This window comes from Paractinoplanes toevensis, assembly GCF_018332695.1.
In the GTDB taxonomy this organism is placed as follows: domain Bacteria; phylum Actinomycetota; class Actinomycetes; order Mycobacteriales; family Micromonosporaceae; genus Actinoplanes; species Actinoplanes toevensis.
The window spans coordinates 53903-165634 of record NZ_BOQN01000087.1; the positions used below are offsets into that span (position 1 = coordinate 53903).

The 111732-nt window shown below is 72.0% G+C and carries 116 protein-coding genes, 1 pseudogene and 2 riboswitches (2 of these 119 only partly in view); of the genes and pseudogenes, 57 read left to right on the forward strand and 60 right to left on the reverse strand.

Translation table 11 applies throughout. The features are described 5' to 3' along the window. On the reverse strand, positions 1–326 hold the 5' portion of the coding sequence (locus tag Ato02nite_RS33170) for a CbtA family protein (protein WP_213010618.1). It extends 424 nt beyond the left edge of the window; the window shows 326 of its 750 coding nt (coding positions 1–326); its start codon is at positions 324–326; its stop codon lies off the left edge, out of view. Continuing rightward, complete coding sequence (locus Ato02nite_RS33175; RefSeq protein ID WP_213010619.1) at positions 317–520, reverse strand: CbtB domain-containing protein; 204 nt, start codon at positions 518–520, stop codon at positions 317–319. Before Ato02nite_RS33175 ends, Ato02nite_RS33170 begins: the two co-directional genes overlap by 10 nt. 7 nt (positions 521–527) lie before the next feature. Then, a riboswitch (adenosylcobalamin (AdoCbl) riboswitch) is annotated at positions 528–674 on the reverse strand. Between the two features lie 99 nt (positions 675–773). On the opposite strand from Ato02nite_RS33175, the gene mycP reads away from it, so the two are divergent. Then, on the forward strand, positions 774–1973 hold the full coding sequence (mycP, locus tag Ato02nite_RS33180) for a type VII secretion-associated serine protease mycosin (protein WP_213010620.1): 1200 nt from the start codon (positions 774–776) through the stop codon (positions 1971–1973). Positions 1974–2106: 133 nt separating this feature from the next. Here mycP and Ato02nite_RS33185 read toward each other — a convergent pair whose 3' ends face one another. The 8 genes from Ato02nite_RS33185 to Ato02nite_RS33220 all read right to left on the reverse strand — a co-directional run bounded on the left by Ato02nite_RS33185 (position 2107) and on the right by Ato02nite_RS33220 (position 11739). Next, entirely contained in the window at positions 2107–4245 is a 2139-nt protein-coding gene (locus Ato02nite_RS33185; RefSeq protein ID WP_246607729.1) for a GH39 family glycosyl hydrolase, read from the reverse strand. After that, positions 4242–5747 (reverse strand): glucoamylase family protein, encoded by a 1506-nt coding sequence (locus Ato02nite_RS33190; RefSeq protein WP_213010621.1) that lies wholly within the window; start codon positions 5745–5747, stop codon positions 4242–4244. Before Ato02nite_RS33190 ends, Ato02nite_RS33185 begins: the two co-directional genes overlap by 4 nt. Positions 5748–5758: 11 nt before the next feature. Continuing rightward, a complete protein-coding gene (locus Ato02nite_RS33195; RefSeq protein ID WP_213010622.1) occupies positions 5759–6583 on the reverse strand; it encodes a carbohydrate ABC transporter permease in 825 nt (274 codons plus the stop codon). Beyond that, entirely contained in the window at positions 6570–7478 is a 909-nt protein-coding gene (locus Ato02nite_RS33200; RefSeq protein WP_246607731.1) for a carbohydrate ABC transporter permease, read from the reverse strand. Before Ato02nite_RS33200 ends, Ato02nite_RS33195 begins: the two co-directional genes overlap by 14 nt. 1 nt (position 7479) lies before the next feature. After that, the gene (locus Ato02nite_RS33205; RefSeq protein WP_213010623.1) at positions 7480–8748 is read right to left on the reverse strand and encodes a sugar ABC transporter substrate-binding protein; all 1269 of its coding nucleotides are present in this window, start codon (positions 8746–8748) and stop codon (positions 7480–7482) included. Next, positions 8745–9740, reverse strand: a complete 996-nt coding sequence (locus Ato02nite_RS33210; RefSeq protein ID WP_213010624.1) for a LacI family DNA-binding transcriptional regulator — start codon at positions 9738–9740, stop codon at positions 8745–8747. Before Ato02nite_RS33210 ends, Ato02nite_RS33205 begins: the two co-directional genes overlap by 4 nt. A gap of 142 nt (positions 9741–9882) precedes the next feature. Beyond that, positions 9883–10731 (reverse strand): TylF/MycF/NovP-related O-methyltransferase, encoded by an 849-nt coding sequence (locus Ato02nite_RS33215; RefSeq protein ID WP_213010625.1) that lies wholly within the window; start codon positions 10729–10731, stop codon positions 9883–9885. A gap of 75 nt (positions 10732–10806) precedes the next feature. After that, positions 10807–11739: a nitronate monooxygenase gene (locus Ato02nite_RS33220; protein ID WP_213010626.1), complete on the reverse strand. Its 933-nt coding sequence runs from the start codon at positions 11737–11739 to the stop codon at positions 10807–10809. Between the two features lie 39 nt (positions 11740–11778). On the opposite strand from Ato02nite_RS33220, the gene Ato02nite_RS33225 reads away from it, so the two are divergent. Further along, positions 11779–12102 carry a hypothetical protein gene (locus tag Ato02nite_RS33225; protein ID WP_213010627.1) on the forward strand — a complete coding sequence of 108 codons (324 nt, stop codon included), beginning with the start codon at positions 11779–11781 and terminating at the stop codon, positions 12100–12102. 186 nt (positions 12103–12288) lie between these two features. Here the strand turns inward: Ato02nite_RS33225 and Ato02nite_RS33230 are convergent, their stop codons facing one another. The 4 genes from Ato02nite_RS33230 to Ato02nite_RS33245 all read right to left on the reverse strand — a co-directional run bounded on the left by Ato02nite_RS33230 (position 12289) and on the right by Ato02nite_RS33245 (position 15987). Further along, the gene (locus Ato02nite_RS33230; protein WP_213010628.1) at positions 12289–13146 is read right to left on the reverse strand and encodes a dihydrodipicolinate synthase family protein; all 858 of its coding nucleotides are present in this window, start codon (positions 13144–13146) and stop codon (positions 12289–12291) included. Between the two features lie 68 nt (positions 13147–13214). Then, the gene (locus Ato02nite_RS33235; protein ID WP_213010629.1) at positions 13215–14078 is read right to left on the reverse strand and encodes a helix-turn-helix transcriptional regulator; all 864 of its coding nucleotides are present in this window, start codon (positions 14076–14078) and stop codon (positions 13215–13217) included. 49 nt (positions 14079–14127) lie between these two features. Beyond that, positions 14128–14283 (reverse strand): hypothetical protein, encoded by a 156-nt coding sequence (locus Ato02nite_RS33240; protein ID WP_213010630.1) that lies wholly within the window; start codon positions 14281–14283, stop codon positions 14128–14130. Positions 14284–14508: 225 nt separating this feature from the next. Beyond that, positions 14509–15987, reverse strand: a complete 1479-nt coding sequence (locus Ato02nite_RS33245) for a GGDEF domain-containing protein (RefSeq protein ID WP_213010631.1) — start codon at positions 15985–15987, stop codon at positions 14509–14511. Between the two features lie 552 nt (positions 15988–16539). Between Ato02nite_RS33245 and Ato02nite_RS33250 the strand changes: the two genes are divergently transcribed. Then, the gene (locus Ato02nite_RS33250) at positions 16540–17391 is read left to right on the forward strand and encodes an alpha/beta fold hydrolase (RefSeq protein ID WP_213010632.1); all 852 of its coding nucleotides are present in this window, start codon (positions 16540–16542) and stop codon (positions 17389–17391) included. A gap of 62 nt (positions 17392–17453) precedes the next feature. Next, positions 17454–17732: a hypothetical protein gene (locus Ato02nite_RS33255; RefSeq protein WP_213010633.1), complete on the forward strand. Its 279-nt coding sequence runs from the start codon at positions 17454–17456 to the stop codon at positions 17730–17732. 36 nt (positions 17733–17768) lie between these two features. On the opposite strand, the gene fdhA is transcribed toward Ato02nite_RS33255, so the two are convergent. Continuing rightward, complete coding sequence (gene fdhA, locus Ato02nite_RS33260) at positions 17769–19016, reverse strand: formaldehyde dehydrogenase, glutathione-independent (protein WP_213010634.1); 1248 nt, start codon at positions 19014–19016, stop codon at positions 17769–17771. 177 nt (positions 19017–19193) lie between these two features. Here fdhA and Ato02nite_RS33265 point away from each other — a divergent pair, with 177 nt between their 5' ends. The 7 genes from Ato02nite_RS33265 (at position 19194) to Ato02nite_RS33295 (ending at position 24080) form a co-directional block, all read left to right on the forward strand. Continuing rightward, positions 19194–19529 (forward strand): DoxX family protein, encoded by a 336-nt coding sequence (locus Ato02nite_RS33265; protein ID WP_246607734.1) that lies wholly within the window; start codon positions 19194–19196, stop codon positions 19527–19529. 56 nt (positions 19530–19585) lie between these two features. Beyond that, positions 19586–20770, forward strand: a complete 1185-nt coding sequence (locus Ato02nite_RS33270) for an MFS transporter (RefSeq protein ID WP_213010635.1) — start codon at positions 19586–19588, stop codon at positions 20768–20770. 4 nt (positions 20771–20774) lie between these two features. Next, a complete protein-coding gene (locus tag Ato02nite_RS33275) occupies positions 20775–21602 on the forward strand; it encodes a DUF72 domain-containing protein (RefSeq protein WP_213010636.1) in 828 nt (275 codons plus the stop codon). After that, on the forward strand, positions 21602–22408 hold the full coding sequence (locus Ato02nite_RS33280) for an endo alpha-1,4 polygalactosaminidase (RefSeq protein WP_213010637.1): 807 nt from the start codon (positions 21602–21604) through the stop codon (positions 22406–22408). Before Ato02nite_RS33275 ends, Ato02nite_RS33280 begins: the two co-directional genes overlap by 1 nt. Before the next feature lie 91 nt (positions 22409–22499). After that, entirely contained in the window at positions 22500–22943 is a 444-nt protein-coding gene (locus Ato02nite_RS33285) for a deaminase (RefSeq protein WP_213010638.1), read from the forward strand. 39 nt (positions 22944–22982) lie between these two features. Further along, complete coding sequence (locus Ato02nite_RS33290; protein ID WP_213010639.1) at positions 22983–23510, forward strand: hypothetical protein; 528 nt, start codon at positions 22983–22985, stop codon at positions 23508–23510. A gap of 9 nt (positions 23511–23519) precedes the next feature. Further along, positions 23520–24080, forward strand: a complete 561-nt coding sequence (locus Ato02nite_RS33295) for an alpha/beta hydrolase (RefSeq protein WP_213010640.1) — start codon at positions 23520–23522, stop codon at positions 24078–24080. Here the strand turns inward: Ato02nite_RS33295 and Ato02nite_RS33300 are convergent. Next, on the reverse strand, positions 24077–24406 hold the full coding sequence (locus tag Ato02nite_RS33300) for a hypothetical protein (protein WP_213010641.1): 330 nt from the start codon (positions 24404–24406) through the stop codon (positions 24077–24079). The two genes, Ato02nite_RS33295 and Ato02nite_RS33300, sit on opposite strands and share 4 nt — an antisense overlap. A gap of 198 nt (positions 24407–24604) precedes the next feature. Between Ato02nite_RS33300 and Ato02nite_RS33305 the strand changes: the two genes are divergently transcribed. Further along, positions 24605–25342: a hypothetical protein gene (locus Ato02nite_RS33305; protein ID WP_246607736.1), complete on the forward strand. Its 738-nt coding sequence runs from the start codon at positions 24605–24607 to the stop codon at positions 25340–25342. Between the two features lie 12 nt (positions 25343–25354). Here the strand turns inward: Ato02nite_RS33305 and Ato02nite_RS33310 are convergent, their stop codons facing one another. Next, a complete protein-coding gene (locus Ato02nite_RS33310; protein WP_213010642.1) occupies positions 25355–26146 on the reverse strand; it encodes a hypothetical protein in 792 nt (263 codons plus the stop codon). A gap of 124 nt (positions 26147–26270) precedes the next feature. Here Ato02nite_RS33310 and Ato02nite_RS33315 point away from each other — a divergent pair, with 124 nt between their 5' ends. The 10 genes from Ato02nite_RS33315 to Ato02nite_RS33360 all read left to right on the forward strand — a co-directional run bounded on the left by Ato02nite_RS33315 (position 26271) and on the right by Ato02nite_RS33360 (position 35674). Continuing rightward, on the forward strand, positions 26271–26642 hold the full coding sequence (locus Ato02nite_RS33315) for a DUF6204 family protein (protein ID WP_213010643.1): 372 nt from the start codon (positions 26271–26273) through the stop codon (positions 26640–26642). 104 nt (positions 26643–26746) lie between these two features. After that, positions 26747–28645, forward strand: coding sequence for an elongation factor G (locus Ato02nite_RS33320; RefSeq protein ID WP_213010644.1), 1899 nt, complete (start codon positions 26747–26749; stop codon positions 28643–28645). Next, positions 28642–29511, forward strand: a complete 870-nt coding sequence (locus Ato02nite_RS33325) for an aminoglycoside phosphotransferase family protein (protein ID WP_213010645.1) — start codon at positions 28642–28644, stop codon at positions 29509–29511. Before Ato02nite_RS33320 ends, Ato02nite_RS33325 begins: the two co-directional genes overlap by 4 nt. Before the next feature lie 10 nt (positions 29512–29521). Continuing rightward, positions 29522–30226 (forward strand): Clp protease N-terminal domain-containing protein, encoded by a 705-nt coding sequence (locus Ato02nite_RS33330; RefSeq protein ID WP_213010646.1) that lies wholly within the window; start codon positions 29522–29524, stop codon positions 30224–30226. Between the two features lie 68 nt (positions 30227–30294). Then, complete coding sequence (locus tag Ato02nite_RS33335) at positions 30295–31236, forward strand: ABC transporter ATP-binding protein (RefSeq protein WP_213010647.1); 942 nt, start codon at positions 30295–30297, stop codon at positions 31234–31236. Next, positions 31233–32009, forward strand: a complete 777-nt coding sequence (locus tag Ato02nite_RS33340; RefSeq protein ID WP_213010648.1) for an ABC transporter permease — start codon at positions 31233–31235, stop codon at positions 32007–32009. The genes Ato02nite_RS33335 and Ato02nite_RS33340 overlap by 4 nt, the downstream gene beginning before the upstream one ends. 10 nt (positions 32010–32019) lie before the next feature. Beyond that, a complete protein-coding gene (locus tag Ato02nite_RS33345) occupies positions 32020–33120 on the forward strand; it encodes a sensor histidine kinase (protein WP_213010649.1) in 1101 nt (366 codons plus the stop codon). Then, positions 33117–33728 carry a response regulator transcription factor gene (locus Ato02nite_RS33350; protein WP_213010650.1) on the forward strand — a complete coding sequence of 204 codons (612 nt, stop codon included), beginning with the start codon at positions 33117–33119 and terminating at the stop codon, positions 33726–33728. The genes Ato02nite_RS33345 and Ato02nite_RS33350 overlap by 4 nt, the downstream gene beginning before the upstream one ends. A 103-nt stretch (positions 33729–33831) precedes the next feature. Next, positions 33832–34677 carry a sigma-70 family RNA polymerase sigma factor gene (locus tag Ato02nite_RS33355; RefSeq protein ID WP_213010651.1) on the forward strand — a complete coding sequence of 282 codons (846 nt, stop codon included), beginning with the start codon at positions 33832–33834 and terminating at the stop codon, positions 34675–34677. Positions 34678–34714: 37 nt separating this feature from the next. Then, positions 34715–35674: a pyridoxal-phosphate dependent enzyme gene (locus Ato02nite_RS33360; RefSeq protein WP_213010652.1), complete on the forward strand. Its 960-nt coding sequence runs from the start codon at positions 34715–34717 to the stop codon at positions 35672–35674. On the opposite strand, the gene Ato02nite_RS33365 is transcribed toward Ato02nite_RS33360, so the two are convergent. Further along, a complete protein-coding gene (locus Ato02nite_RS33365) occupies positions 35663–36634 on the reverse strand; it encodes an NAD-dependent epimerase/dehydratase family protein (protein WP_213010653.1) in 972 nt (323 codons plus the stop codon). The genes Ato02nite_RS33360 and Ato02nite_RS33365 overlap by 12 nt on opposite strands. A gap of 40 nt (positions 36635–36674) precedes the next feature. Then, positions 36675–37130: a heme-degrading domain-containing protein gene (locus Ato02nite_RS33370; RefSeq protein ID WP_213010654.1), complete on the reverse strand. Its 456-nt coding sequence runs from the start codon at positions 37128–37130 to the stop codon at positions 36675–36677. 130 nt (positions 37131–37260) lie between these two features. Between Ato02nite_RS33370 and Ato02nite_RS33375 the strand changes: the two genes are divergently transcribed. Then, positions 37261–38079 carry an endonuclease/exonuclease/phosphatase family protein gene (locus tag Ato02nite_RS33375; RefSeq protein ID WP_213010655.1) on the forward strand — a complete coding sequence of 273 codons (819 nt, stop codon included), beginning with the start codon at positions 37261–37263 and terminating at the stop codon, positions 38077–38079. On the opposite strand, the gene Ato02nite_RS33380 is transcribed toward Ato02nite_RS33375, so the two are convergent. Beyond that, positions 38006–38515: a GNAT family N-acetyltransferase gene (locus Ato02nite_RS33380; RefSeq protein WP_213010656.1), complete on the reverse strand. Its 510-nt coding sequence runs from the start codon at positions 38513–38515 to the stop codon at positions 38006–38008. The genes Ato02nite_RS33375 and Ato02nite_RS33380 overlap by 74 nt on opposite strands. 69 nt (positions 38516–38584) lie before the next feature. Here Ato02nite_RS33380 and Ato02nite_RS33385 point away from each other — a divergent pair, with 69 nt between their 5' ends. After that, positions 38585–39025, forward strand: coding sequence for a MarR family winged helix-turn-helix transcriptional regulator (locus Ato02nite_RS33385; protein WP_213010657.1), 441 nt, complete (start codon positions 38585–38587; stop codon positions 39023–39025). After that, entirely contained in the window at positions 39026–39445 is a 420-nt protein-coding gene (locus tag Ato02nite_RS33390; protein WP_213010658.1) for an organic hydroperoxide resistance protein, read from the forward strand. A gap of 11 nt (positions 39446–39456) precedes the next feature. On the opposite strand, the gene Ato02nite_RS33395 is transcribed toward Ato02nite_RS33390, so the two are convergent. Both Ato02nite_RS33395 and Ato02nite_RS33400 read right to left on the reverse strand, forming a co-directional pair. Beyond that, positions 39457–40401: a tyrosine-type recombinase/integrase gene (locus Ato02nite_RS33395; protein WP_213010659.1), complete on the reverse strand. Its 945-nt coding sequence runs from the start codon at positions 40399–40401 to the stop codon at positions 39457–39459. 43 nt (positions 40402–40444) lie between these two features. Further along, the gene (locus tag Ato02nite_RS33400) at positions 40445–40813 is read right to left on the reverse strand and encodes a VOC family protein (RefSeq protein ID WP_213010660.1); all 369 of its coding nucleotides are present in this window, start codon (positions 40811–40813) and stop codon (positions 40445–40447) included. A gap of 63 nt (positions 40814–40876) precedes the next feature. On the opposite strand from Ato02nite_RS33400, the gene Ato02nite_RS33405 reads away from it, so the two are divergent. After that, entirely contained in the window at positions 40877–41329 is a 453-nt protein-coding gene (locus Ato02nite_RS33405) for a MarR family winged helix-turn-helix transcriptional regulator (RefSeq protein ID WP_213010661.1), read from the forward strand. Between the two features lie 36 nt (positions 41330–41365). Here Ato02nite_RS33405 and Ato02nite_RS33410 read toward each other — a convergent pair whose 3' ends face one another. From Ato02nite_RS33410 to Ato02nite_RS33430, 5 genes are read right to left on the reverse strand one after another with little or no spacing between them, the layout of a single operon-like run. Beyond that, entirely contained in the window at positions 41366–41986 is a 621-nt protein-coding gene (locus Ato02nite_RS33410) for a hypothetical protein (RefSeq protein WP_213010662.1), read from the reverse strand. A 47-nt stretch (positions 41987–42033) separates the two neighbouring features. Continuing rightward, on the reverse strand, positions 42034–42825 hold the full coding sequence (locus tag Ato02nite_RS33415; protein WP_213010663.1) for an ABC transporter permease: 792 nt from the start codon (positions 42823–42825) through the stop codon (positions 42034–42036). After that, complete coding sequence (locus Ato02nite_RS33420) at positions 42822–43658, reverse strand: ABC transporter ATP-binding protein (RefSeq protein WP_246607737.1); 837 nt, start codon at positions 43656–43658, stop codon at positions 42822–42824. Before Ato02nite_RS33420 ends, Ato02nite_RS33415 begins: the two co-directional genes overlap by 4 nt. Further along, positions 43648–44112, reverse strand: coding sequence for a Clp protease N-terminal domain-containing protein (locus Ato02nite_RS33425; RefSeq protein ID WP_213010664.1), 465 nt, complete (start codon positions 44110–44112; stop codon positions 43648–43650). The genes Ato02nite_RS33420 and Ato02nite_RS33425 overlap by 11 nt, the downstream gene beginning before the upstream one ends. Beyond that, positions 44109–44342, reverse strand: coding sequence for a hypothetical protein (locus tag Ato02nite_RS33430; RefSeq protein ID WP_213010665.1), 234 nt, complete (start codon positions 44340–44342; stop codon positions 44109–44111). The genes Ato02nite_RS33425 and Ato02nite_RS33430 overlap by 4 nt, the downstream gene beginning before the upstream one ends. A gap of 65 nt (positions 44343–44407) precedes the next feature. Between Ato02nite_RS33430 and Ato02nite_RS33435 the strand changes: the two genes are divergently transcribed. Next, positions 44408–45133 (forward strand): VOC family protein, encoded by a 726-nt coding sequence (locus Ato02nite_RS33435; RefSeq protein WP_213010666.1) that lies wholly within the window; start codon positions 44408–44410, stop codon positions 45131–45133. Here the strand turns inward: Ato02nite_RS33435 and Ato02nite_RS33440 are convergent. After that, positions 45102–45758 carry a class I SAM-dependent methyltransferase gene (locus Ato02nite_RS33440; RefSeq protein WP_213010667.1) on the reverse strand — a complete coding sequence of 219 codons (657 nt, stop codon included), beginning with the start codon at positions 45756–45758 and terminating at the stop codon, positions 45102–45104. The genes Ato02nite_RS33435 and Ato02nite_RS33440 overlap by 32 nt on opposite strands. Before the next feature lie 123 nt (positions 45759–45881). On the opposite strand from Ato02nite_RS33440, the gene Ato02nite_RS33445 reads away from it, so the two are divergent. Further along, entirely contained in the window at positions 45882–46589 is a 708-nt protein-coding gene (locus Ato02nite_RS33445) for a hypothetical protein (protein ID WP_246607739.1), read from the forward strand. Here the strand turns inward: Ato02nite_RS33445 and Ato02nite_RS33450 are convergent. Together Ato02nite_RS33450 and Ato02nite_RS33455 are read right to left on the reverse strand one after the other, a co-directional pair. After that, complete coding sequence (locus Ato02nite_RS33450; protein WP_213010668.1) at positions 46566–47036, reverse strand: hypothetical protein; 471 nt, start codon at positions 47034–47036, stop codon at positions 46566–46568. The genes Ato02nite_RS33445 and Ato02nite_RS33450 overlap by 24 nt on opposite strands. 19 nt (positions 47037–47055) lie before the next feature. Further along, entirely contained in the window at positions 47056–47880 is an 825-nt protein-coding gene (locus tag Ato02nite_RS33455; protein WP_213010669.1) for a lysophospholipid acyltransferase family protein, read from the reverse strand. Between the two features lie 9 nt (positions 47881–47889). Between Ato02nite_RS33455 and Ato02nite_RS33460 the strand changes: the two genes are divergently transcribed. Further along, positions 47890–48156: a hypothetical protein gene (locus tag Ato02nite_RS33460; protein WP_213010670.1), complete on the forward strand. Its 267-nt coding sequence runs from the start codon at positions 47890–47892 to the stop codon at positions 48154–48156. Here the strand turns inward: Ato02nite_RS33460 and Ato02nite_RS33465 are convergent. The 4 genes from Ato02nite_RS33465 to Ato02nite_RS33480 form a co-directional block, all read right to left on the reverse strand. Continuing rightward, positions 48101–49270, reverse strand: a complete 1170-nt coding sequence (locus Ato02nite_RS33465; protein ID WP_213010671.1) for an NAD(P)/FAD-dependent oxidoreductase — start codon at positions 49268–49270, stop codon at positions 48101–48103. The two genes, Ato02nite_RS33460 and Ato02nite_RS33465, sit on opposite strands and share 56 nt — an antisense overlap. 46 nt (positions 49271–49316) lie before the next feature. Beyond that, entirely contained in the window at positions 49317–50165 is an 849-nt protein-coding gene (locus Ato02nite_RS33470) for a phosphotransferase (protein ID WP_213010672.1), read from the reverse strand. Positions 50166–50305: 140 nt separating this feature from the next. After that, positions 50306–50845: a LuxR family transcriptional regulator gene (locus tag Ato02nite_RS33475; protein WP_213010673.1), complete on the reverse strand. Its 540-nt coding sequence runs from the start codon at positions 50843–50845 to the stop codon at positions 50306–50308. Then, positions 50842–53463 carry a LuxR C-terminal-related transcriptional regulator gene (locus Ato02nite_RS33480; protein WP_213010674.1) on the reverse strand — a complete coding sequence of 874 codons (2622 nt, stop codon included), beginning with the start codon at positions 53461–53463 and terminating at the stop codon, positions 50842–50844. Before Ato02nite_RS33480 ends, Ato02nite_RS33475 begins: the two co-directional genes overlap by 4 nt. 203 nt (positions 53464–53666) lie before the next feature. Here Ato02nite_RS33480 and Ato02nite_RS33485 point away from each other — a divergent pair, with 203 nt between their 5' ends. From Ato02nite_RS33485 to Ato02nite_RS33505, 5 genes are all read left to right on the forward strand, one after another. Continuing rightward, on the forward strand, positions 53667–55139 hold the full coding sequence (locus Ato02nite_RS33485; protein ID WP_246607741.1) for a dynamin family protein: 1473 nt from the start codon (positions 53667–53669) through the stop codon (positions 55137–55139). Next, a complete protein-coding gene (locus Ato02nite_RS33490; protein ID WP_213010676.1) occupies positions 55136–56935 on the forward strand; it encodes a dynamin family protein in 1800 nt (599 codons plus the stop codon). Before Ato02nite_RS33485 ends, Ato02nite_RS33490 begins: the two co-directional genes overlap by 4 nt. Then, the gene (locus tag Ato02nite_RS33495) at positions 56932–57441 is read left to right on the forward strand and encodes a hypothetical protein (RefSeq protein ID WP_213010677.1); all 510 of its coding nucleotides are present in this window, start codon (positions 56932–56934) and stop codon (positions 57439–57441) included. Before Ato02nite_RS33490 ends, Ato02nite_RS33495 begins: the two co-directional genes overlap by 4 nt. 77 nt (positions 57442–57518) lie before the next feature. Beyond that, positions 57519–58901: an MFS transporter gene (locus Ato02nite_RS33500; protein WP_213010678.1), complete on the forward strand. Its 1383-nt coding sequence runs from the start codon at positions 57519–57521 to the stop codon at positions 58899–58901. Next, entirely contained in the window at positions 58901–59257 is a 357-nt protein-coding gene (locus Ato02nite_RS33505; protein WP_213010679.1) for a GntR family transcriptional regulator, read from the forward strand. Before Ato02nite_RS33500 ends, Ato02nite_RS33505 begins: the two co-directional genes overlap by 1 nt. Here the strand turns inward: Ato02nite_RS33505 and Ato02nite_RS33510 are convergent. Then, positions 59235–59702 (reverse strand): group II truncated hemoglobin, encoded by a 468-nt coding sequence (locus Ato02nite_RS33510; protein ID WP_213010680.1) that lies wholly within the window; start codon positions 59700–59702, stop codon positions 59235–59237. The two genes, Ato02nite_RS33505 and Ato02nite_RS33510, sit on opposite strands and share 23 nt — an antisense overlap. Positions 59703–59757: 55 nt before the next feature. Here Ato02nite_RS33510 and Ato02nite_RS33515 point away from each other — a divergent pair, with 55 nt between their 5' ends. Then, positions 59758–60084: a winged helix-turn-helix transcriptional regulator gene (locus tag Ato02nite_RS33515; protein ID WP_213010681.1), complete on the forward strand. Its 327-nt coding sequence runs from the start codon at positions 59758–59760 to the stop codon at positions 60082–60084. Between the two features lie 208 nt (positions 60085–60292). On the opposite strand, the gene Ato02nite_RS33520 is transcribed toward Ato02nite_RS33515, so the two are convergent. The 7 genes and pseudogenes from Ato02nite_RS33520 to Ato02nite_RS33550 all read right to left on the reverse strand — a co-directional run bounded on the left by Ato02nite_RS33520 (position 60293) and on the right by Ato02nite_RS33550 (position 68728). Further along, entirely contained in the window at positions 60293–61579 is a 1287-nt protein-coding gene (locus Ato02nite_RS33520; protein ID WP_213010682.1) for a sensor histidine kinase, read from the reverse strand. After that, positions 61576–62229: a response regulator transcription factor gene (locus Ato02nite_RS33525; protein WP_213010683.1), complete on the reverse strand. Its 654-nt coding sequence runs from the start codon at positions 62227–62229 to the stop codon at positions 61576–61578. The genes Ato02nite_RS33520 and Ato02nite_RS33525 overlap by 4 nt, the downstream gene beginning before the upstream one ends. Before the next feature lie 62 nt (positions 62230–62291). Next, entirely contained in the window at positions 62292–63533 is a 1242-nt protein-coding gene (locus tag Ato02nite_RS33530; RefSeq protein WP_213010684.1) for a cation:proton antiporter, read from the reverse strand. Beyond that, positions 63530–64789, reverse strand: coding sequence for a cytochrome P450 (locus Ato02nite_RS33535; RefSeq protein WP_213010685.1), 1260 nt, complete (start codon positions 64787–64789; stop codon positions 63530–63532). The genes Ato02nite_RS33530 and Ato02nite_RS33535 overlap by 4 nt, the downstream gene beginning before the upstream one ends. Beyond that, on the reverse strand, positions 64786–65754 hold the full coding sequence (locus Ato02nite_RS33540) for an alpha-hydroxy acid oxidase (protein WP_213010686.1): 969 nt from the start codon (positions 65752–65754) through the stop codon (positions 64786–64788). The genes Ato02nite_RS33535 and Ato02nite_RS33540 overlap by 4 nt, the downstream gene beginning before the upstream one ends. Continuing rightward, positions 65751–67241 carry an NAD(P)-binding domain-containing protein gene (locus tag Ato02nite_RS33545; protein ID WP_213010687.1) on the reverse strand — a complete coding sequence of 497 codons (1491 nt, stop codon included), beginning with the start codon at positions 67239–67241 and terminating at the stop codon, positions 65751–65753. Before Ato02nite_RS33545 ends, Ato02nite_RS33540 begins: the two co-directional genes overlap by 4 nt. A gap of 36 nt (positions 67242–67277) precedes the next feature. Then, positions 67278–68728, reverse strand: a pseudogene (locus Ato02nite_RS33550) (aromatic amino acid ammonia-lyase). Positions 68729–68791: 63 nt separating this feature from the next. Between Ato02nite_RS33550 and Ato02nite_RS33555 the strand changes: the two are divergent. Both Ato02nite_RS33555 and Ato02nite_RS33560 read left to right on the forward strand, forming a co-directional pair. Then, complete coding sequence (locus Ato02nite_RS33555; RefSeq protein WP_213010688.1) at positions 68792–69841, forward strand: NAD(P)-binding domain-containing protein; 1050 nt, start codon at positions 68792–68794, stop codon at positions 69839–69841. Then, the gene (locus Ato02nite_RS33560; RefSeq protein ID WP_246607747.1) at positions 69838–70902 is read left to right on the forward strand and encodes a class I adenylate-forming enzyme family protein; all 1065 of its coding nucleotides are present in this window, start codon (positions 69838–69840) and stop codon (positions 70900–70902) included. The genes Ato02nite_RS33555 and Ato02nite_RS33560 overlap by 4 nt, the downstream gene beginning before the upstream one ends. Before the next feature lie 229 nt (positions 70903–71131). Here Ato02nite_RS33560 and Ato02nite_RS33565 read toward each other — a convergent pair whose 3' ends face one another. Beyond that, complete coding sequence (locus Ato02nite_RS33565) at positions 71132–72733, reverse strand: acyltransferase family protein (RefSeq protein WP_213010689.1); 1602 nt, start codon at positions 72731–72733, stop codon at positions 71132–71134. Between the two features lie 147 nt (positions 72734–72880). Between Ato02nite_RS33565 and Ato02nite_RS33570 the strand changes: the two genes are divergently transcribed. Next, on the forward strand, positions 72881–73357 hold the full coding sequence (locus Ato02nite_RS33570) for an NUDIX hydrolase (protein WP_213010690.1): 477 nt from the start codon (positions 72881–72883) through the stop codon (positions 73355–73357). Positions 73358–73436: 79 nt separating this feature from the next. Here the strand turns inward: Ato02nite_RS33570 and Ato02nite_RS33575 are convergent, their stop codons facing one another. Genes Ato02nite_RS33575 through Ato02nite_RS33600 form a run of 6 tightly spaced genes read right to left on the reverse strand, consistent with a single transcriptional unit; the run spans position 73437 to position 78702 of the window. Further along, positions 73437–73952 (reverse strand): NUDIX hydrolase, encoded by a 516-nt coding sequence (locus Ato02nite_RS33575; protein ID WP_246607749.1) that lies wholly within the window; start codon positions 73950–73952, stop codon positions 73437–73439. Then, positions 73934–74425 carry a GNAT family N-acetyltransferase gene (locus tag Ato02nite_RS33580; RefSeq protein WP_213010691.1) on the reverse strand — a complete coding sequence of 164 codons (492 nt, stop codon included), beginning with the start codon at positions 74423–74425 and terminating at the stop codon, positions 73934–73936. The genes Ato02nite_RS33575 and Ato02nite_RS33580 overlap by 19 nt, the downstream gene beginning before the upstream one ends. Then, positions 74419–75345: a DUF3626 domain-containing protein gene (locus Ato02nite_RS33585; protein ID WP_213010692.1), complete on the reverse strand. Its 927-nt coding sequence runs from the start codon at positions 75343–75345 to the stop codon at positions 74419–74421. Before Ato02nite_RS33585 ends, Ato02nite_RS33580 begins: the two co-directional genes overlap by 7 nt. Next, positions 75342–76175, reverse strand: coding sequence for an undecaprenyl-diphosphate phosphatase (locus Ato02nite_RS33590; RefSeq protein WP_213010693.1), 834 nt, complete (start codon positions 76173–76175; stop codon positions 75342–75344). The genes Ato02nite_RS33585 and Ato02nite_RS33590 overlap by 4 nt, the downstream gene beginning before the upstream one ends. 54 nt (positions 76176–76229) lie before the next feature. Beyond that, on the reverse strand, positions 76230–77171 hold the full coding sequence (locus Ato02nite_RS33595; protein ID WP_213010694.1) for a tyrosine-type recombinase/integrase: 942 nt from the start codon (positions 77169–77171) through the stop codon (positions 76230–76232). Positions 77172–77175: 4 nt separating this feature from the next. Continuing rightward, positions 77176–78702 (reverse strand): ABC-F family ATP-binding cassette domain-containing protein, encoded by a 1527-nt coding sequence (locus Ato02nite_RS33600; protein ID WP_246607771.1) that lies wholly within the window; start codon positions 78700–78702, stop codon positions 77176–77178. A 641-nt stretch (positions 78703–79343) separates the two neighbouring features. Between Ato02nite_RS33600 and Ato02nite_RS33605 the strand changes: the two genes are divergently transcribed. The 3 genes from Ato02nite_RS33605 to Ato02nite_RS33615 are packed head-to-tail and all read left to right on the forward strand — an operon-like array spanning position 79344 to position 83744. After that, positions 79344–81128, forward strand: a complete 1785-nt coding sequence (locus Ato02nite_RS33605; protein WP_246607751.1) for an IucA/IucC family protein — start codon at positions 79344–79346, stop codon at positions 81126–81128. Next, positions 81125–82615 carry an IucA/IucC family protein gene (locus Ato02nite_RS33610; protein WP_213010696.1) on the forward strand — a complete coding sequence of 497 codons (1491 nt, stop codon included), beginning with the start codon at positions 81125–81127 and terminating at the stop codon, positions 82613–82615. The genes Ato02nite_RS33605 and Ato02nite_RS33610 overlap by 4 nt, the downstream gene beginning before the upstream one ends. Next, on the forward strand, positions 82605–83744 hold the full coding sequence (locus Ato02nite_RS33615; RefSeq protein ID WP_213010697.1) for an alanine racemase: 1140 nt from the start codon (positions 82605–82607) through the stop codon (positions 83742–83744). The genes Ato02nite_RS33610 and Ato02nite_RS33615 overlap by 11 nt, the downstream gene beginning before the upstream one ends. Here Ato02nite_RS33615 and Ato02nite_RS33620 read toward each other — a convergent pair. Next, a complete protein-coding gene (locus tag Ato02nite_RS33620; RefSeq protein WP_246607753.1) occupies positions 83741–84727 on the reverse strand; it encodes an aldo/keto reductase in 987 nt (328 codons plus the stop codon). The two genes, Ato02nite_RS33615 and Ato02nite_RS33620, sit on opposite strands and share 4 nt — an antisense overlap. A gap of 102 nt (positions 84728–84829) precedes the next feature. Between Ato02nite_RS33620 and Ato02nite_RS33625 the strand changes: the two genes are divergently transcribed. Beyond that, a complete protein-coding gene (locus tag Ato02nite_RS33625) occupies positions 84830–85687 on the forward strand; it encodes a helix-turn-helix transcriptional regulator (protein ID WP_213010699.1) in 858 nt (285 codons plus the stop codon). 126 nt (positions 85688–85813) lie between these two features. Continuing rightward, positions 85814–86566 (forward strand): ArsR/SmtB family transcription factor, encoded by a 753-nt coding sequence (locus Ato02nite_RS33630; protein ID WP_213010700.1) that lies wholly within the window; start codon positions 85814–85816, stop codon positions 86564–86566. Here Ato02nite_RS33630 and Ato02nite_RS33635 read toward each other — a convergent pair. Genes Ato02nite_RS33635 through Ato02nite_RS33645 form a run of 3 tightly spaced genes read right to left on the reverse strand, consistent with a single transcriptional unit; the run spans position 86496 to position 88280 of the window. Then, positions 86496–86996 (reverse strand): peptide deformylase, encoded by a 501-nt coding sequence (locus Ato02nite_RS33635; protein ID WP_213010701.1) that lies wholly within the window; start codon positions 86994–86996, stop codon positions 86496–86498. The genes Ato02nite_RS33630 and Ato02nite_RS33635 overlap by 71 nt on opposite strands. Positions 86997–87021: 25 nt before the next feature. After that, complete coding sequence (locus Ato02nite_RS33640) at positions 87022–87519, reverse strand: SigE family RNA polymerase sigma factor (protein WP_213010702.1); 498 nt, start codon at positions 87517–87519, stop codon at positions 87022–87024. Further along, positions 87519–88280: a hypothetical protein gene (locus Ato02nite_RS33645; protein WP_213010703.1), complete on the reverse strand. Its 762-nt coding sequence runs from the start codon at positions 88278–88280 to the stop codon at positions 87519–87521. Before Ato02nite_RS33645 ends, Ato02nite_RS33640 begins: the two co-directional genes overlap by 1 nt. Positions 88281–88375: 95 nt before the next feature. Here Ato02nite_RS33645 and Ato02nite_RS33650 point away from each other — a divergent pair, with 95 nt between their 5' ends. Next, positions 88376–88954, forward strand: coding sequence for a dihydrofolate reductase family protein (locus Ato02nite_RS33650; protein WP_213010704.1), 579 nt, complete (start codon positions 88376–88378; stop codon positions 88952–88954). A 146-nt stretch (positions 88955–89100) separates the two neighbouring features. Here Ato02nite_RS33650 and Ato02nite_RS33655 read toward each other — a convergent pair whose 3' ends face one another. Further along, complete coding sequence (locus Ato02nite_RS33655; RefSeq protein WP_213010705.1) at positions 89101–90342, reverse strand: chorismate-binding protein; 1242 nt, start codon at positions 90340–90342, stop codon at positions 89101–89103. Between the two features lie 124 nt (positions 90343–90466). Between Ato02nite_RS33655 and Ato02nite_RS33660 the strand changes: the two genes are divergently transcribed. Beyond that, positions 90467–90664, forward strand: a complete 198-nt coding sequence (locus Ato02nite_RS33660) for a DUF5999 family protein (RefSeq protein WP_213010706.1) — start codon at positions 90467–90469, stop codon at positions 90662–90664. 215 nt (positions 90665–90879) lie between these two features. Here the strand turns inward: Ato02nite_RS33660 and Ato02nite_RS33665 are convergent, their stop codons facing one another. Both Ato02nite_RS33665 and gcvP read right to left on the reverse strand, forming a co-directional pair. Next, positions 90880–92475: a methyl-accepting chemotaxis protein gene (locus Ato02nite_RS33665; RefSeq protein ID WP_246607757.1), complete on the reverse strand. Its 1596-nt coding sequence runs from the start codon at positions 92473–92475 to the stop codon at positions 90880–90882. Positions 92476–92603: 128 nt separating this feature from the next. Then, on the reverse strand, positions 92604–95408 hold the full coding sequence (gene gcvP, locus Ato02nite_RS33670; RefSeq protein WP_213010707.1) for an aminomethyl-transferring glycine dehydrogenase: 2805 nt from the start codon (positions 95406–95408) through the stop codon (positions 92604–92606). A 73-nt stretch (positions 95409–95481) separates the two neighbouring features. After that, positions 95482–95572, reverse strand: a riboswitch (glycine riboswitch). A 51-nt stretch (positions 95573–95623) separates the two neighbouring features. Between gcvP and mgrA the strand changes: the two genes are divergently transcribed. Genes mgrA through Ato02nite_RS33690 form a run of 4 tightly spaced genes read left to right on the forward strand, consistent with a single transcriptional unit; the run spans position 95624 to position 98533 of the window. Continuing rightward, positions 95624–96619, forward strand: coding sequence for an L-glyceraldehyde 3-phosphate reductase (gene mgrA / locus Ato02nite_RS33675; RefSeq protein WP_281419866.1), 996 nt, complete (start codon positions 95624–95626; stop codon positions 96617–96619). A gap of 41 nt (positions 96620–96660) precedes the next feature. Further along, entirely contained in the window at positions 96661–97335 is a 675-nt protein-coding gene (locus Ato02nite_RS33680; protein WP_213010709.1) for a nucleotidyltransferase domain-containing protein, read from the forward strand. After that, entirely contained in the window at positions 97332–98090 is a 759-nt protein-coding gene (locus Ato02nite_RS33685) for a nucleotidyltransferase domain-containing protein (RefSeq protein WP_213010710.1), read from the forward strand. The genes Ato02nite_RS33680 and Ato02nite_RS33685 overlap by 4 nt, the downstream gene beginning before the upstream one ends. Next, positions 98087–98533 (forward strand): GNAT family N-acetyltransferase, encoded by a 447-nt coding sequence (locus Ato02nite_RS33690; RefSeq protein ID WP_213010711.1) that lies wholly within the window; start codon positions 98087–98089, stop codon positions 98531–98533. Before Ato02nite_RS33685 ends, Ato02nite_RS33690 begins: the two co-directional genes overlap by 4 nt. Before the next feature lie 4 nt (positions 98534–98537). On the opposite strand, the gene Ato02nite_RS33695 is transcribed toward Ato02nite_RS33690, so the two are convergent. Then, the gene (locus tag Ato02nite_RS33695; protein WP_246607759.1) at positions 98538–99305 is read right to left on the reverse strand and encodes an SDR family NAD(P)-dependent oxidoreductase; all 768 of its coding nucleotides are present in this window, start codon (positions 99303–99305) and stop codon (positions 98538–98540) included. Positions 99306–99413: 108 nt separating this feature from the next. Between Ato02nite_RS33695 and Ato02nite_RS33700 the strand changes: the two genes are divergently transcribed. Together Ato02nite_RS33700 and Ato02nite_RS33705 are read left to right on the forward strand one after the other, a co-directional pair. Further along, on the forward strand, positions 99414–99737 hold the full coding sequence (locus Ato02nite_RS33700) for a hypothetical protein (protein WP_213010712.1): 324 nt from the start codon (positions 99414–99416) through the stop codon (positions 99735–99737). Continuing rightward, positions 99730–100032 (forward strand): ArsR/SmtB family transcription factor, encoded by a 303-nt coding sequence (locus Ato02nite_RS33705; protein WP_213010713.1) that lies wholly within the window; start codon positions 99730–99732, stop codon positions 100030–100032. The genes Ato02nite_RS33700 and Ato02nite_RS33705 overlap by 8 nt, the downstream gene beginning before the upstream one ends. Here Ato02nite_RS33705 and Ato02nite_RS33710 read toward each other — a convergent pair. Beyond that, positions 100022–101038, reverse strand: a complete 1017-nt coding sequence (locus Ato02nite_RS33710) for a MerR family transcriptional regulator (protein WP_213010714.1) — start codon at positions 101036–101038, stop codon at positions 100022–100024. The two genes, Ato02nite_RS33705 and Ato02nite_RS33710, sit on opposite strands and share 11 nt — an antisense overlap. A gap of 76 nt (positions 101039–101114) precedes the next feature. Further along, positions 101115–103679: a helix-turn-helix transcriptional regulator gene (locus Ato02nite_RS33715; protein ID WP_213010715.1), complete on the reverse strand. Its 2565-nt coding sequence runs from the start codon at positions 103677–103679 to the stop codon at positions 101115–101117. An 82-nt stretch (positions 103680–103761) separates the two neighbouring features. On the opposite strand from Ato02nite_RS33715, the gene Ato02nite_RS33720 reads away from it, so the two are divergent. The 6 genes from Ato02nite_RS33720 (at position 103762) to Ato02nite_RS33745 (ending at position 110332) form a co-directional block, all read left to right on the forward strand. Continuing rightward, positions 103762–104100 carry a hypothetical protein gene (locus tag Ato02nite_RS33720; RefSeq protein WP_213010716.1) on the forward strand — a complete coding sequence of 113 codons (339 nt, stop codon included), beginning with the start codon at positions 103762–103764 and terminating at the stop codon, positions 104098–104100. Beyond that, entirely contained in the window at positions 104097–104747 is a 651-nt protein-coding gene (locus Ato02nite_RS33725; RefSeq protein ID WP_213010717.1) for a nucleotidyl transferase AbiEii/AbiGii toxin family protein, read from the forward strand. The genes Ato02nite_RS33720 and Ato02nite_RS33725 overlap by 4 nt, the downstream gene beginning before the upstream one ends. 12 nt (positions 104748–104759) lie before the next feature. Next, positions 104760–107249, forward strand: a complete 2490-nt coding sequence (locus Ato02nite_RS33730) for a DEAD/DEAH box helicase (protein WP_213010718.1) — start codon at positions 104760–104762, stop codon at positions 107247–107249. After that, positions 107249–108577 carry a sensor histidine kinase gene (locus tag Ato02nite_RS33735; protein WP_213010719.1) on the forward strand — a complete coding sequence of 443 codons (1329 nt, stop codon included), beginning with the start codon at positions 107249–107251 and terminating at the stop codon, positions 108575–108577. Before Ato02nite_RS33730 ends, Ato02nite_RS33735 begins: the two co-directional genes overlap by 1 nt. Further along, complete coding sequence (locus Ato02nite_RS33740; RefSeq protein WP_213010720.1) at positions 108574–109239, forward strand: response regulator; 666 nt, start codon at positions 108574–108576, stop codon at positions 109237–109239. Before Ato02nite_RS33735 ends, Ato02nite_RS33740 begins: the two co-directional genes overlap by 4 nt. Positions 109240–109429: 190 nt before the next feature. Continuing rightward, positions 109430–110332 carry an alpha/beta fold hydrolase gene (locus tag Ato02nite_RS33745; protein ID WP_246607760.1) on the forward strand — a complete coding sequence of 301 codons (903 nt, stop codon included), beginning with the start codon at positions 109430–109432 and terminating at the stop codon, positions 110330–110332. Here Ato02nite_RS33745 and fxsT read toward each other — a convergent pair. Then, positions 110329–111732 carry the final stretch of an FxSxx-COOH system tetratricopeptide repeat protein gene (gene fxsT, locus Ato02nite_RS33750; RefSeq protein WP_213010721.1) on the reverse strand. Its footprint extends 2466 nt past the window's final position, so 1404 of the gene's 3870 nt are visible here — the last part of the coding sequence; its start codon lies beyond the right edge, outside the window — the gene reads right to left on this strand; its stop codon occupies positions 110329–110331. The two genes, Ato02nite_RS33745 and fxsT, sit on opposite strands and share 4 nt — an antisense overlap.

Genomic DNA, 111732 nt, shown 5'->3' on the forward strand with positions numbered 1-111732 from the left:
AGGGCGGCGCGGGTGTCGTTCGAGGTGCGCAGGCGGCGGCGCAGCACGGTGTACGCCGTGGCGAGCAGGCCGCCCATCGCCGCGCCGTACAGGCCGGTGGCCAGGAACAGGCCGCCCTTCTGACCGTCGCGGCCGACCAACTCCTCGTGGTGGCCGTCGTCGCCGGCGGCGTGCGCGTTGGCCTCCTCGATGGCGATCGCCGCGTCGACCTTGGGTTCACCCACGGTGTAGGCGAACACCCCGGCCAGCAAGCCGGCGATCAGACCGGCGAGCAGGCCCCGGATCAGCAGCGCCCCGAAGCTCTGGGCGGGGCCGGTCAGTGGCACGGGACACCGAGCAGGTGCCGGCCGTCGTGCATGAGCTCGTGAAGGTACATCCCGCTGCGGGACACCGCGCCCTGGTCGAAGGCGACCAGGTAGGTGATGAGCAGCATCAGGGCGACGACGGCGAGGGACGTCCAGAGAAGCCGCGGCGAGACCGCCGGGGTGGTCAGCGGGTGAGCCGCTTGAGCCTTGGGCATGGTGCGAGAACCTCCTTGCGGGATGACGCGTCCCGTTGTGCAGGCTGCGACGCGTGAGCGTCCTGACTCACGGGAGCGGGCTCCCGTTCACAGTGGCGCGACCGCACCGGACTCTCACCGGTTTCCCTCACGACGCCGCAGATTGGTTCCCACAACCTAACCGGGGGCCGTCATCGCGCACAACCGGGCTGTGCCGGTGTTGTCGCACCCTGTCGGTACCATCCACCCGGATCGTTGAACGGGGGTGACGGCGATGGTGCGGCGTGGACTGGCGGCCGCGGCCGGGGTGCTCGTGCTGCTCGTGCTGCCGGCACCGGCGGCCCGGGCCGACAACGTGTGCGACGCGCCGCCGAAGCAAGCGGCGGTGTTCAAGGGCGTCCCCCTCGAAGATCAGGTCTACACCCCGACACGCCTCGCCTCCCTGGCCACCGGTGCGGGAGTGCGGGTGGCGGTGATCGACTCCGGTGTGGACGCCGGGCATCCGCAGCTCACCGGCCGGGTCGACGACGGCCGTGATTTCCTGCACGGCGACCCCGACGGGCGGCAGGACTGTGTCGGGCACGGCACCGCGGTGGCCAGCATCATCGCCGCCGCCCCGTCGCCGGCGACCGGTTTCCAGGGCCTGGCGCCCGGCGCGACGATCGTGCCGGTGCGCATCACCGAGCAGGAGGAGATCGACGGCAAGGCCGTCGGCGACCGGGGTACGCCCGCGCAGTTCGCGCAGGCCATCAACTGGGCCGTCGACGAGGGCGACGCCCAGGTGATCAATCTCTCGCTGGTGATGACCGACCGCAACGACGAGGTGGACGCCGCCATCAAGCACGCCCACGACGCCGGGGTGGTGGTGGTCGCCGCGGTCGGTAACCACGCCACCGACGGCAACCCGGCCCCGTTCCCGGCGGCCGACGACGGGGTGATCGGGGTCGGCGCGGTCACCTCCGGCGGGGTGCGGGCCGATTTCTCCCAGCGCGGTGACTACGTCGACCTGGTCGCGTTCGGAGCGCCGGTGACGGTGGCCGCCCGCGGCGCCGGCCACCAGAACGTGCAGGGCACCAGCTTCTCCGCCCCGTTCGTGTCGGCCGCCGCGGCCCTGCTGCTGCAACGGAACCCGGGCCTCACCCCCGACCAGGTGCTGCAGCGGTTGCAGGCCACCGCCGACCCGGCCCCCGGCGGGGAACGCAGCCCGGAGTACGGCGCCGGCCTGCTCAACCCCTACCGGGCCCTGACCGAGGAGCTCGGCCCCAACCAGCACGCCCCCGTGGCACCGGTGGTGATGCGCCCCAACGACCCCGAGGCCGAAGCCCTCGCCGCCCGCCGCGCCCACTCCCAGGACTCGGCCATGCTGTTCGCCGGGATCGGCGCCGGCGTCGTCCTGCTGCTCGCCGCCGCCGCGATCGTCGTGCGGGCCGGCCGCCGCCGCGGCTGGCAGGCCGCCGGCCCAGAACAACCCTGACCGCCGGCCCCGCCGAATCCGCCAGCCGCCCGCCGACGCAGGCCGCGCGGAACCAACCAGTCCTGCCCCGCCGGGCGCGGCTGGTGGGCCGGCCCACCAGCCGCGCCCGGCGGAGGAGGTTGCCATCGTCGAGTTACTCCGGGCGGATCTCCAGGAAGGCGATGCCGGGGTTCGGTAGGTCGAGCACTACCTCCTCGCCGGGCTCGAGGCGGCGGGACGGCTCGGCCTCCGGCAACACGTCCGCCTCCTTCAACACCGCCCACTGCTCGGCGGTGGGCCAATCGCCGCCCGTCCAGTGAGCGGCGATGTTGCCGTGGCCGGTGTCGACCCGCCACAGGCGCACGGTGTGCGGGCCGGTCAAACCCGGGTCGAGGTGGACGCGGCGGTCCAGCTCGCCAGCAGGCGGGCGGCCCGTCCCGATGGGGTCGCCAGCGGTCGGGTCGCCGGGCCGGGTGCGGTTGGCGGCGGACGGGTCGCCGGGCCGGGTGGGGTCGTCGGCGCGGCTGTGGTCGAGGGTGCTGTTCCAGAGCAGGACGCCTACGCCGCCGTCGGGGTAGCGCGACGCCCACGCCTGCACCAGGCTGTCGGCGCCGTCGCCGGTCAGCGTCACCGGTAGTTGCACGTCGCCGAGGCGCTGGGCCAGCCACAGGGCCCAGAACTTCGGTTTTGCCAGGTTGCCTACGGTCAGCAGGCCGAAACCGCCGTGGAACAGCCGTTGCGGGCGGCCCAGCTCCTCGAAATGGTCGGATGCCACCCAGGGGGCCAGCGCCTGCATCCGGCCCGCCGCCGAGTGCATGCCGCGCAGCAGGAACGCGGCCGCGAACACCGAATCGTTGATCCGGCTGCCGTGGGTGGCGGTCACCCCCCACTCGGTCCACAGGATCGGGCGGCCGTCCGCCCACGGGCGCAGGTCCAGGGGCACGGTGCCGTAGACGTGGGTGGACAGGAAGTCGACCGGGGCGTCCACCCGCAGCTGGTCGTCGATCCAGCCGACGGCGGCGGTGGCCGGGCCGCCCACCTGCAGGCCGGGGTCCACCGATTTCACGGCCCGGGCGGCTTCGGTGTAGAGCCGCCAGTATTCGGCGGGGGTGCCGGACCAGAAGACCGACAGGTTCGGCTCGTTCCACACCTCGAAGCGCCACCGCTCCCGCAGTTCGGCCAGGCCGTACCGGTCGGCCAGGTGGGCGGTGAACGCGCGGACCAGGTCGGCCCACCGTGACCAGTCGGCCGGCGGGGAGATGATGCCTTGATAGGCGAAGACCGTGCGGGACGGGTCCGCGGCCAGGGCGGCCGGCATGTAGCCGAGCTCGACCACGGGCACCATGCCCAGGTCGCGGACGATGTCGTACACCTCGTCGACCCGGCTGAAGTCGTAGCCGGACTCACCGCAGACGCCCAGGTCGTCGCCGAGGATGTGGTGCGCCCGCACCGACCGCACGCCCAGGTCGTCGTGTACCCGGCGCAGCGCCTCCCGCAGTTCCGCCCCGATCGGCCGGCCGCCGGTCGTGCCGGACTCCAGCAGGTGGCTGAGGTGTTCCGAGCCGACCACCTCCTGCCACACCCGGTGCAGCGGACTACCCGGGCCGCCGACCGTCACGATCACCGCGGGCGTGCCGGCCGAGCGGGGGGCGGGGGTGCGGCGCGGCCCGCTGGGCGCGTGCCGGGAACCCAGCGCCGCGACCTCAACGTCCGGATCGGCGTGCGGGCCGACGCCGGGATCAACGCGCGCGCCGATGCCAGGGTCGACTGCCGGGCCGACGCCGGGATCAACCCGCGGGCCGATACCAGGATCAACCCGCGGGCCGACGCCCGGATCGGTGTGCCGGGCGGCCTCCGGCGGGGGCGGGGCGGCGGCATTCAGGTGGCGGGTGCCCAGGGCTGTGCCCTCCACGTCCTGGGCCGGGTGGGCGGAAACCGGCTCGGACAGTGGGCCGATCGCGTTGACCGTCTGCAGGGCGGCCACCGCGTACCAGCCGCCGCGGCCGGTGGTGGTGTCCGCGTACGGGCCGTGCGGGACGGCCAGGACGTCGCCGCCGCCGTGGTCGACGACGGTGAACGGGCCGGACGGGGTTTCGGCCCGGTGGATCGCGTAGCCGATGGCGCCGGCGACCGGATCCCAGGCGATGGTCACGTGGCCGCGGCCCTGCACCGCGGTCACGCCGGTGGGTGCGGGCAGGTCGGCCGCGACGGGGGCGCCGGAGCTGCGGTCCTGGGCCCCGCCGCCGCCCATCAACGCCGCCCACTGGGTGCGGGCCTGCTCCTCGATCGTCACCGGTGACCACCGCCCAGCTGCGGCAGCCGCTGGCCGGCCGGGACGTTGAACGTCTCCTGGGCCAGCAGCGGGCGGACCGCCCGTTCGAACTGCGGGGTCACGAACGCCCGGCGCAGCACGTCGTGGGCGAGGGTGTTACCGAGCGCTCCCATGATCATCGCCTGGTCGAGGGACAGGTACCGTTCGGCGATCGTGCCGGAGCGGACGGCCACCGCGTCGTAGAAGCCTCCCGGCCCGTACGCGTGAAGGTCGTTCTTGATCTTGGCGAGGTTGGCGGTGGCGGCCTTCTTCGCGTACGGCAGGGCGAGGAACACCGCGTGCGGGGTGACGACGCCGTCGCCGTAGACGGCGGCCGGGCCGGGCGGGCGGCAGGTGCCGAAGCCGGCGTCGTTTTTTCCGCCCTGTACGTCGGAGGGGTAGCCGTCGGTGTCCATGCCCATCGCGTCGACGCCGTAGGCCGCGTACCCGCCGAACGGGTTGGACGCGGGGGAGAACCCCCAGTAGCCGTACCGGGCGTCGTTGAGGCCGTGCTCGATCTGCGCGGCCACCGTCGCGGGATGGTTGCGGCCCCAGCTGTTCGGCCCCCACGTCTCCTCGGGGACGAACAGGTCGGGCATGAGGGCCTCGAACATGTCGCCGCCCCAGCTCGGCACGAACGTGATGCCGCGGTACCGGTAGGAGCCCTCGTACACGGTGCGGCCCAGGTGGGAGGTCGTGAAGCCGTGCGGCTGCATCTCCTGCCAGGCGTAGTCGCAACTGTCGGGCAGGGTGCGCATCGTGTCGAAGTAGGCGGTGGCCGGGATCTGGCCGGCGCCGATGCCCAGGTAGGTGGCGATCCGCGGTTCGGTGACGGTGATGTCGTAGTGGTTGCAGGTGAACCAGACGCCCTGTGCCGGGACCGAGCAACCCGGGGGTGCGGTGTCCCAGAAGCCGCCGCGGATCAGGCCGCGGGTGCCGATCGGGGTGGTGGCGGCCGGGTCGAAGAAGAACCCGAAGTTCATCGCGGACAGGATCCGGCCGGCCTTGGCCCGCAGCGACGGTTCGGCGCCGGCGACGACCCGCAGGGCGGCGGCGAGCCAGCCGTTGTCCACCGACGACAGGAACGGTGTGACCGTCGAGCCGTCCTCGGGCCAGGTCAGCACGACCGCGCCGGTGCGCGGGTCGTACCAGTTGTAGAACATGCCCGATCGGTCGTGGTGTTTCAGGGTGCCGAGGGTGTCGAGGGTCCGGGAGATCCGGGCGGTGGCCTCGCGGGACGAGATGATCCCCAGTTCGCGGGCCACGACGGCCGACCACAGGTAGCCGCCGATGTTGGTGGGGGAGGTGTAGGTGGAGGGGATCGACAGATCGCCGGGGATGTTGTCGGCGACCAGGCCGGTGGCCGGGGTGGTCATCGCCACCAGGGAACGCCACGTGTCGCGGGCGTAGCCGCGCAACGGGTCGGGGGAGGCCGCCGCGGTGGAGCCGGCGACCAGGAGGAGAAGAACCAGCAGACGTCTCATCGGAAACTGCCTCACTTCAATCCGGTGGTCGCGATGCCGCGCAGGAAATGCTTCTGCAGCACCAGGAAGACGATCAGGACCGGCAGCACCACCACGACCGCACCGGCGAGCAGCAGCCCGAAGTAGATGCGGTTCTGCCCGATGCTGTAGAGGGCGAGCGCGACCGGCAGCGTGTACTTGTCGTCGGTGGTGGCCACCACGAGCGGCCAGAGGAAGTTGTTCCACGAGGCCAGGAACGTCAGGATGCCGAGGGTGGCCAGGGCCGGCCGGCACAGCGGCAGCACGATCCGCCAGAAGATCCGCCACTCCCCGGCGCCGTCGACCCGGGCCGCCTCGATCAGGTCGTCCGGAATAGCCAGCAGGAACTGCCGCATCAGGAAAACCCCGAACGGCCCGGCCAGGAACGGCAACACCAGACCGGCGTACGAGTTGGCCAGCCCCATGTTGCTGATGAGGACGAACTGCGGCACGAACGTCACCATGCCGGGCACCATCAGCATGCCCAGCACGGTCAGGAACAGCGCCTTACGCCCCGGGAAGTCCAGCTTGGCCAGGGCGTACCCGATCAGCGAGCAGAACAGCAGGTTCCCGGCCGTGACCAGCACCGCGACGATCGCCGAATTGGCGAAGTACTGCGGGAAGTCGAGACGGGAGAACAGGTCGCGGTAGTTGGTGAACGTCCAGTGCGACGGCCATCCGGTGGGCGCCGACCGGATCTCCCCCTCGGTCTTGAACGACGACAGGAGCATCCACAGGAACGGCCCGACCACCACGACCAGGCCGGCCAGCAGAATGGCGTAGAGGGAGATTTTGGCGGCGAGGTCACGACGACGCATCGCGCGCCCCCAACAGCCGGAACTGCAACGCCGACAGCGCCACGATGGCCACGAACAGCACGTACGACGCCGCGGCCGCGTACCCGTAATTGCCGAAACCGAACTGGTTGTAGATGTGGTACGACACCGACAGCGTCGACGACAGCGGCCCGCCCTGGGTCATGACCAGCGGTTCCTCGAACAGCTGCAGGTAGCCGATGCCGGTGATGACCGCCCCGAACAACAGCGCCGGCCGCATCAACGGCAGGGTGATCCGGCGGAACTGCTGCCACCGGCCCGCGCCGTCGAGCGTCGCCGCCTCGTACAGGTCGACCGGAATGCCCTGCAGCGCGGCCAGGAAGATCACCATGAGCGACCCGAAGTTCCGCCACGCCGCCATCACGGTGATCGACGCCAGTGACGTCCGGGAGTCCTGCAACCAGGCCGGGCCGTCGATGCCGACCGCGGCGAGCAGGCTGTTGACGATCCCGGCCTCCGGGTCGAGCAGGAACCGCCACACCACCGCGATCGCGACGATGCTGGTCACCACCGGCAGGTAGAAACCCACCCGGAACAGCCCGCGCAACCGGATCAGCCCCGAGTTCAGGCCGTTCGCGGCGGCCAGCGCCAGAACCATGGTCAGCGGCACCCCGATCACCACGAAAACTCCGGTGTTGACGGCCGCCCGCCGGAACAGGGCGTCCTCGAACAGCCTCGTGTAGTTCTGCAGGCCGACGAAGTTCACCGCGAGGGGATGCCGCAGGTCGGTGGCGCGCAGGTCGGTCACGCTCATCACCAGCGACGCCAGCACCGGCAGCAGCGCGAACACCAGGAACAGCACGGTGAACGGCGCCGCGAACGACCAGCCGGTCACCGCCCGCCGCCACCGTGGCACCGCGGTCCCGGAAGCCGCCACGTCAGGCCCCGGTCCCGATGGCGTCGGCCTGCTGCTGCACGCTCTTGAGCGCGGTCGCCGGGTCCTCCCCGCCGACGCACACCTTCTCCACCTCGGTGTCGAACACGGCCGACACCTGCTCCCAGGTCGGGAACGGCGGCGGTGCCTTCGCCGACTTCAGCTGCGTACCGAAAACCTGCAGGATCTTGTCGCCGGACAGTGCCGGATCGTCCCAGGCCTTCTGCACCGCCGGCAGGTCGGTGGCGGTCTGATACCACTTGACCTGCACGTCCGGTTTCGACAGCCAGGCCAGGAACTTCCACGCCGCGTCCCGGTTCTTCGCGTCCTTGAACACCGCGATGTTGCTGCCACCGATGAACGACGTCGACGACTTCCCGGCCGGCATGCCGACCACCGAGTACTTCGACGCGAAATCCTTGCCGCCGGCCTCGTTCAGGATGCCCACGTGCCAGGGCCCGGACATGAACGCGCCGATCTCCCCCTTCACGAACGCCGGCTCCAGGGCGCCCTGCGGCAGGTTGTCCGGCGCGAGTTTCTTGCTGAAGAACGACTGGTAGTACGCGAGCGCTGACGCCATCTCCGGGGTGTCGAACGTGTACTTGCCGTCCGCGCTGATCTCCGCGCCGTTCGACCAGGCGAACGGCAGCACCGACTGCCAGCTGCCCGTCTTGCCCGGCTGGATGTTCAGGCCCCACTTGGCGCCGGCCTTCGACTGCATCGCCGCCGCCATCGCGGTCAGGTCGTCCCACGTCTTCGGCCCGTCCGGGAAACCCGCCGTCGCCGCCAAATCCTTTCGGTAGTAGATGCCGCGGGTCTCCACGTACCAGGGCACCCCGAACGACGTGCCGTCGACCACCGTGGTGTCCCAGGCGCCCGGGAAGAACGCGTCGGAGGCGAACAGGTCGGTGGGGGTCGGGTCGAGGGCGCCGGTCTTCGCGAACTCGCCCTGCATCGTGGTGCCGATCATCGACACGTCCGGGGTCTGCTTCGCCGCGATCGCGCTGGCGATCTTCTGGTGGGCCGCGTCCCACGGCACCGCCGTGACGTTCACCTTCGCGTCCGGGTTCTCGGCGGTGAACGCCTTCGCGAACTCGGCGAGCTTCTCCCCCTCCGTACCCATCGCCCAGACGGTGATCTCCCCGCTGGCCTTGCCGTCGCTGACCGCCTTGGCGGTCTCGTTGTCTCCGCTCGAGTCACGGCCGCAGCCGGCCGCGACGCTCAGCGCCATCGCCGCGGCAGCGGCGGCGGCGACGATCGATCGATGCCTCATCGGTGAACCTCCGGGGAGTGGATGCCGCAGCTGCGCCGGACGACCAGCCGCGTGGGAAGGACCCGCCGCCGCGGGGCGGCGGGATGCTCGGTGTCTTCGGTGATGCGCCGGTTCAGCCAGCGGGCCGCGGTCGCGCCGAGTTCCCGCATCGGCTGGCGCACCGTGGTCAACCCGGCGAAGCGGGCCGCGAGCAGGTCGTCCCAGCCGGTCACGGCCAGATCCTCGGGAACCCGCAACCCCGCCTTCTCGGCGGCCAGCAGCACGCCGAGGGCGATCTCGTCGTTCGCGCACACCACGGCCCGGCCCGGCTGCAACGGCGCCCGTTCACCGGCTTCAAGGTCAAAACCCTGGGTGCGTACGAGGTGGGGAGGTTCCGCTTTCGACAGGGCCTGGCGTACGCCGTCCCAGCGGCCCCGCACGTCCGGGGCCACGTCCGGGTCACCGACGAACGTGAACCGCCGGTGCCCGTGCCCGAGCAGGTGCTCGACGAGCTGTTTCGCGGTCCCGGCGTTACGGGCGCGGACCGTGTCGACCCCCGGCACCGGGTCGCGGGCCAGCAGCACCACCGGTACCGCCAGGGACGTGATCACCTCGTCCGGGACGGTCTGCCCCATCACGGTCAGCCCGTCCACCCGCCCGGCCAGCTCCCGCACCGCCGCCTCGGCGTCGTCGCGGCCGCTGGTGGCCAGGATCAGCACACTCGAACCGAACCCGGCCGCCGCCGCCTCGTAGCCGAGGATCACCTCGGCGTAGTACGGGCCGACCAGATCCGGGAAGACGATGCCGTTCGCGGCGTGCCGGCCCTCGGCGAGGGAGCGGCCCAGCCGGCTCGGTGTGAACCGCAACTGCCGGGCGGCCGCCCACACCCGCTCCCGGGTCTGCTGGGTGACCAGGTCGGAGTCGCGCATGGCCCGCGACACGGTAGCGATGGAGACGCCCGCCAACTGCGCGACCTGGTAGATCGTCGCCTTTGAAAGCGCTTTCATCGCCATTGCCGGAACGTAACCCCGGCGTAACACCGGCGAAACTTGGGGAATTCACGGATTCACGATGAGCGATTTCCGCCAAAACGCTTCCAAGACAAGAAAGCGGGGCGGGCCGCCTTCCGGCGACCCGCCCCGCGTGTGCGGTCCTTCAGCGGTCCCAGTTCTCCGGCGGCTTCACCGCGACCCGGCCCTCGTCCATGCGCAGCAGCAACAGCGGCAGGCCGGTCTGCTCCAGCCACTCGTCCACGGCCCGCTTCGCGCCGTCCCACCAGCCGTAGTCGTCCAGCAGCAGCACGCCGCCCGGCACCAGGCGCGGCCACAGGTGCTCCAGCTCGTGCCTGGTCGACTCGTACCAGTCGGTGTCCAGCCGCAGGATGCTGATCTTCTCCGGCACGTTCGCCGGGATCGTCTCCTCGACCTTGCCCTTGTAGTAGTGGATCTTCTCTTCCGGGTAGCCGGACAGACCCATCGTCTCCTGCACGTCCTCCAGGGACGCGTACGCCCACACCCCGGACGTGATGTCGCTGGCCGCCAGCATCTCCGCCGCCGACTTGCCGTCGTGCCGCTTGTCGTGCTCGCTGGGCTCGCTCATCCCCTCGAACGTGTCGTACAGGTGCAGGTCGCGGCTGGTGTCGCCGCCCTCCTGCAGCACCTTCGCGATGGCCAGCATGCTGCCGCCACGCCACACCCCGCACTCCACCACATCACCCGGGATGTTGTTCTTCGCCACGTAGCGGGTCGCGGCGATCAGGGCGTGCAGCTTCCCCGGGGAGGTCATCGTCCGCGGCTTCACCGCACGGATGATCGCCCGCGCGCCCTCGTCGTAGTCCGCCGGGAACTTGATCTCGGGAGCCTCGGCCGGCTTCGGCACCGGTGTCGGCTCGGGCTTCGGTTCCGGCTTGGCCACCGGCGGCTTCGGCTGCGCCACCCGCGCACGGCGGATTTCGTAGCCGGTCAGGCTTTTCAGCACGCGGTTGGCGCTTTTGCGAACGGTCACGGCGCGTAATGTACTGAGATTCACAGCACATGAACAAGGGGAACACGGGAAGTTGATGGGAAGGTGCCGAATGCCCTATTGGTGACGGCCCGCCCGGTCCAGCGCCGCGAGCGCGCCGGCGACCAGCTCACCCACCAGATCCTCGGCCGCCGCGAGGCCGCCGATCAGGTCGACACCCTCCCCGGCCCAGACCGGAAGCGGCGGGATCACCCCGCTCGCGACGTCCCGCTGATACTGCCCCCGATCGGTCGACCCGCTCGCCAGATAAGGGTGACCGAGCGTACGCGCCGTGTAACGATCCGGCCACGCCGACCCGCGGGCGACGTCCAGCCGCCGGCTGCGCTCGGTGTCGTCGCCCCGCCCGGCCAGGATCGCGGCCGTGATGACCGGATCGACCAGCGCCTCGGCGGTCGCCTGGAACCGGGTGCCCAGCAGCGCCCCCGCCGCACCCAGCGCCAGCACCGCCGCCACCCCGCGCCCGTCCGCGATGCCACCGGCGGCCAGCACCGGCACGTCCCCGGCCAGATCCACCACCACCGGCACGAACGGCAGGGTGGACCGCCCCTTGCCGGCCCCGTGCCCACCCGCCTCGGTGCCCTGAGCGACCAGCACGTCAGCACCCGCGTCGAGCGCCCGCTTCGCCTCGTCGAGGTCAGTGACCTGCGTGATCAACCGCGCGCCGGCCGCTTTGACCGCCCCCGCGAACGGTGCCGGATCGCCGAACGACAGCATCACCGTCCGGGCGCCGTGCTCGAGCACCCGGTGCACCGCGTTCACATCGATCGCCCAGGTCAGCAGGCCCACACCCCACGGCCGGCCGCAGCCGGCCAGCACCGGCAGCTCCCGGTCCAGCCACGCCGGATCGCCGTCACCGGAGCCGAGCAGGCCCAGCCCGCCGCCCCGCGACACCGCCGCGGCCAGCGCCCCACCGGCCGACCCGCCCATCGGCGCCAGCACGATCGGATGCTGCACCCCGAACATCCGGGTGAACCGTGTCGACAAGCCCATTCCCCGTGCCCTCCTTTGTGGACGGTTAGCATCGTCGGCGTGAGTAGTGACTTCGCCTTCTGGAAAGTGTGCCGGGGCGACCCGGGGGAGATCTTCGACGAGCTGGCCGAAGGGCTCACAGCGGCGCTCCAGGCCAGTTCCGACGTGTCCGGGTTTCGCGGCGAGTTACTGTCGCGGTGGCCCGATCTGGTGGACGTGCTCGAACCGGCGGCCGAAGACCTGCTCGAAGCGCCCGGGGACGCCGCGAAATACGTGCTGCTCACCCTGCCGGTCGGCATGCTCGACCGGCTCGACGACATCCTCGGCCTGGCCCGGCGGTACGAGTTGAGCGGCTACAGCGGTGTGGCCGATCAGGTGCTCTGACCGTGGCGACGACCGTCGGGCGACATCGACCCGATCCTCGCGGCGCGCATCGAGACCATGCTGGACCTGCGGTAGCCGGGAGGGCTCTTCGCGCCGGGCCCGCCCGGCGGTGGCGCGCGGAGCGTTCGTCGCACCCGGCGGGACCGGGGTGGCGGGACTCTCGATGCCCGTACCTCTGGATGTTGTTTATGGGATCTGCTTGAGGGCGTTCGTCGTTGACTCCGTCGACGCCGGCAGCAGGGGCAGGCGGACCGCCGGGGTGGGGATCAGACCCTGGGCGTGCAGGACGGCCTTGATCACCGTGGGGTTGGGCTCGGCGAACAACGCGGCCGACAGCGTCGACAGGCGGTGGCCCAGCGGGCGGGCCGCGGTGGCGTCGCCCTGCCGCCATGCCTCGATCAGGGTGGCGAAATCGGACGTCGCCAGGTGGGCCGACGCGAGGATGGCGCCGTGGGCGCCCAGCGCCAGCAGCGGGGAGACGACGACGTCGTCGCCGCCCAGAATGGCGAAATCGGGCGGCGGGGCGGACATCAGGGTGATCACGTCGGGGTCGATGGCTCCCGTGGCCAGCTTGATGCCGCGCACGCCCTCGATGGCGGCTATCCGGGTCAGGGCCTGCGCCGACAACGGCTGGGCGGTGCGGTAGGGCACGTGGTAGACGATCAGCGGGACCGGGCTCGCCGCGGCCAGTGCCGTCAGGTGCGCGATCACACCGTCCTCGCCGGGGCGCAGGAACGCGGGCACCAGGCTCAGCGCGGCCGCCACGGCCGGGCGGTCGGCGAGGACACGCAGGTCGTCGGGGGTGTTCGCGCCCACCGTCAGCGGGGCCTCGTGCTCCCGGCAGACCGCGGCCAGCAGATCGAGCACGTCGCGGCGCTCCTGGGCGGTCAGGGCGCCGGGTTCGCCGGTCGTGCCCAGCGCGACCAGGCCCGCGGCGCCGTCGGTCAGCACCTTTCTCGCGAGAAGCTCCAGCGCGGGCAGCGCGACCGCGCCGGACTCGCCGAACGGGGTGATCATCGGGACGTGCAGGCCGGTCAGCAGCATGCCTCCTACCGTGCCGGGCCGAACGGGTTAGGTCCAGTTAATTCGGCTGACGGATGTTTAAGCGCGACTTACGAATGGCCCGCCCGCGCGGCCTCGCCGAACGCCTGGGTGCCGAGGACGACCGCCAGGGCCAGCCGCTCCGCGTCCGCGGTGCCCGGCTCCGCCGTGTAGACGGTGATCCGCAGGTCGTCGGTGGCCACGATCAGCGTGTCGCAGTCCAGGCTGATCCGGCCGACCGCCGGATGGTCGACGACCTTGTGCTTCGCCGGCTCGGCCGGCATCGGCAGGGCCGGCGCCTCCCACAACTCGGCGAACCGCGGGACGGCGCCGAGCTCCCCGATCAGCCTCTTCAGCTCCCGGTCGGCCGGATAGCGCGACGCGGTCATCCGCAGATCGGCGACCAGCAGCGCCTCATGGTCGGCCTGCTCCCGCGCGGTGTGCACGACCCGGTTACGCAACCCGGTCAGGTTGCGCCAGATCGTGTTGCGTTCCAGGCCGCGCCAGCCCGACGTGTCACCCATCAGCGCGTCGTACGGCGCGTTCGCCATCACCAGCGTCCAGGTCGCGTCGTAGACCACCACCGGGGTGTGCGACAGCCGGTCCAGCAGCCGCTGCACGCTCGGCGTCACCTGCGACTTCACCACGTCGAGCCCCGGCGCGGCGTGCCCGGCCAGCCGGTACAGCAGATCCCGCTCGGAACCGGCCAGCCGCAACGCCCGGGCCAGGGCCTCGACCACCTGCGCCGACGGTGCCGTCGCCCGGCCCTGCTCCAGCCGGGTCAGATAGTCGGCCGAGATCCCGGCCAGACCGGCCAGCTCCTCCCGGCGCAACCCGGCCGCCCGCCGCCGCCGGCCCACCGGCACCCCGACCGCGTCCGGCGCGACCCGATCCCGCCAGCGCCGCACCGTCCGGCCGAACTCCCACGTCTCCACGACGTCCAGTCTGCGGGTTCGCGGTGGTGCTGTCCTGGCCCTGATGGTCCTAGGAGACGCGCAGGCCCAGACTGAGTTGCCAGCTCCGCCAGCCGGCCACCAGGGCCAGCGGAATCAGCGCCACCCCGCACACCACGGCGCCGCCCACCGCCGACGTGACGACCTGCCAGGTCACCACGACCAGGACCGCCACCTGGGCGAGCACCGGCGGAAGGTACATGAGCCGGGCCCAGAGCGGCGTATCCGGCCGCGGTGGGGAGGCTCGCCGGCCCGTGTCGGAACCGGGCCCCGAAGGCGATCATGAACGGGACCACGACCAGCAGCAAGGTCGCGACGGCGCCGCGGTCCGGCCCGCCCGCCACCAGCACGACCACCGCGGCGACGACCGTGGCCAGCACGATCCCCACCACCGGCACCAACGACCGACGTGTCACACCGCCATCGATACCTGATCCCCACCACCAGCTGTCAAGGTCTGGTGGTCGTCGCGTACGGTCCGGTCCCGGCCGGTCGCCTTCGCGCGGTACAGGGCGCGGTCGGCGCGGCTCACCAACTCGTCGGCGGTCTCGGCCCCGTCGAACACCGCGAGGCCGGCGGAGAAGGTCTGCCCGCGCGGGCACACGGCGCGCAGTCGCTCGACGATCGCGGTCGCCTCGTCGCCGCCGCGGCCGGCCAGGACGATGCCGAACTCCTCGCCGCCGTAGCGGGCCAGCAGGTCCTCGTCGCGCAGCTGCCCGGTCCAGGCCGCGGCCGCCTCCTTCAGCAGCAGGTCACCGGCCGGGTGCCCGTACTCGTCGTTGAATTTCTTGAAGAAGTCGAGGTCGATCATGCCGACGACGAGGGAGTGGCCGCCGCGGCGGGCCTTCGCCAGTTCCCGGTTCAGGCGGTCGTCCCAGGCCCGGCGGTTCGGCACCCCGGTCAGGCCGTCGTTGTGGGCCAGGCTCTCCATCTGCCGGGCCAGCCGGTGCATCTGGCCGAGCAGAAGTTTCATCCGGGCCACCACCAGCAGGAAGAGGACGGCACTGCCGACCGCCACCGCGGACCAGTCCACCCGGCCGTGCTGGAACACCCCCTGCGCGGCGAGGATGGCGGGCGCCAGCAGGGAGGCCACGGTGAGCAGGGTGAGCCGCGGCATCGTCAGCGTGACCTCGTCGCTGGTCGCCGGCTTGCCCACGTCGGCCATCCGGGGATGCAGCGCGGCGGCCGCGGTGAGCAGGTAGGTCAGCAGCCAGCCACTGTCCAGGTAACTGATCTCGACGCCGGCCAGCTGCGCGATGCTGTAGGTGACGTCCGGCAGCAGCCGGGCGATCTGGGCGAGGATGAGCAGCCGGTTCGGGCGCAGCCCGAGCGCGCCGGGGGTGGTCGCCGACCGCACCGTGAGCGTGATGAGCAGTACGTCGAGGACCGGGTAGGCGAGCGACACGAGCTGGTCGGCCAGGCCGGCGTGATCGCCCAGGCTGATCGGCCGCACCCAGAACGACCATGCCGGCAGCGCGAGCGCGGTGGACAGGATCAACGCGTCGATCATCCCGACCCGGTCCCGGCCGCCCGTGCGGCGCAAAATCATCATTCCCAGGCCGGCGATCGACAGAGGGTAGGACGGCAGGTAGAACAGGTCGGCCCAGCCCGGGTACGGATCGACGTGCGCGACGTTCTCCAGGTAGTCGTAAACGGCGTCGCCGGTCACCGACAGGGCCATGCCGGCCAGCAGCAGGCACCACATCAGCGGCCGCTCCGGCCGGCGCCGCCGGATGCCCACCAGCATGATCACGCAGGACGCGACGCCGATGCCCTCGAAGCAGAGCGAGGCCGGCGGCGTGCCGTAGGGCAGCCAGGGGTAGCTCAGGGCGATCGGTACGCCGACGACCAGCATCCACACCCATGCCGGAGTGTCGCCCAACCTCTTCACACGGTGGCTATCGGCCGACCGGCAACCCGGCTTGAGCCCTCGTATCGACAATCTCCGCGCGTCAGAATTATCGGATTGCTATTAACGGCAATCTGATAATCGAGAAACGGACATAACCGGCGGTACACCATAGTGACTGTTATGGGCGCTCGGGCTGCTCGAGAACCTCGAAGACACCCGTCGGAGATACGACGGTCTTCGTCGTCCCGGGCGCGATCCGAATCTCGTGCCCGTCGATCCGGATGGTGACCAAACCGCGAAACTGGACCGTGCGGCGCGCCGCTCCTCGGGGCCTCGGTAGCGCGCGGCGCGCCCAGCTCGCGAGCCGGGCGCGTTCGAGGCACATCGAGCAGCTCCGGGTGGGACGCCCTGCCGACGAGACGAACGCTCCGCTCTCCCTTTCCAGGTGGCAGCGGGGACACCGTCGTGATTCCGATTCGAACATATGTACAAAGTAGGCGGGGGTCTGACAACCCGGCCCGGTGGGCACATGGTCGAGGACGGACACCCGGGCGCTATCGTGCCGGCAAGCTCAATGCGCGGGAGCGGTTCGTGGCCTCCGGGCCGCTGCGGATTTGGACCGAGCGGGTCGGTGATCCCCGGCTTCCCGCCGTTCTGCTGGTCATGGGGTCGTCCGCGCAGGGGGTCCTGTGCCCCGACGCGCTGGTCGGCCGGCTCGTCGAGCGCGGGGTCCAGGTGATCCGGTTCGACCATCGGGACACCGGCCGGTCCAGCGTCGTCGACTTCGACGCCCACCCGTACACGATCGGCGACCTGGCCCGCGACTGTCTCGCGGTGCTGGACGGATACGACCTGGACCGCGCCCACGTGGCCGGCGCCTCGCTGGGCGGCATGATCGTGCAGTGGCTGGGCGTGCACGCGCCGCACCGGGTCCGGTCGTTGACGGTGATCTCCAGCTCGCCGATGGGGCACGACCCGGCGCCGTTGTGGGCCCGGGCGCGGGCCGGGGAGCCGCCCGACCCGCAGGATCTGCCGCCGCCGGCACCGGCGTTCCTGGCGCATCTGGCCGCCGGGCTGCCGCCGGGTGTGGAGTCCGACGTGGCCCTGTTCCGGGTCTTCAACGGGCCGGTCCGGCCGTTCGACGAGCCGGCCGCCCGGGCCATGCTCGAGCTGGCGCTGTCGCGGGCCACCGACTCGGCGGCCGCGGCCAATCACAACCGGGCCGTCTGGATGCCCGACCCTGGCCTGCTCGCCCCGCTGTCGTCGATCACCGCGCCGACCTCGATCGTGCACGGCGACCAGGATCCGCTCTATCCGCTCGGGCACGGCGAGGCCCTGGCCGCCGCCATCCCGGGCGCGGTGCTGCACGTCGTGCCGGGGATGGGCCACATCATGACCTCGCCCGGTCTGCCCGAGGAGGTCGCCGACCTGATCCGGTTGTGACCCGCCCGGCAAACCTGCCGAAGTGGCCCCCGGCAGCGGCGAACTGGGTTTTCATGGAACTCGTGCCGATCGAACACACCGGTATTGCCGCGCCGGTGCCGGCGGGGCCGACTGTCGTCGAGCTGTCCCGGCGGGCGCGGCTGGCCGTCACCGATGCTGCGCTGCTGGTCGAGGCGGCCATCGCGGCCGGCTGGGAGAACCCGGACGGTTTCGACCCCGGGGACCCGCACGCCGCCGTGGACGCCGCGCTCTGGCTGTGGACGCGCAACACGTCCACGCTGCCGGGTGTCGCGGTGCTGTCCGACGGCGGCGAGGCCGGCTTCGCCCCGGTGTCTCCGTAGCGCGAGCCCCCGTAGCGCGAGCCGGCCCCGGGCCGATCAGTTGAGGCGCTGCCGCACCAGGCCGTGCGGGTCGATGACGTACTTCCTGGCCGCGCCGGAGTCGAAGTCCTGGTAGCCCTGCGGGGCCTGGTCCAGGGGAATCGCGGTCGCGTTGACGTTCTTGGCGATCTGCACCCGGTCGTGCAGGATCGCCATCATCAGGTTGCGGTTGTACTTCATCACCGGGCACTGGCCGGTGACGAAGGAATGCGACTTCGCCCAGCCCAGGCCGAGCCGCAGCGACAGCGAGCCGACCTTGGCCGCCTCGTCGACGCCGCCGGGGTCGCCGGTCACGTACAGACCGGGGATGCCGATGGCGCCGCCGGCCCGGGTGACCTCCATCAGCGAGTTGAGCACGGTGGCCGGCATCTCGGTCTGCGCGTTCGCGCCGTGCCCGCGGGCCTCGAAGCCGACCGCGTCGACCGCCGCGTCGACCAGCGGCTGGCCGATCGCGGGGGCGTCCTTGCCGAGGATCTGCTGCACCTGTTCGGCCGGGTCACCGTCGGCGACGTTCACGGTTTCGCAGCCGAAGCTGCGGGCCTGCGCGAGGCGTTCGGCGTTGAGGTCGCCGACGATGACGACGGCCGCGCCGAGCAGCCACGCCGAGGTGGCCGCGGCCAGGCCGACCGGGCCGGCGCCGGCGATGTAGACGGTGGAGCCGGTGGTCACCCCGGCGCTGACGCAGCCGTGGTAGCCGGTGGGGAAGATGTCGGTGAGCATGGCCAGGTCGAGGATCTTCTCCAGGGCCTGGTCGCGGTCGGGGAATTTGAGCAGGTTCCAGTCGGCGTACGGGACCAGCACGTACTCGGCCTGCCCGCCGACCCAGCCGCCCATGTCGACGTACCCGTACGCCGATCCTGGCCGGTCGGGGTTGACGTTGAGGCAGACGCCGGTCTTGCCTTCCTTGCAGTTGCGGCAGCGGCCGCAGGCGATGTTGAACGGGACCGAGCAGATGTCGCCGGTCTTGATGTACTCGACGTCCGGCCCGACGTCGATGACCTCGCCGGTGATCTCGTGGCCGAGCACGAGACCTTCCGGTGCGGTGGTGCGGCCGCGGACCATGTGCTGGTCGCTGCCGCAGATGTTGGTGGTCACCGTCCGCAGGATCACCCCGTGCGGGGTGCGCCGGCCGATGTTGGCCTTGTTGACGCCGGGGCCGTCCTTCATTTCGTAGGTCGGATAGGGGATGTCGGCGATCTCGACCTGGCCGGGGCCCTGGTAGACCACTGCGCGATTGGCTGGCATCGTTGCCTCCCATCGTCATGACGGCGACGGAAAGTCACGTCGCCATTACGGCCATGTTTCGCCGGTGGCGCCGGAAACAGAACCGTCGATTGTGACAAGAGCTGCCGATTCGGGCATGCCGTCACGTCCGGCCGCGCTTGCTCGTCCCTGGAGAAAATCAACATCAAGGGAGAGCTTGTGTACGTCGTGATCACGCTCATCGCCGTGTTGTTCACCGGCAGTGCCGCCGCCTTCTACCTGGTCGGTCACGAGTACCCGAAGACGCAGGCCGACATGAAGGGCATCCCGCGCCGGTTCGTGCCGGTGCTCGGGGCGCTGCTGACCGCGGGCACGCTCGGCCTGCTGGCCGGTTTCGCCGTACCGTGGCTGGGCGTCGCCGCCGCCACCGGTCTCGTCCTGTACTTCGTCGGCGCCCTGGTCGCGCACCTGCGGGTGGGTTCGCGCGCGCTGGCCGGGCCGGCCGTGTTCCTGGTGACGGAGGTGGCCGCGCTGGTGGTCGGCCTGGCGCGCTGAACGAGCGTTGTGTACGTTCGTACGTATCTTGTAAATGCCGAAGTAAGGAAACACCCGTGGATCTCGCCACGTCTCGTCGCCGGCTGGCTCTGTTCGGGCTGTTCCTCATTCCCGGGCTGGCCCTGTCGTCGTGGGTGACCCGCACCCCCGACATCCGCGACCTGCTCGGCGCCTCCACCGCGGAGATGGGCCTGGTCCTGTTCGGCCTGTCGGCCGGCTCGATGATCGGCATCCTGTTCTCCGGCAAGCTGGTCACCCGGTTCGGCACCCGGCCGGTGATCGCCGCCGCCAGCCTCACGATCGTTTCGTGCACGCCGGTCGTCGGGCTCGGCGCGGCCCTGTCGCAGAGCATCGTGGTGGCCGCCGGGCTGTTCCTGCTCGGCCTCGGCTTCGGCTGCGGCGAGGTCGCCATGAACGTCGACGGCGCCGACGTGGAACGGATCATCGGCCGGCCGGTGCTGCCGTCCATGCACGGCTGCTTCAGCCTGGGCACGGTGATCGGCGCGATCCTCGGCATGGTCTTCACCGCCGTGGAGGTCCCGGTCCTGTGGCACCTGGTCGGCATGGCCGCGGTGACCCTGCCGCTGTGCGTGGCGGCGATCCGGTTCGTGCCCGGCGGCACCGGCCGGGAGCAGCACGAACGCAAGACCCGGGGCCCGGCCGTGTGGCGCGACCGGCGGCTGCTGCTGATCGGCGTGATCGTGCTGGGCATGGCCCTGGCCGAGGGCGCCGCCAACGACTGGCTTCCGCTGATCATGGTGGACGGGCACGGCCTCGACCCGGCGCTGAGCTCCGGGGTGTACGTGGTGTTCGTCGCGGCCATGACGATCGGCCGGTTCACCGGCGGTTTCTTCCTCGACCGGTTCGGCCGGGCGGTCGTGCTGTTCGCGAGCGCGGTCATCGGCGCGGCCGGCCTGCTGGTGGTGATCGCCGTCGACAGCCAGATCGCGGCGGGCGCGGCGGTGCTGCTGTGGGGTCTCGGGTCGGCGCTGGGTTTCCCGGTCGCGCTGTCCGCGGCCGGCGACTCGGGCGCCGACCCGACCGCCCGGGTGTCGCTGGTCGCCACGGTCGGCTATCTCGCGTTCCTGGTCGGCCCGCCCTCGCTGGGTTTCCTCGGCGAGCATTTCGGGTTGCGCGGCGCGATGCTGGTGGTGCTGCTGTTCCTGGTGTTCGCGGCGCTGGCCGCACCCGCGCTGGGCGGGCGCAGCGAGCAGCACCGGGAGCCGGTCGCGATACCGTGAGCCGATGCGGCTCTACGTGGGATGTGCGATGTGGTCGCACCAGGCCTGGCCGGTTCCCAAAGATCAACGGCCACTTCAGGCGTACGCCGGTCAGTGCACCGCCGTGGAAGGCAACACGACGTTCTACGCCACCCCGTCCCCGGCGACGGTGGCGTCCTGGGCCGAGCAGACCCCCGGCGACTTCCGTTTCGTCCTCAAGCTCCCGAAGGCCGTCACGCACGAGCGCCGGCTGATCGGCGCTGCCCCTGAGGTGGCCGCGTTCCTGCAGGTCACTGCTCCGCTGCGGGGCCGGGTGCAGGCCTACTGGATTCAGCTGCCCGGCTCGTTCGGCCCGGACGAGCTGCCGGTGCTGGCCCGGTTCCTGCACGATTTACCCGGCGGCCACCGGTACGCGGTGGAGGTGCGCCACCCCGGTTTCTTCACCGAACCCGGCCCGCTGGAGGAGGTTCTGCACGACACCGGGACGGAGTGGGTGCCGTTCGACACGACCGCGTTCTTCGCGAAGGCGCCCACCAGTGCCGCCGAACGGGAGGCGTGGACGAAGAAACCCCGGATGCCGCTGCGCGCGGACGCCCTGACCGCGACCCCGATCGTTCGTTACCTGGGCCGCGACGACACCGCCGAGACCGTCGCCGGCTGGCAGCCGTGGGTGCGGCGGACCGCGGCCTGGCTGCGCGAGGGCCGCGAACCCACGGTCTTCCTGCACACCCCGGACAACGTCGACGCCCCGGCGCTGGCCCGCCGCTTCCACGACGAGGTGCGGGCCCTGGTGCCGGGGCTGGAGCCGCTGCCCGCGCCGGCGCCGGCCGACGAACCGCTGACACTGTTCTGATGAGACGGGCCGCGGCGCTGCTGCTGATCACCGCCGTGGTGAGCGGCTGCACCGGCCGTGCGGTGGTCGAGCCGATGCCGACCGTGGTGTGGGAACCGCCGCCCGCCGACGGGCGGTTCGACTACCAGCTGGGCGGCGCTTATCCGCCGGCCTCCGGGGTGGCGATCGTGGACCGGGACCGTACGGCGCAGCCCGCGCCCGGCGTCTACTCGATCTGCTACGTCAACGCGTTCCAGACCCAGCCGGCCGAGAACGCGTGGTGGTCGGCGAACCATGACGACCTGCTGCTGCGCACCAAGGGCGACGGCTACCTGACCGACCCGGACTGGCCGGACGAGCGCATCCTGGACATCTCCACCGACACGAAACGCGCCGCGGTGGCGGGCATCGTCGGGCAGTGGTTCGCCGGGTGCGCCGAGCGGGGGTTCCGCGCCGTCGAACCGGACAACCTCGACTCGTACACCCGCTCGAACGGCCGTCTGCGACAGAGCGACGCCGTCGCGTACGCCCGGCTGTTGAAAGCGCGGGCCCACGCCGCAGGCCTCGCCGTCGCGCAGAAGAACGCGCCGGACCTGGCCGGCCTGGGGTTTGATTTCGCGATCGCGGAGGAGTGCGCGGTCTACGACGAGTGCGACGCCTACCGCAAGCTGTACGGCGACCAGGTGTACGAGATCGAGTACACCGACAACGGCCTCACCGCCTACCGCGAGGCGTGCCGGGCCGGCGGCGACCGGATCTCCATCATCCTGCGGGACCGGGACGTCGTTCCGGTCGCCGCGGTCGGCTACCACTACGAGTACTGCTAGCCGGCCGCGAGAGATCGGTCGCACCTGCCGCCGGATGGGGTTTCGCGGCCGCTATCGTCGACAGGTTGCCGTGCGGACGGGAGGGCCTGTCATGGACCACCAGCGGTGGATGAGCCACGCGGTCGCGCTGGCGCACCGGTCACCCCGGTCGGCCACCGCGTTCGCGGTCGGCGCGGTCCTGGTCGACGAGCGCGGCACCGAGATCTCCGCCGGCTGGTCGCGCGACATCGACCCGCTCGTGCACGCCGAGGAGTCGGCCCTGCTCAAAGCGGCCGGCGACCCGCGGCTGGCGACGGCGACGCTGTACAGCACGCTCGAGCCGTGCTCGAAACGCGCCCACCGGCCGGACGCCACCTGCGCCGCCCTGATCCTCGCCGCCCGGATTCCCCGGGTGGTGATCGCCTGGCGGGAACCGGACGTGTTCGTCACCTGCGAGGGCGTGGCGCTGCTGATCGCCGGCGGCGTCGAGATCCTGGAGGTGCCGGAGTTCGCGGCGGCCGCCCGGGCGGTCAACGCGCACCTGCCGGGTGTCTGATTTCGGGGGCCGAATCCGATTGTGGGAGACTCCCCGGCTGTGGGTGACTTCGATCTCGTGCCCGCCGCCGGCGGCGAGTGGCACGGGCTGCTCTTCGACAACCAGACGGTCGGCCTGGAACCGTCGCTGACCTGGAATTTCCGCATCCCGTGCGAGCCGGTCGAGGACGGCCAGGCCGCGCTGAGCGTGGAGTGGCTGCCGATACCGGCGCCGGGCTGGCGGTCGATGGCGGGCGCCGCCGCGACCAGCGGTTCGTTCGCCGAGCCGGCCGAGGCCAGCGTCTACCATGGCCTGCACCACCGCTACGACCGGATCGACCTGCGGATCACCGAGCAGGACGGCCCGCGGATCCGGGTGGCGGTGACGATCGCCGGCGACATCGACAACCTCGGCCCGGCCGAGCTCACCGTCGACGCGTGGCTGACGTTCACCGGCATCCTGGTGCAGCTGGGCGGGGTCGCCACGGCGGACGCCGCGCTGTCCCGGCTGGCCGAGTTCACCGCCGTCGACGGCCTGGCCGAGGTGCCGGACCCGCGCGGGATCGCGTTCCGCTTCGCCCCGCATTAGGGTCGTCGGATGGCTGACGACGTCGTGGTTCTGCCCGGCCGGATGGGTGGCACGCTCTCGCCTCTGCCGCTCTACACCGGCGACGTCGCCGAGTCCCGCGGTGGCACCGTGCACCGGCACGACTGGGTGAGCACCCCGCCGGCCTTCCCGGGCATCCTCGAGCCGGCCACCGTCGATTGGGTGCGCGCCGAGGTGACGCCCCTGCTCGACAAGCTCGGCGGCCGTCCCCTGCTGATCGGCAAGTCCCTGGGCACGAACGCGGCGGCGCTGGCCGCCGAACGCGACCTGCCGGCGATCTGGCTGACCCCGCTGCTCAACCTGCCGCACGTGGTGGCCGCTCTGGGCCGGGCCACCGCCCCGTTCCTGCTGATCGGCGGCACCGCCGACCAGTACTGGGACGGCGAGGCGGCCCGTCGCCTGACCCCGCACGTCTTCGAGGTTCCCGACGGCGACCACGGCCTGTACGTCCCGGGCCCGGTAACGGCGTCGATCGCGGTCCTGTCCCAGGTGGTAGGGGCAGCCACCGAGTTCTTCGACGAGATCAGCTGGCCCACCGGCCCGACCCGTTAGGGCGGGTCAGGCCGGCGCGTGTTTGGCGATGTGGACCGCGAACGGGTCCAATCCGGCTTCCGCACGCCGCTGATCCATCCGCTCCGGGTCTTCGCAGGGCCACGGGACGGGGGAGCCGTTGACGATGCCGGCGATCTGCGTGCCGTGGATCTGCGGGCGGGCCAGCCGTGCTCGGCGATGATTTCGGTGAGGCGATCGCCGTTGCGGACGGTGACTTTTCGATGTGCCAGTTGGGCGGTGAAGTCGCCGCTGTGCGCGCCGGGTTGCAGCCGCCGGTCTTCGTCGGTCATGTCGATCATTTCCTGCGCGATTGCGTCGTCGGCCATGCCCGGCGCGCTAGAGGAAGTGGGGATCCCCGCCAATCCGCCCGGAGCGTCGCATAGATAAACATCGATTGGAAATACCTGGTGAGGCGGTCGGCTATCCCCGGCCCAGCTGACCCGACCTTCGGCCGAGTGCCGGCCTGTTCCGGTGTGTCTGCGGACCGATGCGCGGCTCGCGCGGCGGCCCATAGAGTCGCCGCCATGCGTGAGGATCGTCTGGGTTCGAGGTTCGTGGTCGGGTTGCTGTCGGTCGCCGGCGCGGCGCTGGTGGCGGCGTTCGTGCTCGCGCCGGCCGCGCTGCTGGGGAGTGAGGCCGACCTCTCCGGTGCCGTCCGGCGCGCCCTGGTGCAGTTCCGGCAGAGCGGCCGGCCGCAGCTTCCCGCCCGGCTGGAGAACCTGGTCGACTACTGGTTCGAGTGGCATGCGATCAAGGTGGTGATCACCTCGTTCATGCTGGTGACCTTCGGCCTTCTCACCGCCGCGCTGTGGCGCAGATATCGGCACGGCGCGGCCGGGTACGCGGTGGCCGCCGCCGGCGCGAGCGTGCTCACGGGCCTCGCGGCGGCCCTGCTGATCCTCAACATTCAGGCGACGGCCGTGCCGCTGGTCGCGTTACTGCCGCTGGCGTCCGGCGACGCGGCGGAGAAGCTGCTGGGGCCGGCCGGCTCTCCCGCGCTGACGGTGCTGGTGGGCGAGGTCGAGCGTTACTACTGGGTCCTGGCCGGGGTGGCCGGCCCGGCACTGGCCGTCGCCGTCCTGATCAGCGTGCTGTTGTGGAGGCGACGGGTGACCGACGACGCCCGGGTCCTCGTAGCGCGGCGGGCGACCAGCGTCGTCGCGGGGATCAGCGCGAGCGTGCTGCTTCTGGTGGTGGCGTTCAGCATTTTCTCGGCTCTCGAGCCCGCCGATGCGCTGCGCGGGCTCCTCGGCGTGAGCTGAGACCGTGGCGGTCTAGAGGTACCAGTCGAGGCCGTGCCAGCGCAGCGTCGAGGCCATCGCCAGGTCGGGGGCGCCGTCGGGTGGCCAGTCGCCGGTGACGGCCAGGCCGGCGACCGCGGCGGTGCGGCCCGGGTCGGGTTCGATGCCGGTCAGGGTGGCGGTGACGCCGGCCGGGGTGAGCACGGTGGCGGCGCCCAGCGGTGCGATCGGGCGGCCCGCCCGTACGGCGGCGGTGTCGGTGGCCTCGTCGAAGCGGCGCCGCGCGGTCAGGTCGACCGGGCCGGCCAGCATGCGGGCCAGGGCGCTCGTGAGGTGCCGGTCGGCGGGCAGCAGGCCGGCCAGGCCGGGGGCGGCGGGGTGGCCGTCGGTGTGGTCGAAGGTGGCGATCCATTCCAGGCCGGTGGTCTGGGTGCGGGCCGGTGAGGTGGTGGCGGCCCACACGGCGGCGCGGAAGATGCCGTTGGCCAGCCGGCCGGCCGGGTCGTCGACCAGTCGTTCCAGGGCGTACGCGGCGATCAGGGCCAGGTCGCGGTCGACCTCGACGCTGCCGGCGCCGCGTTCGACGCGGTATTCGAGTTTCCCGTCGTCGGCCACCACCAGCAGGAAGGTGTCGGCGTAGCCGGCGGTGCGGATCTCGCCGAGCAGGCAGGCGGCGGGGGCGGCGGGGTCGTCGCCGAGGATGCCACAGGCGATGTCGTCGCGCAGCCAGCGATGGTGGGTGTCATCGGGCAGGACAGAGGCGGGCAGGACGGTGGTGGGTGGTTGCTGCGACGGCCGGTAACTGGCGTATTCACGGAAGCGCATGGCCGCATGGTGGCATCGGGCCCCGCCGGGAAATCGCACCGGGAGTCCGACGGGTATTTCGGTGTCGCGATCGGCGGCGCGCCCGGATACTGGCCGCCGAGGCTACCGAAGAGGGTGAGACGTTATGAGCCGGACGATCCGGGTCACGGTGCGGGGCAGGTTCGCGGGGCTGAGCGAGTCGGCGCTGGCGGAGCTGGTCGCCGGGCAGGCCGAGCACGACTTCCTGCACACCGAGTACACCGCCGAGGGTCATCTGACCTACGACCTGCCGGCCCGCCCGTTCTTCACGTTCCGGTTCGCCGACGAGGTCGACGAGGAGTCCGAGATCCCGCGGGCCACCGCCCGCGCCGAGGCCAAGGCGGCCGCGTGGATGGCCGGCCGGGGCTATCCGGTGAAGGATCTGAGTTCGCAGGCCGTCGACATGTCGACGGTGCCGCTGGGCAAGCGGGGCCGCCGCGAGGCGGACAAATCGCTTGCCCGCCAACCGAAGCTCTGATGAGCTGACCCGAGTCCTGTCACCGAGCGGTAAGGAAACCGAGATGCGCGCTGCGTTCATGTCCACCCAGGAAGGTTTCCGGCTCACCGTGAGGGACATGACGCTTGCAAACGCTCAATCTCGGAATTCTGGCGCACGTCGACGCCGGTAAGACCAGCCTCACCGAGCGGCTGTTGTTCGCCGCCGGTGTCATCGACGAACTGGGCAGTGTCGACGACGGCAGCACCCGCACCGACACGCTCGAGTTGGAACGCCGCCGCGGCATCACCATCAAGTCCGCGGTGGTGTCGTTCCCGCTGCGCGGCCGCACGGTCAATCTGATCGACACGCCGGGGCACCCGGATTTCATCGCCGAGGTGGAACGGGTCCTCGGCGTGCTCGACGGCGCCGTCCTGGTGGTCTCCGCGGTCGAGGGGGTGCAGGCGCAGACCGTCGTGCTCGCCCGCACCCTGCACCGGCTGCGCATCCCCACCCTGATCTTCGTCAACAAGATCGATCGGGGCGGGGCCCGCGAGGACGGTGTGCTGGACGAGATCGCGGCCCGGATCAGCCCGGCGATCGTGCCGATGAGCCGGGTCGACGCGATCGGCACGAAGGGTGCGGCCGTCCGGCCGCACCGGGACTGGCTGCGGCTGGCCGACCACGACGACGACGTGCTGACCGCTCTGGTCGAGGAGCGGACGCCGGTCCTGCGCGTGCACGACCGGGTCCATCCGGTGTTCTTCGGGTCGGCGATCACCGGCGCCGGGATCGAGCACGTGATCGACGGCATCACCACCCTGCTGCCGGCCGCCCGCGGCGAGAAGGAACCGAGCGGCACGGTGTTCAAGGTCGACCGTGGCCCGGCCGGAGAGAAGATCGCCTACCTGCGCATGTTCGGCGGCACGCTGCGGGTGCGCGACACGGTCGGCGCGGACCGGGTGACCGGCGTGCAGGTGTTCGCCGACGGCACGACCCGGCCGGCCGGCGAGATCCGGGCGGGTCAGATCGGCACGGTCCGCGGCCTTACCAGGATCAAGATCGGGGACCCCATCGGCGTACGGCCGGAAGCCGCGCGCCAGGCGCAATTCGCGCCGCCCAGCCTGGAAACCGCGGTCCTCGCGTCCCGCCGGGCCGACCTGCACGCCGCGCTGGCCGAGTTGGCCGAGCAGGATCCACTGATCAATCTGCGCCAGGACGACGAGCGACGGGAGGTGTACGTGTCGCTCTACGGTGAGGTGCAGAAGGAGGTCATCCAGGCGACCCTGGCCGAGCGGTACGGCCTCGCGGTGACCTTCCGCGAGACCACCACGCTGCACATCGAGCGTCCGGTGGGCACGGGGGAGGCGGTGGAGTTCAACAAGACCGGCGCCAACCCGTTTTTGGCGACGGTCGGCCTGCGGGTCGCGCCGGCATCGCGGCCGGGTGTCGATTTCGGTCTGGCGGTGGAGCCGGGCTCGATGCCGGCCGCGTTCTTCGCGGCGGTCGAGCAGACCGTGCGGGAGACCCTGCGGCAGGGGTTGCACGGCTGGCCGGTGCCGGACTGCCGGGTCACCATGACCCATTCCGGGTATTCGGCGCGGCAGTCGCACGCGCACGCGGTGTTCGACAAGAGCATGTCGTCGACGGCCGGGGATTTCCGCAACGTGACACCGCTGGTGGTGATGGCGGCGCTGCGGCGGGCGGGCACGGTGGTGCTCGAGCCGATCCACGCGTTCCGGGCCGAGGTGCCGGTCGACTGCGTGCCGGCGGTGCTGCCGCTGCTGGCCCGGCTGCGGGCGATCCCCCTGGCCACCGGCCCGGCCGGGATCGACGGGCAGATCCCGGCGGCGATGGTCGACCAGCTGCGTCGCAAGCTGCCGGGGCTGACCCGCGGCGAGGGCATTCTGGACAGCGCGTTCGACCACTACGCGCCGGTGCGCGGGCCGGCGCCGTCCCGGCCGCGCACCGGCGCGGATCCGCTCGACCGTAAGGAGTATCTGTTGCGCGTGGTGCGCCGCGCCGGGGCCCGGGAGGCGTCATGAGGCTGCACGACGGTGAGCTGGACATCTCCGAGGACCTGGTGCGGCGGCTGGTCGACACCCAGTTCCCGGCCTGGGCCGGGCGGCCGCTGCGGCCGGTGCCGGCGGCCGGCACCGACAACGTCATGTTCCGGCTCGGCGGCGACCTGGTGGTGCGGCTGCCGCGGATGCCGCACAGCGCCGGCAACGTGGCCAAGGAGCAGCGCTGGTTGCCGTACCTGGCGCCGTTGCTGCCGCTCGCGGTCCCGGCGCCGGTCGGCCTCGGCCGGCCCGCGCCGGGCTATCCGCTGCCCTGGTCGATCTACGAGTGGCGACCGGGTGATCACCGCATGGGGGACATGACGGCGGCCGCGGCGGCCCTGGGTGATTTCGTGGCGGCCCTGCAGGCCGTGCCGGTGCCGCCGGACGCGCCGGCCGCCTACCGGGGCGGTTCCTACCGCGGATCGGACGGGTACGTCCGGGAGGTGTTGGGTGATCTCGGCGTGCCGGGTGCGGCGGCACTGTGGGACGCCGGGCTGCAGCTGCCCGGCTGGGACCGGCCGCCGGTGTGGGTGCACAGCGACCTGCTGCCGACGAATGTCCTCTACCGGCACGGCCGCCTCGACGCGGTGATCGACTTCGGGTGTGCCGGGGTCGGCGACCCGGCCTGTGACCTGATGGCGGCGTGGGCGCTGTTCGACCCGGCGGCGCGGCAGGTCTTCCGGGCCCGGCTGACGGTCGACGACGCGACCTGGGAACGCGGCCGGGCGTGGGCGCTGCTGTGCGGCCTGGGCGCCTGGCACTACTACGACACGCTCAAGCCGGAGTTCGCCGCCCTCGGCCGCCGCATCGTCAACCAGACGTTGACGGACCGCCCATCGTCAACCTAGGGTTGACGGCATGACTCAGCAGATCGTCCCGCCCGTCCGTCTCGACGAACTCATTCACGCGATCAATTCCAACCGGCCCGACGACGTCCTGGAGCGGCTGTCCGACGCGGTCATCCTCGGCGACCACCTGGGCGAGCTGGCCGACCATCTGATCGGGCACTTCGTCGACCAGGCCCGCCGGGCGGGGGCGTCCTGGACCGAGATCGGCCGCAGTATGGGTGTCACCAAGCAGGCCGCCCAGAAACGGTTCGTCGCCAAGGGCCAGGACCAGGGCTTCGAGCGGTTCACCACGGCGGCCCGCAGCGCGGTGCTCGCCTCGATGAACATCGCGAAGACCGGCGGGCACCCGGAGATCCACGTCGAGCACCTGCTGCTCGGCGTACTGGAAGACGGCGGCAACCTGGGCAGCCAGGCCCTCGCCGCGCAGGGTCTCGATCTGGACGCCGTGCGCGGTGCGGCGAACGCCGCCCTGCCGGCGGCGGACGGCCCGGCGCCGGACCTCGTGCCGTACGACGCGCGGGCCCGCAAGGCCCTGGAGCTGACGTTCCGGGAGATGACCCGCACCGGCCAGGCGACCGTCGGCACCGGGCACATCCTGCTGGCCCTGATCGAGGAGGAGGAGCCGGAGGGCGGGGTGCTGTCCCGCCTGGAGGTCTTCAAGGCGGCCGTCGACGAGTTCCTGGCCGGCGCCGAGCAGGAATCGATGAACCCCTGACGAATGTCATGCCGGTGAGATGACGCGTGGCCCCCGGTCCGGCAACCCGGCCGGGCCACGATGATGGCATGACCCTCACCGCTTCACCCGGCATCACCGGCCGCGGCACCGCGGACCTGGCCGTCGACCTCGACAGCGTGGTCAAACGGTACGGCCCGGTCACCGCCGTCGACGGCGTCAACCTGCAGATCCGGCCCGGCGAGGTGGTGGCGCTGCTCGGCCCCAACGGGGCCGGCAAGACCACCACGGTCGACATGCTCCTCGGGCTCGCCCAGCCCACCGAGGGCACCGTACGGGTGTACGGGCGCAAGCCGCACGACGCGGTCGCGCTCGGCCTCGTCTCGGCGGTCATGCAGACCGGCGGGCTGCTCAAGGACTACACGGTCGAGGAGACCGTGAAGCTGACCGCGGTGCTGTTCGGCAAACCGGCGTCGTCGGTCGGCGAGGCCCTGGACCGGGCCGGGATCGCCGACATCGGCAAACGCCTGGTCGGCAAGTGCTCGGGCGGGCAGCAGCAGCGGCTGCGGTTCGCGATGGCGTTGCTGCCCGACCCGGAGCTGCTGATCCTCGACGAGCCCACCACCGGCATGGACGTCGGCGGCCGGCACGACTTCTGGCAGGCGATCCGCCGGGACGCGGCCGGCGGCCGCACGGTCATCTTCGCCACCCACTATCTGGAGGAGGCCGACGCGTACGCGGACCGGGTGGTCTTCGTGCGCCGCGGCCAGATCGTCGCGGACGGCACCGCCTCTTCGGTGAAGGCGCTGGCCTCCGGCCGTACCGTGCGGGCGACCCTGCCCGGTGCGGCTTCTTCCGAGCTCGAGTCCATCGCGGGGGTGGACACGGTCGAGATCCGTGGCGACACGGTCTACCTGCACGGGCGCGACACCGACTCGATCGCCCGCTACCTGCTCACGTCGACGCCCGCCCGCGACCTGGAGATCACCTCGCGGAACCTCGAAGAAGCCTTCCTCACCCTGACCGCCGACGACGCGGGGAGCACCCGATGACGACCCTGGCCGCCCGCGACCTGCCCCGCTTCGGGGGCTTCAACCTCGGCATGATCCGGCTGGAGTTGCGGCGGATGATGCGCAACCGCCGCACCGTCGTGTTCACCCTGATCATGCCGGCGGTGTTCTTCCTGCTGTTCGGCACCAACGCGAGCAACCGCACCGAACGGATCGGCGGCGGCAACGTCACCGGCTACATCCTGGTCAGCATGGCCGTCTACGGCGCGATGCTGGCCACCACGAGCGGCGGCGCGATGGTCAGCATCGAACGGGCCGCCGGATGGAGCCGGCAGCTGCGCCTGACCCCCCTCAAGCCGGTCGCCTACATCGCCGTGAAACTCGTCCTCGCGATGATCATCGGGTTCGTGTCGGTGGCGGTGGCCCTCGCGGTGGGGTCGGTGTCGGGGGCGGAGCTGCCGGCGCACGCCTGGGTCCTGTGCGGCCTGCTGGCCTGGGTGTGCGCCCTGGTGTTCGCGGCCTTCGGCCTGTTCATGGGTTACCTGCTGCCCAGTGAGAACGTCATGCAGATCCTCGGCCCGGTGCTGGCGGTGCTGTCGTTCGCCGGTGGCCTGTTCGCCCCGGTCGACACGTTCGGCCACACCTTCGCCACGATCGCCAAGTTCACCCCGGTCTACGGGGTCGGCGAGATCGCCCGCTACCCGCTCGTGCACGACGGCACCCTGTGGGTCGCGGTCCTGAACGTGGTCGTCTGGACGGCCCTGTTCTCCCTGGGCGCGATGTGGCGATTCCGCCGCGACACCGCCCGCGTCTAGCCTCATGAGCATGCCCCCCTACTCGGGCCGCCAATACGGGTGGATCTTCGCCTCGATCTGGCTGTTCTACCTCGGTGACTCGCTCAACGCGCTGCTCAAGCAGCCCGACCTGCTGTGGCGCACGATCGGCGTGATCGCCCTGGTCGCCTTCGCCGGCTGCTATCTGTTCATGGTGCGGCTCGCCAGCCGCATGCGGCACGCGACGTCGGCCCTGCCCCGGAGTTTCACCATCCGGGCGGGGCTCGGCATCGCCGCCATGCTCGCCCTGTTCGGCCTGCAGATCCCCGGCGCCGGCGCCCACGCGCTGACCTGCCTGGTGTACATCGCCGCGTTCGGCATGGTCAGCCTCTCGCTGCGGGCCGCCGTGCCGCTGGCGGTCCTGCTCACCGTGCTGGCCGAGGTGCTGCCGGCGGTGGTGCCCGGCTGGGACGACAACGGCTACGGCCTGGCGGTGCTGCTCGGCTCGGCCGCCACCTGGGGGATCCGGCTGGCCGCGATCCGGCAGTACCGCCTGACCGACGCCCAGCAGGAGATCGCCGACCTGGCGGTGCAGAACGAGCGGGCCCGCATCGCCGCCGACCTGCACGACATCCTCGGCCACTCGCTGACCGTCGTCACCGTCAAGGCCGAACTCGCCCAGCGGCTGCTCGACGTCGACCTCGACCGGGCCCGCCGCGAGCTCGCCGACCTGGAGTCCCTGGCCCGCGACGCCCTCGCCGACGTGCGGTCGACCGCCATGGGAGTGCGCGGCATCTCCCTGCCCGGGGAGATCGCCGCCGCCCGTGAGGCCCTCGCGGCCGCTAACGTCGAAGCCGTGCTCCCCGGTGCCGCCGACGAGATCCCCAGCCGCAACCGCGAGTTGTTCGCCTGGACGATCCGCGAGGCCGTCACCAACATCGTCCGGCACAGCCGGGCCCGGCACGCCACCGTGCACCTGAGCGCGTCCGCCGTCGAGATCCTCGACGACGGCACCGGCGGATCGGTCGCCTCCGCCGACGGCCAGGGCCTGATCGGCCTGCGCCGGCGGGCCGAGGCGCTGGGCGCGAAACTCACTGTCGGTCGCCGCGAAGACCACCAAGGCTTCCGGGTACGCGTGGAGGTCCCGTCATGATCAAACTGTTGCTGGCCGACGACCAGGCCCTCGTCCGCGGAGCGATGGCGGCCCTGCTCGACATGGAGGCCGACCTCAAGGTCGTCGCCGAGGTCGGCCGGGGTGACGAGGTGCTGGCCGCCGCCCGCGATCACGACATCGACGTGGCCCTGCTGGACGTGGAGATGCCCGGCCTCGACGGGGTCGCCGCCGCCCGTGAGCTGCACCGGGCGTTACCGGCGGTGAAGGTGTTGATGGTGACCACCTTCGGGCGAGCCGGCTACCTGCGGCAGGCGATGGCCGCCGGGGCCAGCGGCTTCATCGTCAAGGACACCCCGGCCCGGCAACTCGCCGACGCCGTCCGCCGCGTACACGAAGGGCTCCGGGTTGTTGATCCGGAACTCGCCGCCCAGTCCCTGGCGCAGGGCGAGTCGCCGCTGACCGACCGGGAGAGCGACGTGCTGCGCGCCGCCCAGGACGGCGGAACGGTCGCCGACATAGCCCGTGAACTGCGCCTTTCCGAGGGAACCGTGCGCAACCACCTGTCCAGCGCGATCGGTAAGACCGGGGCCCGCACCCGGGCCGAAGCGGTCCGGCTCGCGCTGGACAACGGCTGGCTGCTGACTTGAGATAAATTTCTGAGCGCTACCGGTTCGCAACCGAGAGTGACCGTTTTCTGCACCCGGCGCACCGAAAAGTTCACCCCGCAGCCAACAACGGGGGGAACCGAACATGAGCGCCGCGACGAAGACCGTTACCCGCGAGCAGGAAACGCTGATCCGCGAGAACATGGCACTGGTCGGCCACATGGTCCGCGAGATGCTGTTCAAGGTTCCGCCGCACGTGCACCGCGACGACCTCGCCTCGGCCGGTTACACCGCCCTGGTGACCGCGGCCAAGGCGTTCGACACCGAGCGCGGCATCCCGTTCGGCAAGTTCGCCGCCATGCGGGTGCGCGGCGCCCTGCTCGACGAGCTGCGCGGTATGGACTGGGCGACCCGCTCGGTGCGCGCCCGCGCCCGCCGCGCCGACGTGGCCCGCCAGGAACTCACCGTCCAGCTGGGCCGCACCCCGACCCCGGCCGAGCTCGCCGAGCTGCTCGGCGTCGCGGTCGGTGAGCTCGCCAACGTCGACGACGACGTGCAGCGCGCCGCCGTGCTGTCCCTGCAGGGCTTCGCCACCGGCTCCGACGACATGGTCACCGAGACCTCCCTGAACCCGGAGGAGATGCTGCTGCACCGCGAGCGCATCGGCTACCTGCACGACGCCGTCGCCGTGCTGCCGGAGCGGCTGCGGTTCGTCGTCGAGGCCTCCTTCCTGCAGGAGCGCCCGCTGTCCGAGGTCTCCGCCGAGCTGGGCGTCACCGAGTCGCGGGTCTCGCAGCTGCGCACCGAGGCCCTGGCCCTGCTCAAGGACGGCCTGGTCACCCACATGGAGCAGAAGGAGACCGCCGCGCCCAAGGACGGCTGCGTCGCCCGCCGCCGCGCCGTCTACGCCGCGCAGATCGCCGCCCGCAGCACCATCGCGTCCCGGCTGTCGGCCACCGACGCCCACGGGGAGCGCCTGATCGCCGCGTGAACCGGCGCCTTGTGATCAACTCGTAGGATCAGAGGCCGTGACCGAAACAGTGAGCCTGCAGGACATCCGCGACGCCGCCCACCGGATCGCCGGTGCCACCCACCGCACCCCGGTGCTGCGGTCGCGCACCCTCGACGCCCTGGTCGGCGCGCGGGTGTACCTGAAGGCCGAGAACCTGCAGCGGATCGGCGCGTTCAAGTTCCGCGGCGCCTACAACGCGATCGCCAAGCTCGGCCCGGCCGAGCTCGCCCGCGGTATCGCCGCCTACTCGTCCGGCAACCACGCGCAGGCCGTCGCCCTGGCCGCCCACGAGCTGGGCAGCACCGCGGTGATCCTGATGCCGGCCGACACCCCGGCCGCGAAACTCGACGCGGTGGCCGGCTACGGCGCCGAGATCGTCACCTACGACCGTTACACCGAGAACCGCGAGGAGATCGGCGCCAAGCTCGCCTCCGACCGAGGGCTGACCCTGATCCCGCCCTACGAGCATCCCGACGTGATGGCCGGGCAGGGCACCGCCGCCCTCGAACTGCTCGAAGAGGTCGGCGACCTGGACACCCTCGTCGTACCCGTCGGTGGGGGTGGGTTGATCGCCGGCAGTGCCACCGCCGCGAAGGGCCTGCAACCGGGCATCCGCATCGTCGGCGTCGAACCCGCGCTCGGTGACGACACCAAGCGCTCCCTGGAAGCGGGGGAGCGGGTCAGCATCCCGGTGCCGCGCACCATCGCCGACGGGCAGGCCGCGTCCATTCCCGGTTCGCTGACGTTCGCCGTCAACCGCCGGCTCGTCGACGAGATCGTCCTGGTCAGCGACGACGAGATCGTCGACGCGCTGCGCTTCGCCGTCGACCGCCTCAAGACCGTCCTGGAACCCAGCGGCGCGTCCGGCCTCGCCGCCCTGCTCGCCGGCCGCCTCGACCCCGCCCCGGCCCGGATCGGCGTGATCCTCTCCGGCGGCAACGTCGGCGCGGCCCGCCTCGCGCAGCTACTCGCCTAGCACCTGCCGCTCCAGCGCCGGGTCCAGGCCGACCGGGGACCGGTCCGCGCGCAGCGGCGCCTCCCCGGCCAGCGACCGCATCCACTGCCAGGTGTCGGCGACCGTGTCGTACACCGGCCGGCACCGCAACCCCGCCCCCAGCGCCTTGGACACGTCGGCGCGGTGCAGGAAGTCGTGGTCGGGCCCCGGCGGGAACCAGATCGGCAGCTGCGTCCACGGCTCGATCCCGGCCGCCTTGATCACCGACGGGTCGGTCCAGCGCAGCCGCGCCCGCCCGCCGGTCACCGTGTTACCGATCTCCAGCAGCTCACCCATCGTGGTGTGGCCGGGCTCGCTGACCAGGTTGAACGCGCCCTGCAGACGGGAACCGGACGCGTTCAGCAGGAAGATCGCCAGGTCGCGGGCGTCGATGTACTGCAACGGCAGCACCCGCGGCCCCGGCGCCAGGGTCGGACCGCCCCGGGCGAGCCGGTTGAGCCACCACGGCAGCCGGCCCACGTCCTCGTGCGGGCCCAGGATCAGCCCGGCCCGGGCCAGCAGCACCGGCCCGTCGAACTCACCGGCGGCGATCTCCCCGCGCAGCTTGTCCCCGGCGTAACCGGTGTCGCGCGGATCCCCGAGCGGGGTGCGCTCGGTCAGCGGCATGGTCGCGCCCCACTGATAGACCGAGCGGCTCGACACGTACCCGTAGTGCCGGGCCCGCCCGGACAGCAACCGGGCCGTGCGCCCCACCGCGCCGGCCCCCGCCGACCAGGTGTCGATCACCGCGTCCCAGCTCTGGTCGACGTTCAGGGCGGCCAGGCCGTCCGGCGACAGCCGGTCGCCGACCGCCACCCGTACGCCCGCCGGCGCACCCCGCTGACCACGGTTGAACACGGTGACGTCATCGCCCCGGGCGACCGCTTCCTCCGCGATCGCCCGCCCGACGAACCCGGACCCACCCAGAATCAGCAGTCTCATGGCGATCGACCATGCCCGATGCCTGCGGTGGCGGGAAGAGCTATCGCTGAGAGCGGAACATCCCCAGAGCTTGAACCACCAGGGCATGATCTTCGGCCTGGGGGAGACCCGACACCGTGACGACCGCCACTATGCCGACATTCCGGATACGGATCGGGAAAGCGCCACCGTGCGCGGCGTAGTCGGCCGGGTCGACCCCCATGCCCGCGTCGAGTTCCTGGCCCTTGGCCGCCAGCCGCCGTCCCACGAGGTAGGACGAGGCGCCGTAGCGTTCCACCACCCGGACCTTGCGGGCGATCCACGCGTCGTTGTCCGCGGTGCTGCCCTCCAGGCCCGCGTGGAACAACTGCTGCGTGCCGCGCCGGATGTCGATGGCCACCGGCTTGTCGCCGGCCAACTCCACCAGCAGGCAGCCCAGCCGCCACGCGTCGGCGTTGCTGAACCGGTCGAACACCAGCTCGCGTTCCTGCTCTTCCAACTCTTCGATGTCGCCCATGGAGATCATTATCGGCGGCGCTGCTTCTGCAGCCAGATCCCCATGGCGGCGATCAACACGAAGATCATCATCGAACAGCAGAGCAACTTGATGAACAACTCCGCCTCCCGGTTCAGTAGGGTCGTTACTCGTGCGCCTGGCCACCTTCAACCTGCTGCACGGAAGGTCCCTCTCCGACGGCACCGTACACGCCGACCGCGTCCACGCCGCCATCGCCGAGCTGGACGCCGACGTCCTCGGCCTGCAGGAGGTCGACCGCGCCCAGCCCCGCAGCGGACTGCTCGACCTCACCGCCATCGCCGCCGACGCCCTCGGCGCGACCACCCACCGCTTCGCCGCCGCCGTCGTCGGCACCCCGGGGGAGACCTGGCAACCCTGGCGCAGCGACGACGACAACGCCCACCCGCTCTACGGCATCGCCCTGGTCAGCCGCTACCCCGTGCTGCGCTGGCAGATCACCACCCTGCCCGGCGCACCCATCCGCTCACCCGTCTACACCGGCGACGGCATCCGCCTGCTCAAGGACGAACCCCGGGTCCTGCTCGCCGCCGTCCTCGACACCCCGGCCGGCCCGGTCACCGTCGCCACCACCCACCTGAGCTTCGTCCCCGGCTGGAACCTGCGACAGCTGCGCCACGCCGTCCGCGCCCTGCGCACCCTGCCCGGCCCCCGCCTGCTGCTCGGCGACCTCAACATGCCGACCGGCCCGGTCCGCGCCGTCACCGGCTGGCGGCCCCTGGCCAAGGCACCCACCTTCCCCAGCCCGTCACCGCGCGCCCAGCTCGACCACATCCTGGCCGACCCGCGCGGCTTCAGCCTCGGCCGCGTCCTTCAGGTCGCCACCCCGCACCCGGACGTCTCCGACCACCTGCCGCTCATCGTGCAGCTGGACGCAGAAACACGTGCTCCAGGCCGTCCTCCGGATCCCACTGCTCACCGATCTTCCTGAACCCGAACCCGGCGATCGTCGCCTTCGACCCCACGTTGTCCGGCCGGATGCTGGCCCGCACCGCGGTCACCGCCGGGTCCGCGTCCGCCCGCTCGAGCAGCGACCGCAGCATCGCCTTGGCATGCCCGCGCCGCCGGAACGCCGGATCCACCGAGTAGGCGACCTCCACCACGCCGCCCTCGTCCGGCGGCCCGTGGAACCCGCCGTGCCCCACCACCCGGCCGTCGACCACCGCCGCCCGGGCGATCCAGTCGGCGCTGGCCGGGTCCCCTTCGATCTGCTCCAGCCGGATCCGCCACAGCCAGTGCTCCTCCACCAGGTACGGCGACAACGGCGCACCGGCCAGTTCGCTCGCGCCCGCGAGATCGCCGTCGATCAGGGCACGCAGCACCGCGGGGGAGAGCTTCACCCAAGTGATGTCCGACACGCCAGGCATGATCACACAGAGTGGTGATCAATGCCACGTTGGTTGTGCACAACTGAATTGCGCACTACCGTTCTCCGCATGGACCAAGGCACCGGACTCGAACAGATGATCTGCTTCGAGCTCTACGCCGCCAGCCGCGCCATGACCGCCCTCTACCGCCCCGTCCTCGACGACGCCGGCCTGACCTACCCGCAATACCTCGTCATGCGCGTCCTCTGGCACCGCGGCCCGGTCACCGTCCGCGACCTCGGCCACCACCTCACCCTCGACAGCGGCACCCTCTCACCGCTGCTCAAACGCCTCGAAACCCAAGGCATGATCCGCCGCGAACGAGGCACCACCGACGAACGCACCGTCGAGATCCACCTCACCGACACCGGCACCGCCCTCGAACAACAGGTCGCCGACGTACCCGCGCAGATCATCTGCGCCCTCGACCTCAACCTCGACGAATACCGGCAACTGCACCACCTCCTCGGGCGCATCCGCGCCGCCACCCCAGGAAAGGACCGGAACTAAATGGCCACCGTCTACACCGCCTCCTCCACCGCCACCGGCGACGCCCGCAACGGCCACGTCCGCAGCAGCGACGGCGTCCTCGACCTCGACCTCGCCGTCCCCAAGGAGATGGGCGGCCCCGGCGGCGCCCTCACCAACCCCGAACAACTCTTCAGCGCCGGCTACGCCGCCTGCTTCCACAGCGCCCTCAAAGCCGTCGCCCGCGCCCAGAAGATCACCCTGGAAGACACCGCGGTCACCGTCGACGTCGGCATCGGCCCCAACGAGACCGGCGGCTTCCAGCTCACCGTCGCCATCGAAGCCGAGATCCCCGGCGTCGACGAAGCCACCGCCCAGGCCCTCATCGAGGCGGCCCACCAGGTCTGCCCCTACTCCAACGCCACCCGCGGCAACGTCGAGGTAGCCCTTACCGTCGCCTGATCCTCGGTTTTTTACAGACCACGCAGCGCGCGGTTGGTGCGGTTCGCCCGCACCGCCGCGCGCTGCTGCTCCGCCGTCACCTCGATATAACCCTGCGACGTCGTCAACGACGCATGCCCCAGCAACCGCATGATCTCCGAAGCGTTCGCCCCGTCCTCCGCCAGCCGGGTCGCGAACGTGTGCCGCAACGCGTGCAACTGCGCACCCCGCGGGACCCGGTCACCGACCCCCGCCCGCCGGAAGCACGACTCCACCAAATACTGCAGACCACCACGCTGCAGCGCCGCCCCGCGCCGATCCACCAGCAGCGGATCCTTCGACGCCGCCCGCCCGAACCGGAACCGCCGGCTGTCCAGATAGCGCTCGACCAGGACATCCAGCTCCGGCTCGATCGGCACGGTGCGGGGCCGGCCACCCTTACCGGCCACCTCGACCCGGCGCTCACCCGGCCGCCCGCTCACATCACCGACTCGCAGAGCCAGCAACTCGGACAGCCGCAGCCCCGCACACAACGCCAGGGCCAGCACCGCCACATCCCGCTCGGGCCAGGGATCACGCTGCCGCTCATCCACCCGGCTGACAGCGGACAGTAACTCCTCCGGAGTGTCCTCACCACGCAGCGGCTTGGGGGAGTGGGCCGGCAGCCGGGGCTTGTCGACGGCCGACATCGGATTGCCGGGAAGAACCTGCTCGGTGACCAGGAACGTGAAGAACGCGTTCCACGACGACCAGGCCCGGGCCACCGAGGCAGGTGCCCGTTCACCCGCAAATCGTGCGAAGGCCGCCCGCAGCGAGCGAGGGGAGAGGTCACCCAGAGTGACCTCTCCGGGCCCGAGCAAACCGACGATCAAACCCAGATCCCGGCGGTACGCCTGAAGCGTGTGCACCGAGGGTTTCCGGGTGGCCCGCGCCGCCAGGAAGTCCTCGATGAGTTCCCGCACTGATTGTTGCTGCATAAGTCATATTATGCAGCAATTCGAGCCTTTTGCGGGGTTCGGTCTATGCCCGGTCGTGGAGCGTGATCTGGTAGCCGTCGGGATCCGCGAAGGTGAAGGTGCGGCCGAAGGGTCCGTCGATCGGCGCCGAGACGATGGTGTGGCCGCCGGCGACAAGGGCGTCGTGGATGTCCTGGACGTCGGTGGCGTGCAGCCAGATCGCCGCACCGATGCCGGGCTGCGGGGCGGACGCCAGATCGGTGCCGGGCACGATGTCGCGCAGGGCGAACGCGATCGGCTTCGTCTCGAAGACCACGGCGTGCGGGGGCCCGACCGGCGAGCGGACGAGGCCGAGGTACTGCTCGTAGAACGCCTGCGACGCGTGCAGATCGCTCGCCTGCAGGGAGATGAAGTCGGGTCCGGTGACCGGCATCGGGTTGCTCCTTCGAGTCGTGTCAGTTTTCTGACATCCACCAAGGTATGTCAGACTGCTGACATGAGTCAAGATGAGGCCGGCGTCGACCTGGAGACATCGCTGGGCTACCTGCTGAAAGAGGCGTCCAGCGCGCTCCGGGCGGCCATGGAGGCGGTGCTGCGGCCGCTGGGGATGACGGTGACGCACTACTCGTGTCTCGAGCTGCTGGCGCAACGTCCCGGCCTGTCGAACTCCGAGCTCGCGCGGGGGGCGTTCGTGACGAGGCAGTCGATGAACGTGTTGCTTCAGGCCCTGGAGCGGGACGGCTATGTGACCAGGCCGGCGGAGGCACCCGTGGGCAAGGTTCTGCCGGCCCGGCTCACGCCCCGCGGCCGGCGAAGCCTCGCGAAGGCATCCGCCGCGGTCCGCTCCGTCGAGGTGAGAATGCTGAGCGGGATGACCGATGCGGAGCAGTCAGCCGCGTACGCCGCCCTGCAGAGCATGATCCGCTCCCTCCAGACCCCTTCTAGTTGACATAATGTCGATTATCGACCTGGAAGATTATCGATATCAGGCCGGTGTGGTCGCGTTCGTCACGAACCCGGCGACGAGCAGCAGATCCCTTACCCGGAAGTACGCGAGGCTGTCCTGGCTGTAGAGGTCTGCGTCGAGGCGCTCGCGCAACCGCTGGGCTGTGTCGTTGAGCCGGCGGTGCTGCTCGGCCGACAGCGGGCCGCCGTTCGCCAAGGCGGCGGAAACGCAGGCGTCGATCTCGCTCGCGCCCGGATCGTTCCAGGTGAGCAATCCGGGAAGCCGGCTGCGGCGCCAGTAGGTCAGCGCGTGCAGAGCCGCCCGCTGCGACGCTCCGTACCAGATCGCCGGACCGCGGTTGGGGTTCCGGTCGTCTCGGCGGGGCGTCCGGTGGCCGCGCTGCTTCGCCGTGCGGCGTTCTGCGGCATACCTTCGCAGGTCGTCGTGCCAGAGGGCGCGGCTCGCCGCGAGATGGTCGAGGGCGCGGAGCAGTGCTCCGTCATCACGGTGGAACGGTCCGGCCAACTCTTCGAGGAAGCTGAGCGTGGCCTCGAAGCCGATCGGGCGGTACAGCTGCACGCACGAGCGCAGCGCGGAGACCCGGCGCTTGTGCGGCAGCGCGGGATTGCGGACGTGGTTGGCGAACCCGCTGAAGCTCACCGGCCGAGAGTAGAGCCGGCCACTCCCCCTCGGTCGCGTCTCCCCCGTCAGGTGGCGCGGCGGGTCGGGACGGTGGCGCGGCGGGCCATGCGGCGTAGGACGGTGGGGGCGATCAGCAGGGTGATGGTGGCCCAGGTGCCGAGGACGGTGATGGTTTGCAGGTGGCGCCAGGAGTCGCCGATCTCGGTGGTGACGGCTTCGGGTGGCAGCAGGGCGGAGCGCATGCCCAGGCCGAGCCAGTAGATCGGGAAGGTCTGGGCGGCGGCCTGCAGCCAGCCGGGCAGGGCGGTGATCGGGTAGAAGATGCCGGAGATGCCGATGACGGTGAGGATCGGCAGGGTGAGTAGGCCCTGGCTGCGGGGGCTGTCGAAGATCGAGCCGAGGACCGCGCCGGTGGGCAGGGTGGCGGCCAGGCCGAGGGTGAGCATGGCGAGCAGGGTGAGCCAGGTGGTGGGCCGGTCGGTGGTCAGGCCGTGGACCAGCAGCAGGGCGGGGAGCAGGAAGATGGCCAGGTCGAGGAGCAGGCCGCCGGAGACGGAGATGAGTTTGCCGGTGAGGTAGCCGAGCATGCCGTTCGGGGTGGTTCTGGCGCGTAGCAGGGTGCCGTCGTCGCGGTCGGCGACCAGGTGCTGGCTTATGCTGACCATGGCCATGGCGGTGTTCATGCCGAGGATGCTGGGCAGTAGGGCGGGGCCGAAGGGCCGGTCGCGCAGGAACCACAGGGCGATGAGCATGAGTGCCGGCCAGAGGATGTGGTTGAGCAGGTCGCCAGGGTTGGTGACGGACTGGCGTAGTTCGATGAGGCCGCGGGATCGGCCGGCGCGCAGGGCCCGGTTCATCGGGGTGTCCGGCGGGTGAGGGCCAGGTAGGTGTCTTCCAGCGTGGCTCGGTGGATTTCGAGGTCGTGCAGGTGGTCGCCGTGGTCGCGGTAGAGGTCGTGGATGAGCCGGGCCGGGTGGTCGGTGGGCCGGGTGTGGCGGGTGCCGTGCAGGGTCCAGCGGACTTCGTCGTGGCCGGTGAGTTCGCGGGTGGTGCTGTTGGCGAGGATGCGGCCGTGGTCGAGGACGAGGACGCGGGTCGCGATGCGTTCGGCTTCGGCGAGGTCGTGGGTGGTGAGCAGGATGGTGGTGTGGTGGTCGGTGGCGAGGCCGCGGATCAGGTGGTGGAAGTCGTGGCGGGCGGCCGGGTCGAGGCCGGCGGTGGGTTCGTCGAGGAAGAGGACTCGGGGCCGGCCGATGATGCCGAGGGCTAGGTCGAGGCGGCGGCGTTGGCCGCCGGAGAGCGTACGTATCTTCTGGTTGGCCTGGTCGGTGAGGCCGACGAGGGTGAGCAGGTCGTCGGGGTTCCAGCCGTGGGGGTAGTAGGCGCGGATCTGGGTGAGGAGTTCGCGGGGGCGCCATTTGCCGTGGTCGCGCCAGGTTTGCAGGACGATGCCGATGTGGGCGCGCCAGTCCTCGCCGGCGTGGGCGGGGTCGGCGCCGAGGACGTCGACGTGGCCGGTGGTGCGGGCGCGGAGGCCTTCGAGGATTTCGATGGTGGTGGTTTTGCCGGCGCCGTTGGGGCCGAGCAGGGCGAGGATGTCGCCGCGCTGGGCGTGGAAGGTGATGTCGTGCAGGACGTCGGTGGTGCCGTAGCGCATGTGCAGGCCGGTGACGTTGATGTCAGTGGTCATCGGTGGTTTCCCGGCGGACGGCGTCGGTGAGGGCGGTGCGGTCGATGCCGGCCAGGTCGAGGGCTCGGGGGACGGTGCCGACGGGGGTGAGCAGGATGCCGAGTAGCAGGTGGGCGGGGGTGCAGTCGCGTTTGCGGCGGGCGGTGGCGAGGCCGCGTTCGAGGGCGGTTCGGGCGGTGGTGCCGAGTTGCGGGGAGCCGGTGGGTGGTGTGGTCGGTAGTGGGAGGGCGCCGGCGAGGTGGACGCCGGCGGCGGCGAGGCTGGTGGTGAATTCGTGGTCGAGGGCGGTGCGGATGGTGGTGTGGTCGAGTCCGGCGGCGGTGAGGGCGGGTGAGCCGTCGCGGGCGATGGCGAGGAGGAGGTGGTGGGCTTCGATGGTGGTGGTGCCGTCGGTGCGGGCTTCGTCGGCGGCGGTGGTGAGGATGTGGTTGAGATAGTGGTCGACGGTGCTCATCCGGAGCGCCTCCTGAGGGTGACGCCGGCGGCGATGAGCCGCTGGGCGTGTTTTTTGTAGACCGCCTGGCGGGTGACGCCGAGGGCTTCGGCGACCTGGGGCCAGCTCCAGCCGGTTCGCATGGCTTCTTCGACGGCGGTGTCTTCGAGGCGGTCGGCGAGGTGGCGTAGGGCTCCGATGGCGGCGAGCCGGTCGGCGACCTCCCCGGAGGCGGGTATTTCCACGGACATGTAAGCAACCGTAGTTGCTTATCTTCGCCTTAGTCAACCTGGGTTGCTTAGGTTAGGGTCGTGGGATGCGCGTGCTGTGGATTACCGGGTTCCTGGACTCCCCCGACCCGGACGTGGAGCCGTTCTGGCTGGCGGTGACCGGCACGCGGCTGTCCGAGCGGCGCGGTGGCGGCACGTTCGCGACCCTGCTGCCGGCGGACGGGGACGCCTGTCTGCGCGTACAGGTGATCGGGTCGCCCTATCCCGGATCGCATGTGGATCTGCATGTGGCCGATGTGCCGGCGGCAGCCGGCGAGGCCGAGGCGCTCGGCGCGCGGGTCGTCTTCGCCGAGCCCGGCCTGGTGGTGCTGCGCTCCCCCGCCGGTGTGCCGTTCTGCCTGGTGCGGTGGGACGGGGAGGCGCTCCGGCCGCGGCCGGTGCGGTGGCCGGGCGGGCAGAGCAGCATCGTGGATCAGTTGTGCCTGGATGTTCCGGCGGCGGACTACGACGACGAGTACGAGTTCTGGGCGGGCTTGACCGGCTGGGAGCGCGCGAAGTCGGATCTGCCGGAGTTCGCGTTCCTGCAGGGTGACCCGGCGTTGCCACTGCGGTTGCTGGTGCAGCGGATCGGGTCGGGGCCGGTCGGCGTACACCTGGATTTTGCCTGTGATGGGGTTGATGCCGAGGTGGCGCGGCATGTGGAACTCGGTGCGACCGTCGTGCGGCGGGTCCCCGGGGACTGGACGACATTGCGGGACCCGGCCGGGCGGGAGTATTGCGTTACCGCTCGGGCGCCCCGTGGGCGTGAATGACCGCGCCGTGGGTGGTGACGCGAGCGGTCAGCTGCCAGCCGGGTAGGGCTTCCAGCTCGGCGGGCTGCCAGTAACGCTTGATCACCTGGTAGGTGCGACCGTCGTTGAGGGTGCGTTGCTGCAGGTCACCGTCGATGCGGGCGGGCTGGTAGCTGTCCAGCAGGAAGACCCGGCCGCCGGGGCGCAGGGCGGTGGCCACCTGCTGCCAGAAACGGTCGAGGTGCTCGTCGGGGATGTGCGAGAGCCAGAAGCTGAAGAACACGACGTCGAACTGCTGGGCCGGTGGGGTCCAGGTGAAGATGTCGGCCTGCACGTAGGTGACGCGGCCGGTGCGGGCGGTGCGGGCCCGGTTGAGATCGAGGGTCTCGGTGTGCGCGTCGACCGCGGTGATGCGGGTGGCGTGCCGGGTCAGGCGCTCGGTCCACCAGCCGGTGCCGGCGGCGAACTCCAGCACGTCACCGGCCGGGTCGAAGGCCTCCAGGGCCCGCGCGGCCTCGTCGATGTCGGCGAACCAGTGCTGCCGGGCCTGGTCGTCGAGGGCGTAGCGGCCGCGGCGCTGCCACCACTCGTCGTACTCCCCCGCGCGGTGCCGGTAGTACTCCCGCTGTTCGGTCAACTGGTCCATGTCGATGACGCTATCGGCGGGGGCAATCAAATTTCTCTGGCAAGATCGCGGGGCGTACGGCGAAAGTGTCGGTGCCCCCTGCTAAAACTGTTGGCACAAGCGTTCGAATGATCGGAGAGTGGCGTGGCCCGGGGTTTGAGCACCGAAGAGCTGTCGGCGATCCGCGACGGGGTGACCGCCGGGCGTAAGCCGCGGGTGCAGTTCACCGAGTCGGCGGGGCAGATCGCCGGCCAGATCGGCCAGGTCGTGTCGCTGGGCGATCCGGCGGAGTCCGACGAGTTCGTGGTGGTGAAATTCGGCCGCGACGAGCTGCCCTTCTCCCCCGCTGACCTGCAGGTCGCCCCGCGCGGCGCGACCGCCCGCAAGGCCGCGCCACCGCCGCCGGTGCCCGCTCCGGCCGGGCCGCCGGCACCGGAATTTCTGCTCGACAAACCCGTGGCGGCGCCGGTCGCCGAGCCCGTGAAGAGCGAAGATGGTCCGGTGGCGACCCCGGCACCCCGCAAATCGACCCCGCCGCGCCCGGCCAAGACGAAACCGGCGCCGGGTCTGACGGTCACCTTGGCGTACGGCGAGGGTGAGTGGACCGTGGCGGCCGCCCAGGGCAGCAAGGCCCTCGCGAAGCCCTATGTGATCCGCCCGGCCGAGGCGCTGCGGATGGTGTCGCTGGTCGACGTGCCCGGCGTGCAGGAGGCGGTCGAGCAGATCCTGGCCGCCGAGCGGGCCGAGGCGGAAAAGGAAGCCCAGCGGTTACGGGCCGAGCTGGCCGAGGTCGAGGCGCGGCTGGCCGAGCTCGGTGAGGCCGGCGGGTCAGGTGTCGAGGTCGGCCGGTAACGGCAGGTCCAGCGCGCGCAGGAAACGGGCGGTCTTCACCTCGACGAACACCTCGGCGTCGTCGAGATCGTCCACGTCCTGCTCGTCACCGTCGTCGAGGTCGTCGTCCTCCGGGTCGACGTCCTGGGCGAGGAAGGTGACGATCTGTTCCTCCTTCGCCAGGGCGTCACCGCCCGGGTGCACCGCCACCCACCAGGCCGCGAGGCCGGCCGCCTCGCGGAAGACGTCGGTCGGCGCCGAGGCGCCCTCGTCCTCGAAGTAGGTGCGCGGGGTCACCCCCAGATAGGCGATGCCGGCACCACTGGGCGCCGGATCGTAGGTGACGACCGTGAAATCGCTGTCGTGGATGTCCAGCAGCATCCACGGCCCGCCGTGGGTGGGCCGGCTGTCCGGGTCGGCGTCATGCCACTGCTCGCCGTCGTAGAGGTACGTTCCGAAGAACCCCATCCTCCGATGATCTCATCCGTCAGGCGGAGGCACTCTGCGAGTCGCCGAGCGGCTGCTCGGGAAGCTTCGGCAGCACCCGGCCCGGCCGCGGCCGCACCCGGGTGAAATCGGGGGTGCGGGTCTCGTCGACCACAGCCGGCATCTCCATCTCGCCCTCGCGCAGCCGCGCGAGGGTGGCGTCGATGCCCTCCATGATCAGGCGGGTGGCCTTCATCGCCCGGGCACCCGGCGTGCCGGTCACCGACGACAGGTCCACCGGCACCTCGCCGAACCGCACGTGCACCACCGGGCGGCGGAGCATCGCCCGCAGGATCGAACGGACCAGCTTCTTCGGCGTGTTGTACGGCAGCACGGCGTGCGCACCCCACTGCGCCACCGGCAGGACCGGCGCGCCCGAAGCGGCGGCCATCCGGGCCACCCCGGTCTTGCCGCGCTCCGGCCACATCCACGGGTCCAGGCCGATCCGGCCCTCCGGGTAGACCAGCACCATCGCCCCGCCGGCCAGGGCGTCGGCGGCACTGGGCAGCGCGTCGGCGACCCGGCTGGTGCCCCGGTCGACCCGGATGTGCCCGGCGGCGCGCATCGCGGCCCCCGCGATCGGCGCGTCGAAGAGACCGCCGGTGGCCAGGATCCGCGGCGCGATACCGATCTTGTGGCAGGCCGCGGTCATCACGATCGGGTCGAACGGGCTGACATGGTTGGCGGCCAGGATCAGCGCACCGGTACGCAGGTCGGCGGGCACGTCCCCGGACACCCGCAACCGGCACAGCGGCAGCACGACGATCCGCGACAGCGCCAGCATGAACCGCCACATCGGCGGCACCCGCGAGGTAGAACTCTCCATAAGGCCGCCATGATGACACGGCCCGGTTGCAACGGCCGTGGGGCGGTCCGGCGCGTAGGCGGCGAGTGCGTCACCACGCAGCGGGCCGGCCTTGGGATCGGCGACCTGACCTGGCTCGACCGGAAACGGAAACTCGGCTGGGCCGCCGACCTGCGCGAAGCCCTCACCCGCCCGGGCGGCTACGCCGCCGACAACACTGCCTGGGGCGGCAACTGGGCCATCACCCTGCCGGCGGCCGGCACCGCGCCAGTTCCGGCGCGGCGGCGCCGGAACTGATCTCCGACGCCACGAGACGGCCCACGCTGGGCGCGAGGCAGACGCCCGAGTGCATCACCGCCACATACAGGTACGGGCTGAGCCGCCCGATCACCGGCCCGCCCACCGGCATCGGCCGCACCCCGACCCGCCAGCCCACCGGCCGCAGCCCGTCACCGAAAGCCGTCCGCAGATGCCCGAGAGCCTGCCCGGCCGTGTCCCGCAGATCGCTCCACGACCAGGTGTCCCCGAGTGAGGCCGCCATCAGCAGCTCCCGCTCCCGAACCTCCCGCACCTCGAATCCGGGCCCGACCACGATGCCGCGCACCAGACCGGCCCGCCGAGCCCGCACCCGAACCAACATTGCCGGCGAGGTCCCGGCCATCCGCGCCACCGCCTCGCCGGATCCGGCTTGCTGACCCGTCCATGCCGATCCGGCCCGCCGGGCCAGCGCCACGCTGCCCGTCCCGGCCGCCAGCACCACGGTGGACGCCGGATGGAACCCGGCCGTCGACCCGACCCCGGCGGTGCTCACCTCGACCGCGGTCGCTCCCGGCACCACCCGAGCCCCGGCATCGCGGGCCGCAAGAAGGAACGCTCGCGCTGCCCGCACCGGATCCACCCCGCCATCACCCGGCCGATAAACCGCCTGTTCCGGAAATGTCCGGAGATGAGGCTCAAGCGACGCTATCGCCTCCGGCCCGACAAGCCGGCCCCCGGCCCCCATCGGCTGCCCGAGAAACATCAGCCCAGCCTCCTCGGGCACGGCCGACCCAGGCACGGCCGACCCAGGCACAGCCGACCCAGGCACAGCCGAGACCGGCACAGCCGGCCCAGGTGGTTCCGCCTGCGTGGCCTCCTCCGCCGTGATCGGCCAGCGCAGCGAGCCCGTCCACCGCACCCCGATCCCGGAAACCTCCCGCTGCACCCGCCGCCAGTCGGCAAGGACCAGCCCGGCCAGATCAGCCGCCCCGCCCGGCCAGTCACCACCCTCGTCACCGCCGATCCAGGCGAACGACGAGGCGGTCACCCCGGCGTCCCGGCCGATCACCGTGACCGGAACACCGCGACGGGCCAGGTGATAGGCGATCGAGGCGCCGACGATCCCGGTGCCGACCACGACGACCGGCTTCATCGGCGGGCCGCGTGGCAGGCGTTCGAGGCGCCGGCGATCGTCGGCCTCACCGCTCGGCCATGCCCTGTTCCGCGACCGTCAGCCACCGGTCGACGGTGGCCGCGTCGTGGTGGCGGATGGACCAGTCGACCTGCCGCAGGCTCATGTGGGCCCAGTAGGCCCGCCGCCGGCGGGCCGAGAGCAGGGTGAGGCGTTCGTCGACCGGCCCGGCCAGTTCGGGAGCCATCGCGGCCAGGTAGAAGCGCAGCGTGACCAGGTCGAAGTGCCGGTCGCCGCGGACCGCGCCGTCCCAGTCGACGACCCCGCTGAGCCGCCCGCCGGACACCAGCACGTTGCCGTGGTGGAAGTCCATGTGGACCAGGTCGTCGCCGATCATGTGGGTACCGCAGGACTCCCCGACCGAGCGGACCCACTCGAGCAGGCGGGCGGATCGGGGGCTGTGGGTTTCGAGGGGGCCGTGCAGGCAGAAGCCGGGGCCGTCACCGGTCAGGTGCAGTTCGGCTGGCTGGGGTGACGGCTCGGCCGCGAGCACCCCGGCTAGCCGGTCGTTGACCTGCAGCAGCTGCGCGACCAGGCCGGCGTCGAACGAGTCGGGTGGGGTGCCGGGCAGGCGCTGCTGCACCACGACCCGGACCCCGTCGACCCGTGCGGTCAACTCGTGCCGGGCGGTCGGCACCCCGGCGGCCCGGGCCCGGTCGGCGAGGGGACCGCATTGGGTGCGGGCCGCGGTGAGCACGGATCGCCGGCCGTCGGGCCATCGCACGTACGCCGCGCCGACCTCGCCGCCGGGGCACGGTCCTTCCAGGACCAGGCGCACCCCGGTGATCGCGAAGATGCGGTCGAGAACCCGCGGCGCGTCGAGGCGCGCCGACTTCGGCCACGCCTGGGTGGTCACGGGCGCTGCCCGGCAAAGGTCACGACGGCCCCCGACTCGTGACGGCGAACAGATTTCCTCCGGCAGACGCTAACCTGCCCGGCCGCACCGCGGTGTCGGCTAAGAGACCCTAGTCGATGCCGCCCGCGACGACATCCCCATTAGTTGGGGCCACGCTGGCGCAGGTAGGCCAGGACCGCCTCGCGGGTGGTGCGCACGCCGAACAGGGCCCGGGCCTCCGCGATGCGCCGGTTCGCGGTGCGCAGCGACAGGAACTCGGCCGCCGCGGCCGCCGCGATCGTGTCGCCGGCCGCCAGGCGGTCGAGCAGGGCACGCTGCTCCGGGACCAGGTCGGCGACCGCGTTGCCGCCGCCGTCGTTCGCTTCCGGGGTCGCACCCTGGCGCACCGGACCCAACCTGGACAGATCGTCCACGAGCGCCCTCCCCAGCATCGACTCGGCGTCACAGATCGCGACCACGCCCGCCCCGCGGGCGGCCGCGAGAACCGCCAGCTGCAACGTTTCCGCGTCGGTGATGCGGCCGTGCAGCACCAGGCGGTTACCGGTGACGTCCCAGGCCGGGTCGGGCAGGGCGAACCCGTCGCGGGCCACCCATCCGTCGCGGATCAGGCGGCGTATGACGGTGTCCGCGTCGCCGGGGCTGGCGACGACATGGCGAGGGGCGTCGGGCTGTCTGGTCACCGGCGTTCCTTGTGTATCTCAGGGGTGGCGAAGGCGAGGGCGGCGGCTTCCGTTCGGGTGCGGGCACCGAGCTTTCGCATACCGGCGCGGATGTGGGTGTCGACCGTCTCGGCGGAGATGCCGAGCTGCCCGGCGATGCGCCGGGTCGGTTCGCCCGCGGCGACCAGGCGCAACACGTCGGTTTCCCGGCGGGTGAGCTGGTTTCCGGAGCGGGGACTGCGGGTGTCACGGTGGATGTGATGCCGGCGCAGGCCACGCCGGGCACGCCCGGCGAGCACGGTCAGTCCGGCGTTGTCGGCGAGCCGCTCGGCGTCGAGCAGCGCGGCGACGGCCCGGTCCGGGTCGGCTTCGGTCAGGCCGGCCGCGAGCAGGCACCGCACCTGTTCCCTGACGGCGACGGGCCGCCACCCGTCGGCGGCTGCCGTGAACCCGGTACCGGTCGCCCACGCGGTCAGAGTGCGCCGCGCGGGAGTCGGTAAACCCGGCGGGATGGGCGGAGTGCCCATGGCGCCGAGATCGAAAGCGGCCCAGCGGGCCGTGATCGCATGCAACCCGGCCAGCAGCCCGCGGCTGTCACCAGGCGTTTCCCTGGCCGCGCGGTCCGGCTGCCCGTCGAGCCACGCGGTCTCGCGTGTCACCCATCCGACAGCCGGGTGCACGGGCGCGCCGTCCAGCCGGGCCCGGGCCGCCCCGAGCAACCCGGTGTCCGCCTCGATCAGCGCCGCGGCCGCGGCCGCGTAACCCCGGGCCTCGTCGGGGATGGCCCGGTCGGTCAGGTTGGCGCTCCGCCGGAAGATCTCGTCGGGGTCGGCCTGGGCGGCCCGCTGTCCGCTTTCTTGGGGTACGCGGTCGGACCGTTCTCCCTGGAGATCACCCGAACCCGCCGCCGCGCCGGCCTGAGCGGCCCGAACGCTCCGCACGCCGCTACCGGCGGCGTGCATGGCCGCCGGCTCCGCCGTCCCCGGCGCCGACGGGCCGAAGCCGGCCTGGCCCGCGTCGGGCGCAACGGCCGGCGGGGACAGGGTGCCGTGCAGGGCGGTCGCCCAGTCGGCGGCCGCCTCGAAGCGGGTCTGCCAGCCGTAGGCCAGGCCGGCGGCGCACTCCTGGGCCGCGCCGAGAGCGGCGGTGGCCGCGTCGAGCAGCTGCCCGTCGGCCACCAGGTGCTCGACCAGCAGCCAGGCGCTGAAACGGGTGATCAGCGGGTCGCCGCCGATGGTGGCCGCCGCGTACAGCGCCGCGTCCCAGCCCGGAGTGCGGTTGGTGGCGTGCACGGCGGCGACGGCCGCGGCCACGCCCTGCGGCGGGTGCGGATAGCGGGCGCTGATCTTGCCGGCCAGGTCGGCGGCGGACACCGGGTCGGCGGCCAGTTCGGCCAGCAGCAGAACCCGGTCGCGGGCGGCGAGCACCGGCGCCGGTGACGCGTCGGGCACACCCGCAACCGCGGCCCGCGCCGCGGCGGGAGCCCCGGCCTGCAGCAGCGCCTCGCCGCGCAGCACGTCGGCCTCGACACCGAGCGGGGTGCCGGTGGTCAGGACCTTCGCCGCCGCGGCGGCCCGCCCGGCGGTCAGGGCGGCGTCGGCGGCGGCCAGCCGCACCCGCGGGTCGATCGGGGTGTCCAGGTCGCAGGCGAACAGCAGCAGCGCCGCCCGTTCCCCGCCGGTGGTGCGGTCGGCCGCGGCCAGGGCCCTGCGGTGGGCGCCGGCGAGATCACCGGCGGCGGCCAGGTGCCGGGCCGCCTCGGCCGGCGGGGTCAGCTCGGCGAGACGGGTGTGCAGCTCGACGCGGCCGGCCGCGTCGAGCAGGCCGGCGGCGGTCTCCGCCACATAGGTCGACACCGGGGTCAGCTCGCCGCCCGGACCGGCGGTGATCAGGCCGGCCGCGTGCAGGTCGGCGGCGCCCGGGCCGAGCAGCGCGGCGGGGGCGGGCCGGCCGAGCAGGCCCAGGGCGGCCAGGGCGGTACGGGCCGGGCGGGGCAGGTCGGCGAGGGCGGTCGCGATGGCGTACGCCACCTGGTCGATGCCGGCGCCGCCGGGTGCGCGGCCCGCCGCGGCCTGCCGGGCCAGCGCGGTGATCGCGAGGGGGTTTCCGCCGGCCCGGGCCGCGACCGCCGCGAGAGCGTCCTCGGGCAGCCCACCGGCGGTGCGGCGGGCCAGGTCGAGGGCGGCCACCGGGCCCAGCGGCGGCACCGTCAGCCAGGCCGCGGCGGCCGCGCGGAGCGCTTCGACGACCGGTTCGGGCAGCCGGTGCGGGGTGCGCAGGGCGACCAGGACCCGGCAGTGGGCGGCCAGCAGCGGCAGCGCGGCCAGGGTGGCGGCGTCGGCGTACTGGATGTCGTCGAGGACCAGCAGGCCGCCGCGCACCCGGGAGCGGACGGCCTCGGCGAGCAGGTGCACGTCGTCGGCCGGGAGCCGGGCCCGGACTGCCCGGGACAGCGCCAGGGCCGGGGTGGTACGCAGCATCGCCAGGCCACCGCCGGTGTGGGCAGGCCCGGCGACCTCGGCGCTCAGGCGGCGCAGGGCGGTGGTGCGGCCGCTGCCGGGCGGGCCGGTGAGCACGACCAGGGCGGGGCGGTGCAGCAGGGCAGCGGCGGAGGCAAGCGGGTCAAGATCTTCCGCCACCTGGGCCCCTTCCCCTTCGCGTCGGTCGGCTGTGGCACGAACACGGGATCCCGTGCCGCACGGTCATCCGTAGGCTGTGCCGTGGCGGGCACCCGGCCCGCCCGCCGCAGCGGAAGGGTCGAGGTGACGACCGTGGTCTTGCCATTGTCGCCGACAGTGTGCACGGCTGACGAGTCGTCGTGAGCGGCCCCCTCAGTTCAAGCGTGGCGACTCTCTGTGACGAGATGGCCGCGCGGACCGGTATAGAGGCCGGTAACCAGCTCAGACAGATCCGCGACCGGCTCGGCGAGCCGTTACGCGTTGCTATTGCCGGTCGATTGAAAGCCGGAAAGTCGACACTCGTCAACGCCCTGATCGGGCGGCGGGTGGCGCCCACGGCGGTGGGTGAATGCACGAGAGTGGTCACGCGCTTCCGGTACGGACCGGCCGACCGGGTCGACGTGGTGTGCCGCGACGGGCAGCGGCGCAGCCTCCCGCTCGACGACGACGGCATGATCCCGCAGCGTCTCGGCGTGCCGTCCGCCCGGGTGGCGTACGTGGACGTGACCTTGACCAGCGAGAAACTGCGCGATCTGACCGTGGTCGACACGCCCGGCCTCGCGTCCACCGACACGGTGGTGTCGGCCCGGGCTGAGGAGGCGGTCGGGGTGTCCACGGCCCCGTTCGACGCCGACATCGACGCCGCGTCCACACATGAGGTGGCCGCCGCCGAGGCGGTCGTCTACGTGTTCACCCAGGCGGTGCGGGCCGACGACGTGCGCGCCCTGGAGGCGTTCCGGGACTCCTCGGCGCGGCTGGCGTCCAGCCCGATCAACGCGCTCGGCGTGTTCGGCAAGGTCGACACCCTGGCCGGTGGGCCGGGCGACCCGTGGCCGATCGCCGGCCCCCTCGCTGAGCAGCAGGCCGCGCTGCTGTCGCGTACCGTCTCGGACGTCGTTCCGGTCGTTGCCCTGCTGGCCGAGACGGCCGAGGCCGGCCGGCTCACCGACGCCGACGGCGCCGCCCTGCGCGAGCTGGCGAAACTGCCGGTCGAGCAGCTGCGGGTGCTGCTCGCCTCGGTCGACCTGTTCCGGTCGCGGCCGGCCCCGGTCGACGCGGCCCGCCGGGAACGGCTGCTGACCCTTCTCGACCTGTACGGCATCGGTTTCGCCCTGGCGCAGTACGCGGCCGAGCCGCAGCTGAGCACCGGCGAGCTGATCCGGCGGCTGGTCGCCGCGTCCGGCTTCCCCCGGCTGCGGCACACCCTGGACGAGTCGTTCCGGTGGCGGGCCGACGCGATCAAGGCCGGCTGGGCCCTGGCCCGGCTCGAGCGGCTCGCCGGGCACGCCCGCGACGAGAAGGACCGGGAGATCCTGCGCGACGCCGTGGAACGGCTGCTGCGCGACCCCGCCTACCACCGGCTGCGGCTGCTCGACGCCGCCCAGCGGGTGGCGACCGGCGCGGTGCGGCTGCCCGCCGACTGGGAGGCCGAGCTGACCCGCCTGGCCACCTCCGAGGACCCCCGGTGGATCCTGCGCCGCCCGCACGCGAACGCCGACGAGCTCGCCGCCGCCGCCCGGGAGGCCGCCAACCGGTGGCGGGTGTACGCGGTGGCCGGCGCCGGCCCGGCCCAGTCACGGATCGCGCAGGTCGTGCACCGCGGCTTCCACCTGCTCGCCCAGCAGGTGACCCGATGACCGGCGACCTGACGAAAACCCTCGACACCGCGGTCCGCGACACCCTCGCCTACGTGCGCTCGCAGGACCCCGACGCCGGCGCCGACCTGGCCGAGCTGCGCCGCCGGGAGCTGATCCGCCCGTCGCTGGTGGTGGTCGGCGAGACGAAACGCGGCAAGAGTTCGCTGATCAACGCCCTGCTCGGGGTACCCGGCCTGTCCCCCGTGGACGCGGCCGTCGCCACCGCCACCTACCTGCAGTTCGTCCCCGGCCCGTTCGCGGTGAACGCCTGGCTGCCCGGCTCGGCCGCCCCGATCGCCGTCGACGACCTGCGCGCGTGGGCCACCGGCGAGCAGAAGGCCCGCCGCATCGAGGTGTCGCATCCGGCGCCGCTGCTGCAATACCTTTCGCTGCTGGACACCCCCGGGGTCGGCGGCCTCGACCCGGCCCACGCCACCGTCGCCCTGGCCGCCGTCGACCGGGCCACCGCGCTGCTGTTCGTCGCCGACGCGTCCGCCCCGCTGTCCGAACCGGAGCTCGAGTTCCTGGTCGCCGCGAGCGAACGGGTCGACGCGGTGGTCTTCGCCCTCACCAAGATCGACGCGTATCCGGGGTGGCGGCGCATCGCCGACGACAACCGGGCCCTGCTGCGCGCGCACGCCCCCCGCTTCGCCGAGGCACCCTGGTTCCCGGTGTCGTCGTCGCTGGCCGAGCTGGCCCGCCAGGCACCGCCCGGCGAACAGGCCGCCCTGGTCGACGCGTCGAAGATCGCCGAACTGCAGCACGCCCTGGTCGACCTGGCCGGGCGCGGTCACCAGCTGCAACTGGCCAACGTGCTGCGGGCCGCCCGCGGCGAGCTGGCCCGCCTGGTCGACGCGGCCGCCGCGAAGGTGCAGGCCGCCGAGGCCGACCCGGCCCGCAGCGCCGCCGTCCGCGCCGAACGCTCCGCCCTGGCCGCCCGCAAACGCACCGAGTCCCGGCAGTGGACGCTGCTGCTGAGCACCGAGACCCAGCGCGCCCGGGTGGAGACCGTCGGCCGGCTGCGCACCCACATCGCCACCCTGCAGCAGGACTTCTCGGCGCGCATCGACACCGGCCGCGGCGAGACCCTGTCGAAACTGCCCGACGCCGTCGACGCCGACCTGCAGGCCCTGTCCGCGGTCATGTCGCAGCGCCTGGAGGAGACGTTCTCGCAGGTCGCCGAGAAAGTCCTGGCCGAGGTGTTCGACGCGGCCGAACGGGCGAGCATGCTGGGCCGGCTCAACGCCACCCTGCGGCACGCCCTGGCCGCGTCCCCGCCCCGCGACGGGTCCGGGGAGAACATGCTGATCGCCCTGTCCGCGGGCGGGATCGCGTTCATGGCCGGCCGCGGCGCCATCCTCGGCGCGTCCGCCCTGGCCGTCGGCGGGGTTCTCGTCCCGGTCGCCGGGATCGGACTGGGCCTGGCCGCCGGCGGGTACGTGCTGTGGCGGCGCCGGGTGCAGACCGACCGGCAGCAGGCCCGGATCTGGCTGCGCGACGTGCTCGGCGAGGCCCGCGCCGCCCTGGCCGACGAGATCGCCAACCGGTTCACCGACCTGCAGTACGCGCTGGGCGTCGCGGTCGACGACGCGGTCGAACGGCGGCTGCGCGACCTGGACGCGCACATCGCCGAGATCGACGCGGCGGCCGCCGAGGACGCCGCCGGCCGGGCGAAACGCCGGCAGGCCGCCCAGACCGAGCTGGAGAGCGTACGGGCGAAACTGCGCCACACCGACGACGTGCTGATCCGGGCGCGGGCCCTGACGCCCGTCCCGCAAGACGAGGAGAACCGATGACGGATCACCACGACTTCGCCGACCACTTCGGCGACGACCATCACGACCCGCTGCCCTTCGACGACCACCAGGTCGACGACCACGTGCCCTGGGACGACCATCAGGTGGAGGTCCCCGGCCACGAGGACGTCCCGTTCGACGACCACCACGTCGAGTACGCCGGAGAGGACCACCCGGCGGCAGAGCTGCCCACCCCGGAGGCCGACACCACCCCCGACCTGCCCGAGGCGGAGCTCAGCGACAGCGTCTTCCCACCCGCCGTCGACGTCGGCGAACTGCCCGAACCGGTCGACGGCTTCCCCTGGATCGACACCGGCAGCCTCGGCCTCGCCGACATCCAGGCCGCCCTGCACGAGACCGGCACCACCGACCCGGTGCAGCCGGCCGAACTCGCCGAATACGCCGGCACCGACCTGCCGCCCGGCACCGACCCGTGGGCCACCCTGGCCGAATCCGACGACCCCGCCACCGCCGCCCTCGCCAAGTGGTGGTCGCAGCAGAACTGAGTACGCGGCCCCTCCCACCACCCGGTCGCGGGATGGCAATATGACCCGCGCCACGCAACGACGACCGGGAGAACTTGATGGCCGCGACCACCGGCACCCCCACCGACAGACCCGCGGCCGGCCGCCGGGAACGCACCGGCTGGTACTTCTACGACTGGGCCAACTCGGCGTTCTCCACCACCGTCCTGACCGTCTTCCTCGGACCGTTCCTGACCACCGTCACCAAGGTCGCCGCCGGATGTGAGCTGGGCGCCGACGACTGCACCGGGCGGGTCCACCCGCTCGGCATCTCGGTCGCGGCGGGCTCCTTCTACCCGTACGTCGTCAGCCTCTCGGTCTTTCTCACCGTCTTCGTCCTGCCGGTGATGGGGGCGGTCGCCGACCGCACCCCCCGCAAGAAACCGCTGCTCGCCGCCACCGCGTTCACCGCGGCCGCGGCCACCGTCTGCTTCGCGTTCGTCACCGGCGGCAACTACCTGCTCGGCGGGGTGCTGTTCCTGATCGCCAACATCTCCGGCGGCGCGTCGATCGTCGTCTACAACTCGTTCCTGCCGCAGCTGGCCGGCCCCGACGAACGCGACAAGGTGTCCAGCCGCGGCTGGGCCCTCGGCTACCTCGGCGGTGGCCTGCTGCTGGCGTTCAACCTGGTGGCCGTCACCATCCTGTCGATCGACGGCAACGACCAGCGCACCCTGGACATCGCCCGCTGGTGCATCGTCTCGGCCGGCGTGTGGTGGGCGGCGTTCACCCTGATCCCCCTGGCCTGGCTGAAGGAACACCCCGGCGCCGAGTCGACCGAGGCCAGGGGCAACGTGCTGATCGACGGGTTCCGGCAGCTCGGCGGCACGATCCGCAACATCCGGGCGTACCCGCTGACCCTGTTCTTCCTGCTCTCCTACCTGATCTACAACGACGGCATCCAGACCGTCATCGCCCTGGCCAGCCAGTACGGCACCGAGGAACTCGACCTCGAACAGTCCACCCTGATCATCACGATCCTGCTCGTGCAGTTCCTCGCGTTCGGCGGCGCCCTGCTGCTCGGCGCGATGGCCGCGAAGGTCGGCGCCCGCAAGACGGTCCTGTTCAGCCTGGCCCTGTGGCTGGGCGTGGTGGTCGCCGCCTACTGGCTGCCGGCCGGCGAACCGCTGCCGTTCATGCTGCTCGGCGTCGCCATCGGCCTGGTCCTGGGCGGCAGCCAGGCGCTGTCGCGCAGCCTCTACTCCCAGCTGATCCCGGACGGCCGCGAAGGCGAGTACTACGGCTTCTACGAGATCAGCGACAAGGGCACCAGCTGGCTCGGCCCGCTGCTGTTCGGCGTGGTGTTCCAGCTGACCAACAGCTACCGCTACGGCATAATCTCCCTCGTGGTGTTCTTCCTGGTCGGCGGCGCGCTGCTGGCGATGGTGCCGATCCGCCGCGCCATCGTCGCCGCCGGCAACACACCCCCCAGACTGCTCTGATGGACATCCACATCGACCCCGACTCGCCGACCCCGCCGTACGACCAGGTGCGGCGGCGCATCGCCGAGCTCGCCGCCGACGGCACCCTGCCGGCCGGCACGAAGATCCCGCCGGTGCGCGCCCTGGCCACCGACCTGGGCCTGGCGGCCAACACGGTCGCCCGCGCCTACCGGGAGCTGGAGGCGGCCGGCCTGGTGGAGACCCGCGGCCGGGCCGGCACGGTGATCACCGCCCGGGCGACCGGCACGTCCGTGCAGGCGCAGCTGGCCGCGGCCGCCTACGCCGACCGCACCCGAGCGCTGGGCATCCCGCCGGAGACGGCGCTGGCCCTGGTTAAGGCCGCGCTGCAGGACTGAACGGGGGTGCGACGCCCCAGCCCCAGTGCGGCACCGGGGCGTCGCGGGCCACATCGGCGCCGGGTTGCGAGTTGAGCCGGGCCAGCCGGGTGCCCCACTCGATGTAGCCGAGGAACGCCGCCCGGAACTCCGGGTCCTCGGGCAGCCCGGCCTCGTCGGCGGCGTCCTGGATGAGGTTGACCCAGCGGCGCCGCTGCGGCTCGGTGATCGCCATCCCGACGTGCTTGGCCACCATGTGCGGGTAGCCGCCGTGCTCCCGGGTGTAGGCGGCCGGACCGCCGAACACCTCGGCCAGCCAGACCGCCACACCGTGGGCGTGCTCCGGCGACATGCCCGCGAACAGTGGACCGAGCAGGTCGTCGGTGACCACGCGGGCGTAGAAGGCGTCGGTGAGCCGCTCGAACGCCTCGGTGCCGCCGGCCCACTCGTACAGCGTCGGTGTCATGCGGATCAGCTCATCAGGGGCGTCGCCGTGCCCGCAAGTACGCACATAATGGTGCGTGCCCAAGGAATACAGCTGTCCGGTCGAGCTGACCGTCGACGTCGTCGGCGGCCGGTGGCGCACCGTGATCCTGGCCCGGCTCAAGGAGGGCGTGCACCGCTACGGCGAACTGCGCCGCCTCACCCCGGGCATCAGCGAGAAGATGCTCACCCAGCGGCTGCGCGAACTGGAGGCCGACGGCCTGGTGACCCGCCGCGACCACGGCACGGTCCCGCCGCACGTCGACTACGACCTGACCGACGAGGGCCGCACCCTGATCCCGGTCCTGCAGGCGATGTACGACTGGGGTGTGGCCCGCGCGGCCCGCACCGGCACCGCCGTCTAGAGATCTTCCGGGTCGAGGTCCCGCCAATGCCAGAAAACAAGCTTCCCCGAAACGGAGGGCGGGACGCTTTCAAGCGGAAGATCTTTCGGTACGCGCCGACTCAGTCCCGTGGCACGCGGTCCCGGCAGGTGCCACCCACCCTCCGCGCGCCCGCTGCGGGCGGGCCCGACCCAAGCCCACAACCCCAACCCGCCGGCCTCCAAAGTGTCTAGAGCCGTTCGCGGATGCGCAGGGTCGCGGCCCGGGGGTGGGCCGGCCACAGCCGGCGCCGGGCCGGGTGGCGGGCCGGTTCCGGGATGCGCGGTAGCCGGACGGTGAAGCTGGCTCCCCGCCCGGGGTGCCCGTCGGCGGTGATGGTGCCGCCGTGGCCGGTCACGACCTCCTGGAGCAAGGCCAGGCCGAGGCCGAAGCGGCGGTCGCCGGCGGCGGGGCCGCGGTGGAAGCGGTCGAAGAGCCGGTCGGCGTCGGCCGGGTCGAAGCCGTCGCCGGTGTCGGCCACCACCACCTCGGCGGTGTCGCGGACCGTGCGTACGGTGACGGTGATCTGCCCGCCGGCCGGGGTGTGGGTCAGGGCGTTGGACAGCAGCTCGGCCAGCACCCGGTGCAGGGCGGAGACGATCCCGGCGACCGGCAGCGGGCCGCCCGGCGTGGACAGGTTGACCGTGACCTGCCGTTCCGTGGCCCGGGCGGCTTCGCGGGCGACGGCGTCGGTGGCCAGGGCGGTCAGGTCGACCGGTTCGCGGGTCGGGCCGTCGTCGGGGGCGGCGGCCAGCCGGGCGGACAGCAGCAGTTCGTCGACGATCTCGCCGAGCCGGCGGGTGGTGCCGACCAGGCGTTCCAGGTCGCGGCGTTCGGCCGGGGCCGACGTGGAGCGCCGGGCGATCAGCTGGGCCCGGGTGTGCACCTGGGCGATGGGGGTGCGCAGCTCGTGGCTGGCGTCGGCGACGAACCGGCGCTGCCGGGCGAGGGCCTCGGCGAGCGGGGCGACCGACCGGTGCCCGACGATCCAGCCGGTCACCGACGCGGCGATCAGGCCGAAACCGGCGGCCAGGGCGAACGCCCACAGCAGGTGCCGGCGGTCGGCGAGCTGGTAGCGGGCGTCGAACACCACCTGCACCGCGCCGGTGGCGGTGGCCTGGGTGCGCACGTGGAAGACGGTGCCGGGCGCGTCGACGGTGGTGATCTCGGCGGGGCCGCCGGCGGCGACCCGGTCGAGGGCGGCGCGCTGCGGGAAGCCGGGTGGCGGCGGGACCGGGCCGGCCTGTACGACGCCGTCGTCGAGCCGGATGATCCAGTTGCAGCCGACCGGGCCGGAGATGCTGCCGTACTTGGCGCCCCAGGACAGTTCCCGCTGGATCTGCCGTTCCTGGCTGGCGACCAGGGTCGCGTAGGCGATGGCGCCGACGAGGGTGAGCAGGGCGCCGACGGCGAGGCCGACGAACAGGCCCATCCGCAGCCTCGCCCGGCACACGATGACGCGTTCGGCGGCGTTCATAGCGCGCCCAGCCGGTAGCCGAGGCCGTGGACGGTGCGCACCACGTCGCGGCCGAGTTTGCGGCGCAGGTAGTAGACGTACGTGTCGACCAGGGACGCGGCGGCGGCCTCGTCGAAGACGCGGGTGCGCAGCTGGGCGCGGGAGTGCACCTGGTGCGGCCGGGCGGCCAGCACGCGCAGCAGTTCGAACTCGCGGGCGCTCAGCGCGATCCGCCCGCCGCCGGGCAGCACGACGTCGCGGACGGCCAGGTCGATCAGGCCGCGGCCGACGCGCAGCGCGCCGGCGGCGTCGGGGACGCGGCGGCACAGGGCGCGCAGCCGGGCGCTGAGTTCGTCGAGGTCGAAGGGTTTGGCGAGGTAGTCGTCGGCGCCGGCGTCGAGTCCGGCGATCCGGTCGGCGACGGTGCCCAGCGCGGTGAGCATCAGCGCCCGGGCCGGGACGGCCCGTGATCGCAGGCGGGCGAGCAGGTCGAGGCCGTCGAGGGCGGGCAGGAGCCGGTCGATGACCATGACGTCGTAGGGCCGGGTGAGTCCGAGGTGCAGGCCGCGCTGGCCGTCGGAGGCCTGGTCGACGGTGTAGCCCTCGTCGGCCAGGGTTTCGGTCAGCATCTCGGACAATTCCGGGTCATCCTCGACCAAGAGGAGCCGCATTCATCGATCCTGGTCGATCGACCGGCGTTTGCATAGCCGAAGGTTGCTTTTTCAACAAAAATCTATCCGATCAGTACGGGTTGGGCCACCGGCGCCGGGCGGCGGCGCTCGATCCAGGAGAGCAGTGGCGTGGTCATGATCGTGGTGACCAGGGCGACCAGCACCAGCACGGTGAACAGCGACGAGTTGACGATCCCGGCCTCCAGCCCGACGTTCAGGGCGATCAGCTGCATCAGGCCGCGCGCGTTCATCAGCGCCCCGACCCGCAGGGCGACGTCCTGGGGTTCGCCGCGCAGCCGGGCCGCGCCCCAGCAGGCGCCGAACTTCCCGGCGATCGCGAGAGCGATGCAGGCGAGCGCGAACAGCAGCACCGCCGGGTCACCGAGCAGGGCGAACTCGGTGCGCAGGCCGGAGAACGTGAAGAACAGCGGCAGGAACAGGGCGGACGCGACCGGCGTGAGCGTTTCGATGATCTTGTCGGCGGCCGGGCCGTGCGGCATGACGGCGCCGACGACGAACGCGCCGAACACCGCGTACAGGCCGATCTCGTCGGTGTAGAAGGCGATCAGGAACAGCACGGCGACCACGGCGATCATCCGGATCGGTTCGGCCAGGCCCAGCAACCAGCCCATGACGCGCGGCCCGGCCAGCCACGACACCAGGCCGAACGCGATCGCGCCGCCCGCGGTGATCAGGGCGGGGCCGGGTTCGCCGGACGCGAACGCGAGGACCACGGCGAGCAGGATCCAGGCGACCAGGTCGTCGATGGCGCCGCTGGCCAGGGCCAGCGAACCGTGCCGGGTGCCGGCCTGGCCGCGTTCGGTGATGATCCGGGCCAGCATCGGGAACGCGGTGATGGCCAGGGCGACCCCGACGAACGCGGCGGACACGCCGAGCGGGATGCCGGCCGGGCGGATGTCCACGGCGTTGCCGGCCACCACCACGAGCACCACCCCGAGCACCAGGGGCGTGGTGACCCCGGCCAGCGACACCGCCCCGGCGGTGCCGGCCATCCGGGGCACCCGGTGGCCGGTGAACGCGTACCCGGCCTGGAACATGAACAGCACCAGGCCGACCTGCCCGACGACGTACAGGATCGGGTAGAGCGCGGGCGGGAACAGGGCGGCCTGCACGCCGGGCAGCAGCAGGCCCAGCAGCGACGGTCCGAGCAGGACACCGGCCAGCATCTCGGACACCACCGGCGGCTGGCCGGCCTTGCCGAGCAGCCAGGAGACGAATTTGCAGAAGACCAGGATGACCGCGACGGCGATGAAGAAACGTGGTGCCAGCTCGGTGGGCGTCACTGCTCGACCTCCTCGAAGTAGGTGCTGCACAGGCGTTGCCGGCGGGCGTCGGCGACCATCCAGGTGCCGTACGCGAGCTGTTTGAACGACCGGCCGAACTCGGCCCACCGGTCCCGCGCACGCATGGCGGCCAGCCGGGCCCGGCCGGGTCCGGGCCGGCCGGCCGGGGTCAGGTAGGCGGGGCCGCGGCTGGGCAGCGACCGGGTGTGCACGGCGGACGACGCGATCGTGAAGTGCCGCAGGATCTCCCGGGTGGCGGCGCGCAGCATCACCGGCGCGACACCACGGGCGGGGCAGGCCCGGTTCGCGGTCACCCCGTACGGGATGAAGTTGGCCTCTTTGCGTTTGATCATCAGCCAGCGATCCGGGTCGAACCGGTCGTCGCCGGCCGGGCCGGTGCGCTGGAAGGCGAGGTAGTTGAACAGCAGCACCGAACCGGCGGGCAGGGTGACCCGGTCGTCGACGCGGATCGGGGCGGACGTGATGCGGTGGGCGATGCCGAACAGCGGGTGCACCCGCAGGGTCTCGTCGATGAGCCGGTCCAGGGCGTCGTCGTCGACCGGCATCGGGCGCAGCGTGGCGCAGAGCAGGATGTGCGCCATCGCCTCGGACATCTGCACGACGGCGGTGTTGAAGAACGCGCCCTGCAGATACCAGGCGGTCTCCTCGACGGTGAAGTCGGCGGCGGGCAGGGTGACCGGGCAGGTGCCGGCCTCGAGCCGGCCGATCAGGTAACGGGTGAGCCGGTCGCGGCGGTCCATGTGCCGCAGGCCGGTGCCTTTCAGGGCGGTGACGACGTCGTCGGCGTTGGCGACGATCAGGTCTTTGGTTTCCGGTGGACACGGTGACCCGAAGACGAGTTCGTAGTAGACCTCGGCCCAGATCGGCATCATCAGGTCCCGCAGCCGGACGTGACTGGTCCTGGTGGTCGGCAGTTCGTTGACTGCCCGGCCGGTGGCGGCGGTGGCGAGTTCGTCGCCGCGCTGCTGGCCGATGGCCAGGACCTGGCGGGTCGTGCGGGCGACGGTGCGGTACCGCTCCCCCGGTTCGAGGTGTTCCTGGTGCATCTGCGGGCCGGGGGCGAGCCAGTACCAGAACAGGTCGGACAGCCCGGCGCCGCGGCTGCGCCCGTCGGCGGCCGGGTCGGCGTAGACCTGCGCGAAGTGTTCGGCGCCGACCAGCGGGCCGGGCACCGGGATGCCTTCGGTGCCGTTGACCCGCCGGAAGATCCACTCCCGGAGGCGAACGGTGATCATGTGATGAGGTCCGGGGTGAGGTCGGCCGGTCGCTGCGCTCCGGCCAGGGCCAGGCCGTGGTCCAGCTGGGCGCGCAGGGTTTCCAGCGTTTCCCGTACGCCGTGAGCGCCGCCCGCCGCGAGTCCCCGGATGACCGGCCGCCCGACGAGCACCGCGGTGGCACCCAGCGCGAGCGCGACCAGCACGTCGGTGCCGGTGCGGATCCCGCCGTCGATCAGCACCGGGATCCGCCCGCCGGTGGCGCCGAGGACGGCGGGCAGGGCGTCGAGAGTGGCGATGGCCCCGTCGAGCTGCCGTCCGCCGTGGTTGGACACGATGATCGCGTCGGCGCCGTGCTCGACGGCCAGGGCGGCGTCGGCGGGGTGCAGGATGCCCTTGAGGATCAGCGGCAGGCCGGTGGCGGCGCGCAGCCGGTCGATGTGCGGCCAGCCCAGGGCGGCGTCCATGACGATGTCCCGGCCGTCCATGTTGGCGCAGGCCAGCCCGTCCGGCAGGTCGGTGAAGCCGTTGCGCAGGTCGCGCCGGCGGTGCCCGAGGACCGGCGAGTCGACGGTGACGACGAGCGCTTTCACGCCGGCTTTGGTGACCCGGCCGATCAGGGCGTCCTGGAACGCGGTGTCGGGTTGCGGGTAGAGCTGGAACCACAGGGTGGCGCCGGCCGTGGCGATCTGCTCGATCGGCTGGGTGGCGGCCATGCTGACGACCATCGCCGTGCCGGCGGCGGCCGCCCCGGCCGCCGTGCCGGTCTCCCCGGCCGGGTGGGCGAGCAGGTGGAACGCGGTGGGGGCGATCAGGACCGGCATCGACAGGTCGGTGCCGCACACGGTGGTGCGCAGGTCGCGGGGGCCGGTACCGCGCAGCACCCGCGGGATGATCCGGCGCCGGGCGTACGCGTCGGTGTTGGCCTTGAGGGTGCGTTCCTCGCCGGCACCGCCGGCGAAGAAGTCGGCGTGGACGGGGTTCATCGGTGCCGGGTCAGGAACGCGGCCAGCGGCCCGACGTGCACGTCGGGCCGGTCCCACCGGTTCTCCAGGTTCTCGGCCAGGTGGTGGGTGCCGGTCAGCTGCCCGTCACGGTAGGCGCGCACGACCGGGTGCAGGTAGGCGGCGTCGTGGGCCTGGCCGGGGGTGTCCTGGGCGATCCGGCTGACGCTGATGTCGAACGGGTCGACCTGGTCGTGGTCGGGCCCGTATTCGAGGGTGACGACCAGGCCGTCGGGGTGCCGCTCGTGGAACAGGGCGACGGGCATCTCTTCGAGGTAGCGGCCGTCGGGCAGGACCACGTCGGCGAGGAAACCGAACTGCTGCCACAGCGCGGACGAGCGGTTGACCCGGGCGATGATCGCGTCGGTGACCTCGTGGGTTTCCAGCTGGGTGGCCGGCCACCGCTGGGTGAGGACTTTGTGCAGGGCGCGCACCGCGTACCGGAAGCCGTGGATGAAACCGCTGGTGGACTTCTTGAAATCGCGCTGCTGGGTGATCGTGCCGGCGAAGTAGAGGCCGGGGACGTTCACCGACTCCCAGGACGCGGTCTGCTTCGGGAACCGGTCGTCGATGGCCAGCTCGGGCCGGCAGGTCTCGTCGAAGACGCTCGCGTCGAACGCGAACCCCGTGCAGGCGATGACCCGGTCGTAGCGCAGCTGTTTGGTGACCTCCTCGACGCGGGCGAACGCGAACGTGACCACCAGGTCGTCGCCGTCGCGGTCGATGCCGCGCACCCTGCCGTCGAGGATCGCGTTGGCCGACTTGAGCTGGTAGGTGTCGAGGAAGTTGTTGTTGACCGCGCGCAGGTGCCCGACGAAGTGGGTGCGCCAGGCGAACTTGACGTCGTGCGGGCCGGCCACATGGATCAGGGTGGTGGTCTCGATCAGCGCGTCGGCGGTCTCGAACGCCGAGTTGCCCTTGCCGAGGATCAGGACCCGCTGGTCGGTGTAGCCGTCCGGGTCGGTGTCCATGGTGTCGTAGCGTTCGGCGTGCTCGATGCCGGGGATCTCGGGGATGTTCATCCGGGAGACTCCGGTGGCCATGATGATCTTTTTCGCGCGGAGGTCTTCCTCGCCGGTGGAGACGAGGAACTCGTCGCCGTCCTTGCGGATGCGGGTGACCCGGGCGTTGTAGCGGATCTTGACGCCGGTCTTGGCGGCGAAGTCGGCCAGGTAGCGGACCATCACGTCGGCGTCCGGGAAGTAGCGGCCGGTGTAACCGGTGAACAGGGGCGCGTCCTCGGCCAGCAGCGAGTTCCAGTCCAGGCGCAGGTTCAGTTCCGGGTCGGTGGTCCCGGTGTGCGGCTTGTTGATGGAGATGAGTTGCCGGTGCCGCGGGAAGGTGCGGAAGAACGCCCCGGGCCCGTCGGCGGCTTCCAGGACAAGGTAGTCGCTGCCGTCGGACTCCATCAGCGCGCCGAGCTGCAGGCCGGCCGGACCGGCCCCGATGATCAGGTAATCGAGCGTCACGAGCGTTGACGGTAGGAACCGGAAATCAGAGAAATATCAGTACCGGTCGCAGCAGATCGCCGCGGCGGTGCGGACGTCCTGCTCCAGGGGCCGGTCGGGGTCGATCGGCGCGATGGCGTCCGCCAGCTTTCGCAGAAGATCGGTGCTCGGTCGCCGGGCACCCACGTGCACCGCCTGCCGCAGCCCCAGAGCCAGCGAACCGACGATCAACCGGAGAAGTGCGGCCTGGTCCACCGCGCGCAGGGCGGCCTGGGTGCCGAACGGGACGACGTCCTGGTTGTGCAGGTTGGTGGGCAGGCTCTGCATGCTGGCCGGCATCGCGTCGCGGCGGATCTCGGCGATCAACGCGGTCGACGCGAGCTGGACACCCTGCAGGCCGTGCTGCTGTCCCGGGCCGGCGGCCAGCATCGGGGCAGGCCGCCGTTGCGGTGCGGGTCGACCAGCAGGTCGAGCTGCCGTTCGACGAGGTTGCCGGTCTGCGCGGCGACGCTGGTGAGCAGGTCTGCGGCGAACGCGGCGGGCTGGCCGAAGAAGTTGCCGCCGTGCACGACGGTGTCGTCGCCGGGGAAGAACAGCGGGTTGTCGCTGACCCCGGCCAGGTCGGCCGCGATGACCTGCCCGATGTAGCGCAGGGCGTCCTCGGCGGCGCCGAGCAGCTGCGGCGAGCAACGGATGCTGTACGGCTCCTGCAGGGGCCTCGTTCCGGTTTCCCGCGTGTCGGTGAGGGCGGCCCGCATGGTGGCGGCGACTGTTACCGCGCCCGGGTGGGCATAACGGGCGATCAGGCGTTCGTCGAGGAACTGGGGATCGCACCCGAGCAGCTCGACCAGCAGGCAGGTCAGATCCTGGGCGGCCCGGTGTGCTTTACGGATCTCGACGGTGGCCAGGGCCAGCGCGGCGGTGGTCAGGGAGGTGCCGTTGACCAGGGCCAGGGCGTCCCGCCCGTCCAGCGGCAGCTTCCGCAGACCGGCCCGGTCGAGCGCGTCGGCGGCCGGCATCCGTACGCCGTTGAGGTAGGCGTGGCCGCGGCCACGCAGCGCCTGGGCGGCCGCGCCGAGCGGGATCAGGTCGCCGCTGGCGCCGACGCTGCCGTACCGGGGCACGGCCGGCGCGAACGTGGTGCCGAGCATGGCGATCAGCGCGTCGACGACGTGCGGGGACACCCCGGACGCGCCCTGGGCCAGGGACCGGGCCCGGACCAGCAGGGTGGCGCGGACCAGGCCCGGGTCGAGGTCGGGGCCCTGCCCGGCGCCGAGGTGGGCGAGGGTGTTGTCGGCCTGGTCACGCAGGTCGTCCCGGCCGGCGTAACCGACCAGGGCACCGAAGCCGGTGGTGCTGCCGTAGACGGCCCGGTCGTCACCGAGCACCTTGCCCAGGAATTCCCGGCCGGCTCTTATCTCACCGCGCTGATCCTCTCCGAGGGTCACGGTGACCGGGTGACGGGCGGCGGTCAGGTCGGCGGGGGTCAGCGCGGCGGCGAGGTCCATGCCCGCGGACGTTAGGGACGGAATCTCAGAAGCCTCTGAAATCGCCCGGTTACGTTGCCGCGCATGACGCTCGACTACCTGATCATCGGGGCTGGTCCGGCCGGACTGCAGCTGGCGTCCCTGCTGGCGGACACGTCCTATCTGGTGCTGGAGGCCGGCCCGGGAGCCGGGACGTTCTTCCGGACCTACCCGCGGCACCGGCAGCTCATCTCGATCAACAAGGTATGGACCGGGTCTCAGGATCCGGAGTTCAACCTGCGCTCGGACTGGAACTCGCTGCTGCACGAGCTGCGGTTCACCCGCTACAGCGACCGGTACTTCCCGCACGCCGACGATCTGGTCCGATATCTGCAGGACGTGGCCGAGGGCCTGCCGATCCGCTACGACACGCGGGTCACCCAGATCTCCCGCCGCGACGACGGCGTGTTCGTGGTCGCGGCCGGGGACGAGCAGTTCCAGGCCCGCCGCGTGATCATGGCGACCGGGGTGTCCCGCATGCACATCCCCGCCATCCCCGGCATCGAACTCGTCGAACGGTACGACACGGTCAGCGTCGACCCGGCCGACTTCGTCAACCAGCGGGTCCTGATCATCGGCAAGGGCAACTCGGCGTTCGAGACCGCCGAGGCGCTGGTCGCGGCGGCCGCGGTGATCCACGTGGCCGGCCCGCACTCGATCAAGCTGGCCTGGCAGTCGCACTACGTGGGGCATCTGCGCGCGGTCAACAACAACTTCCTCGACACCTACCAGCTGAAATCCCAGAACGCCGTCCTCGACGGCACCATCGAGAACATCGCCCGCCGCGACGGCGGCGGCTTCCGGGTCGATTTCCGGTACGCGCGGACGGTCGAGAAACTGCGGGTGCTCGAGTACGACCGGGTCATCGCCTGCACCGGTTTCGCCTTCGACGCCTCGATCTTCGACCAGACGTGCCGCCCGGACCTGGTGATCAACGACCGTTTCCCGTCGCAGACCTCCGCGTACGAGTCGGTGAACGTCCCCGGCCTCTACTTCGCCGGCACGATCACGGCGGCGGCCTGGCTGGAGCCGGCTTCGCCGGCGGCGGCGGACCGCTGCGGGCCGCCGGGCGGCCTGGGGATGCCGCGCGAGTGATCTACACGAGCGGCAGCAGTGGCCGGCCGAAGGGGTGCGTGCAGACCTACGCCGCGATGTCGGCCGCCTGGGCCGCGCACCCCGACCGGTGGCCGCCCGCCGTCCGTGACCTGGCCGGCCGGCTCGGCCGCTATCTGGTGTTCGGTTCGCTGACCAGCCAGGTGATGCTCGAATACGGTGTGCTGTCGCTGGCCGCCGGCGGAACCCTGGTGACCGCCACCCCACCCGGCTACCCGGCCGCCGTGACCCGGCACCGCGCCACCGCCGGAGTCATCACCGTCGGCCGCCTCCACCAGCTCGTCCGCGACCAGCAGGCCAACCCGGCCGACCTGAGCAGCCTGCGCGCCCTGATGGTCTCCGGTTCCCCGCTGGACCCCGGCCGCCTGCGCACCGCCCTCGACGTCCTCGGCCCGGTGATCTTCCACGGTTACGGCCAGACCGAGACCGGCATGATCGCCATGCTCACCCCCGCCGAGATGCTGGCCGACCCGCCCGCCCTGACCACGGTGGGCCGCCCACCCGCCGCGGTCGGGACATCGCTGCGCGACGGCGAACTGTACGTCCGCACCCCCGCCCAGGCCCACGCCTACTGGAACGACCCGGCCGAGACCTCCGGCGTGTTCACCGGCGGCTGGGTCCGCACCCGAGACCTGGCCGAGTTCGACCCACAGGGCCGGCTACGCCTGGTAGGCCGGGCCCGCGACGTCATCTTCGTCCACGCCGAACTGGTCTACGCCGGCGCGGTGGAACGGGCCCTGGCCACCCATCCCGACGTGGCCGAGGCCTACGTGGTGGGCCGCCCCGACGACGAGACCGGCGAGGCGGTCCACGCCTTCGTCGTCCCCACCGCCGGCTCCCACCCCGGCGTCGAGGCCCTGCGCGCCCTGGTCCCCGGCGCCGGAACCCCCACCACGATCACCGTGATCGACCAGGTCCCCCTGACCTCCGCCGGAAAGCCCGACAAGTCAGCGCTGCGCACCCCAGCCGCCAACCCGCCCCCGTACCCGGTGCCCCGAACCGCACCGCAAGTCGAGGCCGATGGGATCGGGCGGCCCGAGTAGCCGCCAACCCGCTCCTGTAGCAGAGCACCGCGAGTCGAGGCCGATGTGATCGGCGCCCCACAGCGGCCGCCAACCCGCTCCCCTAGCCGATGCGCTGACCAGCGCTGCGAGTCGAGGCCGGCGTGGTCGGGCGGCCCACAGTCATCAACGCAGACGGCGCGTCGCCGCACCGAACGCTTCGGCGGCCCCGGTCCGGCCCTGCTGCGTGCGGCGACCGGCGAAGGACTGGTCATCGCCGGCCCGGATCGGGCGTCTGCGGCCGGTTACCGGAGCCGGGGTGGGGTGGCTGGGCCGGGATCTGCTCGGTGATCTCCTCGTAGCGCCGGACACCGGGACCCCGGCGCGCCTGCTCCCACGGCGTGGCGCCACGCCCGGCCCGCGCCGGGTGTTCCCCGATCGGCCCGCGCGCCGGCCCGGCCGCGCCGTTGGCCGCCACCGAACCGCGCGCGACAGATCCACGCGCCCTCGACCCGGGTGCGGCTGAACCGGGCGCCCCCGACCCGGACGCCCCCGACCCGGGTGCGGCTGAACCATGTGCCGGCGACCGGTGTGCCGGCGAGGCGGCCGGGACGGCCCTGTTCACTGCGGCGGCGCCGGGCCGGCGTTGCACCGCGTTCACGGTCAGGCCCCCGCCACGGGCGCGGTTGCCGGTGGCCGTATCGCGTTCCGCCCAGCCGGCCGGGATCTCGGCGGCCGCGCCCACGAGTTCGGCGGTGTCGGCCATCGCGGGTGCCGGCGAGACCGGGACGGCGGGCGCCGCGGGTGAGGTGTCGCGGCGTGGCTCGGCGGCGGCGGTGGAGGCGGAGGCCGGCCAGGGCAGGAAGCGGGGCTTGCGGCGGGCGGCCAGGTCTTCGACCCAGCCGAACATCAGGACGGCGTTGGCCAGCAGGACCAGGGCGATGACCGCGTAGCCGACCTCGAAGAACCGGCCGAGCCGCCACACCTCGAACACGTCGCCGACCGCGAAGCAGAACGCGATGGCGATGTTGTTCCACAGGTAGATGGTCACCGCTCGGGCGTTGATCAGCGACACCCACTTGGTGAGGCCGGGCCGGCGTTCCAGCCATTGCATGCTGGGACTCCAGCGCAGCAGGGCGAGCACGAAACCGACGTTGTAGAAGGCGTAGGCGACCGGGATGTACTTGAGGCCACCGGCGTCGGGGTGGGTGTGCGACCAGTACAGTCCGCCGGCCACGCAGGCGACGGCCACCGGGATGACGACCATGGCGGGGATGCGGCGCAGGGTGCCGTCGCGGTGGGCGAACCCGATGATCCAGCAGGCGGCGAAGACCAGCAGGTCGGTGCCGACCTCCTCGACGGCGGGGGCCGGCCAGATGGGCCACACGGTCAGCGCGGCCATCAGCGCGATCGGCAGCAGAACGGTGGCGAGGCGGGCCCGCTGGTAGAGCCACAGCAGCACCGGCGACAGCAGCACCAGCCACAGGTAGGTCACCAAATACCACAACACCTCGGCGGCCTGCAGGCCGAAGGTGCTCGACGGCGGATCGGCGAACGGGATAAGCCAGGTGATCAGGTGCCACAGCGGCGGCTTGTTCTCCCAGCCGACCAGGAACATGGCCGGCACCACCACCGCGGCGAGCGCCCACAGGGCGGGCAGCAGCCGCCGGACCCGCCCGTAGATCACCCTCAGCGGGTTGGGCTGCTTGGACAGGGAGTTCGCCATCAGCGACCCGGCCAGGGCGAACATGACTCCCATCGACGGGAACGCGAGTTCCAGCACGACGAACGGGAACATGTGGAACACCGACACGCGCCCGATCGCCAGGACTCGCAGCAGATCGAAATAGCGATCTCGGGTGGGTTGTGCCACGACGCCCTCCCGGGCAACGAAGAGTCGGGGCGTCGGTCCAGCACGGCTCCCGGCGGCCGGGAAGAGCCGCGGCGTCACGCTATGACCGCATTTTTGGCATTCGCTGTGGCATACCTGTCAGCAACCACAGCGGATAATCTTGCGGGCATGCCCGCCTCCCCCTACGTGACGGCCATGCGCGCCCACGTCGGTAACGACCTGCTTCTGCTGCCCGGTGCCAGCGCGGTGGTCCGCGACGACGAGGGCCGGATCCTGTTGATGCGCCGCGGCGACGACGGCCGCTGGGGTCTGCCGGCCGGCATGATCGAGCCGGGTGAGCAGCCGTCGGACGCGGCGTTGCGGGAGGTCTTCGAGGAGACCGGCATCATCGCCGAGATCGAACGGGTCGGCGGGGTGGGCATGCACGAGACCGTGTATCCCAACGGCGACCACTGCCAATACCTGACGGTCTGGTTCCAGTGCCGGGCGGTCGGCGGCGAGGCCCGCCCGGACGGTGACGAGTCCCTCGAAGTGGGCTGGTTCGCGCTGGACGCCCTGCCGCCGCTGGGTGAGCGCACCCTGTTGCGCATCTCGACCACCGAGGACCCGCTCGCCCCGGCCTGGTTTACGCCACCTTCGGTGTGAGTCATGGGTCGATCCTGGCGCGAAGCGACAGCCGGGCGCGATAGTGCCAGGGCTACTCTTCGGGTATCCCAGGCCGTACCTAAAGAGCGTCCGGGCTGGTCAGAGCCGGGTGCGGCGGCGCGCCGGCCGGCTGGAACCAGGCCGAACCGGTGGTCAGTCGCAGCAGCGACCACGAGTCCAGCTCCGGCAGCGCGGCCGGGTCGAACCAGCCGACCTCCAGGGACTCGTCCCCGTCGGCCCGCAGCGACCCACCCACCGCCCGGCACCGGAACCACACGTTGAGGTACTCGCAGCGGTCCCCGTTCGGATAAACCACCGGATGCGTCGCCACCCCGCCCACCGACAGGATCTCCGCGACGATCCCGGTCTCCTCGAAGACCTCCCGCACCGCGGCGTCCGACGGCTGCTCGCCCGGGTCGACCATGCCGGCCGGCAACGACCACCGCCCGTTGTCGCCCCGCCGCACCAGAAGCACCCGCCCACCGTCGTCGACGACGACCGCGGAGGCCCCGGGCAACAGAATCAGCCCGTGCCCGACATGCCTGCGCAACCCCAGAACGTACGGCGGGACACCCATCACGAACTCCAGATCCAATCGGGCCCGTCCTCGCCGAGCGTGTCCAGATGTTCCGCCCGCCGCAGCCCCGCCCGGGCCGCGACCCGCGCCGACGCGACGTTCGCCGGGCGCACCCGCGCGATCACCGGGTAGGGCAGTGCGGCGGACGTCGCGATCACCGCCGCCACCGCCTCACCGGCCAGCCCCGATCCCCACGCCGCCGGTTCGAGCCGGTAGAACAGATTCAGCACCGGCGCGTCGTGCAGCCGCACCAGCTTCACCCCGCAGAACCCGATCACGTGCTCCGAACCGCGGCGCCGCAACACCCAGTACCCGAACCCGTGCCGTTCCCAATGATCGATCCACCCGCGGCACCGCTCGACCGCCTGCGCCCGCGTCCCGATCAGGTCGCCCGGGTTGTGCTCACAGGCCAGTCGGTCCTGATGGATCCGCAGCACCGCGCCCGCGTCGGCGAGCACCGGCCGGCGCAACTCCAGCCGCGGCGTCAGCATGCCGGCTGCCCGAGCAGCACCAGAACGTGCCACAGATACTTGATCAGCTGCAGGCGTGCCGGATCACCGGCCGCGTCCCGGGCGGCCCGCCCGATCAGCTCCGCGTCCAGTTCCTCCACCCCGTACCGCGCGGCGATGTCCACCGCCAGCGGCGGAGCCTCCGCGCCACGCAGCGAAGCCGGGAAAGCGCCGGCCGCCAGGCGGAAACCCGGCGACCAGCGAAGATCAAGACCCCAGGACGACAACAGCGACTCGTACGGCGTACCCCGGAACGAAGGGTCGGCAACGACGGCCGCGACATCCGCGCCCAGCCTGAGCCCACCGTGGATCTGCGCCTCGACGTAGTCGTCGAGGGCCCGTCCCGCGGCCGGGCGCGCCGCACCCAGCGCGGCCACCCACGCGTCCGCGGAGGGCGCCGCCAGGTTCAGCGCCCGCCCGGTCCGTGTCACCTCGTCCAGCAGCGCCGCCCACACCGCACCGAACGCATCCGCGGTCCCCAGCACCGCCGGTAACGTCACACTGTCGCCGTGACTGAACGTGGCCCGCCGCGACACCTCCGGCCGCAGCACCAGATGACAGCTGCCGAACCGCGGCGACGCCCCGTCCGGATGCCCGGCCAGATTCAGACCGCCGTAGACCGGCCGCCCGACCGCACCCGCGTAGACGCCGGGGAACATGCGTTCCTCCCAGGCCGGGCGGTCCCCGCCGAGTCCCCCGTTGGAGATCCCGGTCTCGAACTGCGTCCGGTAGACCCCGTCTGCCGCCAGCCGCGCCGCCACCGTCGACCCGTCCGCCAGCAGCCGATCCGGGTGGAAATTCACCGTGATCACCACCCGGTCGAACAGGCCCGCCGGCCCCGGCGCCGGGAAACGCTCCCGCACAAAGGCGAGCGCCCGTTGCTCCGGCGGCAGGGCGGTCACTTCGGCTCGATCGCGCCCGTCGCCAGCAGCACGATCAACAACGAACCCAGGACCACGCGGTACGCGATGAAAATGCTGTAGGAGTGCTTCGAGATGTACTTCAGCAGCCACGACACCGCGAAGTAGCCGACGATGAACGACACCACCGTCGCGGTGATCGTGTTGACCCAGCCCACCCCGGCCGAGATCTGCGGCGCTTCGTCGTGGATCTGCAGGATCGTCGCCCCGAACAGCGCCGGCACCGACAGGAAGAACGACAACTTCGTCACCGTCACCCGGTCGAAATCGCGCAGCAGACCCGCCGACATCGTCGCCCCCGACCGCGACACGCCCGGAATCAGCGCCAGGCACTGCGCCGTACCGATGATCAGCGTGTCCTTCCAGGTGGTGTCCCCCTCGTGGCGCACCTGGGTGGCCGCATGATCGGCGAACGCCATCACCCCGGACCACAGGATCAGCGCCCCCGCCACGAACCACAGGCTGCGCAGCGTCGTCTCGATCGTGTCCTGGAAGGTCAGCCCGACGATCCCGATCGGGATCGTCCCGATGATCACCGCCCAGCCGAACCGGTAGTCCTGCTCCCGCGCCGCCTTGCTGAACAGCCCCTTGAACCACGCCGGAACGATCCGGACGATGTCCTTCCACAGGAAGATCAGGGTCGCGAACACCGCACCCGACTGGATGATCGCCGTGAACGCGGTGATATCCGGCGAATCGATCTCATACCCGAGAAGCTTCTCCACGATGGTCAGGTGACCGGTGCTGGAGATAGGGAGGAACTCCGTAAATCCCTCCACCGCACCCAGCAGCACCGCCTCGACAATGTTCACACCCGACCGCCTTTGTCCCGAACCCCTGACCGCCGGAAAGCATAGGGGGACGCGTCATCCCCGAGCGCGGCGGGCACGCGCCGCCGCCAGGGTGTAGGCCGGATCACGATCAAGGTTGTGCCGGTCCCGGTCATAGCGGCGGGTCGTGCGCGGATCGGCGTGACCCATCGCGTCCTGCACGTCCTCCAGCGGCACCCCCTCCGACCGGGCCGCCGTCGCGAACGCGTGCCGCAACGAGTGCGGCGACAACCGGTCCGCCGCCGCGATCCCCGCCTCCCGGGCCAGCCGGCGGATCAACCGGAACACCGCATGCCGGTCGATGCGCCCACCCGTCGACGTCAGGAACAACGGACCGTCCTCGGCACCCCGCAACGCCAGGTAGTCGTCAAGCGCCTCGGCCGCGTCCTCGGTGAGCACCCGCCGCCGCGGACGGCCACCCTTACCCACGAACCGCACCGTCCGATGCCCACGCTCGGTGCCCACGTCCGCCAGGTCCAGACCCACCAGCTCACCCACCCGCAGACCCAGGTCCGCCAGCAGGGTCACCACCGCCCGGTGCCGCGCGCCCGCCGCCCGGGCCACACCCAGCAGCGCATCGACCTCCTCCGGCGACAGCCCGACCGTCGCCGAGTGATCCCTCGACACGTACGGGCGGTCGGCGCCGGACACCGGATTGAACTCCACCGCCCGCAACTTCACCAGGAAGTCATACCAACTCGACAACCCCGACAATTTGCGGGCAACGGTGGCGGCCGCCAACTTCCGCGCCTCCAACCCCCGCGCATACGCGTTCACATCCAGGAACGACGCCCGCAAAGGCTCGACACCACGCTCCGCGCACCAGCCCAGCCACCCGGCCACATCACGCCGGTACGCCGCCCGGGTGTGCTCCGACAACCGCCGATTCGCCAACCACGCCTCGGTGACCTGCTCCGCCGCACCCAACCCGGCGACCGCGCCGCCACCCTGCCTCGGCACCACCTGCATACCGGCCATCGTCTCAGCTCTCGGACACCGCACCCGCCGCGACATGCCAGCGCCGCCCGTATCCGACCGCCTCCGCGAAATACCGGTCATGCGTCACCGTGACCACCGTCCCCCGGAACCGCCGCAACGCCTCCTCCACCACATCCAGCGCGTCGAAATCCAGAAAGTTCGTCGGCTCGTCCAGCACCAGCACCCGCGCCGGCCCGTTCACCAGCACCGCCAGAACCAGACGCCGCAACTCCCCCGCCGACAGACTCCGGGTCCGCGCCTCCCACTGATCCGGACCGAACTGATGCCCCAGCAACAACCGCTCCGCATCATCCACATACACCGGAACCCGCTGCCGGAAGAACTCCATCACCGTCGCATCCGACCGCAGTCCGTCACCGGTCTGCGGCAACACCCCCACCTCGTCGCCACCGGCCTCGGCCAACGCCCGCACCAGCGTCGTCTTCCCCGCCCCGTTACGACCGGTCACCAGAATCCGATCACCACGCCGCACATCCAGATCCACCCCGTCCAGCAGCACCCGATCCCCGAACGCCACCCGCAGACCCCGGAGCTTCACCACCACTTCACCGGCCTCGGCCACATCCACCGGGAACGACAACGTCAACGGCGGCCGCGACGCCGGCCTCGCGATCCACCGCGTCGACTCCATCTGCCGCCGCAACCGCCGCTCCCGGACCTTCGCCTTGCGCGCCACCAACCGCGACACCCGCTTCAGATGCGGAGCCGCCGCCCCCATCCCCTTCGCCAGCTCGACACCGCGGGAAAACTCCTTCGTCCGCTCGATGTCCGCCTCCCACCGGCGGCGATCCTTCTCCTGCGCCTCGAAGTCCAGCAGCAGCTTCTCCCACCGCCGCTGCTTCTCCGCCCGGTACGCCGTGTACCCGCCACCCGGATAGTCCTGCGGCTCGTCATGAATCCCGTCCAGCTCCACGACCCGCGTCACCGTGGCATCCAGGAACGCCCGGTCATGACTGACCACCAGCACCCCACCCGGGAAATCCCGCAACCACCCCTGCAGCCACGCCGCGCCCTCGGCATCCAGGTGATTGGTCGGCTCGTCCAGCAGCAACAGGTCCGGCTCCGCCAGCAACGCCCGCGCCAGCAGCAGACGCGCCTGCTCGCCCCCGCTCACCTCGGCCAGCGTCAGCCCATCGGGCAACTCAGCGATATCGAGCCGCTGCCGGATCTCCACCAGCCGCGACTCCGCCGCCCACCCTTCCAGGGCCGTCCACCGCTCCTGGACCGCCCCGAACTCCTCCAGCACGTCCTCACCGGCCGCCAGCCGCGCCTCGAGCCCGCGCAACGCCGCGGTGACCTCGGCCAGCTCACCCAGACCGGCAGTCAGGAACGCACCCACCGTGCCCTCGGGATCCGGCATCTGCTGCGGCACATAACCGACCCACGTGCCCGGCCCGCGCGTGACGGCGCCGGCCAGCGGCTTCAGCTCACCGGCGAGCAACCGCAGCAGGGTGGTCTTCCCGGCACCGTTCGGCCCGACCACACCGATCCGGTCGCCGTCTCCCAGCACCAGGTCGAAACCCTCGAACAGCAGGTCACCGTCGTGGGAGTAGGAAAGGGAAACAGCCTTGAGCAAGAAAATCTCCAGAAGCAGACACCGACAGGGGTACGCCCACAGCCGTTCACGCAGGCCAGGACGTCACGGAGTGCGGAGTCGCTATCACATGGAGAATGCCGCTCCCGGGCTCGACCGATGTTCCACCGCCGACATTGCCCGCCCGGCGCCGCACGCGCAACCGGTTTTCGGGCCGTCGCCCTCTTCCGGCACGGTCACCCCTGGGGATGACTCCGTGGTCACGTGCGTCCCGTCGTCGCGGCCGGCCCGGGTCCGCCCGCCTTTCGAGCGGCTGTGCCGGCCCGCGGTGCGCTCATGCCGTACGAAATGGGCCTGACCTGGGGCTCGGCGTAGCCGGGTGGATGTCGTTGATTCCTTTTTAGTTCTTGGGGTGCGCCGGTGTCCTGGCGCACCCGCTGTAGAGCGTCCTAGGATGCAGCTTTGGTTACTGCGTTTTCGCTCACGTGCCGGGGACTGCCGGACGACGCGCTCCAACGCTCAGGCGCACAATGGGCGGCGTGCCGCGTCCTTCGTCCAGCTCACCGCCGATCCGGCACACAGCCGATCCCGCGCGGACCCGTGAAGACCTCTCCCACATGCGGCCTGAGCTGCTCGAACGCTACGATTCCGAGCTGCCGGGAGCCCGCGCCGCGGTGATGGGCCGGCTGCTCGGAGCGCTTGACCGGGAGGCTCTGCCCGGGCTGGTTCTCCGAGGTGGCGGCCAGGTGTCGTTCCAGGGAGTGACGGTCCGCTATCCGCCCGAGGCGGCCGCGGCGTTCGCGGTGGCCCAGCCCGGATTGTCGGTGACGGTCCGAGCCGGCAACGGGCTCCGGGCCGGCGGCCCGATCGTCGACGAGACGCGGAACGGCGCACCCGACGCCCCGCGCGGCGGGGGCCGGCATGCGCACGGTTCCGGCGAGAGCGAGAGCGAGCGGCCAGGAGGTGGCCGGCACTCTCGTGGGCGCCGCCCGGCCCCCCGCACCCGGCGCGGCGGCGCGCTCGGTGGCACCCAGCAGGAGGAGGACACCCGCCCGAACGTCGCCGGCGGGCGCGGCTGGGACAGCGAGCCGGGCCGCCACGGGACGGGCTGGGACGACGACTACGGCTACCTCGAGGACCCGGAACCGCCCGGAGCATTCGTCACCGACCCCGCCACGCTCATCCGGATCCTGTGGCCGGGCAGCGATCTCGCCACCGAGATCGACAACAGCGTCGCCAACATGGCCCTCGCCCGGGCCGCCAACCCCGTGCAACGGCTGCCGCAGGCCGGCGATCCGGATGGCCTCGCCCGAGCGGAACAGTCCATCACCGACGGACACCCGCTGCACCCCTGCGCGCGCACCCGCGGCGGGATGAGCGTCGCCGACGTCCTCGCCTACGCGCCGGAACACTCCCCCGTCATTCGGCTGCGCCGGTTACGGGTTCCCGCCGACCGCTGGTACGGCACCGCCGAACCCGTCCTGCTCGCCCACCCCTGGCAGGCCGACCGGATCCGCGACCGGTACCCGTGGCTGACCGACGACGGCGAGACCGCACCGGTGCGGCCGCTCATGTCGCTGCGCACCGTCGTCCCGGTCGGCGGCGGCCCGCACGCCAAGACCGCCGTCGACGTGCAGATGACCTCCGCCGTCCGGACCGTGTCCCCCGCCGCCGTGCACAACGGGCCGGTCCTGTCGAAACTGCTGCGCCACGTCACCTCCGGCCTCCCGATCGACGTGCTCGCCGAAACCGCCGCCGGCGCCGTCCTCGTCGACGGCGTGCCGCAACGCCACCTCGCCTACCTGACCCGCGAGGCACCCCGCCTCGCCGAGGGCGAAACCGTCGTCCCGATCGCCCTCTACGGCGCGTCGCCGCTGCTCATGTCGACGGTCCCCGACCCGTACGCCTTCCTGACCCTGATCGGCAGCCTGCTGTTCGCGCCCCTGCTCAGCGTGCTCGAGCGCGGCGTCGCGCTGGAGGCACACGGCCAGAACACCCTCGTGGTGCTGCGCGACCACCGCCCCACCCGCATCCTCTACCGCGACCTCGGCGGAGTGCGCGTCAGCGCCCGCCGTCTGACCGCCGCCGGCCTCGACACCCCACCGCTGCACGGCGACCTGCCCAGCGACGACCCACAGGTGCTACGCACCAAGCTGTCCGCGGCCGCGCTCGGCACCGTCGCCGCCGAGCTCATCGCGGCGCTGACCCGCCACCACGGCGCCGACCCCGCCCGGCTGTGGGGCATCGTCGCCACGGCGATCCGGGAGACCGGCACCGCCGACGCGCCCCACCTGCTGCGCGACCCGCTGCCGGTGAAGGCGACCACGGCCATGCGCCTGGCCGCCGACCCCCTCGACGACATCTGGGCCCTTCTGGACAACCCCATGGCGGCACACGTATGACGCGCAGTCTCTCCCCGGAACGCCTCGCGCACACCGAGGCCGCCCTGGCCGTCCACGCACCGTCGCTGCTGGACGGTTTCCTCGCCGCTCTCCCGGTGGCAGCCGACACGGTCGGGCGGCGGCTGCGCGGCGCGCTCGTCCGGGAGCGTATCCGAGACATGGGGCCCGGTCTGGAACATGCGTTCGATCGGGTCGAATATCCGACCTCCGGCGTCGGTGACCCGGTCGAGCTGCTCGACGGGATCGACGCCCCCGGCTTCGCGGCCGAGCTGCGCAACGCCGTGATCAACATGGCGATCGCGATGGCCCGGCCGGCCACCCCGACCGGCGACGGCCCGGATTGGCACGCGATCGGACTGGAACGCCTCGCCGTCACCGGGCACAATTTGCATCCCTGCGGGCGCACCAGACTCGGGTGGGACACCGGCGACGTCCTCGCCTACGACCTGGAGACGCCACTGACCTCGGTCGGGTTCGTGGCGGTCCGCGACGAGCTGCACCTCGGCGACGAGGTGTGGCCGGCCGTGCAGGCGCCGGCCGGTTACACGGTCCAGCCGGTCCACCTCTGGCAGCGGGACATGGTCCTGCCCGCCCGCTACGGCGACCTGCTGCACGACCGGTCACTGATCATCCTGGGAGACGAACTACCGGCGGTCCCGACGGCGGCCCTGCGCACCCTGCTGCTGCCGGACACCGGCGAATACCTGAAGGTGTCCCTCGACATCCAGGTCACCTCGACCCGGCGCAGCATCAGCGTGGCCAGCACCCGCAACGGCCCGGCCGTGTCACAGCTGCTGCACCGCCTGGTCGCCGACGACCCGGACGGCGACCGGCTGCTGCTCATGGCGGAGACGGCCGGCGCGGCTGTACCGGTCGGCTCCGGACGCGACCTGGCCGCGATCCGCCGCGACGGCCTGGCCGGCCGGCTGCAACCCGGCGAACGGGCCATCCCCGGCGGGGCACTGCCGTTCCTGCTGGACGAGCTCGTCACCGGAGACCCGGCCGACTGGCTCCGGGAGTACGCGCAACTGCTGCTCCCGCCGCTCATGCGGCTGGCCGCCACCGGCGTCGCACTCGAGGCGCACCTGCAGAACTGCCTGCCCACGTTCGTCGGGGGCCGGCCGCACCGGCTCGCCCTGCGCGACTTCGCCGGCCTGCGCCTGCACCGGCCACGCCTCGCCGCGGCCGGCCACGACATCAGCCTGTGGCCCGGCTCGGTCGTCGGCACCGACGACATCGACGTCATGCGCGCGAAGATCGGCTACACCCTGTTCCAGGCCCACCTCGGCGAGATCGTCCTGCACCTGGACCTCGACGAGAACCGGGCCTGGCGGATCATCCGCGAGGTCCTCGACACCTGCTGCTCCGGCGACGACCACGCGGCCTTCACCGCCCCGCGCGTTCCGCACAAGGCCCTGGTCCGCATGCGCCTGGCCGGCAACGGCGACCTCTACATCCCGGTCCGGAACCCCCTGCATGCACGCTGAGCTCCTGCGCACCCTCCCGAAGCCGGTGTGCGCCTACCTCTACGACACGGCGGCGCTGCGCGCGCGAGTGAGCGCGGTCCGGGCGTGGCTGCCCGCCTCCGCCTCCCTGCTGTACGCGGTGAAAGCCAACGGCCACCCCGACGTCGTAGCGACGATGGCCGCGGCCTGCGATGGACTGGAGGTGGCCTCCGGCGGCGAACTCGACCTCGCCCTGGCCGCCGGCGCGCGGCGCCTGGTGTTCGGCGGCCCCGGCAAGACCGACGCCGAACTCGCCGCGGCAACCAAGGCCGGCGTCCTGCTCAACGTGGAGAGCCTGCACGAACTACATCGGCTGGCCGCCCTCGGCGACAACCCCGCCGTCTGCCTCCGGGTCAACCGCCCCGGCGCCGGTCTGCCCGGCAGCCACGCCATGACCGGCACACCGACCCCGTTCGGCATCGACGAGGCCCAACTGGCCGACGCGATGCGCATCCCCGGCGTCCGGGTCATCGGCTTCCACCTGCACGCCGTCTCCAACAACATGGACGGCACCGCGCACGCCGCCTTCGTCACCGACGCCCTCGACTGGTCGGCCCGCACCGCCGCCGCCCTCGGCGTCGACCTGCGGACCGTCAACGTCGGCGGCGGCTTCGGCATCGACTACCTGCACGCCACCGACCGGATGGACCTGGCGCCGCTGGCCTCCGTCACCGTCCCGGACGGCATCGACCTCGTCTTCGAGCCCGGCCGCTACCTCGCCGCCGACGCCGGCTGGTACGCGGCCGAGGTCCTCGACGTCAAAACCACCCACGGCCGCACCTTCGCCGTCCTGCGCGGCGGCACCCACCACTTCCGGCTGCCCGCCGCGTGGGGGTACAGCCACCCGTTCACGGTCGTACCGGTCGACGAATGGCCGCACCCCTACCCGCGCCCGCAGGCCCGCGACACACCGGTCGACGCGGTCGGTGAACTGTGCACCCCCCGCGACGTGCTGACCCGCGGCCAGCACGTCGACCTCCTGCGGGCCGGCGACATCCTGGTCTTCGGCCGCACCGGCGCCTACGGCTGGGACATCTCCCACCACGAGTTCCTGCGCCACGACCCGCCGGCCTTCGTGATCGTCCAGGCCCCCTTTCCAAAGGAGACCTAGTTGCCGACGCCCAGCGACGACATGAACGCCGACGGGTAACGGTCGCCGCGGGCCGAACCCTTCGGGACCGCCTTCTCGATCTCGGCCAGGTCCTCGGCGGTCAGCTTCACGTCCAGCGCCGGCAACGCCTCGGCCAGCCGCTCCCGGGTCCGGGCCCCGACCAGCGGCACGATCTCCTCGCCCTGCCCGGCCACCCAGGCGATCGCCAGCTGCGTCACCGTGCACCCCTTCACCTCGGCCACCCGCCGCAGCGCCTCCACCAGGGCCCGGTTGTGCTCGCCGTCCGCACCGGCGAACCGGGGGCTGTGGCCGCGGTGGTCACCGGCCCGGCCCGGCGCCCACGTGCCGGACAACAGGCCACGGCTCAGAATCCCGTACGCGGTCAGACCGATGCCCAGTTCCCGCAACGTCGGCAGGACATCGTCCTCCACCGCCCGCGACAGCAGCGAGTACTCGATCTGCAGGTCCGCGACCGGGTGCACGGCATGCGCCCGGCGGATCGTCTCCGAACCAACCTCGGACAGCCCGACATACCGCACGTAACCGGCGTCGATCATCTCCTTGATCGCACCGACCGTGTCCTCGATCGGCACCGACGGGTCCAGCCGGGCCGGCCGATAGATGTCGATGTGGTCGACACCGAGCCGGGTCAGCGAGTACGACAGGAAATTCTTCACCGCATCGGGCCAGCTGTCCTGCCCGGCAAAGCGCATCCCCGGCCCCACCTGCTGCCCGAACTTCACGCTCAGCAGGTAACTGTCCCGGTCCCGGCCGCGCAGCGCCTCGCCGAGCAGCATCTCGTTGTGCCCCATGCCGTAGAAGTCGCCGGTGTCGATCAGGGTGACACCGGCGTCCAGCGCGGCGTGCACCGTGGCGATGCTCTCCCCCCGGTCGGCCGGCCCGTAGACGCCGGACATGCTCATCGCGCCCAGCCCGACCGCCGAAACCGTCGGACCACTTTTTCCCAGAGTTCGTGTCTGCATGGCTTCACCGTGCGCTCGTCGTGGGGCGAGCGGGAGCGGAGCGCTCATCGTGGGAGCGCCGGTCCCTGGCTACGGGTCAAGCAGCCGGGGCAGCATGGGTACATGCAGCGTGAGCAACTCGCCGACTTCCTGCGCCGCCGCCGCAAGGCGATCCGCCCGGCCGAGGTCGGCATCGCCGACGGCCCCGGCCGCCGCACCGCCGGCCTGCGCCGGGAAGAGGTGGCCATGCTGGCCGGCATGTCCGTCGACTACGTCGTACGCCTCGAGCAGGGCCGCAGCAGCCAGCCCTCCGGCCAGCTGCTCGCCGCCCTCGCGCGGGCCCTGCGGCTGTCCGACGACGAGCGCAGCCACCTGTTCCACCTGGCCGGGCACCAGCCACCGCCGGCCGACGGGGTGGCCCGGCTGGCCCGCGCCGGCCTGGTGCGCATGCTGGACCTGCTCGGCGACACCCCGGCCATGGTCATCTCCGACCTGGGCGAGGTGCTGGCCCAGAACCGGGCCTCGGTGCTGCTGGCCGGCGACCAGAGCGCGTTCACCGGCGACCGGCGCTACCTGTCGTTCCGCTGGTTCACCGAACCGGTGGCCCACGAGGTCCACACCCCGCAGGAACGGGAACACCACGCCCGCCAGATGGTGGCCGATCTGCGCGCGGTCGCCGGTCGCCGCCCCGGCGACCGGGAGGTCAACGGCCTCATCGAGCGCCTGCTGGCGGCCAGCGCCGACTTCCGGCGGCTCTGGGCCGAGCACGAGGTGGCGGTGCGGCGAGCCGACCGCAAGACCCTCGTGCACCCGCGGGTGGGCCCGATCCTGATGGACTGCGAAACCCTGGTGACCCCCGACCTCGGCCAGCAGCTGCTGGTCCTCACCCCGGCCGACGACGACGCCCGGGAGAAACTCGCTCTCCTGCGCGTCCTGGGCACCGAGGAGTTCCCCACCGGGAACCTCACCGGCCGGTTCTGAGGCGGGATGCCGTTGATTCCTTTCTGGTTTTGCGGCCTGGCGGGGTGACGGCGCGCACCTCGCGTAGAGCATCCTAGGATGAATGCTTCGGTGGGGGCCGAAGCGTCGCTGCGACATGATCGGGGCATGGACGACGCAATGGGCCTGGCCGCCTGGGCGGGGCTGCTGGCCGACCGCACCCGGGCCTCGTTCTGCCTCGCGCTTCTCGACGGACGCGCCTGGACCGTCGGTGAGCTGGCCCGGCACGCCGGGGTGGCGGTCTCCACCGCCAGCGAACACGCCGACCGGCTGGTCGCCGGCGGGCTGCTGGCGCAGCGCCGGCAGGGCCGGCATCGCTATCTGCAACTGGCCGGCCCGTCGGTGGCCGCGCTGATCGAGTCGGTGGCGGCCGCCCAGACGAGTACGGGTACGGGTACGCCGGTGACCACCCTCGCGGCCGCGCATCGGCGCCGCAACGTGGCGTTCGCCCGCACCTGCTACGACCATCTGGCCGGCTACCTCGGTGTGGCGCTCGCCGACGCGATGGGCGGGAACGGCTTTGTCACCCGTACCCACGGAATTGCCCTGACCTCGCGCGGCGTCGCCTGGCTCGGGTCGATCGGGGTGTTTCTGGAGAAACCCGGCCGCCGGCCGGTGTTGCGGGAGTGCCTCGACTGGACCGAGCGGCGGTCGCACCTGGCCGGGACGGCGGGCGCGGCGATCTGCCGGCACGCGTTCGACGCCGGGTGGGTCGTGCGGATCGGCAGCGGCCGGGCCGTCAAGGTCACGCCGATGGGTGTGCGGGCCTTCGAGGATCAGCTCGGGCTGGTCATCGGCTCTGCGGAGCGGGACGCACCCGGCGCAGCTCCCGCAACGCCTGCCGGCGCACGTCACCGGTGAGCGTGTCGATGTAGAGCGTCCCGGCCAGGTGGTCGGTCTCGTGCTGCAGGGCGCGTGCGAGGAAGCCGGTGCCCTCGATGACCAGCGGTTCGCCGTGCTGGTCGAAGCCGCGGGCGACGACCGACATGGCCCGTTTAGTGGGGAAGCCGAGGTCGGGCAGGGACAGGCAGGCCTCGTCGTCGTCCTGCTCACCGGCGAAGTTCGACAGGACCGGGTTGACCAGGTGTCCGACCTGGCCGGCCACGTTGTAGGAGAAGACGCGCAGGCTGACCCCGATCTGCGGGGCGGCCACGCCGGCCCGGCCGGGGACGCGCACCGTGTCCTCCAGGTCGGCGACCAGGTCGCGCAGCTCCTGATCGAACGCCGTGACCGGGTCGGCCTCGGTGCGCAGGACGGGATCGCCGAAGATGCGGATCGGCCGGACTGTCATGCCGTCAAGGCTAAACGGTCGTTACTCAGCCGGCGAACAGGGCCAGCTGGTCGGCGGCCAGCAGCTCGCGCAGTTTGGTCAGCGAGCGCCGGGTCTGGCTCTTCACGATGCTGACCGGCAGCTCCAGGACGTCGGCGACCTGCTCGACGCTGTAGTCCTCGAAATAGCGCAGGATGACGATCGCGCGGTCGCGGGCCGGGAGCTGGGCGAGCGCGTCGAGCATGGTCAGGCGCAGCTCGTGACTCTCCCGGTAGGCGGGCTCGTGCAGCACGCCCGGCGTCGACTCCGTCGACGACCGGCGACGGCGGTGGTCGAGCCAGACCCGCAGCAGGATCTTCTGGGCGTACGCCACGAGGTTGTCCGCCTGCACCGCCCGCCGCCAGCTCAGGAACAGTTTGGTCAGCGCGGTCTGGGTGAGGTCCTGGGCCAGGTGCCAGTCGTGGCACAGCATGAACGCGGTGTTGCGCAGGCGCTCGGCGTGGGCGTTCGCGAACTCCGCGAACTCGTCGTCGTCGGTCATCATCAGCCGAGCACCGGTACGGCCGGGAAGCGCTGGGTGCCCTCGGCGACCAGGTCCTCGGCCATGGTGACGCCCCAGCGGGGGTCGGCGGCGAGCCGGACCGCCTCGTCGGGAGTCAGCGCGGGCCGGCCGGGGCAGGCCGGCAGGTCGACCTCGACCAGGGTGCCGTCCGGCCACTGGGCGTCGACCGTGGTGCCCAGCCGGCAGTCGGCGGAGTGCTCGCTGATCGTCACGAACGCGGCGCCGGGCGGCTTGTCGCCGACCGGGGCGTTCCGGGCGACCGCGACCCGGATCATGGCCGGGCCCCGGCCGTCGTCGAGGGACAACTGCACATGGAGATCATCGTCCGCGGCGACGCCGTAGTGACTCGTCCGTCCGGGTGGCAAAAGCTGAAGCATTAACACCAGCATCGCCCCTGAGGTCGCTTTCGTCCGGTTTCCGTCGGCACGCTCCGTGCCACTGTGGACCGTCAACGTACGCGCCTTCAGAGCGGCCATGGGGGCGGTGGCCGGGGCGGCTGGCACGTTCTGGGGAGGTAGCGCGGCGGGGGCCTGGGGACGGACCGCGACCGGGCCGTCACGCAGGACGACGGCACCCACTCCGGCCAGCGCGATCATGGCGGCGAACGTGCCGAAAACACCGAGACGCCGCTTTCGCCGCAAGCGCCGCCCATCGCGGATCGCGGCACCGACCACGTCACCGAGGGGCGGTGGGCGCTCGGCATACAGGTCGGCCCGCAGCAGCGCCCGCAGATCCTCCGTCAAAAGAGACCCCCTCCATCAGTACTGACGGGGTGAACGTCGCCTCAGGTGACAGCGGCCCGGAAAAACTTGTCGCACCCCGGTGGCAGGGTGACGGCGTGTCGAAGACGCAGTACTACACCGCTACGACGATCGACGGTTACATCGCCGATCCGCACAATTCGCTCGACTGGCTGTTCGCGGTCGACGAGGGCCGCGAGGACGAGGCGGGCGCCAACCCGTTCGCCACGTTCTTCGCCGGCGTGGGCGCGTTCGTGATGGGCGCGACCACCTACGAGTGGATCCTCGACCACGAGTCCCTGCTGACCAGGCCGGAGAAATGGCAGGAGTACTACGGTGACGTCCCCTCCTGGGTCTTCACCCACCGCGACCTGCCGCCGATCCCGGGCGCCGACCTGCGGTTCGTCCAGGGTGACGTCCGCCCGGTCCACGCCGCGATGACGGCGGCGGCCGGCGAGAAGAACATCTGGGTGACCGGCGGCGGTGAGCTGGCCGGCGCGTTCGACGACGCCGGGCTGCTCGACGAGGTGATCCTGGGCGTCGCCCCGGCGACCCTGGGCGCGGGGGCACCGGTCCTCCCCCGCCGCATCATGCCGTCCCGCCTCACGCTGACCGGCGTCGAGAAGCGCGGCCAGTTCGCCTACCTGACCTACGCGGTGACGCCGCCGACATCGTGACGCACCGCCGCTTCCGCTGACCCGGCCGGGGCGGCCCTGGCGGCCCCGGAGAGCTCGCCCGGGCGCTGCTTCAGGAGCCGGCCAAGACGGCCCGGAAGGCCGCCCGCGCTGCTTCAAGAGTCGGCCAAGACGGCCCGGGCGCTGCCTCAGAGGCCGGCCAGGGCTGCCCGGATGGGGGCGGCCTTGGCCGCTGCCTCCTCCACCTCGGCGGTCGGGTCGCTGTCCCAGGTGATGCCGCCGCCGGCCCACGCGTGCAGGTGGGTGCCGTCGGCCGCGACCGTGCGGATGGTCAGGGCCAGGTCGAGGTGGTCGTGGCCGATCCAGCCGATGCCGCCCATGCTCACGCCGCGGCCCACCGGCTCGAGGGCGCTGATCTCGGTCAGGGCCGCAAGCTTCGGCGCGCCGGTCACCGAGCCGCCGGGGCAGACCGCGCGCAGCAGGTCGGCCAGGTCCAGGTCCGACTCGATCGGGGCGGAGATCACCGACTCGGCCTGCCACAGGTCGACCCAGCGGCGGACCGCGAACAGCTCGTCCACCGTCACCGGGCCCACGCCGGGCACGTGCGCGAGGTCGTTGCGCTCCAGGTCGACGATCATGATGTGCTCGGCGCGCTCCTTGGCGGAGGCGAGCAGTTCGGCGCGGCCGGGCCGCGTGGCCGGGCGGGTGCCCTTGATCGGCCGAGTGATCACCCGGCCGTCCCGCACCTCGATCAGGGTCTCCGGGGACGCCGTGGCGATCGCCCAGCCCTCGCCGGCGAGAACACCCCCGTAACGGGCGCCGGGCAGCGCCGCCACCCGGCCCAGGGCCGGCATCGGGTCACCCCGGTAGGGCGCGCTCGCATGGCCCACCACGTTGACCTGGTAGACGTCGCCCCGGCCGATCGCCGCCCGGACCGCGTCGACGGCGGCGGCGTGCTCTTTCGGGGTCCAGCTGGGCGTCCATTCACCCAGCCACCACGGCGGGCGTACAGATCCGGATTGCGCGGGGGTCTCACCATCGGGCCATGGAGCCTGCGAGCCACCGAGCCCGGAGCCGTGGAGGTAGACGACGGCGTAGACGTCCGGGATCCCCGGGACCGGCGACGGAGGGCCGGCCGGGCCACCGGCCATTACGGAACCGGCGGCGGCGGACACGTACAGTGCTGCGCCGCAGACCGTGCCAGCGCCGGTCGGATGAACCTGGGTAGCCGTTCGGCCAGTGTTTCGCACGCTCAGTCCGTTGCCGGCGAGGAAGTCGGCGACAAGCTTCGCAGGGTCACCACCGTCACAGCAGAACCATTCGAACCGTGTTGACGCACGGTGACGGCCCTGGCAGGACGCCGGAGCACCCGGCGGCGGCACGGAAGGAGGTGTCGGGAAGTGGTCGGTAGGCACTATTTCGTGGACCATTCGAACCGAGGATTCTTTCAATGGAACGCCGTCACCCGCTCAATCCATCGTCGTTCGGATTGAGGTAACGTCCGTCACCGTCGTTGTGAATCGTCACACACAGCCCCCTGACCGGAGACCCCCGATGTGCCAGCACCAAACCCCCTGTCCCAGCGCCGAAGCCAACGATCGGGAAGCGGCCCGCATCCTCGCCGCCTTCCCCGAGCAGGGCTGGAGCCTTCTCTGCAACGGCGTCATCGTCTTCGAGGACACCGGTGAGATCCTGCCCGACGGCACGATGATCGCACCGCACCGCCCGGACGTGCACGCTCTCGCGGCCTGACCGGCCGAGCCGGCCGGGAAGACCGTCGCCGACGGCATCGTCGCCGCCCGGCCCGAGCGATCCGCAGCTACGGAGAGTAGCCGCGTGACACCCTAGCTCACCGCCGAGCCCTTACTTACCGTGACTCCCCGACCCCGCGAGCAACGACGACACGCGCCGGACGCCGCTATTTTGCGGCCAAAAACGCCCACAACGGCCACAACGGCCAAGGCGCGTCAGATCTGGTACGTCGCTACCGTCGCCTGCAGCTCAGCGGCGGTGCGGGCCAGGTCCGCGGCGGTCTGCTGAGTCTCGGTGGCGCCGTCGGTGACCTGCCGAGCCGCCTCCGCGACCCCGGCGATCGTCTCGGCGATGCTGGACGCTCCCTCGGCCGCGTGACCCACACTGCGGGAGATCTCCGCGGTGGTGGCGGTCTGCTCCTCGACCGCGGTGGCGATCGTGGTCGTGTAGTCGCTGATCGTCGTGATCACGGTGCCGATCTTCTGGATCGCCTCGACCGCGTTGCCGCTCTCCGCCTGAATCGCGGACACCTGGGCGGTGATCTCCTGGGTGGCGCGGGCGGTCTCCTGCGCCAGATCCTTCACCTCGCTGGCCACCACCGCGAAGCCCTTGCCCGCCTCACCGGCCCGGGCGGCCTCGATGGTGGCGTTCAGGGCCAGCAGGTTGGTCTGCTCGGCGATCGACGTGATCATGGCGACGACCGTGCCGATCTGGGCCGAGGCGTCGCCGAGCCGGGCCACGCCGGCGTTGGTGTCGTGCACGGTGCGGGCGGCCTCGCCGGCCACCCCGGCCGCCTCGTTCGCGTTGTTGGCGATCTCGCGGATCGACACGCCCATCTCGTCGGCGCCGGCCGACACCGTCCGCACGTTGTGCGAAACCCGGTCGGCGGCCTCGGACACCGTGCCGACCTGCGCCGACGTCTCCTCGGCCGACGCGGACAGCTCCAGCGACACCGAGGACAGCTGCTCGGAGGCGGACGCCAGCACGGTGGAGCTGTCCTGGATGCGGCCGACCATCCCGGCCACCGCCTCGGCGGTGTCGTTCAGCGCGGCCGACATCCGGCCCACCTCGTCCCGGCTCTCCACCGCCACCCGGGCGGTCAGATCGCCGCGGCCGATCCGCTCGAGGGCGTCGACGCAGCGGGACAGGGGGGTGACGATCAGCCGCGCGGCGACGACGGCGAGACCGACCGCGAGGATCGTGCTGCCGGTCACCAGGACCAGCACCCAGCGCTTGGTCGCCTGGTACCGGTCCTCGGCGGTGGCCATCTGTGCGGCGCCGGCCTCGACGGTCAGCCCGGCGAGCGTGGTCAGGTTGGAGCGGACCGCCTTCATGACGGTCGCCAGGTCACCACCGCGGATCTTGGAGACGGCGGCCGCGTTACCCGCGACGGGCAGCACCCGGCCGGTGACCAGAGTGTCGTACGCCGTCCAGGCGGTCTGGAAACCGTCGAGCGAGGTCTGCGCGTCGGGGCCGATCGAGTAGGACTCGTACTCCTTCGCGTACGCGATGGCCTGGGTGTCGGCGTCGTCCATGGCGGTCTTCGCGGTCGACCGATCAGCGTCGGACGCGGCGAGCAGGTAGTCGTCGAGGCCGAGCCAGCTGCGATTGACCGCGGCCCGCAGGTTGCCGATGCTGTTCAGCTCCCGGTTGTGCCCGTAGACGGCCTTCACCTGATCGTTGGTGGCGGCCAGGCTGGACAGGGCGTACCCGCCGTCGACCATGCCGAAGGCCGCGACCACCCCGACCGCGAACATGATCTTCGTGCCGACCCGCCGGTCGGTCAGCAGGCGTAGGTTCGCCACCGTCACTACCCCGATCGTTCCGTCGAGTTGTCCGACACCGACACAATGCTGCCGGTTCGACCGAGGTTCGCGGGGGTGTTTCGCTGAGCAGGCCCGTGCCGCCGGCCGGGAAGCCGGCGGCGCCGGGCCGGAAATCAGTCCTCGAAGGCTTCCGGGGCGGGGCAGGAACAGACCAGGTTCCGGTCGCCGTAGGCACCGTCGATCCGGCGGACCGGCGGCCAGTACTTGGCGGTCCGGTCGACGCCCTTGGGGAAACCGGCGATCGAGCGCGGGTACGCGTGGTCCCACTCGTCCGCGGTGACCGCCGCGGCGGTGTGCGGGGCGTTGGCGAGCGGGTTGTCCCCGGCCGGCCAGACCCCGGCGGCGACCTGGTCGATCTCCTCCTTGATCGCGATCATCGCGGCGCAGAACCGGTCGAGCTCGGCCAGGTCCTCGCTCTCGGTGGGCTCGACCATGAGCGTGCCGGCCACCGGGAACGACATGGTGGGCGCGTGGAAGCCGTAGTCGATCAGCCGCTTCGCGACGTCGTCCACGGTCACGCCGGTGGCCTTGGTGATCGGCCGCAGGTCGAGGATGCACTCGTGCGCCACGAGACCGTTGGTGCCCGCGTACAGCACCGGGTAGTGGTCGCGCAGCCTCGACGCCACGTAGTTGGCGGTGAGCACCGCGGCGCCGGTGGCGGCCGCGAGGCCGTCCGGGCCCATCATCCGCACGTAGGCCCAGGAGATCGGCAGGATGCCGGCCGAGCCGTGCGCGGCGGCCGAGACGGCGTGATGGTCGCCGGGCTCGAGCGGGTTGCCGGGCAGGAAGTCGGCGAGGTGGGCGCGGACCGCGACCGGTCCGACGCCGGGGCCACCGCCGCCGTGCGGGATGCAGAACGTCTTGTGCAGGTTCAGGTGCGACACGTCGGCGCCGAACTTGCCGGGCTTGGCGTAGCCGACCAGGGCGTTGAGGTTGGCCCCGTCGACGTACACCTGCCCACCGGCCTCGTGGACCTGCACGCAGAGCGCGGCGATCGAGGTCTCGTAGACGCCGTGCGTGGACGGGTAGGTCACCATGATCGCGGCGAGGTTCTCGGCGTGGCGGGAGATCTTGGCGGAAAGGTCGTCCATGTCGACGTTGCCCAGCGAGTCGCACGCCACCACGACGACCCGCATACCGGCCATGACGGCGCTGGCGGCGTTGGTGCCGTGCGCGCTCGACGGGATCAGGCACACGTCGCGGTGCAGGTCACCGCGGGAGCGGTGATAACCCCGGATGGCCAGCAGACCGGCCAGCTCACCCTGGGATCCGGCATTGGGCTGTACGGACACCGCGTCGTACCCGGTGATCTCGGCCAGCCACGCCTCCAACTGGGCGACGAGGTGCTCGTAGCCCAGGGTCTGCGAGGCCGGGGCGTACGGGTGGATGTTCGCGAACTCCGGCCAGGTCACCGATTCCATCTCGGTGGTGGCGTTGAGCTTCATCGTGCAGGAGCCGAGCGGGATCATGCCGCGGTCCAGCGCGTAGTCCTTGTCGGCGAGTTTGCGCAGGTAGCGCAGCATGCTGGTCTCGGAGTGGTGGGTGTGGAACACCGGGTGGGTGAGGAAGTCGGTGGTCCGGCCGAGCGGCTTGGCGCCGCACTCCGCGGCGACCGAGACGGGTACGCCGAACGCCGCCAGCACGGTGCCGACGTGCGCCGCCGTGGTCGTCTCGTCGGTCGAGACCGAGACCCGGTCGTCGTCGACCAGGCGCAGGTCGACGCCGTTCTTCGCCGCTTCGGCGGCGATCGCGGCGGCCCGCCCGGGCACGACCGCGGTGACGGTGTCGAAGAAGGCGTCGCTGGTCAGCGCGATGCCGGCGGCAGTGAGGCTGCCCGCGATGGTCAGGGCGTGGTCGTGGGTGCGCTTGGCGATCCGGCGCAGCCCGTCCGGCCCGTGGTAGACCGCGTACATGCTGGCCATCACCGCCAGCAGGACCTGCGCGGTGCAGATGTTGCTGGTCGCCTTCTCCCGGCGGATGTGCTGCTCACGAGTCTGCAGGGCGAGCCGGTAGGCGGGGGCGCCGTCGGCGTCCTTGGACACGCCGACCAGCCGGCCGGGCAGCGAACGCTCGAGGCCGGCGCGCACGGCGAGGTAGCCGGCGTGCGGGCCGCCGAAGCCGAGCGGCACCCCGAAGCGCTGGGTGGTGCCGGCCGCGATGTCCGCGCCGATCTCGCCGGGGGCCCGCAGCAGGGTCAGCGCGAGCAGGTCGGCGGCCACCGTGACCAGGGCGCCCGCCTCGTGGGCGGCGGCGACCAGCGCCGCGTGGTCGCGGACCGCGCCGGACGCGCCCGGATATTGAAGGTGCAGGCCGAAGTACTCGTCCGGCAGCGGCTCACCGGCGTCCAGGTCGACGATCGCGAGGGTGATGCCCAGCGGTTCGGCCCGGGTGCGTAGCACGGCGAGAGTCTGCGGGAACGTGTCGCTGTCCACGGCGTACACCGCGGACTTGGATTTTGATGCCCGGCGGGCGAGGGTCATCGCCTCGGCAACCGCCGTCCCCTCGTCGAGCATCGACGCGTTCGCCGTGGTCAGCCCGGTCAGGTCGGTCACCATGGTCTGGAAGTTGAGCAGCGCCTCGAGCCGCCCCTGGCTGATCTCCGGCTGGTACGGCGTGTACGCCGTGTACCAGGACGGGTTCTCCAGGACGTTGCGCTTGATCACCGCCGGGGTGTGCGTGCCGTAGTAGCCGAGCCCGATCATCGGGGTGGCGACGGTGTTACGCGACGCGATCTCGCGCAGCTCGGCGATCGTCTCCTCCTCGGAGGCGGCGGCCGGCAGGTCGAGAGCATCGGTCCAGCGGATCACCTCGGGGATCGCCGCGTCCATCAGGGCGTCGAGCGAGGGGAACCCGATGGACTTGAGCATGTGGGTCTGCTCGTCCGGATCGGGCCCTATGTGCCGGGATGCGAACGTCATGGCGGCTCCTTGGGGCGAGGTCGACGAGGCGGCCTCCCCCTCTGTCATACCCAGATGGGCACTTCAGAGTCGCGTAGCCCACACGGTCCGTTTGCCTGAGAGGTTCCGGGGAGGATTTGCCCCTTCGGCGCCGTCCCGGAGACGAACTCTCCCGCATGGCTGGCAACCAACCTACCAGTGGATCTGTTACAGCCGGGTATCCCTACGCTGGGGTTGTGACGTACAACCCCGCGCAGGACCGCTACGACTCCATGACCTACCGGCGTGCCGGGCGCAGCGGCCTGAAACTGCCCGCGATCTCGCTCGGCCTCTGGCACAACTTCGGCGACACCCGCCCCCTCGACCGGCAGCGCGACATCGTGCGCCGCGCCTTCGACCTGGGCGTCACCCACTTCGACCTGGCCAACAACTACGGGCCGCCGCCCGGCAGCGCCGAGTCCAACTTCGGGCGCCTGCTCACGACCGACCTCCGCCCCTACCGGGACGAGATCGTGGTGTCGACCAAGGCCGGCTATCACATGTGGAACGGCCCGTACGGCGAGTGGGGTTCGAAGAAGTACCTGGTCAGCAGCCTGGACCAGTCGCTGAAGCGGCTCGGGCTCGACTACGTGGACATCTTCTACCACCACCGGCCCGACCCGGACACCCCGCTCGAGGAGACCATGGCGGCGCTGGACGCGGTGGTCCGCGCCGGCAAGGCCCTGTACGTCGGCATCAGCAACTACACCGCCGCGCAGACCGCCGCGGCCGCGAAGATCCTGCGTGAGCTGGGCACGCCGCTGCTGATCCACCAGCCGTCGTACTCGATCCTCAACCGCTGGATCGAGCGGGACAACCTGCTCGACACCCTCGCCGACGCCGGGGCCGGCTGCATCGCGTTCAGCCCGCTGCAGCAGGGTCTGCTCACCGACCGCTACCTGGGTGGCATCCCCGAGGACTCGCGGGTGCGCACCAGCGTCTTCCTCAACGAGAGCAACCTCGACGCGAAGACGATGGGCCGCATCCACGCGCTCAACGACATCGCGAAGCGCCGCGGCCAGTCGCTCGCCCAGATGGCCCTGGCCTGGGCCCTGCGCGACGACCGGATGACCAGCCTGATCATCGGCGCCAGCAGCGTCGAGCAGTTGGAGAACAACATCGCCGCCCTGGGCAACCTGCCCCTGTCGGCCGAGGAGCTGGACGAGATCGACGGCACGGTCCTCGACCTGTAATTCGCTCCCCCACACCCAAGCCGGGCGGTACGGTCCCCGGCGTGATCGAACTGGTCGAGCGGCACACGATCCTCGGGGTCGTGGTCGGATCCCGGGCGTACGGCCTCGAGGGCCCCGGGTCCGACCACGACCGCCGTGGCGTGTTCGCGGCGCCGACCCGCAGCTTCTGGGGCGTCGAGAAGCCGCCCACCCACCTGGACGGGCCGCGGGCGGAAGAGTTCTCCTGGGAGATCGAGCGCTTCTGTGTGCTCGCCCTGCAGGGCAACCCGACCGTCCTGGAAGTGCTGTGGTCACCGATCGTCGAACGGATCACCGCCGACGGCGAGGCCTTGCGGTCGGTGCGCCCGGCGTTCCTGTCCCGCCGCGTCGGGACCAGCTTCGGGGCGTACGCGCGGGACCAGCTCAACCGGGTCAACGCCCGCCGCGAACGCACCGGCGAGACCAACCACAAGCAGGCCATGCACATGCTGCGGCTGCTGCTGGCCGGCGCGCACGTGCTGCGCACCGGCGAGGTCCTGGTCGACGTGCGCCCGTGGCGGGAGCGGCTCCTGGCCGTCAAGCGCGGCGAGACGCCCTGGGCGGAGGTCACGGCCTGGGCCGGGGAACTGCAGGACGACCTGGCCGCCGCGGCGGCGACCACGCACCTACCGGAAACCCCACGGACCGAAGAGATAGATCAACTGCTCTACGCCGTACGGGAAAGGGGTTTGGAATGACCGTCGACGTGCCGGAGTGGACCGCCGAGATCGCCCACGCCCTCCCCTATCCGTTGATCTTCGCAACCGTGAGCGGCGCCCACCTGTACGGCTTCGCCTCGGTCGACTCCGACCTCGACGTGCGGGCCGCCCACCTGCTGCCCGCCACCGAGGTGCTCGGCCTGCGGGCCGGCCCGGAGACGCTGGAGTCCGGCGGCTTCCGCGACGGCGTCGAACTCGACGTGGTCAGCCACGACCTGGCGAAATTCGCCCGCCTGCTGAACAGCCGCAACGGGTACGTCCTGGAACAGCTGCTGTCGCCGCTGGTCGTGGTGACGTCACCGGTGCACGCGGAGTTGCGGGGGATCACGCCGGGGCTGATCACGAGCGGGCACGCGCACCACTACCTCGGTTTCGCGGCCGGGCAGGAAGCGCTGTTCCAGCGGACCGGGGAGCTCAAGCCCGCCCTCTACACCCTGCGGGTGCTGCTGACCGGCACGCACCTGATGCGGACCGGGCAGCTGGAGACCGACCTGGCCGTGCTCGGGGACGGGCTGCCGTACGTACCCGATCTGATCGCCGCCAAGCGGTCGGCGGAGCACGGACCCCTGCCCGCCGGGGTCGCCGGCCTGCTCGCTCGCGAGGTGCCGCGGCTGCGCGCGGCACTGGAGGAGGCCCGGGACTCGTCGCCGCTGCCGCCGTCGCCGGCGCCGGACGCGGTCGGGGCCCTGCACGACCTGGTCGTGCGCACCCGGCTGTCGACGGTGTCGGCATGACGCTGCGCACGGCCGTCCCCGGCGACCTGGCCGCGGTCCTCGAGCTCGCCGTCGACTTCTACGCCGAGGACGGCTTCGCCACGCCCCGGGCCCGCCTCGAGGAGCACCTGCGGCACCTGCTCGTCAGCGACGCCGCCCACGTCGCGGTGATCACGGTGGACGGGCCAGCCGTCGCGTTCGCGATCAGCACGTCCAGCTACGGGCTGGAGAACGGGCGGATCGCCGAGCTGGAGGACCTCTACGTGGCGCCCGCGTTCCGGCGGCGCGGGCTCGCCGCCGAGCTGATCGAGGACAGTGCCCGCTGGGCCGCCGGGATCGGGGCGGCCAAGCTGGAGATCGTGGTGGCGCCGAACGGGATGGACGTGTCCCACCTGTTCCGCTACTACCGCGCCCGGGGCTTCACCGACGAGGGCCGCCGCCTGCTGGGCCGCCCGCTGCGGTAGGCACTCACCACATCGGAAGGAGGCCGCCGTCGATGACGAAGTCGCTGCCGTTGACGTTGCCGGCCGCGTCGCCGGCCAGGAACAGCACCACCGCGGCCACCTCGTCCGGCGTGGAGAACCGGCCGCTCGGGATCTGGCTCTTGGCCTGCGCCACCACGTCCTCCGGCCGCAGACCGCCACCCGCCGACACGGTCGCGGCCACGCCACCGCCGCCCAGCCACAGGTCGGTCTCGACCGGGCCGGGACTGACCGTGTTGGCCCGCACGCCCTTCGGGCCGAACTCCTTGGACAGCGACTTCGAGAACGACACCAGCGCCGCCTTGCCCGCGCTGTAATCGACGACCAGCGGGTCGGACAGCGACGCGTTGACCGACGCCACCGTGACGATCGACCCGTGACCACGCTCCAGCATCGACGGCAGCGCCGCCCGGGTCATCCGCACCGCCGCGAGCAGGTTGAGATCGAGCGTCCGCTGCCACTCGGCATCGCTGACCGACAGGAACCCGCCGAGCCGGGCCGGCGCCGTCCCCACGTTGTTGACCAGCACGTCCACCACCCCACCGGCCGCCTCGACCAGCGCCGCCGGCGCCGCCGGGTCGCCCAGGTCGGCCCCGACCCAGCGCACCCCGCCCGCCTTGACCAGCGTCTCCAGCTCCGGCGTGCTGCTCCGGGCCGCCGCGATCACCGTGGCGCCCGCTCCCGCGAGGGCCCGCACCACCGCCAGCCCGATCCCCTTGCTGGCCCCGGTCACGATCGCCGTCTTTCCCTGCATGGCCCCACCAATCCGTCGTCGTTGCCCGTGACGCTATCGACCGGGCCGTCACCGTCGCTTACGTCATCCGACTTCCCTTTCTAAGCGAGTAGGCTTAGGGTAAGCAACATGGCTGATAATCAGGTGACGTTCGGGACCTACTACGTGCGGGCCGGGGCGGAGGCCGACTTCGAGACCGTGATCCGGGAAAGCTGGGCCACCCTGCACCGCCTCGGCTTCATCGCCGACGGCCCACCCGCGCTCTACCGCTCGGTGTCCGGCCCGGTGCGCTATGTGGAGCTGACCCGCTGGGTGCCCGGCGTGATGGGGCCGGCCCACGAGCACCCCGACGTCATCCCGATCTGGACGAGGCTCGCCGCCCTGGTCGAGCCGCACACCCCCGCGCCGTCCGCCCGCGGCCTCGAGTTCGACGAGTTCGAGCCCGTTGGCTGAGCAGATCCCCGGCCTGGCCGACCTCGAACGGCTCGACGCCGTCTTCGCCGCCCTGTCACACCGCACCCGCCGGGCGATCCTGGTGACCCTGCTGGCCCACGGCGGATCCCAGGTCTCCGGCAAGATCGCGGTGCGGATGGACCACAGCTGGCAGACCACCAGCCGGCACCTGCGGGTGCTGGAGGAGGCCGGCCTGATCAGCGTCGGCCTGCAGGGCCGCGAACGCGTCTACACCCTCAACGCCGACTTCATGACCGGCCTCCTCGCCGACTGGACCGCCCGCTTCACGCCGTGACCACGTCGGCCACGACGCAGGCGATGTTGTCGGGGGCGCCGGCCTCGAATGCCAGGTCGAGCAGGGCCTGGGCGGCCGCGTCCGGGTCGGTGTTGCCGGTCAGGGTGGTGTGCAGGGCCGTGCGGCCGACCACCGCGGACAGGCCGTCGGAGCACAGCAGGTAGCGGTCGCCCGGCAGCGCCGTGCGCAGGGCCAGGTCGGCCTCGACCGGCTGGGGGCCGCCGCCCAGCGCCCGCACCAGCAGCGCCCGCTGCGGGTGCGCGGCCGCCTCGGTGGCCGCCAGCCGGCCGTGGTCGACCTGCTGTTGCACCCACGTGTGGTCGTGGGTCAGCTGGGACAGTTCGCCGGCGCGCAGCAGGTAGGCCCGGGTGTCGCCGATGTGGACGAGCGCCAGCTGGGCGCCCTGCCGGACGATGGCGGTCAGCGTGGTGATCGCCTTGCCGCGCCACGCCCGGTCGATCTCGTCGATGGTCGCGGCGAGCGTGGCCAGTGAGGCGGAGCCGGACAGAGCCCCCACCGCCGCGGCGCTGGCCGCCGCACCGGCCGGGCCTCCGCCGCCGTCGGCCACCGCCAGCACGTCGGCGGACGCGAACGTGGCGTCCTGGTTGGTGTCGCGGACCGCGCCGGTCTCGCAGCGGGTCGCGTAACGCATGGTGATCTCGGACATGGTGGTGTCTCCCCTGGACAGATCGGACAGGAGGAGGGCGACCTGACGGGCCCGCGTCTCGGTGCGGGCCGTCTCGGCCTGCCAGTACGCCGCGACCGCCGCCGCCACCTCGGCCGGCGGCAACGACGCCACCGCCTTGATCTCGGTCAGCGGCATGCCGACCCGGCGCAGCCCGGCGATCAGCCGGGCCCGGGCGACCTGGGCCGGCGCGTAGAACCGGTAGCCGCTGTCGGGATCGACCGCGGCCGGTGCCAGCAGGCCGGTCTCGTCGTAGAGACGCAGCGCCCGCGCGGTCAGCCGGGCCGCACGGGCGAACGCCCCGATCGTCAGCAGCTCCACCGTCGTGCCCTCCTCGTGCCGGTCGGGTGACCGGCACCGACCACGTTGGGCCTTTCCGCAGGGTGAAGGTCAAGCGTCAATTGTCGGCGAGCGCGTCCCGCAGCGACGCCCGCGACGAGACGCCCAGCTTGGGGAAGACCCGGTACAGGTGGGCGCCGACGGTGCGCGGGGACAGGAACAGTTTCGCGCCGATCTCCCGGTTGCTCAGGCCGCCCGCGGCCAGCCGGGCGATCTGGTGTTCCTGGGCGGTCAGCGCGGCCGCACCACCCGCCACGACGCCGGAGCCGGCCGCCCGCAGCTCGGCCCGGGCCCGGGACGCCCACGGCCCGGTGCCGAGCCGCTCGAACGCCGCGGCCGCCTCGGCGAGGACCGTGCGCGCCGCGACCCGGTCGCGTTGGCGCCGCAACCACATGCCCTGGGCGAGCAGCACCCGGGCCCGCTCGAACGGGAACCGCACGGCGTCCGGATGCGACAGCGCGGCATCGAAATCGGTGCCGGACGCCATCGCCAGGACGGCCGCGGTGAGGAACGCCAGCCGGCCCGAGATCGCCGGCAGGTCCTGCGCGGCGGCCGCCTCCGCATGGGCGAGTGCCTGCGGCACCCGCCCGGTGTGCACGGCCGCTTCGACCAGGTCCAGCAGGGTGCGCACCGACAACTGGGAGTACGGCGTGAAGGTGCCCGGCGAGGTCAGCCCGCTCGCGTACGCGTACGCCTCCTCGTAGTCCCCGGCCGTCAGAGCCGCCGCCGCGCCGATCGCCTCGGCCAGATCGGTGAGATAGCCGACGCCGCGCGGCCGCGCCCAGCGGTCGAGCCGGTCGGCGGCCCGCCGGGCCGCCTCGAGGTCCCCGCGCCAGGCCGAGATCAGCCCGCTGAACCCGTAGAACTGATGCTCGAACAGCGCGTAGCCGTGCTCGATGGTCATCTCGAGACCGCGCCGCCCGGTGGCGACGGCGTCGTCCCACTCCCCCGACGACATCTGGTCGAGCATGACCAGTTGCAGCAGGGTCATCGCGTTGCTGACCGCCCCGCCGTGCTCCTCCCGGTCGGCGACCCGCCGCACCAGGGCGCGGTGCTCGCCGAGGCAGTCGGTGTAGTAGGCGGCCACCCCGAGCCGCATGACGTCCCACGGCTGCCCCTCGCCGACCTGACCGAACGCCTCCCGGACCCGCTCGGCCGCACCCTGCCCGGTCCGCGCGATGTCGCCGAACACGTCCCGATACAGCCGGCTGAGATCGCCGGCCCCCTCGAAAACGCCCTCGGTGACGTGCCAGCGTTCCGCGTCGCCGGCGAACAGGCTGATCGCGAGCAGCAGGCCGAGCAGCCGCTCCCGGGTCCCCGCGTCGGCGTCGCCGGCCAGGGCCACGGCCACCCGCCGGTGCGCCATCCGCACGTCCCCGTCGCGGTACAGCGCGGTGTAGGCCGCGGTCAGCACCGCGCCCGGCGACTGTGCCCCGGCGGCCGTGTGCAACTCCCCGGCCTGGTCGAGCAGGGCCGCCTGGGCCGCCACGAACGCCGCCTCCTCGATCCGCCGGGTCCGTTCCGACGCGCTCGGGCTCAGCTCGGCGGCCCGGGTCAGCATCGCCACCGCGGACGCGGCACCACCCCGCTCGCTGGCCGAGTTCGCCGCGTGCTCGAGGGCCTCGGCGACCTCCTCGTCGGGGTCGACGGTGGCCGCGGCCAGGTGCGTCGCGTACCGCTCGGCGTCCAGCTCGTACAGCCGGGACAGGTCGCGGTGGGCGGCCCGCCGCTCGTTGGGGGTGACCGTGCCGAGCAGCGCCGACCGCACCAGCGGATGCCGGAACCGCAGGTCGCCGGTGATCAGGCCGCTCGTGACCGCGTCGGCGACACCGTCCAGCCGGTAGCGGGAACCGCTGTCCAGCGCCGCCCGCAGCAGCGCGGACCGCGAGGACGGGCTCAGCGCGTCGATCCGGGCCCCGAACAGCCGCCGCGCGAACGGCATCGCGCCGCCGCCGCGGTTGGCCGCCCGGGGCAGTTCGACCAGGGCGAGCGGATTGCCGTCGGCCTCGCGCAGCACCTCCGCGCGGGCGGCTTCGCCGAGGCCGGGGGCGACGGTCTCGAGGAGCCGCTTCGCCGCCGGGGCGGCGAGCGGCGGCACCGGCAGCGAGGGCAGGCCGGCGGCGTCCCAGCCGGAGGCGAATTCGGAGCGTACGGCGGCCAGCAGGCGCACCGGGTGCCCGCCGAGACGCCGGGCGATGAACGTGCCGAGCTCCACCGAGTGCGGATCGAGCCAGTGCGCGTCGTCCACGACGAGCAGCAGCGGCCGGGTGCCGGCGGCCAGCGCGAGCAGGTCGAGGACGGCGACGCCGAGGGCGAGCACCGACGGGGGTTCCGCGCTCCCCCGGCCGAAGATCGTGTCGAACGTCGTGCGGGTCGCCGGGTCGAGGCTGCTCGCGTGCGGCAGCAGCGGATAGAGGATCTGGTGCAGGCCGGCGTAGGCGAGCCCGGACTCGGCCTCGGTGCCGACGGCCCGCAGCACCCGCCGGCCGTTGCCGGTCGCGGCCGCGTCGAGCAGCACGCTCTTGCCGACCCCGGCGTCACCGCGCACCACCAGGGCGCCGCCGCCGTCGGCCGCCAGGAAAGTGGTCAGCTCGGCGAGCTCGGTGTCGCGACCCAAGATCACGGAGGTACGGTACACAACCCGTACAGCATCCTAGGATTCTAGGTTTTATGGTTTGGACGGGTTGTCGGTTTACGCTGATCGCATGCCCGCCACGACGCGAGAGGCCCCGGCCGTCCACCTGTCCCGGCCGCACCGGCCGGTTCTGGTCGCGGGCACCCTCGGCGAGCTGACCGGCCCCACCAGCGGCCTGGTCGAGCTGCCGCTGCGGCTCTGGTGGAACCCGATGCGCGCGTTCGACCTCGCCGAGCCCACGATGCTCGCCTGGATGTACGAGAACGTGCTGCGCGAGGCGATCCGGGTCGACGAACTCCGGACGTACCTCAACGGTCCTCTCCTGGTGCGGCTCTGGCCGCAGCTCAATCTCCCCCGCGCCGTGCGGGCCGCCTGGGAAGCGCGGCATCCGCGCCTGCGCCACGCGTGAGTTTCGAGGACTTCTACCGCGACGTCGCCCGGGTGGCTCTGGCGGTCGCCGACAAGCACGGCTTCGTGCTCGGCGGCGGCGTCGCGTGGCTGGTCAACGGCCTGGTCGCCCGGCCGACCGAGGACGTCGACCTGTTCACCGACACGGCCGGCGGGGTCACCGCGGCGGCCGGCGAGGTGACCTCCGCGCTGCGCGAGAACGGCTACCGGGTGCTGCGGGAGGAGGGCGACGAACTGTTCGCCGGGATGGACGAGGACATCCAGGAGTTCGTGGTCAGCCGGGACGGGCGCGCGCTGCGGCTCACGCTGTGCCGCCTGGACCGGCACCGGGCTCCGGTGGTGATGGACCTCGGGCCGGTCATGCACCTCGACGATCTGGTCGCCACCAAGGTCGCGGCTCTGGTCAACCGGCGCGAGGTGCGCGACTACATCGATGTGGCCGCCGCCCTCGAGCGTTACCCGCTGAGCCGCATCCTGGAACTCGCGCACGCGGTCGACCCGGCGCTGGATCCGGAGGACATCGCCGACGCCGGCCGCTACTTGGACCGCCTCGACGACACCCGTTTCACCCTGTATGGGATGGACGCGCCGCAGATAGCCGAATTACGGGCGAGACTCGCTGCGTGGCCGCGTACCGCCCCTGGATAAGCTTTTGCAATCATGACTCTCACAGATCGCCTTCCGGGCAACGCCGAACCCGACGCGGTCTTCGACGCCTTCCAGAAATGGGCCACCGAGCAGGGCCTCGCCCTCTACACCCATCAGGAAGAGGCGCTGATCGAGCTGGCCACCGGGGCCAACGTCATCCTGAACACCCCGACCGGCTCCGGAAAGAGCCTGGTCGCCACCGGCGCGCACTTCATCGCCCTGGCCGGCGGCCGCACCACCTTCTACACCGCGCCGATCAAGGCCCTGGTCAGCGAGAAGTTCTTCGCCCTCTGCGCGACCTTCGGCGCGCACAACGTCGGCATGCTGACCGGCGACGCCAGCGTCAACGCGGACGCGCCGATCATCTGCTGCACCGCCGAGGTGCTCGCCAACCTCGCCCTGCGCGAGGGCGCCGCCGCCGACGTCGGCCAGGTCGTGATGGACGAGTTCCACTTCTACGCCGAACCCGACCGCGGCTGGGCCTGGCAGGTGCCGATCATCGAGCTGCCGCAGGCGCAGTTCCTGCTGATGTCGGCAACACTCGGCGACACCACCCGCTTCGTCGACGACCTCAGCCGCCGCACCGGCCGGCCCACCGCCGTGGTGGCCAGCGCGGAGCGGCCGGTCCCGCTGGTCTTCCAGTACGTGATGACGCCCCTGCACGAGACCATCGAGGAGCTCCTGCAGACCCACCAGGCGCCGGTCTACGTCGTGCACTTCACCCAGGCCGCCGCTCTGGAACGGGCGCAGTCGCTGATGAGCGTCAACATGGCCACCCGCGCCGAGAAGGACGCCATCGCCGTCGCGATCGGCGGTTTCCGGTTCTCCTCCGGTTTCGGCAAGACCCTGTCCCGGCTGGTTCGGCACGGCATCGGCGTGCACCACGCCGGCATGCTCCCGAAATATCGGCGCCTGGTGGAGACCCTGGCCCAGGCCGGGCTGCTCAAGGTGATCTGCGGGACGGACACGCTCGGCGTCGGCATCAACGTGCCGATCCGCACGGTGCTGTTCACCGGTCTGTCCAAGTACGACGGGGTGAAGACGCGGCTGCTCAAGGCGCGCGAGTTCCATCAGATCGCCGGGCGCGCCGGGCGGGCCGGGTTCGACACCCTCGGCACCGTCATCGTGCAGGCCCCCGAGCACGTCGTGGAAAACGAGCGGGCCCTGGCCAAAGCCGGCGACGATCCGAAGAAACGGCGCAAGGTGGTCCGCAAGAAACCGCCCGAGGGCACCGTCGGCTACGCCCAGCCCACCTTCGACCGCCTGGTGTCGGCCGAGCCCGAGCCGCTCACGTCATCCTTCCAGGTGTCGCACGCGATGCTGCTCAACGTGCTGGCCCGCGGCGGCGACCCGTTCGCGGCGATGCGGCACCTGCTCACCGACAACCACGAGGAGCCGGGCGCCCAGCGGCGGCACATCCGCCGGGCCATCGCCATCGCCCGGGCCCTGATGGCCGGCGGCGTCATCGAGCGCACCGCGGACGGCGTCTACCGCCTCACCGAGGACCTTCAGCTCGACTTCGCGCTCAACCAGGCCCTGTCCCCCTTCGCCCTGGCCTGCCTGGAACTGCTCGACCGGGAAGCCCCCGACTACCCGCTCGACGTCGTGTCGGTCATCGAGTCGACCCTCGAGGACCCGCGCCAGGTGCTCTACGCGCAGCGCACCAAGGCGCGCGGCGAGGCGGTCAACGCCATGAAGGCCGAGGGCATCGAGTACGAGCAGCGGATGGAACTCCTCGAGGACGTCACCCACCCCCGGCCGCTGCTGGAACTGCTGGAGAACGCGTACGAGACCTATCGTCGCGGGCACCCGTGGGTCGCCGACTACGAGCTCAAGCCCAAGAGCGTCGTGCGGGACATGTACGAGCGGGCGATGACCTTCACCGAGTACGTGTCGTTCTACGGCCTGTCCCGCTCCGAGGGGCTCGTCCTGCGCTACCTGGCCGACGCGTACCGGGCGCTGCGGCACACCGTGCCCGAGGACGCCCGCACCGAGGAGCTCGGCGACCTCATCGAATGGCTCGGCGAGCTGGTCCGGCAGGTCGACTCCAGCCTCCTCGACGAGTGGGAGCGGCTGCGCAACCCCGGGGCCGAGATCGAAGAGGTACGCCTCGACGACAAGCCGCCCGCGGTCACCCGCAACGTGCGGGCCTTCAAGGTGCTGGTGCGCAACGCCCTGTTCCGCCGGGTCGAGCTGGCCGCCCTGCGCCGCTGGTACGACCTGGGCGAACTCGACGGCGAGAACGGCTGGACCGCCGACCGCTGGTCGGCGGCCATGGCCGACTACTTCGAGGAGTACGACGAGGTCGGCACCGGCCCCTCGGCCCGCGGCCCCGCGCTGCTGCACATCGAGACCACCCCGACCGCGTGGACCGTGCGGCAGGTCTTCGAGGACCCGGACGGCGACCACGACTGGGGCATCGACGCCACCGTCGACCTGGCCGCCTCCGACGAGGCCGGCGCCGCCGCGGTCGTGGTCACCGCGGTCGGTCCGCACGACTGATGAACCCGCCGCTGTCGCGTCAGCGGCGGATCGCCGGATTCGCTCTGGCCGCCCTCGGGCTGCCGCTGCTCACCACGGTCACCGGGGAGATCTCGCTGTTCCTGGCGGCCGTGGTCGGGGTGGCCCTGGTCGGCGGGCTGTGGCCGGCGCTGCTGGCCGCGGTCGGCGGGTTCCTGCTGCTCAACTACTTCCACGTGGCGCCGCTGCACAGCCTGGCCATCGCCCGCGGCGACAGCCTGCTCGCGCTGGCCGCCTTCGTGGTGGTGGCGGTGGCCGTCTCCTGGGTGGTCGACCTCGCCGCCCGGCGCGCCGCCCAGGCCGGCACCCTGGCCGAGGTCGCCGGTGGGGTGCTGCGCGGCGGCCCCGACCCGCTCGCCGGGCTGCTGCGGCAACTGCGGGACACGTTCGGCCTCGACGCGGTGACCCTGCTCGAACGCGTACCCGGCGGATGGCACCCGGCCGCGTCGGTCGGCGCGCCGGCCGCCGCGAGCCCGGCCGACGGGGAAGCCTTCGGCGTCGACGACAGCCTCAGCCTCGTCCTGAGCGGCCGCCGGCTGGCGAGATCGGACCGGCGGATCGTCGCCGCGTTCGCCGCCCAGGCCGCCGTCGCCCTGCGGCAGCAGCGCCTCACCGTGGCCGCCGAGGGCGACAAGGTGCGCACCGCGCTGCTCGCCGCCGTCGGCCACGACCTGCGCACCCCGCTCGCCTCGGCCAAGGCCGCGGTGGCCGGCCTGCGCAGCACCGAGGTCTCGTTCGACGCCGAGGACCAGGCCGAGTTGCTCGCTACCGCCGACGAATCCCTCGACCGGCTGGCCGGACTCGTCGCGAACCTGCTCGACATGAGCCGCCTGCAGGCCGGCGCCCTCGGCGTGCGCCCCGCCGACATCGGCCTCGAGGACGTCGTACCCGCCGCCCTCGACGAACTCGGCCCGCCCGGCCGGGAGATCACCGTGCGGCTGCCCGACGACCTGCCGGCCGTGCGCGCCGACCCCGGCCTGCTCGACCGGGTCCTGGTCAACGTGGTCGGCAACGCGCTGCGGTTCTCACCGCCCGGCCGGCCACCGTCGGTGACCGGCGCCGCCCGCGGCGACACCGTGGACCTGCTGGTCATCGACCACGGGCCGGGCATCGCCCCGGACAAGTGGGACCTGGTCTTCCAGCCGTTCCAGCGGCTCGGCGACCGGGACAACCACACCGGTGTCGGCCTCGGACTGGCTCTGTCCCGCGGTCTCGCCGAGGCCATGGGCGGCGCTCTGAAGCCCGCCGCGACCCCCGGCGGGGGCCTTACCATGATCCTTACCTTGCCGGCCGCCGGGAGACCGCAGTGACCCGCATCCTCGTCGTCGACGACGACCCGCAGATCCTGCGGGCGCTGCGGATCAACCTGCGCGCCCGGGAGTACGACGTGGACGTCGCCGCCGACGGCACCGGCGCCCTGCACGCGGCCGCCGCCCACCCGCCCGACCTGGTCGTCCTGGACCTGGGCCTGCCCGACATGGACGGCGCCGACGTCATCCGCGGCCTGCGCGGCTGGACCACCGTGCCGATCATCGTGCTGTCCGGCCGGGCCGAGGGCACCGACAAGGTGGCCGCCCTCGACGCCGGCGCCGACGACTACGTGACCAAGCCCTTCGGGCTGGACGAACTGCTGGCCCGGATCCGGGCCGTCACCCGCCGCGCCCAGCCCGCGACCGCCGACGCGGTGATCGCTCTCGGCCGCTACACGATCGACCTCGGCGACCACACCATCACCCCCGAGCAGCGGCTCACCCCGACCGAGTGGCAGCTGCTCGAACAACTGCTGCGCAACCCCGGCAAGCTGATCACCCAGCGCCATCTGCTGAAGGAGGTGTGGGGCCCGCAGTACGGCACCGAGACCAACTATCTGCGGCAGTACATGGCCCGGCTGCGCCGCAAACTCGAGAACGACCCGACGCGCCCGCGCCACCTGCTCACCGAACCCGGCATGGGTTACCGCTACCAGCCGTAACCGTTCGCGTTACGACAGTGTTGTTTTCCCCTGTCAGGTGTTCATCATTCGCAACACGCGACCGGCAGCGAAGCTTGATACTGGTGGAGCTGCCCCGGCGTCGCTAGCGTAGGCCCCCGGAACCTGCGTCTCCGTGGCCGCACAGCTGGGCGGCGGCAGCGCGGCCCGACGGACTCGGGAGTGACCAAGAGTGTCCCCAGAGGGATCGACAGACGCGGACGTCGAGACGGCCGACAGACGCACCCTGCGTTACCAGGCGGTCGGCGCCCCCTCGGGTTACCCGGTGTTCCTCATGCACGGCACCCCCGGCAGCCGCATCGGTCCCCGGCCCCGCGCCGGCGTCCTCTACCGCCTGGGCGTCCGCCTGATCAGTTACGACCGGCCCGGTTACGGCGGCTCCGACCGCAAGGCCGGCCGCAGCGTCGCCGACTGCGCGGCCGACGTCGAGCGGATCGCCGATCACCTCGGGCTCGGCACGTTCGCCGTGGTCGGCCGCTCCGGCGGCGGCCCGCATGCGCTGGCCTGCGCGGCCCGGCTGCCCGACCGGGTCTCCCGCGCCGCGGTGCTGGTCAGCTTCGCACCCAACAACGCCGGCGACGACCTCGACTGGTACGAGGGGATGAACGACGCCAACGTGCGCGGGTTCGCCACCACCCCGGCCGAGGAGCAGAAACTCGTGGAGAGCCTGCGCCTGCAGGCCGACCGCACCCGGCGCAGCCCGGTGACCCTGCTCGAATCGCTCCGCGGCCAGATCAGCGGCCCCGACCGGGTGGTGGTCCAGGACCCGACGATCGAGCGGCTGCTGCTGGAGGCGTACGCGGAGGCGACCCGCCCCGGCCCGTACGGCTGGATCGACGACATCCTCGCCCTGCGCCGCGAGTGGGGTTTCCCGCTCGCCGCGATCCGCCAGCGGGTCCGGCTGTGGCACGGCGCCGAGGACAACGTCGTGCCGGCCAGCCACACCCGCTGGCTGGCCGAACGCCTCCCCGACGCCGACCTGCAGGTGCAGAACGACAGCGCCCACTTCGGAGCGATGGGCATCCTCCCGTCCATCCTGTCCTGGCTGGCCGAGGAACCCTCCCTGGTCATCTAGTACGGGTGCGGGTCCAGGGTGCGGTGCAGGTAGCGGCGTTCGCGCATGGCCTCGGCGGCCGGGTGGCCGACGCCCAGGGCCCGGATCAGGCGCTGGAGCACCTCGTTCTCCTCGTCGGGGGACGCGCCGTGCAGGTCCCGGCGCATCAGCACCAGGTTGGCGGCGCAGCGGACCGCGTCCGGGTGTTCCGGGCCGATCACCTGGTCGGCCCGGGCGGAGATCGGCAGGAGCAGTTCGTGCGCCTGCGGCACCGCGCCCCACTCGGCCATGAAGATCGCCTGGTTCATCCGGGCGGCCAGGGTGTACGGGTGTTCCGGGCCCAGCACGATCTCGAACGAGTCCGCCGCCCGCAGCGCCAGCTCCCGCGCCGACGTGAGGTCGCCGCGCGCGCGGGCCACCGCCGCCCGGTTGTTCAGGCAGGACACCGTGTACGGGTGTTCCTCGCCGAACCGCTCGGTGTAGCGCCGCTGCATCTGCAGCAGCTCCGCCTCGGCGCTGGCCGCCTCGCCCACCGCGAGCAGGTTGACCGCCCGGCTCAGCCGGCAGGTCAAGGTCTCCGGCTGGAACGGCCCGAGGACCTGGTTCAGCGTCTCGTACGCCGTCTCCAGGTGCTGGGCCGCGTCCTGCGCCCGCCCGGCGCTGCGCTCGGACACGGCCAGGTTGGTCAGGGCGTTCAGGGTGCGGGGTGCCTCCTCCCCGTAAGCCTGCCGGCACCGGCCGAGGATGTCGCGCAGGAGCGTCACCGACTCCTCGTACTCGCCGGCCTCGCGCAGGTCCCGGCCGAGGCTGCCGCCGGCCAGCAGGGTGACCGAGTGCTGCGGGCCGAGGATCATGCCGGCCCGGGTGAACACCTGCCGGGACCGGTCGCGGGCGGCCCGGAAGTCGCCGACGAACCGCAGCGACGCGGCCAGGTTGTTCAGGGCGAGGAGGCTGCGCTGGTGGTCCTCACCGAAGTACTCCACCCAGGCCGCGGTGGTCTCCTCGTCCAGCTTGCGGGCCTCCGCGTAGCGGCCCAGCGCGCGCAGGTCGCCGCCGAGGCCACCGGCGGTGATCAGGGTGTGCGGGTGGTGGTCGCCGAGCAGCCGCCGCTGCTCGGTCAGGATCGCCTCGTCCATCTCCCGTGAGGTCTCGAACTCGGCCTGGTCGCGGACGATGTTGGCCAGGTTGAACCGCAACTGCAGCAACTGCCGGCTGAGCACGGACCGCGCTTCGGGGTCGGTGACGGTCTCCCGGAGCTGTTCCCAGCGGCGCACGTAGTCCTCGCCGACCCGGCGGCCGTCGTTGAAGCCGCCGGCGAACCAGATGTACCGCAGCCGGTCGATGATCAGCCGCCGGACCGGTTCCTCGAGGGACTGGTGGACCCGGGCGACCTCCAGGTGCGGCCAGATCATCTGGAAGCG

Bases quoted from the DNA above. Each gene is read 5' to 3' on its own strand.
- mycP (WP_213010620.1), top strand. From the start codon at position 774: ATGGTGCGGCGTGGACTGGCGGCCGCGGCCGGGGTGCTCGTGCTGCTC.
- Ato02nite_RS33630 (WP_213010700.1), top strand. From the start codon at position 85,814: ATGGACGACGCAATGGGCCTGGCCGCCTGGGCGGGGCTGCTGGCCGAC.
- Ato02nite_RS33350 (WP_213010650.1), top strand. From the start codon at position 33,117: ATGATCAAACTGTTGCTGGCCGACGACCAGGCCCTCGTCCGCGGAGCG.
- Ato02nite_RS33685 (WP_213010710.1), top strand. From the start codon at position 97,332: ATGACCGTCGACGTGCCGGAGTGGACCGCCGAGATCGCCCACGCCCTC.
- Ato02nite_RS33295 (WP_213010640.1), top strand. From the start codon at position 23,520: ATGGCTGACGACGTCGTGGTTCTGCCCGGCCGGATGGGTGGCACGCTC.
- Ato02nite_RS33395 (WP_213010659.1), bottom strand. From the start codon at position 40,401: ATGCAGCAACAATCAGTGCGGGAACTCATCGAGGACTTCCTGGCGGCG.
- Ato02nite_RS33640 (WP_213010702.1), bottom strand. From the start codon at position 87,519: ATGATGACCGACGACGACGAGTTCGCGGAGTTCGCGAACGCCCACGCC.
- Ato02nite_RS33190 (WP_213010621.1), bottom strand. From the start codon at position 5,747: ATGAGACGTCTGCTGGTTCTTCTCCTCCTGGTCGCCGGCTCCACCGCG.
- Ato02nite_RS33610 (WP_213010696.1), top strand. From the start codon at position 81,125: ATGACGCGCAGTCTCTCCCCGGAACGCCTCGCGCACACCGAGGCCGCC.
- Ato02nite_RS33520 (WP_213010682.1), bottom strand. From the start codon at position 61,579: ATGAACGCCGCCGAACGCGTCATCGTGTGCCGGGCGAGGCTGCGGATG.
- Ato02nite_RS33385 (WP_213010657.1), top strand. From the start codon at position 38,585: ATGGACCAAGGCACCGGACTCGAACAGATGATCTGCTTCGAGCTCTAC.
- Ato02nite_RS33625 (WP_213010699.1), top strand. From the start codon at position 84,830: ATGCAGCGTGAGCAACTCGCCGACTTCCTGCGCCGCCGCCGCAAGGCG.
- Ato02nite_RS33615 (WP_213010697.1), top strand. From the start codon at position 82,605: ATGCACGCTGAGCTCCTGCGCACCCTCCCGAAGCCGGTGTGCGCCTAC.
- Ato02nite_RS33275 (WP_213010636.1), top strand. From the start codon at position 20,775: ATGCGGCTCTACGTGGGATGTGCGATGTGGTCGCACCAGGCCTGGCCG.
- Ato02nite_RS33210 (WP_213010624.1), bottom strand. From the start codon at position 9,740: ATGGCGATGAAAGCGCTTTCAAAGGCGACGATCTACCAGGTCGCGCAG.
- Ato02nite_RS33635 (WP_213010701.1), bottom strand. From the start codon at position 86,996: ATGACAGTCCGGCCGATCCGCATCTTCGGCGATCCCGTCCTGCGCACC.
- Ato02nite_RS33315 (WP_213010643.1), top strand. From the start codon at position 26,271: ATGAGCCGGACGATCCGGGTCACGGTGCGGGGCAGGTTCGCGGGGCTG.
- Ato02nite_RS33335 (WP_213010647.1), top strand. From the start codon at position 30,295: ATGACCCTCACCGCTTCACCCGGCATCACCGGCCGCGGCACCGCGGAC.
- Ato02nite_RS33465 (WP_213010671.1), bottom strand. From the start codon at position 49,270: ATGAAGCCGGTCGTCGTGGTCGGCACCGGGATCGTCGGCGCCTCGATC.
- Ato02nite_RS33500 (WP_213010678.1), top strand. From the start codon at position 57,519: ATGGCCGCGACCACCGGCACCCCCACCGACAGACCCGCGGCCGGCCGC.
- Ato02nite_RS33380 (WP_213010656.1), bottom strand. From the start codon at position 38,515: ATGCCTGGCGTGTCGGACATCACTTGGGTGAAGCTCTCCCCCGCGGTG.
- Ato02nite_RS33370 (WP_213010654.1), bottom strand. From the start codon at position 37,130: ATGGGCGACATCGAAGAGTTGGAAGAGCAGGAACGCGAGCTGGTGTTC.
- Ato02nite_RS33405 (WP_213010661.1), top strand. From the start codon at position 40,877: ATGAGTCAAGATGAGGCCGGCGTCGACCTGGAGACATCGCTGGGCTAC.
- Ato02nite_RS33580 (WP_213010691.1), bottom strand. From the start codon at position 74,425: ATGCTGACGCCGCGGCTGGAGTTGCGCCGGCCGGTGCTCGCCGACGCG.
- Ato02nite_RS33690 (WP_213010711.1), top strand. From the start codon at position 98,087: ATGACGCTGCGCACGGCCGTCCCCGGCGACCTGGCCGCGGTCCTCGAG.
- Ato02nite_RS33340 (WP_213010648.1), top strand. From the start codon at position 31,233: ATGACGACCCTGGCCGCCCGCGACCTGCCCCGCTTCGGGGGCTTCAAC.
- Ato02nite_RS33430 (WP_213010665.1), bottom strand. From the start codon at position 44,342: ATGTCCGTGGAAATACCCGCCTCCGGGGAGGTCGCCGACCGGCTCGCC.
- Ato02nite_RS33535 (WP_213010685.1), bottom strand. From the start codon at position 64,789: ATGATCACCGTTCGCCTCCGGGAGTGGATCTTCCGGCGGGTCAACGGC.
- Ato02nite_RS33220 (WP_213010626.1), bottom strand. From the start codon at position 11,739: ATGGGCTTGTCGACACGGTTCACCCGGATGTTCGGGGTGCAGCATCCG.
- Ato02nite_RS33205 (WP_213010623.1), bottom strand. From the start codon at position 8,748: ATGAGGCATCGATCGATCGTCGCCGCCGCCGCTGCCGCGGCGATGGCG.
- Ato02nite_RS33495 (WP_213010677.1), top strand. From the start codon at position 56,932: ATGACGGATCACCACGACTTCGCCGACCACTTCGGCGACGACCATCAC.
- Ato02nite_RS33595 (WP_213010694.1), bottom strand. From the start codon at position 77,171: ATGGCCGGTATGCAGGTGGTGCCGAGGCAGGGTGGCGGCGCGGTCGCC.
- Ato02nite_RS33450 (WP_213010668.1), bottom strand. From the start codon at position 47,036: ATGGGGTTCTTCGGAACGTACCTCTACGACGGCGAGCAGTGGCATGAC.
- Ato02nite_RS33325 (WP_213010645.1), top strand. From the start codon at position 28,642: ATGAGGCTGCACGACGGTGAGCTGGACATCTCCGAGGACCTGGTGCGG.
- Ato02nite_RS33175 (WP_213010619.1), bottom strand. From the start codon at position 520: ATGCCCAAGGCTCAAGCGGCTCACCCGCTGACCACCCCGGCGGTCTCG.
- Ato02nite_RS33400 (WP_213010660.1), bottom strand. From the start codon at position 40,813: ATGCCGGTCACCGGACCCGACTTCATCTCCCTGCAGGCGAGCGATCTG.
- Ato02nite_RS33460 (WP_213010670.1), top strand. From the start codon at position 47,890: ATGATGACACGGCCCGGTTGCAACGGCCGTGGGGCGGTCCGGCGCGTA.
- Ato02nite_RS33620 (WP_246607753.1), bottom strand. From the start codon at position 84,727: ATGCAGACACGAACTCTGGGAAAAAGTGGTCCGACGGTTTCGGCGGTC.
- Ato02nite_RS33365 (WP_213010653.1), bottom strand. From the start codon at position 36,634: ATGAGACTGCTGATTCTGGGTGGGTCCGGGTTCGTCGGGCGGGCGATC.
- Ato02nite_RS33570 (WP_213010690.1), top strand. From the start codon at position 72,881: ATGCCCGCCTCCCCCTACGTGACGGCCATGCGCGCCCACGTCGGTAAC.
- Ato02nite_RS33655 (WP_213010705.1), bottom strand. From the start codon at position 90,342: ATGGTCCACGAAATAGTGCCTACCGACCACTTCCCGACACCTCCTTCC.
- Ato02nite_RS33455 (WP_213010669.1), bottom strand. From the start codon at position 47,880: ATGGAGAGTTCTACCTCGCGGGTGCCGCCGATGTGGCGGTTCATGCTG.
- Ato02nite_RS33735 (WP_213010719.1), top strand. From the start codon at position 107,249: ATGAACCCGCCGCTGTCGCGTCAGCGGCGGATCGCCGGATTCGCTCTG.
- Ato02nite_RS33555 (WP_213010688.1), top strand. From the start codon at position 68,792: ATGACGCTCGACTACCTGATCATCGGGGCTGGTCCGGCCGGACTGCAG.
- Ato02nite_RS33415 (WP_213010663.1), bottom strand. From the start codon at position 42,825: ATGAACCGGGCCCTGCGCGCCGGCCGATCCCGCGGCCTCATCGAACTA.
- Ato02nite_RS33305 (WP_246607736.1), top strand. From the start codon at position 24,605: ATGCGTGAGGATCGTCTGGGTTCGAGGTTCGTGGTCGGGTTGCTGTCG.
- Ato02nite_RS33505 (WP_213010679.1), top strand. From the start codon at position 58,901: ATGGACATCCACATCGACCCCGACTCGCCGACCCCGCCGTACGACCAG.
- Ato02nite_RS33345 (WP_213010649.1), top strand. From the start codon at position 32,020: ATGCCCCCCTACTCGGGCCGCCAATACGGGTGGATCTTCGCCTCGATC.
- Ato02nite_RS33700 (WP_213010712.1), top strand. From the start codon at position 99,414: ATGGCTGATAATCAGGTGACGTTCGGGACCTACTACGTGCGGGCCGGG.
- Ato02nite_RS33720 (WP_213010716.1), top strand. From the start codon at position 103,762: ATGCCCGCCACGACGCGAGAGGCCCCGGCCGTCCACCTGTCCCGGCCG.
- Ato02nite_RS33435 (WP_213010666.1), top strand. From the start codon at position 44,408: ATGCGCGTGCTGTGGATTACCGGGTTCCTGGACTCCCCCGACCCGGAC.
- Ato02nite_RS33330 (WP_213010646.1), top strand. From the start codon at position 29,522: ATGACTCAGCAGATCGTCCCGCCCGTCCGTCTCGACGAACTCATTCAC.
- Ato02nite_RS33230 (WP_213010628.1), bottom strand. From the start codon at position 13,146: ATGCTGCTGACCGGCCTGCACGTCCCGATGATCACCCCGTTCGGCGAG.
- Ato02nite_RS33695 (WP_246607759.1), bottom strand. From the start codon at position 99,305: ATGCAGGGAAAGACGGCGATCGTGACCGGGGCCAGCAAGGGGATCGGG.
- Ato02nite_RS33425 (WP_213010664.1), bottom strand. From the start codon at position 44,112: ATGAGCACCGTCGACCACTATCTCAACCACATCCTCACCACCGCCGCC.
- Ato02nite_RS33280 (WP_213010637.1), top strand. From the start codon at position 21,602: ATGAGACGGGCCGCGGCGCTGCTGCTGATCACCGCCGTGGTGAGCGGC.
- Ato02nite_RS33285 (WP_213010638.1), top strand. From the start codon at position 22,500: ATGGACCACCAGCGGTGGATGAGCCACGCGGTCGCGCTGGCGCACCGG.
- Ato02nite_RS33605 (WP_246607751.1), top strand. From the start codon at position 79,344: ATGCGGCCTGAGCTGCTCGAACGCTACGATTCCGAGCTGCCGGGAGCC.
- Ato02nite_RS33660 (WP_213010706.1), top strand. From the start codon at position 90,467: ATGTGCCAGCACCAAACCCCCTGTCCCAGCGCCGAAGCCAACGATCGG.
- Ato02nite_RS33490 (WP_213010676.1), top strand. From the start codon at position 55,136: ATGACCGGCGACCTGACGAAAACCCTCGACACCGCGGTCCGCGACACC.
- fdhA (WP_213010634.1), bottom strand. From the start codon at position 19,016: ATGCCAGCCAATCGCGCAGTGGTCTACCAGGGCCCCGGCCAGGTCGAG.
- Ato02nite_RS33730 (WP_213010718.1), top strand. From the start codon at position 104,760: ATGACTCTCACAGATCGCCTTCCGGGCAACGCCGAACCCGACGCGGTC.
- Ato02nite_RS33540 (WP_213010686.1), bottom strand. From the start codon at position 65,754: ATGAACCCCGTCCACGCCGACTTCTTCGCCGGCGGTGCCGGCGAGGAA.
- Ato02nite_RS33355 (WP_213010651.1), top strand. From the start codon at position 33,832: ATGAGCGCCGCGACGAAGACCGTTACCCGCGAGCAGGAAACGCTGATC.
- Ato02nite_RS33195 (WP_213010622.1), bottom strand. From the start codon at position 6,583: ATGCGTCGTCGTGACCTCGCCGCCAAAATCTCCCTCTACGCCATTCTG.
- Ato02nite_RS33390 (WP_213010658.1), top strand. From the start codon at position 39,026: ATGGCCACCGTCTACACCGCCTCCTCCACCGCCACCGGCGACGCCCGC.
- Ato02nite_RS33300 (WP_213010641.1), bottom strand. From the start codon at position 24,406: ATGGCCGACGACGCAATCGCGCAGGAAATGATCGACATGACCGACGAA.
- Ato02nite_RS33510 (WP_213010680.1), bottom strand. From the start codon at position 59,702: ATGACACCGACGCTGTACGAGTGGGCCGGCGGCACCGAGGCGTTCGAG.
- Ato02nite_RS33525 (WP_213010683.1), bottom strand. From the start codon at position 62,229: ATGCGGCTCCTCTTGGTCGAGGATGACCCGGAATTGTCCGAGATGCTG.
- Ato02nite_RS33440 (WP_213010667.1), bottom strand. From the start codon at position 45,758: ATGGACCAGTTGACCGAACAGCGGGAGTACTACCGGCACCGCGCGGGG.
- Ato02nite_RS33420 (WP_246607737.1), bottom strand. From the start codon at position 43,658: ATGACCACTGACATCAACGTCACCGGCCTGCACATGCGCTACGGCACC.
- gcvP (WP_213010707.1), bottom strand. From the start codon at position 95,408: ATGACGTTCGCATCCCGGCACATAGGGCCCGATCCGGACGAGCAGACC.
- Ato02nite_RS33310 (WP_213010642.1), bottom strand. From the start codon at position 26,146: ATGCGCTTCCGTGAATACGCCAGTTACCGGCCGTCGCAGCAACCACCC.